Annotated in this window: 86 protein-coding genes (2 of these 86 cut by a window edge); 49 read left to right on the top strand and 37 right to left on the bottom strand. The window is 58.0% G+C overall.

What is annotated here, in order from left to right; translation table 11 throughout:
- From ASB66_RS17250 to ASB66_RS17240, 3 genes are all read right to left on the bottom strand, one after another.
- Positions 1–531, bottom strand: the 5' portion of a protein-coding gene (locus ASB66_RS17250; RefSeq protein ID WP_060718438.1) for an ABC transporter permease. Its footprint begins 369 nt before the window's first position; the window shows 531 of its 900 coding nt (coding positions 1–531); the start codon lies at positions 529–531; the stop codon falls past the left edge of the window.
- On the bottom strand, positions 528–1,640 hold the full coding sequence (locus tag ASB66_RS17245) for an ABC transporter ATP-binding protein (RefSeq protein ID WP_060718437.1): 1,113 nt from the start codon (positions 1,638–1,640) through the stop codon (positions 528–530). Before ASB66_RS17245 ends, ASB66_RS17250 begins: the two co-directional genes overlap by 4 nt.
- Before the next feature lie 119 nt (positions 1,641–1,759).
- Positions 1,760–2,809 (bottom strand): ABC transporter substrate-binding protein, encoded by a 1,050-nt coding sequence (locus ASB66_RS17240; protein WP_081089064.1) that lies wholly within the window; start codon positions 2,807–2,809, stop codon positions 1,760–1,762.
- Positions 2,810–3,209: 400 nt separating this feature from the next.
- Here ASB66_RS17240 and ASB66_RS17235 point away from each other — a divergent pair, with 400 nt between their 5' ends.
- From ASB66_RS17235 to ASB66_RS17125, 23 genes are all read left to right on the top strand, one after another.
- The gene (locus ASB66_RS17235; RefSeq protein ID WP_060718435.1) at positions 3,210–3,971 is read left to right on the top strand and encodes a DeoR/GlpR family DNA-binding transcription regulator; all 762 of its coding nucleotides are present in this window, start codon (positions 3,210–3,212) and stop codon (positions 3,969–3,971) included.
- A gap of 161 nt (positions 3,972–4,132) precedes the next feature.
- On the top strand, positions 4,133–4,909 hold the full coding sequence (locus ASB66_RS17230) for a glucose 1-dehydrogenase (RefSeq protein ID WP_114386761.1): 777 nt from the start codon (positions 4,133–4,135) through the stop codon (positions 4,907–4,909).
- 151 nt (positions 4,910–5,060) lie between these two features.
- Positions 5,061–6,569, top strand: a complete 1,509-nt coding sequence (argH, locus tag ASB66_RS17225; RefSeq protein WP_060718433.1) for an argininosuccinate lyase — start codon at positions 5,061–5,063, stop codon at positions 6,567–6,569.
- A 30-nt stretch (positions 6,570–6,599) separates the two neighbouring features.
- Complete coding sequence (locus tag ASB66_RS17220; RefSeq protein WP_060718432.1) at positions 6,600–7,613, top strand: SIS domain-containing protein; 1,014 nt, start codon at positions 6,600–6,602, stop codon at positions 7,611–7,613.
- 64 nt (positions 7,614–7,677) lie between these two features.
- Positions 7,678–8,475 (top strand): PfkB family carbohydrate kinase, encoded by a 798-nt coding sequence (locus tag ASB66_RS17215; RefSeq protein ID WP_060718431.1) that lies wholly within the window; start codon positions 7,678–7,680, stop codon positions 8,473–8,475.
- A gap of 177 nt (positions 8,476–8,652) precedes the next feature.
- On the top strand, positions 8,653–9,540 hold the full coding sequence (locus tag ASB66_RS17210) for a LysR family transcriptional regulator (protein ID WP_060718430.1): 888 nt from the start codon (positions 8,653–8,655) through the stop codon (positions 9,538–9,540).
- A gap of 186 nt (positions 9,541–9,726) precedes the next feature.
- Positions 9,727–10,731 carry a P-type conjugative transfer ATPase TrbB gene (gene trbB, locus ASB66_RS17205; protein ID WP_060718429.1) on the top strand — a complete coding sequence of 335 codons (1,005 nt, stop codon included), beginning with the start codon at positions 9,727–9,729 and terminating at the stop codon, positions 10,729–10,731.
- The gene (locus ASB66_RS17200; RefSeq protein ID WP_060718428.1) at positions 10,728–11,072 is read left to right on the top strand and encodes a TrbC/VirB2 family type IV secretion system protein; all 345 of its coding nucleotides are present in this window, start codon (positions 10,728–10,730) and stop codon (positions 11,070–11,072) included. Before trbB ends, ASB66_RS17200 begins: the two co-directional genes overlap by 4 nt.
- Positions 11,072–11,353, top strand: coding sequence for a VirB3 family type IV secretion system protein (locus ASB66_RS17195; protein ID WP_060718427.1), 282 nt, complete (start codon positions 11,072–11,074; stop codon positions 11,351–11,353). The genes ASB66_RS17200 and ASB66_RS17195 overlap by 1 nt, the downstream gene beginning before the upstream one ends.
- Positions 11,354–11,363: 10 nt before the next feature.
- Complete coding sequence (gene trbE, locus ASB66_RS17190; protein ID WP_060718426.1) at positions 11,364–13,868, top strand: conjugal transfer protein TrbE; 2,505 nt, start codon at positions 11,364–11,366, stop codon at positions 13,866–13,868.
- Entirely contained in the window at positions 13,865–14,644 is a 780-nt protein-coding gene (gene trbJ / locus ASB66_RS17185; RefSeq protein WP_114386759.1) for a P-type conjugative transfer protein TrbJ, read from the top strand. The genes trbE and trbJ overlap by 4 nt, the downstream gene beginning before the upstream one ends.
- A 15-nt stretch (positions 14,645–14,659) precedes the next feature.
- The gene (trbK-alt, locus tag ASB66_RS17180; protein WP_060718425.1) at positions 14,660–14,947 is read left to right on the top strand and encodes a putative entry exclusion protein TrbK-alt; all 288 of its coding nucleotides are present in this window, start codon (positions 14,660–14,662) and stop codon (positions 14,945–14,947) included.
- Positions 14,944–16,335 carry a P-type conjugative transfer protein TrbL gene (gene trbL / locus ASB66_RS17175; protein ID WP_060718424.1) on the top strand — a complete coding sequence of 464 codons (1,392 nt, stop codon included), beginning with the start codon at positions 14,944–14,946 and terminating at the stop codon, positions 16,333–16,335. The genes trbK-alt and trbL overlap by 4 nt, the downstream gene beginning before the upstream one ends.
- A complete protein-coding gene (gene trbF, locus ASB66_RS17170; RefSeq protein ID WP_060718423.1) occupies positions 16,335–17,024 on the top strand; it encodes a conjugal transfer protein TrbF in 690 nt (229 codons plus the stop codon). Before trbL ends, trbF begins: the two co-directional genes overlap by 1 nt.
- The gene (gene trbG, locus ASB66_RS17165; RefSeq protein ID WP_060718422.1) at positions 17,021–18,061 is read left to right on the top strand and encodes a P-type conjugative transfer protein TrbG; all 1,041 of its coding nucleotides are present in this window, start codon (positions 17,021–17,023) and stop codon (positions 18,059–18,061) included. Before trbF ends, trbG begins: the two co-directional genes overlap by 4 nt.
- Positions 18,058–19,278: a TraB/TrbI/VirB10 family type IV secretion system protein gene (locus tag ASB66_RS17160; protein ID WP_060718421.1), complete on the top strand. Its 1,221-nt coding sequence runs from the start codon at positions 18,058–18,060 to the stop codon at positions 19,276–19,278. The genes trbG and ASB66_RS17160 overlap by 4 nt, the downstream gene beginning before the upstream one ends.
- Entirely contained in the window at positions 19,275–19,511 is a 237-nt protein-coding gene (locus tag ASB66_RS17155) for a DUF2274 domain-containing protein (protein ID WP_060718420.1), read from the top strand. The genes ASB66_RS17160 and ASB66_RS17155 overlap by 4 nt, the downstream gene beginning before the upstream one ends.
- 233 nt (positions 19,512–19,744) lie before the next feature.
- Positions 19,745–22,816: an HsdM family class I SAM-dependent methyltransferase gene (locus ASB66_RS17150; protein ID WP_060718419.1), complete on the top strand. Its 3,072-nt coding sequence runs from the start codon at positions 19,745–19,747 to the stop codon at positions 22,814–22,816.
- On the top strand, positions 22,813–23,589 hold the full coding sequence (locus tag ASB66_RS17145) for a hypothetical protein (protein ID WP_060718418.1): 777 nt from the start codon (positions 22,813–22,815) through the stop codon (positions 23,587–23,589). Before ASB66_RS17150 ends, ASB66_RS17145 begins: the two co-directional genes overlap by 4 nt.
- A gap of 199 nt (positions 23,590–23,788) precedes the next feature.
- Positions 23,789–27,115 carry a helicase-related protein gene (locus ASB66_RS17140; protein ID WP_060718417.1) on the top strand — a complete coding sequence of 1,109 codons (3,327 nt, stop codon included), beginning with the start codon at positions 23,789–23,791 and terminating at the stop codon, positions 27,113–27,115.
- Positions 27,108–31,241, top strand: a complete 4,134-nt coding sequence (locus ASB66_RS17135) for an Eco57I restriction-modification methylase domain-containing protein (protein ID WP_060718416.1) — start codon at positions 27,108–27,110, stop codon at positions 31,239–31,241. The genes ASB66_RS17140 and ASB66_RS17135 overlap by 8 nt, the downstream gene beginning before the upstream one ends.
- Complete coding sequence (locus tag ASB66_RS17130) at positions 31,238–32,857, top strand: AAA family ATPase (RefSeq protein ID WP_060718415.1); 1,620 nt, start codon at positions 31,238–31,240, stop codon at positions 32,855–32,857. Before ASB66_RS17135 ends, ASB66_RS17130 begins: the two co-directional genes overlap by 4 nt.
- Positions 32,858–32,868: 11 nt before the next feature.
- Positions 32,869–33,786 carry a DUF5655 domain-containing protein gene (locus ASB66_RS17125; RefSeq protein ID WP_060718414.1) on the top strand — a complete coding sequence of 306 codons (918 nt, stop codon included), beginning with the start codon at positions 32,869–32,871 and terminating at the stop codon, positions 33,784–33,786.
- Between the two features lie 165 nt (positions 33,787–33,951).
- Here ASB66_RS17125 and ASB66_RS17120 read toward each other — a convergent pair whose 3' ends face one another.
- Together ASB66_RS17120 and ASB66_RS17115 are read right to left on the bottom strand one after the other, a co-directional pair.
- On the bottom strand, positions 33,952–35,739 hold the full coding sequence (locus ASB66_RS17120) for a DUF262 domain-containing protein (RefSeq protein ID WP_060718413.1): 1,788 nt from the start codon (positions 35,737–35,739) through the stop codon (positions 33,952–33,954).
- A 524-nt stretch (positions 35,740–36,263) separates the two neighbouring features.
- Positions 36,264–37,799: a hypothetical protein gene (locus tag ASB66_RS17115; protein ID WP_060718412.1), complete on the bottom strand. Its 1,536-nt coding sequence runs from the start codon at positions 37,797–37,799 to the stop codon at positions 36,264–36,266.
- Positions 37,800–38,690: 891 nt separating this feature from the next.
- Between ASB66_RS17115 and ASB66_RS17110 the strand changes: the two genes are divergently transcribed.
- A complete protein-coding gene (locus tag ASB66_RS17110) occupies positions 38,691–40,439 on the top strand; it encodes a methyl-accepting chemotaxis protein (protein WP_474368108.1) in 1,749 nt (582 codons plus the stop codon).
- Positions 40,440–40,586: 147 nt separating this feature from the next.
- Here the strand turns inward: ASB66_RS17110 and ASB66_RS17105 are convergent, their stop codons facing one another.
- Both ASB66_RS17105 and ASB66_RS17100 read right to left on the bottom strand, forming a co-directional pair.
- On the bottom strand, positions 40,587–43,661 hold the full coding sequence (locus ASB66_RS17105; protein WP_060718411.1) for an AAA family ATPase: 3,075 nt from the start codon (positions 43,659–43,661) through the stop codon (positions 40,587–40,589).
- Positions 43,658–44,797, bottom strand: a complete 1,140-nt coding sequence (locus tag ASB66_RS17100; RefSeq protein WP_060718410.1) for an exonuclease SbcCD subunit D — start codon at positions 44,795–44,797, stop codon at positions 43,658–43,660. Before ASB66_RS17100 ends, ASB66_RS17105 begins: the two co-directional genes overlap by 4 nt.
- Positions 44,798–45,137: 340 nt before the next feature.
- On the opposite strand from ASB66_RS17100, the gene ASB66_RS17090 reads away from it, so the two are divergent.
- Together ASB66_RS17090 and ASB66_RS17085 are read left to right on the top strand one after the other, a co-directional pair.
- Positions 45,138–47,858, top strand: coding sequence for an ABC transporter transmembrane domain-containing protein (locus ASB66_RS17090; RefSeq protein WP_060718408.1), 2,721 nt, complete (start codon positions 45,138–45,140; stop codon positions 47,856–47,858).
- Between the two features lie 39 nt (positions 47,859–47,897).
- Positions 47,898–48,362, top strand: coding sequence for a cyclic nucleotide-binding domain-containing protein (locus ASB66_RS17085; protein WP_060718407.1), 465 nt, complete (start codon positions 47,898–47,900; stop codon positions 48,360–48,362).
- Positions 48,363–48,453: 91 nt separating this feature from the next.
- On the opposite strand, the gene ASB66_RS17080 is transcribed toward ASB66_RS17085, so the two are convergent.
- Positions 48,454–48,936, bottom strand: a complete 483-nt coding sequence (locus tag ASB66_RS17080) for a class I SAM-dependent methyltransferase (RefSeq protein WP_060718406.1) — start codon at positions 48,934–48,936, stop codon at positions 48,454–48,456.
- Between the two features lie 4 nt (positions 48,937–48,940).
- Positions 48,941–50,293 carry a nucleotide sugar dehydrogenase gene (locus ASB66_RS17075; protein WP_060718512.1) on the bottom strand — a complete coding sequence of 451 codons (1,353 nt, stop codon included), beginning with the start codon at positions 50,291–50,293 and terminating at the stop codon, positions 48,941–48,943.
- 191 nt (positions 50,294–50,484) lie between these two features.
- Here ASB66_RS17075 and ASB66_RS17070 point away from each other — a divergent pair, with 191 nt between their 5' ends.
- Together ASB66_RS17070 and ASB66_RS17065 are read left to right on the top strand one after the other, a co-directional pair.
- The gene (locus ASB66_RS17070) at positions 50,485–51,609 is read left to right on the top strand and encodes a glycosyltransferase family 4 protein (RefSeq protein ID WP_060718405.1); all 1,125 of its coding nucleotides are present in this window, start codon (positions 50,485–50,487) and stop codon (positions 51,607–51,609) included.
- On the top strand, positions 51,602–52,345 hold the full coding sequence (locus ASB66_RS17065) for a polysaccharide deacetylase family protein (RefSeq protein WP_060718404.1): 744 nt from the start codon (positions 51,602–51,604) through the stop codon (positions 52,343–52,345). The genes ASB66_RS17070 and ASB66_RS17065 overlap by 8 nt, the downstream gene beginning before the upstream one ends.
- A 4-nt stretch (positions 52,346–52,349) precedes the next feature.
- Here the strand turns inward: ASB66_RS17065 and ASB66_RS17060 are convergent, their stop codons facing one another.
- Positions 52,350–53,294: a glycosyltransferase family 32 protein gene (locus ASB66_RS17060; protein WP_234612963.1), complete on the bottom strand. Its 945-nt coding sequence runs from the start codon at positions 53,292–53,294 to the stop codon at positions 52,350–52,352.
- Between the two features lie 211 nt (positions 53,295–53,505).
- Between ASB66_RS17060 and ASB66_RS17055 the strand changes: the two genes are divergently transcribed.
- The 7 genes from ASB66_RS17055 to ASB66_RS17025 all read left to right on the top strand — a co-directional run bounded on the left by ASB66_RS17055 (position 53,506) and on the right by ASB66_RS17025 (position 63,318).
- Entirely contained in the window at positions 53,506–55,392 is a 1,887-nt protein-coding gene (locus ASB66_RS17055; RefSeq protein ID WP_060718403.1) for an ABC transporter ATP-binding protein, read from the top strand.
- A gap of 38 nt (positions 55,393–55,430) precedes the next feature.
- Positions 55,431–57,311, top strand: a complete 1,881-nt coding sequence (locus ASB66_RS17050) for an ABC transporter substrate-binding protein (RefSeq protein WP_060718510.1) — start codon at positions 55,431–55,433, stop codon at positions 57,309–57,311.
- Entirely contained in the window at positions 57,308–58,306 is a 999-nt protein-coding gene (locus ASB66_RS17045; protein ID WP_060718402.1) for an ABC transporter permease, read from the top strand. The genes ASB66_RS17050 and ASB66_RS17045 overlap by 4 nt, the downstream gene beginning before the upstream one ends.
- An 11-nt stretch (positions 58,307–58,317) precedes the next feature.
- Positions 58,318–59,493: an ABC transporter permease gene (locus ASB66_RS17040; RefSeq protein WP_060718401.1), complete on the top strand. Its 1,176-nt coding sequence runs from the start codon at positions 58,318–58,320 to the stop codon at positions 59,491–59,493.
- A 105-nt stretch (positions 59,494–59,598) separates the two neighbouring features.
- Positions 59,599–60,807, top strand: coding sequence for a glycosyltransferase family protein (locus tag ASB66_RS17035; RefSeq protein ID WP_060718400.1), 1,209 nt, complete (start codon positions 59,599–59,601; stop codon positions 60,805–60,807).
- A 4-nt stretch (positions 60,808–60,811) separates the two neighbouring features.
- Positions 60,812–62,047 (top strand): glycosyltransferase family 4 protein, encoded by a 1,236-nt coding sequence (locus tag ASB66_RS17030; protein ID WP_060718399.1) that lies wholly within the window; start codon positions 60,812–60,814, stop codon positions 62,045–62,047.
- Between the two features lie 107 nt (positions 62,048–62,154).
- A complete protein-coding gene (locus tag ASB66_RS17025; RefSeq protein WP_060718398.1) occupies positions 62,155–63,318 on the top strand; it encodes a glycosyltransferase family protein in 1,164 nt (387 codons plus the stop codon).
- 75 nt (positions 63,319–63,393) lie between these two features.
- On the opposite strand, the gene ASB66_RS17020 is transcribed toward ASB66_RS17025, so the two are convergent.
- From ASB66_RS17020 to ASB66_RS16995, 6 genes are all read right to left on the bottom strand, one after another.
- Complete coding sequence (locus tag ASB66_RS17020; protein WP_060718397.1) at positions 63,394–64,413, bottom strand: NAD-dependent epimerase/dehydratase family protein; 1,020 nt, start codon at positions 64,411–64,413, stop codon at positions 63,394–63,396.
- Positions 64,414–64,572: 159 nt separating this feature from the next.
- Entirely contained in the window at positions 64,573–67,104 is a 2,532-nt protein-coding gene (locus ASB66_RS17015) for a methyl-accepting chemotaxis protein (RefSeq protein WP_060718509.1), read from the bottom strand.
- A 310-nt stretch (positions 67,105–67,414) separates the two neighbouring features.
- The gene (pbpC, locus tag ASB66_RS17010) at positions 67,415–69,499 is read right to left on the bottom strand and encodes a penicillin-binding protein 1C (protein WP_171431014.1); all 2,085 of its coding nucleotides are present in this window, start codon (positions 69,497–69,499) and stop codon (positions 67,415–67,417) included.
- Positions 69,499–75,048, bottom strand: coding sequence for an MG2 domain-containing protein (locus tag ASB66_RS17005; RefSeq protein WP_060718396.1), 5,550 nt, complete (start codon positions 75,046–75,048; stop codon positions 69,499–69,501). Before ASB66_RS17005 ends, pbpC begins: the two co-directional genes overlap by 1 nt.
- Before the next feature lie 222 nt (positions 75,049–75,270).
- Positions 75,271–76,551 (bottom strand): CynX/NimT family MFS transporter, encoded by a 1,281-nt coding sequence (locus tag ASB66_RS17000; protein WP_114386753.1) that lies wholly within the window; start codon positions 76,549–76,551, stop codon positions 75,271–75,273.
- Complete coding sequence (locus ASB66_RS16995) at positions 76,548–77,243, bottom strand: FadR/GntR family transcriptional regulator (protein WP_060718394.1); 696 nt, start codon at positions 77,241–77,243, stop codon at positions 76,548–76,550. Before ASB66_RS16995 ends, ASB66_RS17000 begins: the two co-directional genes overlap by 4 nt.
- A 192-nt stretch (positions 77,244–77,435) precedes the next feature.
- Between ASB66_RS16995 and ASB66_RS16990 the strand changes: the two genes are divergently transcribed.
- A complete protein-coding gene (locus ASB66_RS16990) occupies positions 77,436–78,293 on the top strand; it encodes a DMT family transporter (protein ID WP_060718507.1) in 858 nt (285 codons plus the stop codon).
- Positions 78,294–78,296: 3 nt separating this feature from the next.
- Here the strand turns inward: ASB66_RS16990 and ASB66_RS16985 are convergent, their stop codons facing one another.
- From ASB66_RS16985 to chvE, 10 genes are all read right to left on the bottom strand, one after another.
- On the bottom strand, positions 78,297–78,659 hold the full coding sequence (locus ASB66_RS16985) for a YbaN family protein (RefSeq protein ID WP_060718393.1): 363 nt from the start codon (positions 78,657–78,659) through the stop codon (positions 78,297–78,299).
- Between the two features lie 128 nt (positions 78,660–78,787).
- Positions 78,788–79,435, bottom strand: a complete 648-nt coding sequence (locus ASB66_RS16980) for a 2-dehydro-3-deoxy-6-phosphogalactonate aldolase (RefSeq protein ID WP_060718392.1) — start codon at positions 79,433–79,435, stop codon at positions 78,788–78,790.
- Between the two features lie 15 nt (positions 79,436–79,450).
- Complete coding sequence (locus tag ASB66_RS16975) at positions 79,451–80,392, bottom strand: 2-dehydro-3-deoxygalactonokinase (RefSeq protein WP_060718391.1); 942 nt, start codon at positions 80,390–80,392, stop codon at positions 79,451–79,453.
- Between the two features lie 15 nt (positions 80,393–80,407).
- Positions 80,408–81,922 carry an aldehyde dehydrogenase (NADP(+)) gene (locus ASB66_RS16970; RefSeq protein WP_060718390.1) on the bottom strand — a complete coding sequence of 505 codons (1,515 nt, stop codon included), beginning with the start codon at positions 81,920–81,922 and terminating at the stop codon, positions 80,408–80,410.
- 171 nt (positions 81,923–82,093) lie between these two features.
- The gene (locus ASB66_RS16965; protein WP_114386751.1) at positions 82,094–83,041 is read right to left on the bottom strand and encodes a Gfo/Idh/MocA family protein; all 948 of its coding nucleotides are present in this window, start codon (positions 83,039–83,041) and stop codon (positions 82,094–82,096) included.
- 73 nt (positions 83,042–83,114) lie between these two features.
- Entirely contained in the window at positions 83,115–84,860 is a 1,746-nt protein-coding gene (gene araD / locus ASB66_RS16960; RefSeq protein WP_041697114.1) for an L-arabinonate dehydratase, read from the bottom strand.
- A gap of 91 nt (positions 84,861–84,951) precedes the next feature.
- Complete coding sequence (gene araD1 / locus ASB66_RS16955) at positions 84,952–85,917, bottom strand: AraD1 family protein (protein ID WP_060718388.1); 966 nt, start codon at positions 85,915–85,917, stop codon at positions 84,952–84,954.
- Positions 85,918–86,094: 177 nt separating this feature from the next.
- Entirely contained in the window at positions 86,095–87,294 is a 1,200-nt protein-coding gene (mmsB, locus tag ASB66_RS16950) for a multiple monosaccharide ABC transporter permease (RefSeq protein ID WP_060718387.1), read from the bottom strand.
- A complete protein-coding gene (mmsA, locus tag ASB66_RS16945; RefSeq protein WP_060718386.1) occupies positions 87,294–88,829 on the bottom strand; it encodes a multiple monosaccharide ABC transporter ATP-binding protein in 1,536 nt (511 codons plus the stop codon). Before mmsA ends, mmsB begins: the two co-directional genes overlap by 1 nt.
- A 125-nt stretch (positions 88,830–88,954) precedes the next feature.
- Positions 88,955–89,968: a multiple monosaccharide ABC transporter substrate-binding protein gene (gene chvE / locus ASB66_RS16940; RefSeq protein ID WP_156536035.1), complete on the bottom strand. Its 1,014-nt coding sequence runs from the start codon at positions 89,966–89,968 to the stop codon at positions 88,955–88,957.
- Positions 89,969–90,245: 277 nt separating this feature from the next.
- On the opposite strand from chvE, the gene ASB66_RS16935 reads away from it, so the two are divergent.
- The 3 genes from ASB66_RS16935 (at position 90,246) to ASB66_RS16925 (ending at position 94,504) form a co-directional block, all read left to right on the top strand.
- Positions 90,246–91,178 carry a LysR family transcriptional regulator gene (locus ASB66_RS16935; protein WP_060718384.1) on the top strand — a complete coding sequence of 311 codons (933 nt, stop codon included), beginning with the start codon at positions 90,246–90,248 and terminating at the stop codon, positions 91,176–91,178.
- Positions 91,179–91,482: 304 nt separating this feature from the next.
- Positions 91,483–93,054 carry a Re/Si-specific NAD(P)(+) transhydrogenase subunit alpha gene (locus ASB66_RS16930; RefSeq protein WP_060718506.1) on the top strand — a complete coding sequence of 524 codons (1,572 nt, stop codon included), beginning with the start codon at positions 91,483–91,485 and terminating at the stop codon, positions 93,052–93,054.
- Between the two features lie 16 nt (positions 93,055–93,070).
- Positions 93,071–94,504, top strand: coding sequence for an NAD(P)(+) transhydrogenase (Re/Si-specific) subunit beta (locus tag ASB66_RS16925; RefSeq protein WP_060718383.1), 1,434 nt, complete (start codon positions 93,071–93,073; stop codon positions 94,502–94,504).
- A 55-nt stretch (positions 94,505–94,559) separates the two neighbouring features.
- On the opposite strand, the gene ASB66_RS16920 is transcribed toward ASB66_RS16925, so the two are convergent.
- Complete coding sequence (locus ASB66_RS16920) at positions 94,560–95,081, bottom strand: DinB family protein (protein ID WP_060718382.1); 522 nt, start codon at positions 95,079–95,081, stop codon at positions 94,560–94,562.
- Positions 95,082–95,148: 67 nt separating this feature from the next.
- Here ASB66_RS16920 and ASB66_RS16915 point away from each other — a divergent pair, with 67 nt between their 5' ends.
- A complete protein-coding gene (locus ASB66_RS16915) occupies positions 95,149–95,769 on the top strand; it encodes a TetR/AcrR family transcriptional regulator (protein WP_326492039.1) in 621 nt (206 codons plus the stop codon).
- A 2-nt stretch (positions 95,770–95,771) separates the two neighbouring features.
- Here ASB66_RS16915 and ASB66_RS16910 read toward each other — a convergent pair whose 3' ends face one another.
- The 7 genes from ASB66_RS16910 to uxaC are packed head-to-tail and all read right to left on the bottom strand — an operon-like array spanning position 95,772 to position 103,276.
- Positions 95,772–97,304 (bottom strand): UxaA family hydrolase, encoded by a 1,533-nt coding sequence (locus tag ASB66_RS16910; protein WP_060718505.1) that lies wholly within the window; start codon positions 97,302–97,304, stop codon positions 95,772–95,774.
- A complete protein-coding gene (gene uxuA, locus ASB66_RS16905) occupies positions 97,297–98,490 on the bottom strand; it encodes a mannonate dehydratase (protein ID WP_060718380.1) in 1,194 nt (397 codons plus the stop codon). Before uxuA ends, ASB66_RS16910 begins: the two co-directional genes overlap by 8 nt.
- On the bottom strand, positions 98,487–99,956 hold the full coding sequence (locus ASB66_RS16900) for a mannitol dehydrogenase family protein (protein WP_114386793.1): 1,470 nt from the start codon (positions 99,954–99,956) through the stop codon (positions 98,487–98,489). Before ASB66_RS16900 ends, uxuA begins: the two co-directional genes overlap by 4 nt.
- Entirely contained in the window at positions 99,934–100,680 is a 747-nt protein-coding gene (gene kduD, locus ASB66_RS16895; RefSeq protein WP_060718379.1) for a 2-dehydro-3-deoxy-D-gluconate 5-dehydrogenase KduD, read from the bottom strand. Before kduD ends, ASB66_RS16900 begins: the two co-directional genes overlap by 23 nt.
- Complete coding sequence (gene kduI, locus ASB66_RS16890; RefSeq protein WP_114386749.1) at positions 100,677–101,498, bottom strand: 5-dehydro-4-deoxy-D-glucuronate isomerase; 822 nt, start codon at positions 101,496–101,498, stop codon at positions 100,677–100,679. Before kduI ends, kduD begins: the two co-directional genes overlap by 4 nt.
- Before the next feature lie 18 nt (positions 101,499–101,516).
- A complete protein-coding gene (locus tag ASB66_RS16885; protein WP_060718377.1) occupies positions 101,517–101,840 on the bottom strand; it encodes a cupin domain-containing protein in 324 nt (107 codons plus the stop codon).
- A gap of 35 nt (positions 101,841–101,875) precedes the next feature.
- Positions 101,876–103,276, bottom strand: a complete 1,401-nt coding sequence (uxaC, locus tag ASB66_RS16880; protein ID WP_114386747.1) for a glucuronate isomerase — start codon at positions 103,274–103,276, stop codon at positions 101,876–101,878.
- A 288-nt stretch (positions 103,277–103,564) separates the two neighbouring features.
- On the opposite strand from uxaC, the gene ASB66_RS16875 reads away from it, so the two are divergent.
- The 8 genes from ASB66_RS16875 (at position 103,565) to ASB66_RS16840 (ending at position 111,766) form a co-directional block, all read left to right on the top strand.
- Positions 103,565–104,260 carry a GntR family transcriptional regulator gene (locus ASB66_RS16875; protein ID WP_060718376.1) on the top strand — a complete coding sequence of 232 codons (696 nt, stop codon included), beginning with the start codon at positions 103,565–103,567 and terminating at the stop codon, positions 104,258–104,260.
- A 15-nt stretch (positions 104,261–104,275) separates the two neighbouring features.
- Positions 104,276–105,190, top strand: a complete 915-nt coding sequence (locus ASB66_RS16870; protein WP_060718375.1) for a sugar kinase — start codon at positions 104,276–104,278, stop codon at positions 105,188–105,190.
- A 244-nt stretch (positions 105,191–105,434) separates the two neighbouring features.
- On the top strand, positions 105,435–106,487 hold the full coding sequence (locus ASB66_RS16865; protein WP_060718374.1) for a dipeptidase: 1,053 nt from the start codon (positions 105,435–105,437) through the stop codon (positions 106,485–106,487).
- Between the two features lie 50 nt (positions 106,488–106,537).
- On the top strand, positions 106,538–108,178 hold the full coding sequence (locus ASB66_RS16860; RefSeq protein WP_060718373.1) for an ABC transporter substrate-binding protein: 1,641 nt from the start codon (positions 106,538–106,540) through the stop codon (positions 108,176–108,178).
- 15 nt (positions 108,179–108,193) lie between these two features.
- Positions 108,194–109,261, top strand: coding sequence for an ABC transporter permease (locus ASB66_RS16855; RefSeq protein ID WP_060718372.1), 1,068 nt, complete (start codon positions 108,194–108,196; stop codon positions 109,259–109,261).
- Positions 109,258–110,187 carry an ABC transporter permease gene (locus ASB66_RS16850; RefSeq protein ID WP_411910073.1) on the top strand — a complete coding sequence of 310 codons (930 nt, stop codon included), beginning with the start codon at positions 109,258–109,260 and terminating at the stop codon, positions 110,185–110,187. Before ASB66_RS16855 ends, ASB66_RS16850 begins: the two co-directional genes overlap by 4 nt.
- A complete protein-coding gene (locus tag ASB66_RS16845; RefSeq protein ID WP_060718371.1) occupies positions 110,184–111,017 on the top strand; it encodes an ABC transporter ATP-binding protein in 834 nt (277 codons plus the stop codon). Before ASB66_RS16850 ends, ASB66_RS16845 begins: the two co-directional genes overlap by 4 nt.
- On the top strand, positions 111,014–111,766 hold the full coding sequence (locus ASB66_RS16840; RefSeq protein ID WP_060718370.1) for an ABC transporter ATP-binding protein: 753 nt from the start codon (positions 111,014–111,016) through the stop codon (positions 111,764–111,766). The genes ASB66_RS16845 and ASB66_RS16840 overlap by 4 nt, the downstream gene beginning before the upstream one ends.
- Positions 111,767–111,770: 4 nt before the next feature.
- Here the strand turns inward: ASB66_RS16840 and ASB66_RS16835 are convergent, their stop codons facing one another.
- From ASB66_RS16835 to ASB66_RS16825, 3 genes are all read right to left on the bottom strand, one after another.
- Entirely contained in the window at positions 111,771–112,223 is a 453-nt protein-coding gene (locus tag ASB66_RS16835; protein ID WP_060718369.1) for a GNAT family N-acetyltransferase, read from the bottom strand.
- Positions 112,223–113,383: an alpha-D-ribose 1-methylphosphonate 5-triphosphate diphosphatase gene (locus ASB66_RS16830; RefSeq protein WP_234612966.1), complete on the bottom strand. Its 1,161-nt coding sequence runs from the start codon at positions 113,381–113,383 to the stop codon at positions 112,223–112,225. Before ASB66_RS16830 ends, ASB66_RS16835 begins: the two co-directional genes overlap by 1 nt.
- A gap of 118 nt (positions 113,384–113,501) precedes the next feature.
- Complete coding sequence (locus ASB66_RS16825; RefSeq protein ID WP_060718367.1) at positions 113,502–114,503, bottom strand: P1 family peptidase; 1,002 nt, start codon at positions 114,501–114,503, stop codon at positions 113,502–113,504.
- A gap of 202 nt (positions 114,504–114,705) precedes the next feature.
- Here ASB66_RS16825 and ASB66_RS16820 point away from each other — a divergent pair, with 202 nt between their 5' ends.
- Positions 114,706–115,343, top strand: the 5' portion of a protein-coding gene (locus ASB66_RS16820) for an HlyD family secretion protein (protein ID WP_060718366.1). 403 nt of this gene lie beyond the right edge of the window; the window shows 638 of its 1,041 coding nt (coding positions 1–638); its start codon is at positions 114,706–114,708; its stop codon lies off the right edge, out of view.

Genomic DNA, 115,343 nt, shown 5'->3' with positions numbered 1-115,343 from the left:
CATGATGTGAACCATGCCTATCAACGCGCCGGTCATGTTATGTGCAAGCTGGAGCGGCTCTTGTATGATGCCGAGCTTTATCAGCGTGCTATTGATGAGGCCTTTGTTTTGGAGAACGACAAGCCATGCGTAGGTTCGTACCAATACCGCAGTCCAAAACGGTACGAGGATGCCAAGCAGCAAATATTTGCGCGCACTATCAGGCATCTGCACAAGAAAATAAGTCAGCGGGTAACCGATCAATGCCACGAGCAGCGTCGTGTAGAATGACACTTTGAATGTCATTGCGAACACTTGAGCATAGACTGGCTGCTCCCAGAGCCTGGAATAGTTTAGAAGAGTAAATCCACCCCTATCTGCGATGAACGACAAATAGACCATAACGCCGACGGGCAAGATCACGACCAGGAGGATGAGGGCGGCCCCTGGCAATGCCAGCGACAGCAGCAATAGGTCTTCTTTTTTTGTTGCCGCGCGGAGCGGTGCGGCATTGTCTAGGGGGAGTTTTAGGCCTGCTATGACCGTACTCATCGCTTGTCCTCACTTACAACACGAGTTTCATTCATGTGCAGTCCGAGAGAAATCGGCTCGCCAGCGTGCGGGAAAAGAGATCTCGTTCCTTCGCGAAGGTTTCGTCTGACGGAGATAATTTCACCAGATGGAAGCTTCACAAACGCGAGGCAACTTTCTCCCTGAAAAAGAACCCGCTCAAGGGTGCCGTTGAACACGTTGAATACACTTTGATCTACGGATGGCGCCATGACTTCCATCTTTTCAGGGCGGATAACCAAGAGGCTGTCCCCGTCCGGCGCATTTGTGCCAGGCGCAATCTTCAACGGCTGGCCGCCGCAAACTGGCTCGCCGCCGACGGTTTTTACCGGGAGGAATGCGGACTCGCCCATGAATTCGGCCACGAACGCTGTTTTCGGCGCATTGTAGAGCTCTTCAGCACTGTCGAGTTGGGCGATCTCACCACCGCGTAACACGGCGATCCGATCAGACATCGTGAGCGCTTCTCGTTGGTCATGCGTCACCAGTACGGTCGTCATTCCGAGGCGCTCATGCATCGCACGCAGTTCAACCTGCATGCGTTCACGCAAATTCTTGTCGAGAGCCGATAGCGGCTCATCCATCAGGAGAATTTTGGGTTTCGCAACCACCGCACGGGCAAGGGCAATTCGTTGTTTCTGACCGCCAGACAGTTCCGAAATACGGCGATTCTGGTATCCGGACAGCTGAACCAACTCAAGGACTTCAGCCACGGATTCTTCGATTTCATTCTTGGAACGTTTTCGAATTTTCAGAGGGTAAGCAATGTTGGCAAACACGTCCATGTGGGGAAACAGCGCGTAGTTCTGGAACATCATGCCAATGCCGCGCTCGTGTGGAGGCATCAGGATGACCTCCTTATCCCCAAACTTGAGGGATCCGTGGTCGGGCCGTACAAAACCAGCCAGCACCATAAGCAGCGTCGTTTTACCGGACCCCGAAGGCCCCAGGAGGGTCATGAACTCTCCGCTGCGGATATCTAGCGAGACGTTCTTAAGTGCAGTTACGCCACCATATGCCTTGCCTATCTTAGAGATGCCAATCGGGAGCGACTGTGCAGCGGCAGAATTGGGGATTTTTTGATGTTCCATAATGTTAGAGTATCCAATGCAGGGAAATCATGTTTTCGACTGATACCGCCGGGCGCCCGATCTTAATGAGGCGCCCGGCGGAAGCCGTTGACCAAAGGTCACGGCTGCCCTGGGAGGGGTCACCTTGTCAAAAGCATTGAGTCGAACGCTTCCGACAGCTCAGCACCGTATGTGTTCCAGAAATTGACATCAGCCGCGTACTGAACAGCTACATTCTCTGGCGACGACGGCAGACGGGATAGTGTTGCCGCATCGTATCCCTCAGAGGCCTTGAGGTTTGGGGAACCATAGGAGATATATTTTGGCAAGTCCTTGGAGTACTCCGCCTTGGAGATTTCCTTCAAGAACTTTATTGCGTTTTCAGGGTTCGGCGAGCCTTTTACGATCCCGTAGCAGTCGATGTTCAAGAGGCCGTCGTTGAAGGTAAACTTGTACTTTGCCCCGGCATCCACCGCAGCCTGAATGCGGCCATTCCAGCCATAAATCAGCGGGACCTCACCGTCCTTCACCAACTGCATGGACTGCGCGCCGCTTTCCCACCAGATAACGTTCGGCTTCAGTTCCGCGATCTTATCCATGGCGGCCTTGCGGCCTTCCGGTGTGCTCAAGAACTTGTAGATCTCGCTGCGGGGATGACCAAGCGCAAGCACAGCGGCTTCAAGGTTGCCTCGTGGAGCTCGGTACATTCCGCGCTTTCCAGGAAATTTTTTCACGTCCCAGAAATCTTTCATATCCTTTGGGCTGTTACCGCCGAAGCCTTCGGTGGCGTAACCGATTACTGTCGAATATACAGTAACGCCGACACAATAATCGTTGACCGAGCCTGGAATGAAGTCCGCCTTGTTGACGATATCTGCCGGCAGCTTGCTGATCACGCCAGCGTCAGCGACGAGCTGGCTTTCGGCGAGCGAAAGTTGAACGATATCCCAGACCACGGCATTTGCATCGACTTGCGCCCTTGCCTCTCCCCAATTTTGAGAAGTTTCTTCCGAAAAGCTCATTCCAAGCACCTTAGCCGCAGGCTTCCAAAGCGCTTCCCGCTGCGCTTTTTGTGAAGCTCCACCGGATGATGCGATCACCACGTCTGCGGCCTGTGCGACCGCTAAAGCTCCGGTCAGAGCGAAAGCCGAGGCCGACAGCAAAAGGCGAGTTAGGTAATTCCGTGTCATGCATTTACTCCCGTTTTGTTAAGTTCCCAATGCGATCCGGTCGTTTATCGATATCGAGTAACTAAGACGCGATGTCGGATTTGCCGGGGACGATCTTGGCCTCTCAGCCCTGATGCGGCGGGCATGAGTGCTTGTTTGGGCAACCAAGTTCCCCTGGTTGCCTAGTTCCCAAAATTTTATGATCTCAGCCGCTTCTATGTCGGCCTTCGACAGGATCCCGGCCTTTTTCGGCGATGGTCGCCGTCCATGCGAGATTTCAACAGCTCCAATCTCTCACATGTTTGAAATATGTCAATATCAAACATCAAACAAACATTATTGAAAAACTTTGTTGCAATCATTCACCATCCGTGCTGTTTATTTGTTTGAAACGAACATTGATCGTCTGGAGTGATATAGAATGAGCGGTGGGCGGAATGACCGTCAAAAAGAGCTCTTAACCTTCCTCGGTGAGGCAGGCACGGGCAGTATTGACGAGCTCTGTAAGCGGTTCAGTGTGTCGGAGATGACTATCCGGCGCGACCTGACAGAACTCGAAAAAGAGGGTTTGTTAATTCGAACTCATGGCGGTGCAAAGTTAAAGGAAACCGCGTTTTTCGAGGTCTCCTTTGCCGCAAAGGCAACGCAGTTCGTCGCCGAGAAAAAGCGAATTGCTGAATTCGCCGCGGGCCTCGTCCACGACGGAGATAGAATAATAATAGATTCCGGAACCACGACTGGCCACTTTGCTCGCCTGCTCAAAGATCGTCGAGTTACAGTCGTAACGAACGCGTTGAATGTCGCTGCGGACCTGATCGATGGACGACAGATCGATCTTCATTTCTGTGGAGGAGCTCTGCGGAGAGGACCAGTCGCAGCCGTTGGGCAAGTCGCGGCGAAATTTTTCGAATCTGTCCGGTGCGACCGCCTTTTTATGGGTGTCGAGGGCGTGGACAGCACTGGAACGATGACGGTTCCTGATGTCGAGGAAGCGTTGGTCAAGCAGATGATGATGCAGGCTGCTCGCGAGGTAATTGTCCTCGCTGATCACAGCAAACTTGGAAGAAATTCGCTTGGTGTCATAGGCAGTCTTGGGTCCGTGACGACCCTAATAACGGGCGAGGAGGCTAGTTCGTCAACTCTGGCGCCTCTTCGAGAACTGACGAAAGTAATCACCGTTTAGGTTGTCGCTCCAGCAGACCTAGGCCCTCAAAGCGAGGGCGAGCAAGAAAGAGTATCAGTCCCAAGACCAGAGATGAACGTTTCTGGCTGCGGCTGGGTGCGACTGCCGTGCGCCCTGCGCTTTGCCATTCATAGCTTCGCAATAAACTAGGAGATGAGAATATGAACCCCTTAGATCGGTTTCGCCTCGATGGCCAGACTGTCGTTGTAACCGGAGCAGCCAGAGGTATCGGTTTTGCGGTTGCCGAGCTATGCGTCGACGCTGGCGCGAACGTCGCCATCGTTGATATCCTCGAGGAGCAGGGGCAGGCCTCTGCAAAGAGGCTCGCGGAAGCCTCAGGAAAAAATGTGCGCTTCTACAGTGCTGATCTGAGGGACTGGAAACGAGCTGAGACGGTGGTGGAAGACATCACTCGTGACTTTGGTCCGGTCAATGTACTCATGAATTGCATCGGTATCGGCCCGAACACTGACGTCCTGAAAATTAGTCCGCAGGAATGGCAGGACGTAATGAACGTCAACGTGAATGCCCAGTTTTTCATTGCACAAGCTGTGGCAAAAGCAATGGTTAATAACGGCGGTGGCAGTATCGTTTCGATCGGTTCGAATTCTGGTCTGATCGTTGATCGGCCTCAGCCGCAGGCGCACTACAATGCAAGTAAGGCCGCCGTTCACCAGATGATTAAATCGATGGCCTGCGAGCTTGCACCGCACAAGATTCGTGTGAATGCTGTAGCGCCTGGCTTTATCGTGACCGATATGACCAAGGAAGCAATCATCAATTCGGGGTGGTTGCCGACCTGGGAGCTCAATACGCCGATGGGCCGCATGGGCAAACCGGAAGAAATTGCCTTCGCGATGCTTTACCTCGCGAGCGATGCTGCAAGCTACGTGACCGGGAGCATCCTTGTCGTCGACGGTGGGTATACCTGCTGGTGATATTATCCCGCCAGATGGCGACCGCCCACCGTAGAACTGCTTGATGGCAGACACGGCGGGCGGAGGGTGCCAGAGTCGCACCAACTAGCTTTAGAGATTTGTTTTGATCAGGCACCGGCAGGTCGCGTGCCGGAGCGGAGAACCCGTGACTATGAGTAATGATTCCAAAAACGCCGTCAGCTCCCGTCTTTCTGAACGAACCGCGAAAGAACTCGCCGACGTCATATACCGGCCGGGTATGGCAGGCTTCGATAACAATGCCTTAGCCGCTTTATGCCAGATCAACGACGCCCATACGGTAATGCTGGTTGAACAAGGATTGATCAAGCATTCTGTGGGTCAATCGCTCCTGCGAGCCAGCGCTAAAATTCAAGAGGACGGAGTTGAGGCAATCGACCTCGACCCGCAATTTGAAGACGGCTATTTCGCATTTGAAAGCAAGCTTGCAACCATGATCGGCGAGGATGCCGGCTTTCTGCACACCGGCCGTAGCAGAAACGACCTCGGCGCAACGCTAGACAGGATGCGAACACGCGTCCTGTGCCTGCGAATGATGGACGGGTTGAACGGCGCTCGGGCGGCATGCGAGGCAAAGGCCGCTGAGCACGCTGAAACGATTATGCCTGGCTATACGCACCTACAACCAGCCCAGCCTATCACATTCGGCTACTTTCTAACCAACGTCGCATCAGCATTATCGCGCGAGTACGACAAGGTTGCAGCTGTTTACGCTCGTATCAATGTGTCAGCACTGGGCGCAGCGGCTCTGGCAGGTACGAGCTTCCACATCGATCGTGACCGAACCGCTAATCTGCTTGGTTTCGAGGGGCTGGCGGAGCCGTGCCTGGAAGCAGTTGCATCACGTGACTTCGTTACCGAGTTGCTCTGGACCGCTACCAGCGCGCTATCAATGGTGAGCCGCGTGGCTCAGGACATGTACGTTTTTTGCACCCATGAGTTTGCCACGATCTCGTTCCCCGACCGCATCGCAGGGACGTCGAGTATCATGCCCCAGAAGAAAAATATGTTTGCTCTGGAATATTTCCGAGCTGCCTCTGGGCGCAGTATCGGCGCGCTGAGTGGCACCCTGGCGTGCATTAAGGGCAGCAATTATTCGATTGGCCTCGATGCCACGCGCGAAGGCATCACTGATGCATGGCCGTCGCTCGAGCTCTTCGTCAATGCGATGGATCTTCTCAGACTGATATTCGAATGCGTTGAGGTGAAGAATGAGGGCCTTGAGCAAAGATGCTACGAAAACTTCTCCACCGCGACTGATCTTGCAGATGGATTGGTCCGCAGCTGCGGCCTGTCTTTTCGCGAAGCGCACCATGTCGTTGGGCGCGCAGTCCAACAAGCGATTGACGCACGACTAGATGCGAGCGGCATGACCGTTGAGACTATCAACGCTGCTGCGATGCACGAACTTGGCCGGGCGCTAGACATTACAGCGAATTTCGTCCGCGACTGCCTGGATCCTGTCCGATCAGTTAACGCCCGCACCACCCCGGGAGGGACTGCTCCCTCTGAAGTACGGCGCATGCTGACTTCGCTCGGAGCTAAACGTGCCAAGGATTTAGAAGTCTTGGCAAACCGCCGGCAGAATCTCGACGTCGCAAGCATCCTGCTTCGCGCAGCGATCCAAAAAATAACATCCTAACCTGCAACTTCAAACATGAGAGAACTTGCCATGCTTAATTTTGATGAATCTCGTTTCCTACGCATTCAGTCGGGTGCTGTTTCTTTGGCAGAACGGATCGACAGCACCATCGCCGCTGCTATCGACGCAGGTGCCGAAAACCTGTACTTCCTAGGAACCGGTGGTGTCGCCTATCTGATGCAACCTGCTTATCAACTGCTTCAGCGTCGGTCGAAATTCGCTGCCTTCATCGACTATCCGGCCGAATTGATCCTCACAGGTTCTGCCAACCTGACCGCTAGATCTATCGTCGTGATGCCATCGCTTTCCGGTACCACAAAGGAAAGTGTGGCAATGCTCGCGAAGCTGAAGGAGATCGGTGCAACCGTCCTTACCTTTGTGGGACATGAAGAAACGCCTTTGGGTAAGGGCGGTGATCATGTCTTCGTTAACTTCGCGGAAGACGACACGTCGTGTGAATCTTTTTATCTCCAATCGCTGCTGGTCGCTCTGTCGATCATGAAGGCGAAGGGTGAGATCAAAAACTACGACCAGATCCTCTCGGAATTGAAACTCCTGCCGGGCTTGCTAATTGAAGTGAAGCGCTCATTCGAACCCAAGGCAGATGAATTTGCCTCCCGCATTGCTGCCTCGGACTATCACATCTTCACCGGTGCTGGTACCACGTGGCCTTCCGCTCTCTACTATGCGACATGTATCCTTGAAGAAATGCAGTGGATCAGAACCCGCCCCGTTCACGCTTCTGATTTTTTCCATGGCACGCTTGAGCTTGTCGAGAAGGGCGTGAGCGTCGTTCTGTGCAAAGGCGAAGACGCGTTTCGTCCGCTCGCCGAGCGGGTGGAAAGCTTCGTACCGCGATATACCGATAATCTCACGATCATCGACAGCAAGGAGTTTGCACTTCCTGGTGTTTCCGATGAAGTACGCGCGCTGGTTTCCCCGATTGTTTTGGCGACAGTTTTCGAACGCCTAAGCGCCCATCTCGAAGTAATGCGAGATCATCCTCTGGTCACCCGCCGCTATTACAAGCGCGTCGCTTACTGAGTATGAACCCCTGGGGTCGGCCGGCACAATGCCAGCCGCCCCCTTATTTCGTGATGAGGTCAACATGCTTCCCTTCGAAGTCGCCGCTGTTGGGGACAATTGCATCGACAAGTATCTTCCGCCGTTCGGCTATTCCGCCGTCGGAGGCAACGCCGTCAACGTGGCTATCCACCTCGCAAAGCTCGGCCTGAAGTCGACATATTTCGGAGCTGTTGGCAACGACGCGGATGGCAAGCGCATGAGGGATCTGTTCGCGGATAACCATCTGGTTATCGACCCTGTCAGAGTTGTCCCGGGCATCACTGCATATACGGACATCGAAATCTCGCCCAGTGGAGAGCGCAAGTTTATCTTTGAGGAATTTGGCGTTTGTAGGGGATACCGGCCGACGTCAAACGAAGTTGCGCAACTGAAAACGCTTCGTCACGTCCATATCGGCTGGCTCGACGACGATGGAGCGCTCAAGCAGGACCTTGTTGCTGCAGGCGTCAGCGTTTCTCAGGATATCACGGTCAATTCCCATATAGATAATCTTCCCATGGCATTTGCGTCTGCCGGCGATGCTCCGGAAGACGCGAGTCAGCTTCTGCAGCAACTACTCGCCAAAGGCTGCGGCATTGCAGTCGTCACCCGTGGCGCACTCGGCAGTATTGCTAGCGACGGTCACCAGATTGTCGAAACAGGTATCAAGAAGGTTGAGGTTAAGGACACCACCGGGGCCGGGGACACATTCATTGCAGGTTTTATTGCGTGTAGGTTGTCTGGAGGGTCCCTTCAGGCTTGTTTGAACGCTGGCCGTGACGCTGCCGCTGTTACCTGCACACATCTCGGAGGCTTCCCACAGGAATTGGTTATGATTTGATGCGTGTTTCGCTGCTGTCTCTGTGCGAGTGGGAAGCAGCGATACGCTCAACACCGGTTCGGCAGCAATGATAGGGCCTTGCGGTAATACCGACCGTCGAAATTCAGAGATCGGACATGGTCTCTATATGTCGGACATCGCGGATTGAAAGGTCGGCGGCAACGAAGGAGAAATTTTTTGGAGTTGCGCCATCTTCGATATGTTGTGGCCACCGCTCGGAATGGAAGTTTCAGCGCCGCAGGCAACGAACTCAACGTCCACCAACCCATCATCAGCAAGCGAATACGTGAACTGGAAGATGAACTCGGGGTACCGCTTTTTGACCGTTCTACAGCAGGCGCGCGGCTGACGCCGGTCGGCGAGGAATTCGCAGTGTCGGCGCGCCGCATCATTGAGGATATCGAGCAACTCAGGGATCGTGCCAAGGCTAGCGGTTCGGGGAGGTTAGGGCGCGTCGTCGTCGGTTTTTACAAGTCGCTTTCATCCGGAGCGTTGCGCGCTGCCTTACGGGATTTCCGAAGCCAATATTCCGATATCGAGGTAGAGCTGATCGAAACACCGTTTATTGACGTTGCGGCCGGTGTGTTGTCCGGCGCCATAGATGCTGCCGTCGTGCTGGGAGACGTCGTTAGAGGCGAGGCTTTTGATTTTGTGCCGCTCTGGTCGGAAAACCTCGTGGTAGCGTTACCGCAAGATCATCCTCTCGTGGAAAGGTCAGTCATCTATTGGCCAGACCTGAAGGGTGAGCGCTTCCTGATCAGCTACCACGATCCCGGCCCGGATATCCACGCGATCCTTCTCCGTCATCTGGCTGCACCTTCCGATCATCCCGACATCATCACGCGGCGCCTCAGCCGCGAAAGCATTCTGAGCGAAGTCGCCAGCGGGCAGGGCATAGCGCTGCAATCCGAAAGCGCAGTTGGCCTATCCAGTCTTGGGGTCGTCTTTCGCCCGCTGCATAGTGGTAGCGGTGCGACACGCCTCGGCTACATGGCTTACTGGAAACCAGACAACCAGAACCCGGCACTCAAGACCTTCATCGATACCATCAAACGGCAAAGCTGATTGGCCTGCCAAGCGCTGTGCAAGACAGGGCCAGCCGGTAGCGCCGTATCCCGCAAGTAATTTTCCGCGCGTCTACGAGCGCCTACGATCCCTGAAAGAATAGTGTTGCCGGCACGTAATTTGTGCCTTTCTTGATTGTCCCTGTTGCCATCTGCCCGTTTAGCGGATGGCCCGAACGGGGGCATCATGGCCAATCATCATCACGAAGGGCAAGCCGTTTCACGCGGCGCGCGAATGCTCCGCACGGCACTGGGGCCGGCCATCGCCGCCTATCTCGAAGATCCCGCCATCGTCGAAGTAATGCTGAACCCGGACGGACGCCTTTGGGTCGATCGTCTGAAGGAGGGTCTTGTCGCAACAGACGACATAATGATCCCGGCGGATGGCGAACGTATCGTGCGCCTGGTCGCGCATCACGTTGGCGCCGAGGTTCATGCCGGTGCGCCGCGCGTCTCGGCCGAACTGCCTGAAACCGGCGAACGCTTCGAGGGGTTGCTGCCGCCGGTGGTTGCCGCCGCGACATTTGCCATCCGAAAGCCTGCCGTTGCTGTCTTCACTCTCTCCGATTATGTCGCCGCCGGCATCATGACCCGGGACCAGGCCGAGGTGCTTCGGCTGGCAGTGGAGAAGCGCAAGAACATTCTTGTCGCCGGCGGCACATCCACCGGCAAGACGACACTCACCAATGCTCTGCTTGCCGAAGTCGCCAAGACTTCCGATCGCGTGGTGCTGATTGAAGATACCCGCGAGTTGCAGTGCGCGGCTCCGAACCTTGTCGCGCTACGCACCAAGGATGGTGTCGCCTCGCTTTCGGATTTGGTCAAGTCATCGCTCCGCCTGCGCCCCGACCGCATTCCGGTCGGAGAGGTGCGCGGCGCGGAAGCCCTCGACCTCCTGAAGGCCTGGGGCACCGGCCATCCGGGCGGTATCGGCACGATCCACGCCAATACGGCGATCGGCGCGCTGCGGCGGCTGGAGCAACTCGTACAAGAAGCCGTGATCACGGTTCCCCGCGCGCTTATCGCCGAAACCATCGACATCATCGCCGTTCTGTCCGGCCGTGGCGCTGCCCGCCGCCTTGTGGAAATCGCCCTGGTCGACGGGCTCGATCCCGTCTCCGGCGATTACCGCGCCCTCAATGCTCACCTTTCTCCCGCTCACCAACCTCTCCCGAAAGGAGACCAGCAATGAATATGTCTGTCTCGTCTGTCCTTCGTCGTGTTCGCAATCGCCTTGTCTATGCGACGGCGCTCGCCTCGATCACGCTGCTGATGGCGGCACCCGCCCATGCATCCGGCTCGTCCATGCCGTGGGAGGAACCGCTGCAGCAGATACTGGAATCCATCGAAGGGCCGGTCGCCAAGATCGTCGCGGTGATCATCATCATCGCCACCGGCCTGGCGCTTGCCTTCGGCGATACGTCCGGCGGCTTCCGCAAGCTGATCCAGATCGTCTTCGGGTTGAGCATCGCGTTTGCGGCCAGTTCCTTCTTCCTGTCGTTCTTCTCGTTCGGTGGCGGAGCGTTGGTCTGATGGCGGGCGGTTTTCAACAGGAAGACGACGTGCGCGGCTTCTACGCCACCGTGCATCGTTCGCTCGCCGAACCGATCCTGCTCGGCGGCGCTCCCCGAGCCGTCGCCATCGCCAACGGCACGCTTGCCGCTGCCGTCAGCCTCGGCCTTCGCCTCTGGATCGCCGGGCTGGTGATCTGGGCCATCGGCCATTTCGCGGCCGTCTGGGCAGCGAAACGCGATGTGCAATTCGTCGATGTCGGGCGCAGGCACTTGCGCTACCCGGCGCATATGGGCGTGTGAGGTCCTGCCGATGATGAACCTCGCAGAATACCGCAAACGCTCCTCACATCTGGCTGACTTCCTGCCATGGGCGGCGCTGGTCGCACCGGGTGTCGTCCTGAACAAGGACGGTTCGTTCCAGCGCACCGCCCGGTTTCGCGGTCCCGATCTCGACAGCGCTACGCCGGCTGAACTCGTCGGCACCACGGCGCGGCTCAACAACGCGCTGCGTCGCCTCGGCTCCGGCTGGGCGATCTTCGTCGAAGCACAGCGCAATCCGGCCACCGAGTATCCGGAAAGCCTGTTTCCGGATTCGGCATCTGCGCTTCTCGACACAGAGCGGCGCGAACAATTCGATGAATCCGGCCTTCTCTACGAGAGCAGCTATTTCCTGACCTTCGTGTGGCTGCCGCCTGCGGAAGAAGCCTCGCGCATGGAAAGCTGGCTCTACGAGGGCCGGGAGAAAAGCGGAGTCGATCCATGGGAACTGCTGAACAGTTTCGTCGACAGGACGGATCGTGTCCTCCATCTCGTGGAAGGCTTCGTGCCGGAAGCCGAATGGCTGGATGACACTGAGACGCTCAGCTACCTGCATTCGACCATTTCCACCAAACGCCATCGTGTCCGTATTCCGGAAACACCGATGCATCTTGACGCGCTGCTGGCCGATCAGCCTTTGGCCGGCGGGCTTGAACCACGGCTTGGCGACTTCCATCTGCGCACACTGACTGTGATCGGGTTTCCGACGGTCACCTTTCCCGGCATCCTCGACGATCTCAACCGGCTGGCCTTTCCCTATCGGTGGAGCACCCGGGCGATCATGCTCGACAAGACCGACGCGACACGGCTGGTGACGAAGATCAGGCGGCAGTGGTTCGCCAAGCGCAAATCCATTGCCGCGATCCTCAAGGAAGTGCTGACCAACGAGCAATCGGTGCTGGTCGATAGCGATGCCGCCAACAAGGCAGCCGATGCCGATGCAGCCCTGCAGGATCTCGGCTCCGATCAGGTCGGGGAAGTCTACGTCACCGCCACCGTCACTGTCTGGGATGCCGATCCGGTGATTGCCGACGAGAAACTGCGGCTGACGGAAAAAGTCATCCAGTCACGCGACTTCACGGCGATCATCGAAAGCGTCAATGCCATCGAGGCATGGCTCGGCAGCATTCCCGGCCAGACCTATGCCAATGTCCGCCAGCCGCCGATCTCAACGTTGAACCTCGCCCATATGATTCCGCTGTCCGCAGTCTGGGCTGGTCCGGCGAAGGACGAACATTTCGACGCGCCGCCATTATTCTATGCTCGCACCGAAGGATCGACGCCGTTCCGGTTTTCCCTGCATGTCGGCGATGTCGGTCATACCATGATCGTCGGCCCGACCGGTGCCGGCAAGTCCGTGTTGCTGGCGATGATGGCCCTGCAGTTCCGCCGCTATCTCCATTCCCAGGTCTTCGCCTTCGACTTCGGCGGCAGCATAAGGGCCGCAACGCTTGCCATGAATGGCGACTGGCAGGATTTGGGCGGATCGCTTTCCGACGATACATCGCCTCTCAACACCGTATCACTCCAGCCGCTCGCCGGAATTCAGGACACGCCGGAACGGGCATGGGCCGCCGACTGGCTTGTGGATATCCTGATCCGGGAGGGCGTCACCATCACGCCTGATATCAAGGAGTATCTCTGGACAGCGCTGACGTCCCTGGCTTCTGCACCGGTCGTGGAGCGCACCATCACCGGCCTGACGGTACTGCTGCAATCGTCAGCGCTCAAGCAGGCTTTGCGGCCCTACTGCATCGGTGGCCCATATGGTCGCCTCCTCGATGCGGAAATGGAATGGCTTGGGGACGCGCAGGTACAGGCCTTCGAGACCGAAGGGCTGATCGGCACAGGAGCGGCGCCGGCCGTTCTCTCCTACCTGTTCCACCGGATCGAATCCCGCTTCGATGGTCGGCCGAGCCTGCTGATCATCGACGAAGGCTGGCGGGCGCTGGACGACGGCAGCTTCGCCCAGAAAATCAAGGAATGGCTGAAGACGCTGCGCAAGAAGAATGTCAGCGTCGTCTTCTCTTCGCAGTCGCTCGCCGACATCGAGGCCTCGCCGATCGCGCCCGTCATCGTCGAAAGCTGCCCGACGCGCATCTTCCTCGCCAACGAGCGGGCCATCGAGCCACAGATTACCTCTATCTATGAACGCTTCGGTTTGAATGCGCGCCAGATCGAGATCATCGCAAGGGCGACCCCGAAACGGGACTATTACTGCCAGAGCCGCAGAGGCAACCGGCTGTTCGAGCTTGGCCTTGGATCCGTAGCGCTGACGCTTTGCGCCGCATCCACCAAGGCTGACCATGCGCTGATCGACGAACTGATCCGCGACGGCGCGCGCCCTTTCTTTCTTGAAGCCTGGCTCGAGGCCAACGGCTTGCGCTGGGCCTCCGATCTTGTTCCCGACCTCACCAACGTCATCGACCAGTCGGTGGAAAAGACGACTGGCCTGGCGTCCAACCCCCTGTCACCCGAAGAGGAGATTGCCCCATGAAGACTACCGTTGTCCGTGCCGACCTCAAAGGCCGCGTCCGCTCACTCGCCTGCGCCGCAGCAATTCTGGTCCTGCCATGCGCCGCTGTTCCATTTCTAGCGACGCCGGCTTTCGCATGGCGGATTGTCTACGACCCCACCAACTACAGCCAGAACCTGCTCTCGGCTGCCAGGGCACTTGAGCAGATCAAGAACCAGGTCACATCGCTTCAGAACGAAGCCCAGATGCTGATAAATCAGGCGAAGAACCTCACCAGCCTGCCGACCTCGATGCTCTCGCAGATCGAGGACAATTTTTCCGAGATGAAGAACCTGCTCGGGGAAGCGGACCAGCTTGCCTACGACGTCCAGAATATCGACGAGCAGTTCAACGCCACCTATCGCGATTTTGCCGCTGGAGACCGGACAGCAACGCAGCTGGTCTCGGCCGCGCAACAGCGCTGGCAGCAATCGGTTTCCGCTTTCGAGCATTCGCTGAAGGCGGGAGCCGTGGCAGTCGACAATATCGAGGGCACGCAACAGCAAACCAGCGAACTGGTCGATGCCAGCCAGTCGGCAGTCGGTGTGCTGCAGGCGACCCAGGCCGGCAACCAGCTCATGGCTGTGCAGGCAAAACAGATCTCTGATCTGACGGCCATGCTCGCCGCGCAGGGCCGAGCCAGTGCGCTGGAACAGGCGAGGGCTGCCGCAGCACAGGAACAGGCCCGAGAGCAGTTCAGCCGCTTTATGACCGGCTCGGCCTACAGCCCGTCCAGCGTTCGCATGTTCCACGATTGAGGAGCACGGAGACAAATGGACCTGAAGATCGCCGCCCGGATACTTGCCGTCTTCGCACTTGGTGCAGGGCTGACCGCCGCAATTGTGGCCCTGCAAGATGAAGACGCAACCGATGCAAAAGCCCCCAGTATCGGGCGTCCGGGCGGCGAGCCCGTCAAGACCGCGCTCGCGCGCTGCCGTGACCTTGGCATGGGTGCTGTCGATGATGCCGCCTGCCGCAAGGCTTGGGCGGAGAGCCGCCGCCGGTTCTTCGCAACCGATCGGCCGGTCGCACCGAAGACCGGCGAGGTGCCGTCGCCATGAACAATACCGGTATCATCGACCGTTTCCTCGAAACCTTCACCGCCTACATCGACAGCGGCTTCGGCCTGCTCGGCGGCGAAGTCGCCTTTCTCACCTCGACGCTGATCGTCATCGATATCGTGCTGGCCGGTCTGTTCTGGGCATGGGGCGCGGATGAGGACGTGCTGCAGCGGCTAGTGAAGAAGACGCTCTATATCGGTTTTCTCGCCTTCATCATCGGTAACTTCAACCGGCTCGCGGGCATCGTCTTCGAGAGCTTTTCCGGGCTCGGTCTCAAGGCCGGTGGCTCCAGTCTGTCGGCTTCGGAACTGTTGCAGCCCGGCCGTGTGGCCCAGGTCGGCATCGATGCGGGCAATCCCATCCTCCAGGCGGCCGGCGAGCTGATGGGCTATATCGCCTTCTTTGAGAACTTCGTGCAGATCTTCGTGCTGATGGTCGCGTGGGTCATCGTTCTTGTCGCCTTTTTCATCCTCGCCATCCAGATTTTTGTCACGCTGATCGAGTTCAAGCTGACGACGCTTGCGGGCTTCGTCCTGATCCCCTTCGCGCTGTTCAACAAGACATCCTTCCTCGCCGAAAAGGTGCTCGGCAACATCGTCGCGTCCGGTGTCAAGATTCTGGTGCTGGCCGTCATCGTCGGCATCGGCTCCGGCCTGTTCGACGAGTTCACATCCGGCTTCTCCGAACAACCGACCATCACCGAGGCGCTGTCGCTGGTGCTGGGCGCGCTGTCTTTGATGGGCCTGTCGATTTTCGGTCCCGGCATCGCCAGTGGCCTGGTGTCTGGCGCCCCTCAACTTGGAGCAGGCGCTGCCGTCGGAACCGGTCTTGCCGCGGCCGGTCTCGGAGCCGCCGGTTACATGGGTGCCAAGGCCGGACTGGGTGCTGCCGCAAGTGCTGTCAGCGGCGCGGCAAGGGGAGGGGCAACACTCGCTGGCGGCACCAGGACCGCATACGGTCTTGGTGATGCAACCGCTGGATCGACAGGGACCGGCGGTGGTGCTGCCGGTTTTGCCGGTGTCGCAAAAGCAGCCGCGGGTTTTGCCGTGAACAAGAGCAGGGCCATGGCCTCAGGCGCATCACAATCCATGAGCTCCAGCTATCGCTCTGGACAGGCCGCCGCATGGAAAGCGACCGGCGGCAAGAACGACGTCGGCGTCGACATACCCGAAGCCGCCAACGATCCATCGTCTGCCGGTTCGCAGTCCGCAACCTCCGCCGCCGTCTCCGGCTCTGACATATCGCCCTCGACACCGCCCGAATGGGCGCAACGCATGAAGCGGAGCAGCACCGTCAGTCACGGTGTCAGCACGGCTGCCCACACGGTCCGCTCTGCGGATCACGGTGGTGGCTCCATGTCCGTCTCTCTCAACCAGGATGACCGATGATGAACATTTTTAGGCGACCTTCCGTGCGCTACGAACGGACCCCGGAGCCCGAAACGCCCTACCAGAAGGCCGCGCAGGTCTGGGACGAGCGCATAGGGTCTGCCCGTGTACAGGCGAAAAACTGGCGGCTGATGGCCTTCGGCTCTCTGTTTCTGGCTGGCGGTTTTGCATCGGCGCTGGTCTGGCAATCGACGCGTGGGACTGTCGTGCCATGGGTGGTGCAGATCGACAAGTTCGGCGAGGCGCAGGCCGTTGCCTCTGCTGTGACCGACTATCGGCCCACCGATCCGCAGATCGCCTGGCATCTCGCCCGTTTCATCGAGCAGGTTCGCAGCATTCCGGCTGATCCCGTCATCGTGCGGCAGAACTGGCTTCGCGCCTACGAATACACCACCGATCGCGGGGCGATCGCGCTCAACGATTACGCGCGTGTAAATGACCCGTTCACGAAGGTCGGCAAGAACCAGATCGCCGTCGAGATCTCCAGCGTCATTCGCGCCTCGCCCGACAGTTTCCGCGTTGCCTGGACCGAGCGGCGGTTCGAGAACGGCCAGCTTTCTGCCACCGAACGCTGGACCGCCATTTTGGCCGTCGTGGTCCAACCGCCGCGCACCACTGACAAACTGCGCGCCAATCCACTCGGCGTCTACGTCAACGCAATCAACTGGTCGAAGGAGCTTTCGCAATGAAGGGGGCATACAGGAAAAGGGCATCACTGCTGCTGGCAGCGCTATTATCCGCATCGGCGCTTGCCGGCTGCGCGAAGAAATACATCCCGCCGGAGATCGACTACGACGATGCGGCACCCGCCGTGCTGACTGCCGATCCGGTGGGTCTGGTCAAGGTGGTCGAGTTGCCGAAACCCCTGCCGTTACCCGGCCAGTTGAAGCCGATCCACGGGGAAAAGCCTAAGGCCGAACCTGACGATCCGAAGGCACGGATTACGCTGGCCAACGAAGCCGCCCGCATCCAACCGGTCCGCGAAGGCTTCATCAATGCCGTACAGGTCTATCCGTTCTCGGGCGGCGCGCTCTATCAGGTCTACGCAGCACCGGGACAGGTGACGGACATTGCCCTCCAGGCTGGCGAGCAATTGGTTGGCTCCGGCCCTGTGGCTGCCGGCGACACCGTGCGTTGGATCATCGGCGATACTGAAAGCGGCACGGCGTCGTCAAAGCAAGTGCATATTCTGGTGAAGCCGACGCGCCCCGATCTTCAGACCAATCTGGTCATCAACACCGATCGACGCACCTACCATCTGGAACTGCGGTCCACGCCTTCGACCTACATGGCATCGGTCTCCTGGCAATATCCGCAGGACCAGCTGGTCGCGCTGCGACGGCAGAATGCGAGAGCGGCGGAGACGCAAGCGGTCGCCACCGGCATCGACATCTCGAAGCTGAACTTCCGTTACCGCATCGAGGGCGACGCAGCACCATGGCGGCCAATGCGCGCCTTTGACGATGGCGCAAAGGTCTACATCGAATTCCCGTCCGGCATCGGACAGGGCGAAATGCCGCCGCTGTTCGTGATCGGACCGTCCGGCAATTCCGAACTGGTCAACTACCGCGCCCGTCAGAACTATTATGTCGTCGATCGGCTGTTCGCTGCTGCCGAACTCCGGCTTGGCGACAAGGACAGCCAGAAGCATGTTCGCATCGTCCGTACCGATGGTCGATCAGTGGCGAAGCGGACTACGCCGTTCTCCTCGGAGCGCAGCCGATGACAGGGTCTGCAAAATCATCGGATGTGAGCCTTCAGGCCGAACTGCGCCTGCGGCCAGAGCCGCGACGCGTCACGCGGCTGTCGCGCAAGGTGCTAATCGGTCTCGGCGGCGTGGCCAGTATCGCCATTGCGGCGGCACTGTTCTGGGCGCTCGATACCAATCGGCGCGGTAGCCAGTCCCCGACTGAACTCTATAATACCGACAACACGGCACCTGCCGATGGCCTGGCCGGCCTGCCGAGAGATTACACCAACATTCCGAAACTGGGTCCGGCGTTGCCGGGCGACCTCGGTCGGCCGATCCTTCGGGCGCAGGAGGCGGGCAAGCCTATCGTCACACCGAACATCCAGACACCGCGCGTCGATCCCGAAGAGCAACGCCGGCTTGCCGAGATCGAAGCCGCCCGTCTGGCAAAGCTGTTCACTGACAGTCGTGGGGAGCGAACGACGGGAGCCCAGACAATCGCATCGGTAATAGCACCCACTTCTGCCGTCGATCCCGCCACCGGTATGCCGATTCCATCCGAGACGCCATCGCTGGACGCCGGGTCCGCGCAAAACATGCAGGACCGCAAGCTCGCCTTCCTCAATGGCGAGACTGACCGGCAAACCGTCAGTACCGACCGCGTGCAGGAGAAGGTGTCTCCCTATGTCGTGCAGGCGGGCACGATCATTCCCGCGGCCCTGATAACCGGCATCAAATCCGATCTGCCCGGCCAGATCACCGCGCAGGTGACGGAACACGTCTATGACAGTCCGACCGGCTCGCATCTGCTCATTCCGCAAGGCGCGCGCCTGATCGGTCAATACGACAGTCAGGTTGCCTTCGGGCAGAGCCGTGTGCTGCTGGTCTGGAACCGCCTTATCATGCCGGACGGTTCGTCCATCGTGCTGGAGCGTCTGCAGGGCGCGGATACGCAAGGGTTCTCCGGGCTCGAGGACGAAGTCGATTATCACTGGGGACAGCTGTTCAAGGCCGCTGCGCTCTCAACGCTGCTCGGTATCGGCACGGAACTCTCGTCCGACGATGAAAGCGATATTGCCAGCGCCATCCGCGAAAGCGCCCAAGACAGTGCCTCAGACATCGGCCAGCAGATTGTTGGTCGCCAATTCAACATTCAGCCGACTCTGACGATCCGGCCGGGTTTTCCAGTCCGCGTTATCGTCAACCGCGATCTGGTGATGAAACCCTATGGAGCGGCGAAGGAACCGACATGACGAAACTTAGGCTATCAGTCATTCCCGACGACCGGCCCGTCAAGATTACTGTCGAGCTTCCCGCGGCGGTGTTCAGGGACTTGCAGGCTTATGCTTCCATTCTTGCGCGCACCGCTGGCGAAGCTGCACCAGTCGATCCAGCCAAACTCGTTGTTCCGATGCTTCAAAGGTTCATGGCAAATGACAAGGGGTTCACAAAGGCGAAGCGTGCCGGTCCGCCGACGGAACGCTGACATTGAATTGCTGGTGCTGCAAAACGTGCCTTGACTGCGAGAACAAAAATAGAACAAGTTGCAATCATTAAGTTGTCCAGTCTGGAGAAACGGCAGCGCGACCGCTAAGTGCCTGAACAACCTGAACAAATCAGATTCTGAAATTCTTTATAAATCGTAATGACTTGTGAGGGATTTCAAGAGATAATCGCCGGATAAAATATAGGAAGAATCGCTCGAAATTTTAGAATTCAATGGCTAAAGAGGCAACACCAAATGAAAAGACCGAGAACCTCTTTGCAAAGCTAGAGGATGTCATTGCTCGCCTTGGTTTTGACAACAGCGTCGGGCTGACCCGTTCTTGGAAGCAGTTCAAGGGCACAACAAATAGGCATATAGTCAGACAGGCGTTTGACACCGTGGGCACCTATGCTGTGTTCGGGTTTGGTGCACCCGCTTCGGGTCATCGTCAGAATTTCACACCTATACTTTATTTCTGCTCAGCACAGGATGATGCCGCCGCCAAAGACATTCACCGTCTTGTTTGGAGCCAGGGTGTCGTACCGCTACTTTTTGTGGCAACACCGTCAGGCCTGCAAATAAGGCGCGGTCTGGCTCCGCCACCCGAGCAGGCGATCAGCGTGCCGTGGGAAAAATTAGGAGATTCTGAAAGCCTTCCGGTAGAACTCACGTCACTCACGGCTATCGCCTTGAGCAGTTCAGTGGTGTGGCGCGATTTCGCTATCGATCGCTCATCGCGTGTTGACAAGGCTTTGCTGGAAGGAATCGTTGCACTCAGCCACGTCGTACAGACCGAACAGCTGGAATTGGACCGATCAGTCATTCATGCGATCATAGGGAGGTTTCTGTACCTGTACGTTCTACTCGACCGGCATATCGTTGATACAAGCTGGATCGCGAGCCTGAAGGCTCCGGACGGCGACGAATTGCTTTGCCCATCGATCGCGGCAAGTCTCGACGATCCCCAGCGTTCTCATGTTGTATGGCCTGCAAAAGAAGTTTGGTCATTATTCGACGCAATTGATGATGTGATGAACGGAGCGATCTTTCCTGTGCCTGAGGTGCACCGGAAAACGGTAACTGACGGCACTCTTCATATGATTCATCGCGTGATACGTCATGGAGATCGCGTCAGCCCTAGTGGGCGACAGCTAAGCTTCTTGGATGTCTCGTTTTCGACACTGCGGACCGAAACAATCTCCGCGATATATGAACTGTTCCTCGCACTTGAATCAGAAGACTCCAAGTCAGACGATGGTGCTTTCTACACGCCGCCTTTTCTAGTTGACTATGTGCTGGATGAGACTGATCGTATTAAATCTTTCACAAAGTCGAGTCGTATCCTTGATCCTGCGGCGGGGTCTGGAATATTTCTGGTCGGCGCGTATCGCCGCATACTGGAAAGAACACTACCTGCCGGCACTTGGGGGGGGAAACAATTCAGATCCTCGCGCAAGTTGCTTGAACAAAACATTTTCGGGATCGAACGGAATGGGCAGGCAGCAAACGTGTGCCGTTTCAGTCTGTACCTAACTCTGTTGGATTATATTACGGGGACCAATATTACAGCGCTTGCAAAAATGGCGCGAGGGACACAGGTCTTCCCGCCGCTGGTGAACAACATCATTTCTCAGGATCTGTTTGCCGTGCAGAGCGAAGGTCCGAACAGCGTCGGACGTTTTACCCACGTCGTAGGCAATCCTCCATGGGGGTCGTTTGGCGATAGCGCCAGCCGGACAAATGCGCAGCGCTCTCAAGAACGGCAGGATAAAATTGCTCAATCAATGGCTGCGGCAATAGAATTCCATGCCAGCTTGGATGCACATCATTATCCCGTATCAAACAAGCGCCTCTCTGAGCTTTTCATCTGGAAGATCAAACGCGACCTTCTTGCTGTCGACGGCGCCATTGGGATCCTGATCTCTACCAGAAGCTTTGTCAGCCGGAGCGCTTCAGCGTTTCCGAATGCGGTCGCCTCGCAGTTCGCCCTTGCTGGCATCGCCAATCTTTCGCATTTCCGATATAGGCTGTTCGCCGAGGCCAGAAGTCCAACAATCGCGGTATTTGCCCGGAATACCGAACCTCATCCAATGGACGAGGTTTGGGTCTACTCGCCACTGCTTTCATCTCAGCCCATAGGTGAAAAGGGCCATTTGTGGTCGATCATCGCGAACGCGTCGGATGTGGAGACGCACCGGTTGCGCGATCTTGTACGGGACCCGGAGGGCTGGTTCAACCACCTCATCTTGCGTCCGCTGGATCGCAGATATGCTCGTCACCTCAAGATGTGGACTGAACAGACATCGAAATCACTCGGCGGGTTTCTTGCGACGTGGGGGTTGCGAATGTCGCGTGGCGGGAGCCCCGCCCAAACAGGACTTCCAGACAAGTTTCTCTTGAAGGCCGATTACAAGCGAGCGCTTGGATTGGAAGGGTTCGGATTTCAAGCATATCCACATAATCAGCTTGAGCGATACCAGATCGATGCTCAGTTCAAAACCTTGTTCTCAGGAAACGTGTTGTTGATTCCGCGCAGCATGAATGATGCTGTTTTCATCGAAAAACCTGTTGGTTTTTCGTCAACGTTCAATGCCGTCTACTTTGTAGAACGCTCCGCTGGCATGGCTGAAAAGAAGCTTCTGACCGCGATGGCAAAATATCTTTTGTCCGATGTCGCAAGCTATTTCTTTGCGTTGATTGGCAAGAGCTGGATTTTAGACCATGCGCGTCTGGAAAAGAATGACCTTGAAGCAGTTCCTTTCCCTATCGAGGGTTTAGAGGATAGTGCTCTCGACACGCTGCTGTCGGGGGACCAGTCGTCGATCACAAATCTTGTCTCGGTTAGGATGGGTCTCGACAGATCCTTCGCCGCGTCGGTGAAGGAATATGTTGAATTTAGAAGCGGTTACGAAGATTCCCAGTTGCCAACCGCGAGCCTACAAAGACCAGATGATGGTAACATCGATCTATATCAGTCGATGTTGTCCACGCAGCTATTGCAAGGGTTCGGTTCGCAGGCCGAAGCTACTGTCACGCTTCAAAACAATCGAAGCGATGAATATTTCGCTCAAATTCTGATCCAATTCGGTCGGCGTGGCGACGGATCAACAGCCACTGCCTTCAAAGAGACCTTACCCGCCCGTCAAGGAGAGTTTACCCCATACTCCGCCATAAGCTACGATCCATCGTCCAATAGTGCGGTTATTTTAAAGCCTTGGACGCACGCCGCCTGGACTATGGAGCAGGCGTTCGCAGATGCTCGGAGTATTTCGGCCGCCATACTTCGCTCGGGGGCCGCTGCTTGAGTCACTTTGAGGTTTTCTTTACCAGCAATGCAGCCCTCGGTAAGAAGATGCTATGGGAGCATACTATCTACCAGGTCGTTCGGCTTTTTGAGGAGGCAGAGCGGCGTATCCGAAGTGCTGAGGGCCAAAAACATTACACCGGTCTCACGGGCTGGTGGCGTAAGTCAGCCCACAGGATCAACAGCAAAAACGGCTTCAAAGTCCCGGAAGAGACGGCTGTTTCTGAGGCTTTGGTTGAGCAGATGGAGTTGGTCAAGCGGGACTTCATGCTCAATGCCCATAATTTGGAGCCTGATATCGCAGATATAGACAGTCTTGAATTTCACGCAGAAGCGCCGCGTCGTCAGAAAACAGGCATCGGCCGTTTCGCAAAGCCGACTGACTTTCGCTTTTACCGCAGTGGTCTTGGCAGTTTCGATCTTCGTATCGAGGCTAAGGTGCTGACCACAGAGGCCGAAATCAGTAAAAATTATCTTTCGCGAGACGGGCTCGGGCGTTTCTCTGATCCAAAAGAGCCATACACTGACGAGCTCGTTGGTGGAATGATCGCTTATACGGTAGCGGAGGATCGTGCCACTTGGCTGGCAAGAATCAGCAGCCAAATGGCCTCCACATCCCCGGCAATCTCCTCGTTTCAGCATACGTTGCCCCCAAGCGGGCAACAGATATTGTTCAGTCAGGTACCATTTAATTATGTGAAATCGCCCGCCCAAGCCGAAGTTCTTGTGTTCCACATCGTCCTGGAATTTGATTGCACTCCTTCTGCACGGTAAGCTTGTCCATGCCGGGATGGTGTATCACGCGGAGTTGCGAGCAATCCGATTAACAGGAGCGGAGAAATCTGGGTGCTTTGCGAGATTGCGGAGTTATTGAAAGTGGCGGAAAAGACCGTCACGCCATCATGAACGTCCAGACAAGCCCGGATTCATAGTTGGCGGCCAGTTGTAAAACGTTGAGAAAGTTTAGTTGCAGATGACAGGGGAAAATGTGCAGGCACCTTCCAGCGGAATTAGGGATAATCATTCTCGCGGAAGCGTGGCTGACTTTCTTAACCTCAAAGTATGCGAGGGAAGCAAACTCTCGATCGTCTCCGCATACTTTACCATACATGCCTATGAGTCCCTGCGCACTCGCTTAGAAGGCATCGAAAATCTGCAGTTCCTATTCGGCGAACCTCGTTTTATTGCATCCCTTGATCCTGAAAAAAACGAGAGAAAGCACTTTTCAATTGACGATGACGGTCTGGAGCTTTCAAACCGCCTCGTTCAGCGTAAAGTTGCGTTTGACTGCGCAAACTGGATCAGAAAAAAGGTGCAGATTCGTTCCGTTGTTGATGCCAATTTTTTGCATGGAAAGATGTATCACATCGATGATGGCCGCCGAGAGCACGCACTACTCGGTAGCTCAAACTTCACGCGGCGAGGCTTAGGGTTATCCACTCCGCCTAACCTGGAGCTCAATCTTGTCGTTGATAGCGACCGCGACCGAACCGATTTGAAAGCATGGTTCGATTCAATTTGGACGGACGAAAACCTCGTATCCGACGTTAAAGATGAGGTTTTACGGTATCTTGAGCAGCTCTATGTAAACCACGCGCCCGAGTTCATATATTTTAAGACGCTCTTTCACGTCTTCGAACGGTTCATTTCAGGCCAGGACGCAGATGCTGCTCTCTTCGAGCAGACCGCAATCATCGACACTGAAATATGGAAGGCGCTTTTTGATTTTCAGAAAGATGGGGTAAAGGGGGCAATTCACAAAATCAACGCACACAATGGTTGTATTCTCGCGGATAGCGTTGGCCTTGGAAAAACTTATTCGGCGCTGGCTGTAATCAAGTATTTCGAACTCCGAAATCATCGGGTTCTGGTCCTATGCCCAAAAAAGTTGCGGGACAACTGGACTGTTTTTCTTGCGCAGAATAATAGCGATCTGAACCCTTTTCTAAAGGATCGGTTCAGCTATGCGGTGCTTTCGCACACTGACCTATCGCGCGAATCCGGAAGGGTTGATGGTATTGACCTGTCGACCATCAACTGGAGCAATTTCGATCTGGTCGTGATCGATGAATCACACAACTTCAGGAACAACACAAAAGGTAGGCGCGACGAAGACGGAAATATCATCCGAAAGAGCCGCTATGAGCGGTTGATGGACGATGTGATCAAGAAGGGCGTGAAAACAAAAATTCTTTTGCTGTCGGCAACGCCGGTGAACAATGACCTAGGCGACCTGCGAAACCAAATCTATTTTGTTACGGAAGGCCGGGACGCAGCTTTCGCCCCAGATTTGGCGATCAGCAGCATCAAAGATACACTTTCTACCGCCCAGAAGACGTTCATGGAATGGGCGCGCCGCAGTGGTGAGCGCGATGCACGCGACCTTATGGATCGATTGCCGGCGTCGTTCTTTACGCTGCTTGATGAATTAACAATCGCCCGGTCCCGGAATCACATTAAGAAATACTACCGCTCTTCGCTCGAAAAAATTGGCCACTTTCCTAAACGGAGAAAGCCGGAATCTGTATTTTCCGAGATAGATCTCAAAGGCCGGTTTCTGTCTTACGATCGGTTAAACGACGAAATTTCCAAATACGAACTCTCGCTTTTCAACCCATCGCGTTACGTTCTGTCTGCGTACGCCGCACAATATGAAGAGAGAAAAATTAGGAACTTTTCACAGGCCAATCGCGAAAAGTTCCTGATCGGCATGATAAAGGTCAACTTCCTGAAGCGCCTTGAGAGCTCTGTGCACGCGTTTGCGATCACGATGGAAAGGACCGTCTCCAAGATTGAAGCGTTGGAAGAAAGGCTCCGCGCGTACAAGGCGCATGCGAAGGCAGCCGAAGACACTCTTCAGCCAGACCTGTTTGCCGTCGAGGATGAGGACGACGACGATCTTACCGAGGCCTTCCAGGTTGGCTCGAAGCTCAAGTTCGAGATGGCTCACCTCAATGTCGATCAGTGGCTTAAGGATCTCGCGACCGACAAACAGCAGCTTTCTTTGCTTTCCGACGCTGCACAGGCTGTCGATACTTCTCGCGACGCCAAATTAGCAAAACTGAAACAATTAATCGAACACAAAGTTAGACATCCCGACTGCAACAGCAACGGTGAGGAAAATCGCAAGGTAATCGTTTTCTGCGCTTTTGCAGACACCGCCGCTTACCTTTACGGGGCGTTGGAAGAATGGGCGCGCGGGGCTTTAGGGCTACATATTGCACTCGTTTCCGGAGGGGCGAAACCCAATCGCACAACCTTTGGTAAGCCAGACTTCTCTCAGATTCTCACCAATTTCTCTCCTCGGGCTAAGCAGCGTGCGAAGCTCAAGTCCATGCCGCAAGAGGGTGAGATCGATATCTTGATTGCAACGGACTGCATCTCGGAGGGGCAGAATCTTCAAGACTGCGATTACCTCGTCAACTACGACATTCATTGGAACCCGGTCCGGATCATCCAGCGGTTCGGCCGTATCGATCGTATCGGCAGCCTCAATCAAGAGATCCAGTTGGTAAACTTCTGGCCGACACCAGACCTAAACAAGTACATAAACCTAAAGAACCGCGTCGAGGCGCGCATGGCCCTAGTCGACATCGCCGCGACCAATGAAGACAACATCCTGAATGCCAAGGATATCGAGGAACTCGTACAGAGCGACCTTCGATATCGCGACAAGCAGTTGCTGCGGCTAAAGGATGAAGTTCTTGATCTTGAAGATTTCAATGAGTCCGTTGCGCTAAACGAATTTACATTGGACGATTTCCGTGCGGAGCTCCTCGGTTTTATAGAGGCCAACCGCGAGCGGCTGGAGAATGCGCCACTGGGGCTTTATTCGGTTGTGCCGACGACGACAGATTATCCGACAATCCAGGCTGGCACGATCTACTGCCTCAAACAGCGTAACAATGCGGCTGGAGCTGAGGCGGTAAACCCGCTGCAGCCATACTTCCTTGTCTATGTTCGAGATTCAGGGGAGGTTCGCTACAACTTTACGGCCCCAAAACAAATCCTCGAAATTTTCCGATCACTCTGCCAGGGCAAGACGGAACCATATGCGAAACTCTGCGAACTATTTGATTCCCAAACCAATGATGGCAAGGACATGCAGCGGTACAGCGCGTTGCTTGATTCCGCCCTTACGGCAATTGCCTCCCAGACCGACAAGAAGAATTTCGGAAACCTCTTCGCCGGCAGAGGTGGCAAACTGGTCGATGAAACTAAACTGCCCAAGACGGCAATCGATTTTGACCTGATTACGTGGTTGGTCATCATGAATTCGGAGGAGCTTGCCAATGGCTGACACAACGGTGAAGGTCGCCGCAGCGCTTAAGACGTTTTCACTCCAGCCAACGAAAACAGCAGCCATCGAGCTCTTCGGTGCGTTGGGATATGCAAGCCGCAAGACCCTTGATCTGGATGGCAGTCCCGCCTCGTTTCTGAGCTTCATCGACCGCGATGGGGTCTTGGCATCCAGGAAAGACGCGCATCTCACAAAATGGAAACGTGTCGATTTCCTTTTTCAGCTGACCAACGATGAAATCCCGATGCTTGCCCAAGGGAATCCGGAACTGCTCGCAGGGCGGCAGGATTATCGCACGTCGATTATTGAATCCTTTGTCTTTCTCGCCATTGAGCTTGCTGACGAAGAGTGGAGTCGGAGCGGCCTCGCAGGCATCACGCGGGAAATCAACCGGCTCTTTCCGATGCCGGCCGTCATTTTATTCAGGTATAGCGGCCTTGCGTCACTTGCAGTAATCGATCGCCGCCAGAACAAGATGGATGGTTCACGCGACGTCATCGAGAAGCGTATCTCGGTTGTGAAGGACATCGATCTAGCGTCACCGCATCGAGCGCATATAGACATTCTCTGCGATATCGCACTGTCGGCCGTAAAAGTGCGCGGACGCGGCATACCGACGAATTTTCGCGATCTCTATGATGGTTGGATCGAAGCGCTCTCAGCCCAGACGCTGAACAAGCGCTTTTATCGCGAGCTTGCAAATTGGTTCTACTGGTCCACCAAAGTTGTTGAGTTTCCTACTGCCGTTCGCGCGCGTGAGAATGAAAATACCGAAAAGGCGAAAAAGGAAGCCTTTGACGCCCAAAATCAGATCGCCGTTATCCGGCTTCTAACGCGCTTGATATTCGTCTGGTTCATCAAGGAAAAAGGCCTCGTACCAGAGGCGCTCTTCGATCCCGCTGAAGTCCGCCAACTGCTGAAAGACGACCCGACCACTGCGCGTGACAGCAGCACCTACTATAAGGCCGTACTACAGAATCTGTTCTTCGCCACGCTGAACACCGAGATGTCGGAGAACAGGACGTGGCGAACAAAAGCCATTGGAGGTGGGCTTGACGGGCAATATCTCATCCACACAGTTTACCGTTTCCGTGATGCGTTCCGTGAGCCCGACAAGGCCCTCGCTCTCTTTAAGCAGGTTCCATTCCTAAATGGTGGTCTTTTCGAGTGCCTGGATCGGGAGGTCTTGAGCCGAGATTTTGAGCGCAACCCTAATCTAAAAACACGCTCCGTCAAGGAAGGTGCGCGTGATGTGATCCGCATCGACGGCTTCTCCGAACGCCCTGACAACCACCTGAAAGTCCCGAACAAAGTCTTCTTCGCTAGTAAGGAAAAGGTCGATCTCAACGAGGAATACGAAACCAAAGGGAGGATCTATGAGGCCGACGGCTTGATAGAGCTCTTCTCCCGCTACAAGTTCACCGTCGAGGAAAATACGCCAGTCGAGGAGGAAGTTGCACTCGATCCTGAGCTGCTTGGCAAAGTCTTTGAGAACCTACTTGCTAGCTACAACACCGACACCCGCACGACGGCGCGAAAGAAATCAGGATCATTCTACACCCCGCGAGAAGTTGTCGATTATATGGTCAATGAGGCACTTGTTGCCTATTTGGAGCGGCGGCTCACAACAAAGCCCGTACGATCGTCGCTAGTTAAGCCGCGTCAGCAGGCTTTTGATATGGCGATGCCGGATGAGTTCGACCTCACAGTCAGCAAGCAGGCCAATTTCTCTGAAGGAGGCAGTGATGACGATCTTGGTGCCCGCCTGCGTAACCTGCTGTCTTTCAAGGAAAGCGGCAATCCATTCTCGAATGCTGAGTCGGATGAGTTGATCGCCGCGATCGACCAGCTCAAAGCGCTTGATCCGGCCTGCGGTTCGGGGGCGTTCCCGATGGGGTTATTGCAGAAATTGATCCACGTGCTGCACCGGTTGGACCCCGACAATGCGCGGTGGCGCGCGCAGCTCGAGCGTCCCTTCAAGAGCAGGATCGCCCTTGCGGACACGCTTGACCCCGATCGACGCCACGATGAGATTGAAGACGCGAAAGCCGCTCTTGCCAAGCTCGATCGGGATTTTTCCGATGCGAACAAGCCGGATTACGCCCGTAAACTCTACCTCATTGATAAATGTATTTTCGGTGTCGATATCCAACCCATCGCCGTTCAGATCGCCAAGCTTCGTTTCTTCATTTCGCTCGTTGTCAGCCAAAAAATCGATCCGGATCAGCCAAATGCGAACATCACGGCCCTTCCAAATCTTGAGACCAAGCTGGTCGCTGCAAACTCGCTGATCCCTATCGAGCGCAAGGCGCAGGGCAATCTTTTCACAGACAAGAGCATTAAGGAGAAAGAGGCGGAAATTCGCGCGATGAACGCGCGGTACTTCAGCGCCAGGACCGCGCGAAATAAACAGAGACGTCGGGAAGATATTGCGCGGCTTCGAGACGAGCTTGGCGACCTGCTGAAACAGGATTTTGGCATCTCTAACGACGATGCAGAACTGATGGCGCGTTGGGATCCGTTCGATCAGAATGCACACGCAGATTTTTTTGATCCCGAATGGATGTTCGCGCTACCTACACCTGAAACAAGCAACACCGAAAAGGACGTCCACCGGGTCGGACCATTCGATCTCGTCATCGGCAACCCGCCTTATGTAAGGCAGGAGGCGATTAAGGACCAGAAACCGGCACTGCAAAAATACTATGCGGGAACGAAGTCCGCCCCCGGTGCTTACACCGGCACGGCGGATTTGTTTGTCTATTTCATTCAACGTGGCATCGAGTTGCTTAGCCCTGGCGGGGCCTTCGCCTATATCACCTCGAACAAATGGTATCGCGCAAAATACGGTCAGAACCTACGAGGCTGGTTGAACCGGCAGACTCAGATACGGCGCGTTATCGATTTTGGCGACGCGGAGGTATTTGATGCTATCGCTTATCCTACCATCCTTATCGCCACGCGACGAGATGCACCTGTGCCTGCACCGGGTGAAACGGACAGCCTGCGCGTAATGAACTGGCCGCAGGAGCGGGACAAGGCGGAGGTGGAAGGCTTCCCGAAACTTGTGGAGGAAATCGGCTTCAACATGCCGCAAAAGGCGCTGGTCATGGAGGGGTGGCAGCTGGAGCCACAGGCTAAGCGTGGCCTTCTGGAGCACATTCGTGCCTCGGGTATCCCGCTGGGCCAGTATGTCGAGGGAAAGATACTCTATGGCATTAAGACTGGCTTAAATGGTGCCTTCATCGTGAGCACCGCTGACAAAGATAGACTCATTGGTGAGCACCCATCGTCGAAGGCGCTCTTGAAACCTCTACTTATGGGCCGCGACATAAAGCGGTGGGAAATCGAGCCCGATGATAAATGGCTGATCCAGTTGGAATCGTCCGAAAACAGGGAACATTCATGGAGTAAGTTCAACACAGACGAAGCTGAAACCCTCTTTGCAAAGGAATTCCCGGCCATCGCGAACCATCTTTTTCAATTCAAGAACGAATTGAAGAAACGCACCGACAAGGGTCGCTTTTTTTGGGAGCTAAGATCTTGCGACTATTGGGACGATTTTGACAAACCCAAAATCTTCGCTCCGGAGATCCAGAATAACGTTCAGTATGCGGCCGACGAAGCTGGCTTTCGTTGTATTAATAAGGCGTGCATCATCGTTCATCAGGACTGGAAATTTTTGCTTTCTGTCTTGAACTCCCCAGTTTCATGGTGGTTTTCTCAACAAATTTTCACGTCGAAGCAGGGAGGCTTCTACGAATTTACACGACAGTTTCTTTTCCAGATACCGATCCCAAAACCAGCGGAAAATCAAAAAAATGCGATCGAGACGGTGGTCGATATTGTCAGGAGAGACAAGGGGAACAACCGCTTCGAACAACTTCTCAACGGCTTCGTCTATGAGCTCTTCTTCAAGGACGATCTGCACGCCCGCGGCCTCACCCTGTTTGAGGAGGCCGAGCGCGCCGGCGTTGGGCGCCTTGCTAGGCTTGAAGGTGTGGAACTGGCGAGGGCTGCGGAAAGCTTCGCCGACACCGATCTCGCGCCCGGTATGCGACTTCGCACCATGCTCTCCGATCTTGCTACCCTTGATGTCGTGCGGATCATCGAGGGCCGGGAATGAGTGAAGCCACCCCTCTACCTGCACCGCCCGTTGCCGTTGCTCCCATAGCAGCGGCTCCGCCGGTTCTCCCGCCAAAGATAAAGTCCCTGACGCTCTGCGATTTTCGCGCCTTCGCCGGTCCAGAACCGGTCACCTTCAGACTCGATGGCAAGAACCTCTTGATCTACGGTGAGAACGGCTCCGGTAAATCCTCGGTGTTTCATGCACTCGATGAGTTTTTTTCTGTCGCCCGCCGTGGTCCGCAGGCCCGCAAAGAGCGGTTGCTCGGGTTGAAAAATGTGTTTTCAGGACAGCCCGATGCTGGACTGAAAATAAGTGTCGAGTTCGACGATGGGATGCCAGCTGCTGAATGGACAACTGCACGCCACCCGGTCGACATCACACCAGCGGCCGATGATCGGGTGAAAAATGCGGCTTACAAGAAGGCGATCCTTGACTATCGTTCACTGCTGGAAACCAACTACCGGCACGGCGATGGTCCTGTGAACCTCTTCGATGTCTGCATCAACGTTCTGTTGCGGGACTTCGAGACTTTGCATGATGGAAAGCAAAGGCCTCTGCTAGATCTTTGGATGGAATTGATTGGGCTGGTCGATCTTGATGCTCGTGGCAAGAAGCGTCTTGGCAAGACTGAAAAGCCTCAGGTTTTGGCCCTGTTGCCGTCGATCAATCAGGGTTTGCGGGACGCAATAGCGGCCATTCAGCCGAAAATCGGACCACTGCTGACGGACTTGGGATGGACTGATATTGAAGTTGTTTCGCTCAATGTCCGCGGAGTCACCTACAACGACAAAGTAAATATCCCGCCAATGCAAAGAGTGGAGACCAAAGATGTCGACATCGAACTGACATTCCGAACTCAACCTGTTGATCGCCCACAGGTCTTCCTTAACGAGGCGCGGCTCTCGGCCTTAGCGCTAGCCATCTACTTCGCGGGGCGTCAGGTCTGCGCCGCGACTCTGCAAGTCGATACGCCCCGCCTGATTGTGCTCGACGATGTGCTTATCGGCCTTGATCAGTCGAACCGGATGCCGGTTCTTGATCTCCTGACGAAACACTTCAAGGACTGGCAGGTCGTGCTTCTCACACACGATCGAGTTTGGTTCGAGATGGCCCGGGCGTATCAACGCCGGCACAAGGCGGACAAGTATTGGAGCTACGCAAAAATTCACTCCGATGACGACCCGACGAAGGCGCCTATTGTAACTTCGGCATCATCCAGCGCGGCGGCGGATGTATTGGCCGATGGTCGCAAATTCTTGAAGCAAGGTCACGTGAACGCCGCAGGTAATTATGCGAGAATTGCCGTGGAGTTGGCCTTGCGTGAATTCTGCGAAGACAAGAGGGTAAAGGTTGCTTATCAGCAGCTTCCGGACAAAACACCAGCCAGCGAATTGCTGCAGGCCGCGAAGGATTTCAGCACCAAGACAAATGGAACCTATCACAACCCGCTAGCCGCGATCGAAATGTATACGTCGATACTCTTTAACAAGCTATCGCATGGAGGCGTGCCCTCCGTGACCAGTCATGAAGTACAGGGCGCGCTTAACGCCGTGGACAGCCTTCTATTCGCTTTGAAAGTCGTCCCATCGGGGGCGAAAGCACTTGCGCCCTGAGAGGCCCATCTATGTCCGACATAAAACTATTCCGCATCGGCCAAGGTAGCGTTTCCGAACTCGCGGGCGCAACAGACACGATAGAGAGATCGCTCCAGACCCTGTTCGAGAAGAACCTCGAAGCGTTGCTCGGCGTGCGCTTTCTCTCATCCGAATTCACCACCACCCATGGTGGGCGTATCGACACATTGGGGCTTGATGAAAACGGCTGTCCGGTGATCATCGAGTACAAGCGAGCCACCAACGAGAACGTAATCAATCAGGGCCTTTTTTATCTCGACTGGCTGATGGATCATCAGAAGGACTTCCAGTGGCTTGTAATGAAAGCGCTTGGACAGCAGCAAGCCGAAACCGTTGATTGGTCAGCGCCTCGCTTGATTTGTATTGCGGGCGATTTCAATCGCTACGACGATCACGCCGTGAAGCAGATTCAACGGAACATTGAGTTGATCCGTTATCGTCGATTTGGTGCCGAGCTGCTGATGCTGGACTTGGTCAGCGCCAAATCCGTGAAATCTGTGGCGTTGGTGCCGTCCGTCTCTGGAGCTAGCAAGGCTGATAATGCCTACAAATACAAAACAATCTCGACAGTCCTGGAGGAACTCGATGTCTCTATGATTGACCGATACGAAGCGCTCAAGGCGTATTTGATAGCCCTAGGTGATGACGTCCAAGAAACAACAGTCCGATTTTACATCGCGTTTAAGCGGATCAAGAATTTCGCCTGCGTGGAATTTCGGCCGACCAGCTCAAAAATTCTCCTCTTTCTGAAGGTCGATCCGACTACGGTGGAGTTGGAGCACGGCTTCAGCCGCGACGTGTCCAACCTCGGCCACTACGGTACTGGTGATCTGGAGATCACGCTCTCCGCTCCCTCCGATCTAGCAAGAGCAGCGCCCTTGATCAAGCTGAGCTACGAAAACGCATGAGCAGCGAAACCCTTGCCGCGTCTCATTTGTTCGTATCCGAACCGGCTATGGAAACTCGTCTTACAAGCTGACATCTTTCAGTCCTGCCCGCAGAAAGGGACGCCTGGTGGGTCACGACACTACGTGTCATTGTACTGCAATTTCTTACTTGGGCCCGTTTGCCCGTTAGGGTGCCGGCCAGCGAGAAACAGCGAGGTCGGCAAGTTCCTTCGATCTCGCGTCCACCTGTTTGAATTTGAAAGACGGAAGCGCGGTGAGCTCGTTCGTCATTAAGATTGACGATTGCTGGTAAGCTTTCTTTTTGTTGGCAAACGGGTTGTTGGACGCCCCGATGTTCAATGTTCCGGAAAAGAGGGTCAGATTGCCGATTTTCGAAACCGTTCTCGGGTGAAGAAGATCGGCTTTCTCGCCGAGATAACTTATCCAATCGCCGAACTCTTCCTTTGATCGCTTCGTCTTGATCTTCTGAGGAATAATATGTTCGACGTGGACGTCATCTGGTCCTAGAATCTGCAGCTCTGCATGTTTGCCGTGTTTGGAAAGTTCGATTTGCTCAAGGCAATATCGCGCGCGATCTATGATGTTGGGTGTATAGCTCGCAGTTGCAAATTCGTCGCGAAACTTTTCATCCGAGGGGCAGGCATCTCTGTACCCTGCCTTTATTTCTGATACCGGTCCCTTTGGATCGATAGAGCACAGTTTGGCAAAAAGCGTTTCCGTCTCGTTCGCGCGCTCACGGCAGACGTGCCGGCGGAGAATAAAGTTTTCCGTGATCTTGAGAACCTCGACGAAGGTCTTGTCTTCCATGCCTCCAACCTTAAGATGCATCAGAAAGCCGTATGTCTGAGCCGACTTGATCATCCGCAGATTTCTAAGGTGACGGTCAATACGTTTGTCGCCGGTTTTTATAAGAACCAGTTCGCCGAAGACTTTGGCGCTTGTGACCACTCGGCGGAGAAAATCCTTGAAGGTCACATGGGCGGTTCCATCGCGCTCGATGGCGACATCCTCGACGTCACTCGATTGATCAGGCTCCTCGTCGTCGATCTCATCCTCATCGGCGTAGAGGTGGCGGTCGGGCAGTTTTTCGGCTTCGAACACCTCGTTCATGAACAGCCATTTGAACTCCGGCACCACCTGAGATTTGGTGATCCTTCGTTGCGTTGCTGAAATAAGGAAATAGCGAAAAAATGCGTCCGTATCTGCGCCGTCGAGGTATGCAATAAGCAGTGCCCAGCTCTTTCGCGCCTCATCGAGTTGGTCCATGCCAAACCGCGCAGCGTTTCCGAGGACGAAGTTTTTGATGATATCTGTCGGACTGAGTTTTAGCCCGCGGTTGTTGATCGTCTCAAAGAGTTTGAAGGCGTCCTTGGCGTCGCTGACGTCAAGCCGAATGATCAACGAGTTGTTTTGTAGTTTGTACAGGAAGCTCCCGAGGTTCTCCAAGGACCAGTCGCTGATCCACGATCGAATGATTGAGAAGGCCGCGACAAGATTATGGTTAGCGTGAGGAGTGGCATCGCTATCGTTTGGGTTCTCAACAAGGCGCCTGAATTCATCGCCATCAATCGAATCTAGCGCAATCTTTGGCATTGGTGTCCCGCCCAGCGCCTTCGCCGTCAACAGGCGGCTTAACTCTTGGACTTTGTCGGTTTCGCCTTCGCGCACAAGTCGCTCACGAACGCATTCAAGAAGGATGCTGATCGTCGTCAGACGCTGCTGTCCATCGACAAGTTCGAGCCTGTTTAAACCCGCCGTGTGGTGGCCTGTAAGGCACACGATACTGCCAAGCAGATGGGTATCTGAGTTTTCTAAAAACTCGATATCCTCGATCAGTTCTATAACCTGCCTTTCGCGCCAAGAGTATCGGCGCTGATATGACGGAATTACAAATTGCTCGTTTGTTGAGCTGAAGAGCTGATTGAGCGTCAGAGAATTCGGCGTAATTTTCATGTTGTTTCCCCCACAATCAGCGTGTGCATGAAACTATATCCGTAGTCTAGTCAGATACGTGCGTATTGTTGGATATTCCTACCCTTCGTTGTGGAAGAGCTTTGCGTGCATCCCCTGGCCGTCGAGTAATGCGGAGATACAGGGAGGGTTGACGCAAAGTCCGCGGTTGACGGCGATCACATGTGGTAAATGCGTTGGGCCTACTTGCTTCGAATGACCGTCTGGACTCCAGGCGCCGTATCGTATGTGTGGTAGAGGCACTCGATTGAAGAGGTGCTGCTTGCATAGCTTCCCTTGTTCGTAGAAATTCGATACAAATCCTCTGATAATAGATCCTTTGTTCCGAGCTATCGTATCAATGCCTGCATCTATCTCCCAACGCGAAATCGCCCAAGCCCCTTCTGACTCTCTTTAGAACATAAACCGAACGAAGATAAGATGGAAGACACAGGACTAATGGGGCAGATACGGGCTTTGCCAGTGCGGACACGCATTTTGTTCTGGGTTGATCGGCGTCCACTTGGTCAATCCCGATAGGTCCAATCGGTGATTTCCGCGATTCGCTTGAACACGCCGCTGATACCGTCGGCAGTTGGATCAGCCCGCTGGAGCCACTCCTCCCCCCATGCGATCCACTCCTGAACGCTGCGGCCATCGATCTCGGTGGTGAGCGTAACGTCCATTGATCGCAGTGCAGCTAGGAAATCACGCACGGCAGCAAGTTGGTGCCAGTCCTGCGCTAGCTCCCGGAAGCGCCGCCAGCGGTTAGCATCTCGCTTGCGACGCCGTTGTTCTTCATACCGGCGCTGCTCGGCAAGTTGGCGCTCGCGCTCCGCCGCCTCTCGATCCTTGCGCTGTTGAACGAGCAATGGTCCGGCTGCGACGAAGGTGGCCACAATGTCCGGCAGCATGCCGTCCATCGACTGCTTCTCGGATTCAAGCCATTGACGTGGAAGACCGTCCGGCCACTGCCAGGTTTTGACCTCGAAAACGAGCCATCCTGTCGGCACCAGTTCCTTTTTCCAGCCGTTGTCGCCGGGTGATCTGAATCGCTTTTCGTCATCGGTCAAAGCCCGACGTTCCTGCTTTTGCTTCTCGCGAAACTGGAACTCCACCTTTTCGCCTAAGATCTCGACAAATAGGACGCCTCGCTCTCCCTGCTTAACCTTTCCCCCTTGGCGCTCAATCGCCTTGAACAACGCATCCAGAATACGATGTTTACGGTGGTCCGTTTCGGAGAAATCGCCGGGGTCATAAAGATCGCGTCTCCATGGATCGCGCTCACTTCGGGCTTGACGCTTCTTCTGTTCGTGCTCCGCGAGCCATGAGGCTATGACCGCGTGGGGTCTCAGTAGGCGTTCTGGCACCAAAAGGGTGGGTTCACTGGCACGGGCTTTGTCTAACTGTTGTTTGACCTCCGGCGAGAGTTCGATGGGAGGCGGCGGCAACGGAGTTGGGCGAATGGTGATGGAACGTGTACGGCTCGATTTCGGCAATGACGTCTGTTTTGGTGCTTTGCCCACGGCATGCTTCGCCCAATATCCGCGTGACGGATACGGGATATCTTCCCGATCGCAGGTCTTGGCAAGAGCGTTGCCGCTTATCCCATAGTCCTCGGCCAAACGAGACATCGGCGTCGTCCACACCGCGACGTAGAGTTCCTCCCGTGTCATCGTCGTCGGTTGTGTCGGACGTGGCTTTAGCGCGACTTGCGCTGGATCTTCAGCAGGGGGCGCAAGGACCTGCTGTTTCTCACTGGAAACGGAAACCGCATTGGGGTCCGCTTTGACATGGTTCAGTTTGCGCCTAACACTCCGTTTGTCTGTATCCAGCACCAGTGGCTCGACACATCCAGATGGTGCTGGCGGCAAAGATGGCTGCTCGACAGCCTTACCGAACTCCTTGCGAATCCAATGCCCGGACGACGGCGTTGGAATATCGGCGCGTCGCAACAATGTGCTGAGATTGCCTGTCGTAGTCCCGAGTTCGACAACTAGGTGTGACATCGGCTTCGACCAAACGCGGTCATAAAGGTCTTGGCGGGTAAAGCGGTGTTCCATGGCAAAATCGGGTTATCGAGAAAAGGACTTGAGTAGCGTTATTTAGAACAAAAAAAGAACAGACGACAACCCCAGTAGTGCGAAAATTTACTATTCGATCCTGCGCTATTCGAACTTTTTCGCCGCCGAATGGCGACGGTACTATGCAATTCAGATGACGCTATATCACGCTCATTACGCTGCAAGCTTCGGTATTTCTCGCTCAACCAATCGCAGGAACCGGATGTTGCGTGCCCCCGCAACCAAATATTACCCGAGATCCCGTAGCCTTACCCGCTGCGGGATTTTTGCGTTTATGCCTCCAGTTGCGCTATTGACAAAGAAACCGGCAGCAGGCCGATCAGGTCAATTCCCAATCAAGCCAAAACGTCTCCCATCGTAAACAGCCAGCTCAAAACCACCTAAATTAACAGAATAAATGCCAAAAATCCAAACTGTGGATGTGCCGATTTTTGAGAAATCCCAGCATTTTTATCGCCAAAATTCCTTCAAATGAGCTCGATGTTCCAACGTCTGAGCCATCATTCAGCGGCGGGTGTTGGATGTCATTTTATAAGTAATCTCTTTTATTCACGAATCCTTTATTGTTCGTCACAATAATCGGTTTGTCGACTTTTGAGGAAGCTGACGAATTCGTCTGGGTCATGCCTAGCGAATGACACTCACCTTCGATCCAGATTGATAGACTTATTGTAACGCGTTGGGTGGCTCACCATGTCCTTATACACACAGTTCAAAAAATCGTCCCGCGCACAGCTAGCAATTACAGAGATCGAGAATCTGACGCGTAGCATGGCTGATGGCGACACAGCGCGTCGCGCTCAGGTGGGCATAGCGACAGGCGAGGCAAAGAGCTTGCTGGATGCGGTCAACAGATTGCTCGACGCCGCTATGCGCCCGGTCTCTGAGCTCCGTGAAGCCACGACCCGAATGGCAATTGACCATGACAAGGGCGATATTGATGCCATTCTTCCGGTCGATGCCTTCAAGGGTGATCTTTCCGTCATGGCGAAGGGCATCAACGAAATGGTCGCTGGCCATATCGCCGTTAAAGTGAAGGCAATGGCCTGCGTTCAGGAGTTCAGTGACGGGAATTTTGAGGCTACGCTTGAGCGATTCCCGGGGAAGAAAGCATTCATCAATGACACGGTAGAAACTTTGCGTGGCAATCTCAAGGGCTTTATCGCCGAGATGAACCGGATGTCTGCGGAGCACGACAAGGGTGATATCGATGTCTTCGTGCCTGTAGAGCGTTTTAAAGGCGACTTTGCGGTGATGGCGAAGGGCGTCAACGACATGGTCAATGGCCATATCGTCGTCAAGAAAAAGGCCATGGCCTGCATCAAGGAATTTGGCGAAGGTAATTTTGAGGCGACGCTGGAGCAATTTCCAGGAAAGAAGGCGTTCATCAACGATACGGTCGAAACGCTGAGGAACAATTTCCGAGACATCGTTACCGAAATTCAACGTTTAACCGTGGCGTCTACTGCGGGAAATCTGAGCGAGCGAGGCGTGGCCACTCGGTTCGTCGGAGATTTTGCCAAAATGGTTTCGGGCATAAATTCCATGCTGGATGCTATCCTGTTGCCAATTGGTGAGGGCAATAGAGTGCTTAATCTCGTCAGCATTGGCGATCTGACAGAGCATGTCGAAATTGCCTGTGAAGGTGACCATCAGAAAATGAAGGATGCGATCAATTCGTTGGTCGATAACCTGACCAGCTTTGCCACCGGCGTCGCCAGTGCGGCTGATCAGGTGACCAGCGGCAGCCAGGCGCTCTCGTCCACCTCTGAGCAGCTCTCGCAGGGTGCGACAGAGCAAGCCTCTGCGGCTGAAGAGGCCTCGGCGTCCATGGAGCAAATGGCCGCTAATATCAAGCAAAACGCCGATAACGCATCACAGACAGAGAAGATTGCGCGCCAGTCTGCGAAAGATGCCGAGTTATCCGGTGAGGCGGTTGATAAAGCCGTCAATGCCATGCGAACGATTGCTGAAAAGATTTCCATCGTTCAGGAAATCGCCCGTCAGACAGATCTTCTGGCGTTGAATGCTGCGGTTGAAGCGGCGCGCGCAGGTGAGCATGGCAAAGGTTTTGCTGTTGTTGCATCCGAAGTGCGCAAACTTGCCGAACGTTCGCAGGCTGCGGCAGGAGAGATCAGTGGCCTGTCCGGTGAGACTGTCAAGGCAGCGACTGCAGCTGGCGAAATGCTGAACCGGCTCGTTCCTGATATTCGCAAAACCGCCGAACTCGTCTCGGAAATTTCTGCCTCCTGTCGTGAACAGGATCTGGGAGCCTCCCAGATCAACGAGGCCATTCAGCAATTGGACAAGGTCACGCAGCACAACGCCAGTGCGTCTGAGGAAATGTCGGCCACCTCTGAAGAGCTTGCGTCTCAGGCGGAAGAATTGCAGTCTTCGCTCGCTTTCTTCCAGACGGGAGATAGCGGCGATACTCAGACACGCAAATCAAGGGGGACTATTGCGCCAGTCCGTAAGGCAGTGCCATCGGCCCAGCCAGTCCGCAAGCCAATGGCAAACCGATCTGTGGCGGCGCAGCAAGCCCGCGCAAAGGGCTTTGCTCTCGATCTTTCCATGGGTGGTCCTGACGCAGAAGATGATCGCTTTCATCAACTCACTTAATACCAAGATCGCAGATGCTCCCGCATCCTCGCCTTGAGCAGCTTGTGAATGTCTCAAATGCATAAGTGTTTGAGACATTTGCAAAAAGAATACGATCAGTCAGTGTAAATGACTCATGGTATACAGCAGATGAGACATGGCTAGCTGTTACATCATGCCTCGGGCTTCCACATGGCTGCCATCGCTGTCCTTCCTGACGTAAAAACCATTCGGGATCGCTTCCTGAACAAGTGGAACATGGGATATCAGTCCAACAGTGCGGTTCTGGCTGGCCAGGCTATTCAAGGCCTGCAAGACCAGATCAAGTGTGCCTGAGCCGTTTTCGGTATCGAGGCTTCCAAAGCCTTCATCGAGGAAAATCGTATCCAACCGCACCTTGCCGCTGGCGCTTTCGACCACGTCTGCCAGGCCCAGGGCGAGCGCCAGGGCGGCGATGAAGGTTTCGCCGCCGGAAAGGGTTGCTGTGGGTCTCGCCTTGCCGGTATGGATATCGAAGGCAAGAATTCCCAGACCGCGCTTGCCTCGTCCGCCGGATTCAATGTCGCGTTCCAGTCTGTAGCGGCCATTGGTCATCGGGCCCAGCCGGAGGTTGGCGGCCTGCAAGACCTGTTCGAACATTGCGCCGATGGCGAAGGTTTCCAGTTTCAGCTTTTGCCGGTTCTGGGCGTCGAACAGGCCAGCCAACTCCCGCAGGGGACCGGATGTTGCCTCGGCTTCGTCAAGCCGTTTGGCGATACCGGCAAGATCCTGCTGCAATTTTTGCAAGTGATCGAGCCGGGCCGCCGTTGCCGCGCGTAGTGTAACGGCTGTATCGAAAGCGGCTTCAGCCAGCGAAAGCGCCTCTTGATGGGCGAGAAGGTCCGGCGGCTGCTTACCCGTGAGCGCTGTCTCCAATTCCAAGAGTTTTTCACTGTCGCGCTGCAATTTGCGCTGGTGATCCTCTATCGTCGCTTTGTCACGGTCAAGCGTAGCAATGGCAGGTTTCAGGCGGTGCAGATCGTCGCGCGTCAGGCCAGCGTCGCGCAAGCGATCCTCGAAACCCTGATTTTCCTTTTCGAAGCGGGCTTGTCGTTCGGTCAGGATGTTTTCGGCAGCTTCTCTGTCCTTGTGTGCATTCAACGCCGCTTCGCGGGTCGCTGTGGCGGCCTCTTCGCTGCGCTTCAATGCGGTTTCCCGGCTTGTCATCAAGGCCTTCGACTGCTGAAGCTGGCGCTCCAGGGCCGCTCTATCGCGCAAATGGACTGCGATGCCGGAGAGCATTTCGGCAAGCCGGGCTTCACCGCTGCTGGTCTCGGTCTTCAGCGCAGCCAACCGGTCCCGGTGCTGGTCCAGGCGGGCTTGCGCATCGGTGATGGCTTTTCCAAGATTTTCCAGCGTGGTTTCAGCCGCGGCGATATCGATGGCCGGGCCAAGCCCGCGAAGGTCGCGCTCCATATCTTCCATGTCTTGGCGCAGATACTGGATAGGGCGCTCCGGGCGCTCCAGATCCGCCAGCCTGCCTTGGCGTTCATCGACGGTGGCTTGCGCAGAGGCATGGGCGGTGGCGCTGTGCTGTTCGTCGAGTCTCGCCTTTTCCAGGGCCTGTTTCGCTTCGCGAAAGGCCTTGTCCAGCCCGGCCTCGGCACTGTCACCTATTGCAGGCACCGGATGGTCGGTCGCGCCACAAACAGGGCAGGGGAGACCAGGCGCCAGCTTTGCGGCCAGATGGAGCGCTTGTGCTGAGGCGAGCCGGCGTTCGGCCTGATCGAACAGGGCTGCGGTCTTGGTGGTCTGAGCCTGCCGTTCGGTATGAATGTTTGTACTATGGTTTAGCTGTTGACGGGCCTGTTGCAGATCTTTTTCAGCCCGTTCCACGATCTCGGCCTGCTTCACTTGCGCCTGCAAGGCCGTAAGGTTTGTGGTCAATGACAGCCTGCGCTCATGGGTCAGGCGCGCCTGTTTCAAGGCCTGCTCTCGGACCTGCTGTTTGTTGGCCAAATCATCGAGACCGGCCTTTGCGGTTTGGAACGCCGCTTGTTCCTCCTGCACACGCTGTTTGGCCACCTCGACCGATGCGGTGAGGCCGGTGGCTTTTTCCAGCACATCCCGGTTGCGTTCCAATTGATCGATTGTCCGGCGTAGCGTTTCGATTTCGCTTTTGCTCTCTAATTGCTGCTGGTAGGCCGCTTGCGCCTGTTGCGCGGTGGCCTGAGTCGAGGCCTGGGTCTGCGTTGCCAGAGACAGCGCGGCCTGTGCATTCTTGTAGTCGCGCTGTGCCTCGATCACCCGGCTCTCGGCATCGGCCAGTGTCCGGGCGCTTTCGGCGGCTGTGACCTGCGCTCGCAGCGCGGCCATGTCTGCGGCCTGGTCGAGGGTTTTCTGCCGTGTCTGGCGAGCAGCGTTCCTGGACTTGAACTGGCTATCGGTGTCTTTCGCTGCTTGCAACGCAGTGCGGGCGGCGTCTGCCTCCAGCCGGAAATTCTGTTCTTCCTGCTGACGGTCGGTGAGCGACGATGTCGCCTCGGCAATCCCATCCACCAGAGCCTGCATGCTGTCGAACCCGTCGGCACCGAGGCGGCGAAGGCAGACGGCGCGCTCCTCGCGCACCAGCCGCTCGGCGCTTTCGGCGTCGCTTTTCAGTTTTGCCGCCAGTCGGCGATAGAGGGACACATCAAAGAGGGCGCTCAGAATATCCTGTCGTTCCTGGGTTTTGGCGGAAAGAAAGGCCTCGAACCGGCCCTGCGGCAGAAGCACGATCTGCTTGAACTGTTCGGGACCATAGCCCAGCAGATCGGTGATTTTTTCGCGGACCAGACCGATCTTTTTCTCGGCCAGCACCTTGCCCGGCTGGGCGGCGGTAATTTCGCTTTCACTAAGTCCGGTGGCGTCGAACAGCCAGGCCTCGTGGGCGTCCCGGGTTTCGCCGCCGCCGCGCTGTTTTGGCCGCATCTGTTCAGGGCGACGGCGGATAACGTAGCGTCGCGCACCGAGATCGAATACGAATTCCACCTCGGTGGCGAGATCAGGCGAAGCATGGTCGGAGCGCAGCGAGATGGTGTCCTGCTCGGCTCTCGCCGCTTCACCGAACAGGGCAAAGGTCATGGCGCTGAAAATCGTCGATTTTCCCGATCCCGTCTGGCCGTAAATGCCGAACAGGCCAGCAGCGACGGCTTCGCGAAAATCGATGGATTGGCGTCCGGCATAGGGGCCAAAGGCCTGCATCACCAAGCGGACAGGTCTCATGCGGCATTCTCCTCGGCGTCCAGATCCTCCAGCATGGCCGTGACCAGCGCGCGTTCTGGCTCGGAGATCGGCTCATCACGAACCTGGGCGATGAAATCGGCGATTACCTCCAGCGGATCAGCCGGTGCAGCGGTGGTGACCGCGAATTTCAGCTCCGGCGCCCGCTCATCACGGGCATAGGTCAGCTGGCAGGCATTGGGAAACACCGCCCGCAGCCGCTTCATTGGATCGATCAGCGGGGTGGGATCGGTGAGCACCGCCTTGATAAAGTCCTGCGACGGCTGGGCCAGAAGCAGATCGGCCAATAGCCCGCGCAACAGGCGCACGGCCCGTGGTGGATTGAAATCAATGGTTTCGATCTGTGTCCTGCCATCGGCGTCGAGATCGATCAGGGTCATGGATTTCTGTTCGCTGGCCTCGCCGAAGCTGAACGCCAGCGGCGAGCCGGAATAGCGGATGTGAGGCGCCGAGACACTCTGTGGCCGGTGCAGGTGACCGAGTGCCACATAGTGAGCGCCTTCGAAAATCTCCGGTGACACGGTTTCAATGCCGCCGACGCGGGCCAGCGGACGTTCTGTGTCGCCGCTTGTTCCTCCCGCGACAAAGGCATGGGCGATAATTACCCAGCGTGCACCCTCCGGCAGGCAGCGGCGCGCGTCGGCCACCTGGGCGGCCAGCACGTCCTGCGGTGTGGCGATGGCCGGGTCGGCAAAACATTCGCGCGCGGCAAATTCATAGGCGAAGGGCAGGGCGGAAAAGGCCACCGGTCCATGGGCGTCATGCAGGACAAGGGGGGCCGTTTCTCTTGCGACGGGACCCTGAATGAGCGCGCGCTGCCTGTCGGTCATGATTGCCATGGCGCCGATCCGGTCGCCAGAATCGTGATTGCCGGCAATGATTGCCACGGCAGCGGTGGTTTCCGTTGCGACCCGCGACAGAAAGGCGTTGAACTGGCGCACCGCTGTTGCCGGAGGTGCTGCCCGGTCGAAAATATCGCCGGCAATAATCAGGATATCGGCACGGGTCGTGGTGAGGGCATCGACAATCTGGTCGAGAATGGCGCCTTGATCCTCGTCCAGCGATAAACCGTTCAGCTGGCGGCCCAGATGCAGGTCGGCGGTGTGGAGGATTTTCATGGCGTCCGATCCGGTGAGCGATGTCCGTCAGGATTCTCTACCGGCATAATGCCGCATGCTCCAGATGAAACACCGGCCAGGACGGCTTATCCCGGGCTCTTTGCGTGCAAGGCGGGGATGTGTTCACCTCTTCGGGCATTGGTATGGAGGTAAGCCGGATAAGGATTGCCTTTTTGCTGTTCACCTGCGATCACTTTGGTGCAGCGGTTTGGTTTTTTTGCTATCCTGCTGGGCAGGATGGCTTTCCGGCAGCCTGGCTTGTCCTTATAAACAATCTTCTTGAATGGACGACGCAAGGGCGTTGTTCGGCACGAACAGTGGTCCGCGTGATAACCAGCTGATGGAAAAAAGCCTACTCCTTTATATATGGCGGCATACGCGCAAGCAGCAGATCTGGGTTCTGACGATTGTTATCCTGTCGATGGTGCCGTATTTTCTGGCCTTCGACCTGCCCAAGCGCATCATCAATGGGCCGATCCAGGGAAGCGGGTTCGAAGCGCCGGATTCGCGACAGCCGCTGTTTGCCTTCGACTGGACCGTGCCTTTGACCGATTGGTCATTGCATTCGGGCGGGATATCGCTTGATCGCATGTCGAGCCTGATGGCGCTGAGCGGCGTTTTCCTGCTGCTGGTGATCATTAACGGGTTGTTTAAATTCTATATCAATACCTACAAGGGCAGACTTGGCGAACGCCTGCTGCGTCGGATCCGCTATGAGCTGGTGGATCGGGTGCTGCGGTTCCCACCAAGCTATGTCAAGCAGATCCATTCCTCCGAAGTCTCGACCATGGTGCGCGACGAGGTGGAGCCGTTTGGCGGCTTTACCGGGGACGCGTTCGTGCAGCCGACCATGCTGGGCGGTCAGGCCTTGGCCGCGCTGTTCTTCATTTTCCTGCAAAGTTTCTGGCTTGGTACGATTGCCGGGGCAATGGTGGCGCTTCAAGTCGGCATCATTCCCAAAATGCGCCGCCGCTTGCTCATTCTTGGCCGTCAGCGGCAGCTTCAGGCCCGGCAATTGGCCGGCAAGGTCGGGGAAATCGTCGATGGCGTCGGCACGATCCATGCTTACGATACGTCCAATTATGAACGCGCCGACATCTCGAAGCGGCTTGGCGATATCTTCAAGATCCGCTACGATCTCTATCGCTGGAAGTTTTTTGTCAAATTTTTCAATAACTTCCTGTCGCAGCTGACACCCTTCCTGTTCTATTCCATCGGCGGTTATTTCGCGCTGAAGGGCAGTCTGGACGTGGGCCAGCTGGTGGCTGTCATCAACGCCTACAAGGATCTGCCCGGTCCGTTGAAAGAGCTGATCGACTGGGATCAGTCCCGCCAGGACGTGCAGGTGAAATATGAACAGGTGCTGGAACAATTCGAACCGCCACAGATGATTGAGCCGGCGCTACAGGCGTTGGCGCCTGTGGGAATGGCTGCCCGTGCTGGCCAGCTGGCTTTGCAGAATGTGACCTTGCAGGATAGTGGCGGCGCCAAGGTGGTGGAAAATCTCACTTTGAAAATCGGCCGGGGCGAGACGATTGCCGCCATCGACAATCGCGGTGTCGGGGCTGAAGTGATGGCCGAAGCCATTGGCCGGTTGAACTGGCCGGTGGCGGGAAAGATCGTGCTTGGTGATACCGACCTGCTGGAATTGCCGGAGTCGGTGACGGGCCGGGCCATTTCCTATGTGTCTGCTGACGGTTATTTCTTTCATGGCAGCCTCAAGGACAACCTGATTTACGGGCTGAAACATGCGCCGACCAATTCGGTGAACTATACCGGGCGCGAGGCAATCAAACGCCGTTGGGAGATCAAGGAAGCGCAATTATCTGAAAACTCCGATCTCGATCCCAATGCCGACTGGATCGATCGGCGGGCGACGTCCGTGCTGCACGGTGAAGCCAGCGACCTGAAGAAATCGATCCTGACGGCGCTCGATACCGTGAAACTGACCAGCGACGTGATGGAACTGGCGCTGCATTCCATTGTCGATCCGCTTGAATATCCGGACCTGACGGAAAAAGTTGTGGAGTTGCGTCTGTCGCTGCGGGATGAATTGCAACGGCAGGGTCTTGCCAATCTCGTGGTTCACTTCGACCCCAATGCCTATAATGCCGAGGCGACACTGGGAGAAAATCTGCTGTTCGGGACGCTGCGTCCAATCGTCAATGGACCTGTCTATGCCCATCAAAGCGATTATTTCTATGATGTGCTGGAGCGCGCCGGTCTGCTTAGCCTGTTTTACGAGATGGGCTTCCTGATTGCGGAAAACCTTGTGGAAATCTTCGGCGGCCTGCCGGCCGATCATCCGTTCTTCCAGCAGCTCGATGTCCTGACCGCCGACGACGTTGTGTTTTACCAGCAGATCCTGCAACGCCTTCAAGGCCGGACCAAGCCAGTACCGAACGAGGAAGAGCAGCGGGCAATGATCCGGCTCAGCTTCAATTATGTCGAGCCGCGCTATCGTATGGGTGTTTTGACACAAGAGGTGATGGACAAGATCGTTGGCGCCCGCGACCTGTTTCACGATAACCTGTCACCGGACCTGCGCCACAGTATCGAACGCTATGATCCGCATCGCTACATGGCGGCGGCGACGTTGCGTGAAAACGTGATTTTCGGCAAGCTCGTCAACCGCAATCCCGAAGCCCAGCCGAAATTCCGCGAGCTGGCGGCGAAACTGAGCTCGAAGAAAGGCCTGACGGAACGGTTCCTGGCGCTTGGATTGGAATTCGATATTGGCAGCGGTGGCCGCAGGCTGACCATCGTTCAGCGCCACAAGCTCAACCTTGCCCGCGCGCTGGTGCGGCGTTGCGACTATTATATCTTCAATAAAGCCCTGCCGGGCCTCGACGCTCGTGTTCAGGAGGATATTGTTAAGGATGTGCTTGCATTTCTGCGCGAGCAGGACAATGATCCCTCTATCCTTTGGGTTTTGTCGAACACATCATTGTCAAAAAACTTTGATCGTGTTCTGATACTCGACAGCGGTTCATTGGTCGCGGACGGCACGTTCGAGGCTCTGGGCAATGAAAATGATATTTTCAAGGCATTGGTGGCATGAGGGGTCAGGCCACCGAAAACCGGGAAGTTGGTGGCAAGCATGTTACTGCGAGACGAAGTGCAGCTATTGCGGAATATTCCATACTTCAAGCACGTCGATCCGTGCAAACTGAAGCTCCTGGCCTTCGCTTCGCAAAGGGCAACCTATAATACCGGCGACATTTTGTTTCGCCAAGGCGATGGCGGCGATGCTGCGTATGTCATCCTGTCTGGCAAGGTGGATTTGCTTTCAGACATGCCAACAGGCCAAGTCAGGATCGGTGAAGCAGACAGCAAATCCATCATCGGTGAAATGTCGCTTCTCTGCCAAGGGCCAAGACGAATGACTGCACGTGCTGCAACAGACGTTGAAACGCTTCGCATCGCCAAAGATTGTCTCGGCAAGGTCATGGCTGACAGCCCACGCATGAGCATGGAGTTTAGCCGTGCATTAGCAGAGCGTCTTCGTGCGATGACAACCGAACTTGATACTGTTCGCTTGCGGCAACTTTCTCTTGTCGATTAGGATATACCCATTCCTCACGACACTCATTAGCACCGGAATTTCGGGCGGATTTGAGGCAAATGCCTTGTATTGCCGATGTCGATGCAAAAAATCACGGCAGGCGACGATAGAAGAAATAACGGTCTTTCTCGATATGCTCGAGGACAGGTAACGGCTCGAGTGCTTCGTGGTCGAGCGGCAGGCCACTGAGCGCATAGCCGCCGGGCCGCAGCATCCCAGCCACCATATCCGGCAGCCAGGTGAGTGTGACTGCGTCACGGTCAGGATAGCCAGTGCCGATATCGGCATGGACAAAGGCCGCGCCGCAGCCGATGAAGTCTTGGCCAGTCTGGTCGATTTCCCCCAGGATCAGGTCGCCGTCCTGCGGAATGGAGCTTTTATGCGCGCCCAATTGCCGGTCGAAGGCGACGATGCGGCGACCGGTGAAATTCTCCCGCAAATGACTGAAGGTCCGGCCATTGCCAAGGCCGATTTCCAGCACCGGGCCTTCGGGCAGGGGGTAATTATCGCGCACATGGTTCAAGAGATCGCGCTGGGCGCTCATGCGGTTGATGAAACTGTCGAGACGGCTCATGGGATCACGCTTTCACAATCGTATGGCCTGCGGCCTGATCGGCAATGCTGCGGCGGGCAAGGGCGTTGCGGGTATCGACAATCAGCGGACACCAATCGGCCAATTGCTGGTAATCGACAGTGTCATGGTCGGTGGCGATCAGCACGGCATCGAAGGCGGCAAGGCTTTCCTCGTTCCAGGCAATACTGCGACGGCCTTTCAAATGGCTATATTCGCGGGTTTTTGGAATTTCGGGCAGGAAGGGGTCGAAATAGGCGACCTCGGCGCCGCGCTCCAGAATAAGCTCCATCAGCCGCAGCGACGGGCTTTCCCTGATGTCAGGGACATTTTTCTTGTAGGCCAGCCCCAGGATCAGCACGCGCGACCGGCTCAGCGCCTTGCCCGCCTTGCGGTCCAGCGCTTCGGCCAGCCTGGAGACGACGTGATGCGGCATGGACGTGTTGATCTCGCCCGCCAGTTCGATGAATCGGGTTGGCTGGTCATACTGGCGCGATTTCCACGTCAGGTAAAACGGATCGATGGGAATGCAATGGCCGCCGAGGCCCGGGCCGGGATAAAACGGCATATAGCCGAACGGCTTGGTCTTGGCGGCGTCGATTACCTCCCAGACATCAATGCCCATGGCGTCATAGACCAGCTTCAATTCATTGACCAAGGCGATGTTGACGGCGCGGAAGATGTTTTCGGTCAGCTTGACGGCTTCTGCTGTCGCCGTGGAGGAGACAGGCACCACGGTTTTGACCACGGCACCATAAAAGGCTGCCATCAAGGCCGAAGCGTCGGGGCCATCACCGGCGATGATCTTAGGAATGGTCGAGGTTTCAAATTCCCGATTGCCGGGATCTTCTCGCTCAGGGGAAAAGCCCAGGAAGAAATGCTCTCCGGCCCGCAGCTCCGAATGTTCGAGGATCGGCTTTACCACCTCCTGCGTGGTGCCGGGATAAGTGGTGGATTCCAGCACGATCAGCTGGCCGGGCCTCAGCGACTTGGCAATCTGGCGGCAGGTGTTTTCCACATAGGACAGGTCAGGGTCACGGTTCTTGGTCAGCGGTGTCGGCACGCAGATGGCGATCACGTCATAATCGGCCAGCGCCAGGAAATCCGAGGTGGCGGAAAAGCGGCCCGCTGCGCATTCTTCGCGCAGAATATGCTCCGGCACCGCCTCGATATAGCTTGTCCCGGCCTCGATAGCATCGATCTTGGCAGCATCGATATCAAAGCCCATCACCGTGAACCCGGCTTTGGCAATGCTGATGCCTAGCGGCAGGCCGACATAGCCGAGGCCGATCACCGCTGCCTTCGCATGGCGGGACTGGATGGCGGACAGCAATTCGGCGGCAACGGGATGATGGGACATGGTGGGATAAAGCTCCGCAGGCGATTTCAATACCGGCTTCAGTTGCGGTCCGCATGATGGGATGTCAAGGGTGCGCGCTCATCTTGTCGGGCAATGTTGATCGGCTGTGATGGGTGGCGATAAATCTGCATCTGCCTCTTGCAACAGCCTGCGGACTGCGCACATGTCCCTGCATGACGATGAGGCTGCCCATGAAAATCGGCTTTTACGCGCCGCTGAAATCCCCCGACCATCCGGTCCCCTCTGGCGATCGGCTGATGGCGCGCCTCCTGCTGCGGGCTTTGCGGCTGGCGGGCCATGATGTCACCGTGGCGTCTGATCTGCGCAGTTTCCACGCGACGCCGGAGACGGTTCTCCCGGATCTGGCCCAGGCGGCGCAGGAAGAGATCGAGCGGCTGGCTGGGCTTTACCAGCGCCAGGGCAAGCCGGATCTGTGGTTTTGCTATCACCCGTATTACAAGGCGCCGGACCTGATCGGCCCGCCCCTCTGCCGCCGGTTTGCGATCCCCTATGTCACCGCCGAGGCTTCCTATTCGCAGCGACGCAATCTCGGCGTCTGGGCTGGTTTTCAGGACATGCTGCTGGATACGATCAGGACCGCCGCTGTCAATCTCTGCCTGACGGCGCGGGATATGCAGGGCTTGCAGGCTGTCGCTCCGCACGCCCGGTTGGCCCGGCTGACGCCGTTTATCGATGCGCAGGCCTTTCTTGCTCGCCCGCAGCAGTCAGAGCAACATGTGCTGGCAACCGTGGCGATGATGCGTCCCGGCGACAAGATCAGCAGCTATGCCGCGCTGGCCAAGGCGCTGGCACTGCTACCCGAGCTTGCCTGGCGGCTGAAAGTGGTTGGGGATGGACCCTGCGGGGCCGAGGTTCGGGCACTGTTTTCCGGCTTTCCACCTGACAGGGTCGAATTCCTGGGCGAGCAACCGCCTGAGGCCGTCGCCGAGATCTTATCGTCCGCATCGGTCTATGTCTGGCCGGGCCATGGTGAAGCCTATGGTCTTGCCTATCTGGAGGCGCAGGCGGCAGGACTGCCGGTCGTGGCCGAGGCCGTGGCAGGCGTGCCGGAAGTGGTCGCGCCCGGCATCACCGGATTTTTAACGCCGCCCGGCGATGCGTCGGCCTATGCTAAAGCTATAGCGACCCTGCTGACCGATACGTCCCAACGCCAGACAATGGCTCAAGCGGCTCGCCAGATGGTCGCGCAGGATCGCTCGATTGAGGCGGCGAGCGCCCGGCTTTCCGCCCTGCTGGAACAGTGTCTGGACGATAGTGCTAAATTGGAATCGGAAGGCGGGAGTCATAATGTCTGAAAGTCTCTTGAGACAGCGCCTCGATGATCTCGCCGCCCAGGGAAAGACGGTTAACCTCTGGCTGCGCGATGACGATGCGGTCGAACCGAGCGATCCGCTGGAGACTTTGCTGGCGCTTGCCCGCCGCTTCCAGATACCGTTGACGCTGGCGATCATTCCCGAGCCGACCGGTCCGGCACTGGCCGGATTGCTGCAGGCAGAAACCCTTGCCACCATCGCCGTGCATGGTTGGAACCACCAGAGCCATGCTGGTCCAGGTGAAAAAAACCAGGAACTAGGGGGGCATCGCCCGGTGGCAATCGTCCTGGACGAGCTGCGCCAGGGATTGGCCAAGCTGCGCGGTCTTTACGGCGAACAGTTGCTGCCGATGCTGGTGCCGCCCTGGAACCGGATTGACACGGCTTTGCTTTCATCGCTGCCCGGTCTTGGCTTTACGGCGCTGTCGGTGTTTGGCCGGGAGAAACGCGGAAATGCTCCATCCCTTCTCAACACCCATGTGGATGTGATGGACTGGCGCGGGACGCGCGGTGGGCGTGATGCCGACATCCTGTTTGCGGAACTGGCGGCCTATCTGGCGCCCGAATCTGAACCTTTACACGCCATCGGCATCCTCACCCATCATCTGGTTCATGACCAAACGGTCTGGGATTTCCTGACGCGGCTGTTCGCGCTGACCGCCACCCATCCGGCCTGCCGCTGGGAAAGTGCGCGGACATTGCTTCAGCCGCAAGCATAAGTGCCTACCAGGATTTCCAGCCAATCAGCAGGCCTCCATCCGTGGTCAGGGCCGCGTCCCGTGCCGCCTCCACCTCGGCAAACGGCGCGCCGCGCTCCAGATTGGCGGCCACAAAGCCGGCATCAGGAACGGCAAAGCTGGTGCCTCGAAACACCACGGTCATCAGCAGCGGCCCGGTCGACCACCAGGCGGGCGCATCCGGCAGCATCGCCATGGCCTGCGGCATGGCCTCGATCATCCGCGCAAAGACCGGATGGCCGGGCGGGCTGGCGATGAAGGAATTGGTCATCAGCAGGCTGCCAAGGCCGGTTTGGCGCGGTGTGTCCTCGGCAAGGGCGGCAAGCCCGACCAGAGCAAGGCAATCGGCAAAGCCGATATCGTCACGGGCCGGATACCAGTCGCAATCGAGGTAGATTCCGCCGAAGTGCTGAAGGATCAGATAGCGCGCCACATCCACGGCGCCGGGAAAGTCGCCGCGTGCCAGCATGGCCTTAAAGCTTGGATGCTGGTCAAACCCCTGTGCTTCGAGATCCGCCTCGCGCCATAGCCGATAGGCAAAACCATGGCGGGCGCAGTGGTCGGCCCAGGCCTGGCAGGCAGGCGGTAGGGCCAGTGTTCCGAGCCAGATCTGGTGCAGCACTCTTGGCGCTGCCTCGCGGTTCAGCGCTGCCATATCTCGCCGCTCATCGCTGCTGAAGCGCGAAAACGGCAAAAGCAGGTCCGGCGGAGGCGCAAGTGTATATTGCAGCCCGGTGACCCGCAGCCGGTCTCCAGCAATCTTGGCAAGCTTCAGATAGGCCGAATGCAGCTTGCGCGGCAGGCCAAGCGCGGTGTCCGGCCCCAATTTGGCCTGCGCCAATAAATCATGGTCGCCAGCCAGGGCATCCAGCATAGTCTTTGCCGCCTCTAGCTCGCGCTTTTTGGCAAACTCCAGGCTTTGGGCAATCATGGCGCGACTTTTCAGTCTTGGGGGTAAGTCTTGGCTCACGATGACAGGTCCATTTTATCAGTCTTCTGACCTACCGATAAAAAACTGACATGTGCAAGCCGTAAAGCCATGTCCGGGTCGCGATTAAAGCATGTGTGTCAGCGATAGACATCAATGATTTGCTAAGATACGGTACCTACAAAGTCATAGCATGGGTTGGGAAAAGTGACGCATGGCAGAATGCGCAGATCTGCTTTATGTGGATAATATCAGTGTGTCTTTTCCCCTGTTGGGCGCAAGCATTCAGGCGGTCAAGTCTTTCAGCATGGTGCTGCGGCCCGGCAAGGTCACGGCGTTGGTCGGTGAATCCGGGTCGGGTAAATCCGTGCTCGGTCGCTCGATCATGGGGATCGAATCCAACCTGGCACAGATCAATGGTCGGGTTCTGTTTAATGATCCCCAAAAGGCAGCACAGGTCGATCTGCTGTCTCTGCCCTATGACGGTCGCCAGATCCGCCAGATTCGCGGCAACCGGATCGGCATGATCTTCCAGGAGCCGATGACCTCGTTTTCGCCGGTCCATACTGTCGGCAACCAGATCGAGGAAGTGTTGCGGGTCCACACCGCGCTTTCGCCGCGCGAACGCCAGGAACGGCTGGAGGAAATGCTGGGGCTGGTGGGCTTCAACGACCCTGCCCGTGTGGCGACCATGTATCCGTTCGAACTGTCCGGTGGCATGCGCCAGCGGGCGATGATCGCCATGGCACTGATCTGTAATCCGGCGCTGCTGATTGCCGATGAACCGACCACGGCGCTTGACGTGACCATCCAGGCACAGATCCTCAAGCTCCTGAAGGAATTGCAGGAAAAGCTTGGCATGGCGATCCTGTTGATCACTCATGATCTTGGTGTCGTCGCCAGTCTCGCCGATGAAGTTGTGGTGATTTATCGCGGTGAGGTGATGGAATCCGGCCCGGTCGAAGCCATCTTCAGCGCGCCGCAACATGCCTATACCAAAGGCCTGATGCAGGCGGTGCCGCATTTCGACATGGACCGCAATGAGCGCCTGAAGCCGCTTCGGGAAATCCAGGTGGATACCGGTCGGTTGATGGACAGATGTCGCGTGTCCTCGGGCGACGATGGCGTGTTGCTTTCGGTGCGCAACATTTCCAAATCCTTCCAGTCCAAGGGGTCAAACGGATTTTTCTCGCGCCCGTCTTCGCCAACTTTGGCCGTCAACGACGTCTCCTTCGATATTTTTCGCGGTGAAACCTTGGGCTTGGTGGGCGAAAGCGGGTGCGGCAAGACCACGCTCAGCAAGATTTTGATGCGTGGCGTTACTGCTGATCACGGCACGGCTGTCTATCATGGTGCCGATGGTCCGCTGGATATGCTGAAGGCTGAAGGATCAAAGCTGCAAGACCTGCGCACGCGCATCCAGATGGTGTTCCAGGACCCGGTCTCTTCGCTGTCACCGCGCATGACGGTGCGCGGCATCATCAGCGAACCCCTGGAAATTCATGAGCGTGGCAGCCGGGCTGCACGGCTGGATCTGGTCAACCGGTTGATCCATGCGATTGGCCTGCCGGAAACTGCGCTGGGCCGCTATCCGCATAGTTTTTCCGGTGGGCAGCGGCAGCGGATCGGCATTGCCCGGTCACTGGCGCTCGGGCCGGATCTGGTGATCTGCGATGAGCCGGTCTCGGCGCTGGATGTCTCGGTGCAGGCACAGATCCTCAACCTGATGAAGGATTTGAAGAGTGAGCTTGGCCTGACCTATCTGTTCATTTCCCACAATCTGGCCGTGGTGAATTACATGGCCGACCGGGTGGCGGTGATGTATGCGGGCCGTATTGTCGAGATCGCCCCTTGCGAGGTGATCATGCGTGATCCTGTCCATCCCTATACCAAGAAATTGCTGGCGGCGGTGCCGCTGCCCAATCTGGATCATCCGATGGATTTCAACCTGATCGGAGAACCGTCGTTGGCTGCCAAAAAGCGCTGGGCCAGGCATTTTCACGATGAAGGCGATCCGGCAACGCTTGCCCATGCCGATCTGGGTGGTGGCCATCTGGTTTTGGCCCGCCGTGAGGTGGACGCTAAGGAGTTGCGCTCGTGATCCGCCACCGCCTTACCCGCCGTCGAGCGCTTGCGCTGATGTCCGCGGCCTTTCTGCCCCGCCCGCTTCTGGCGGCGTCTCATCCAAGTGAACCGGAACTTTTGAAAGCCAAGGTCGAGGCTGGCCAACTGCCGCCAATGTCGGAGCGCCTGCCGAAAGCGCCGCGCGTCGTGTCCCTTGAAGGGCCTGAGCGGGTGCCAGGGCGCTATGGCGGCACGATCCGCATGTTGATCGGCGGCCAGCGCGATATCAGATATATGCCGATCAATTGTTACTGTCGGCTGATCGGCTATGACCTCGCCTTCAATTTCCAGCCGGATCTGCTGGAACGGTTCGAGGTGGTCGAGGAGCGGATCTTTACCTTCCACCTGCGCGACGGCCATCGCTGGTCGGACGGGTCGCCGTTTACGGCAGAGGATTTCCGCTATGTCTGGGAAGACATGTTCCATGACAAGAAGCTTCACAAGGGCGGAATTCCGACCGTTTTCCGGGTCAATGATAAGGAACCGGTCTTCGAGGTGCTGGACGCGCTGACCGTTCGTTATACCTGGGAGGACCCCAATCCGGATTTCCTGGCCGAACTTGCCGCCCCGACCGCAACGCGTCTGATGATGCCCGGCGCCTATCTCAAGCAGTTCCACCACAAATACCAGACCAAGGAAAAGCTGGAGGAACTGGCCAAACGAAACGGCGTGCAGGATTGGGTGGCGCTGCATCAAAAAATGTCGCGCATCGTGCGCCCGGAAAATCCCGATCTGCCGACGCTGGACGCCTGGCTCCCCCGGACCGCGCCGCCATCGGGCCAGTTCATCTTCGAGCGCAATCCCTTCTACCACCGGGTGGACGAGAACGGCTTGCAACTGCCCTATATCGACAAGGTGGTGATGGGCGTTGGTTCCGGCGACCTGATTTCAGCCAAGACCGGCACGGGTGAAAGCGATCTGCAATTCACCAATCTGGATTTTGCCGATTATACTTTCCTGAAAAACGCCGAGAAACGCTATCCGATCAAGGTCGATCTGTGGAAGCGCACCCAAGGGGCGCGCATTGCGTTGATGCCCAACCTGAATTGCAAGGATCTGGTCTGGCGCCAGGTGCTGCTCGATGTCCGGGTGCGCCGGGCGCTGTCCCTGGCCATCAACCGCGAAGAAATCAACAAGGCGGTGTTTTTCGGCCTGGCCCAGGCTTCGGCCAATGCCATTCTGCCCGAAAGCCCGCTGTTCAAGCCGGAATATCGCGATGCCTGGGCCGGTTTCGACCCCGATCAGGCCAATGCGCTGTTGGACGAGGCAGGCTTGGTCCGCCCTGATCGTCACGGTCTTCGCTTGCTGCCGGATGGGCGCGAGGCGGTGCTGATTGTCGAGAGCACCGGGGAAAGCTCCTTTGATTCCGACGTGCTGGAGCTGATCACCGATCACTTCCGCAAGATCGGTTTCCGCCTGTTCGTGCATATCTCGCATCGCGAGCTGTTTCGCCGCCGCATCACCAATGGCGAAACGGTGATGGCCGTCTGGCAGGGATTGGACAATGGCGTGCCAACCGCTGACATGTCTCCGCGAGAATTGGCGCCGACCAGTGACGACCAGCTGCAATGGCCGCTTTGGGGCCTGCATACGCTGTCGGGCGGCGGCGATGGCCGGGCGCCGGAAATTGCCGAGGCGCGGGCCTTGCTTGACCTGTTTCGGGCCTGGCGGCAGTCCGATCTGCTGGAAGAGCGCACGGCGATCTGGCATGACATGCTGCGGCTCTATACCGATCAGGTCTTTACCATCGGCATCGTCAACTCCGCCTTGCAGCCGGTGGTGAAATCGCGAAAGCTCAGGAACCTGCCGGAAAAAGGCCTGTTTGGCTTCGTCCCGACCTCCCAACTCGGCGTCTATATGCCGGATACATTCTGGTATGATGAGGATGCGACATGATCCGCTATATTCTCTGGCGCATTGCCGTGATGATCCCGACGCTGATCATGATTTCCATGCTGGTCTTCACCATTATCGAATTGCCGCCCGGCGATTACTTTGAAAGCTATGTCGAGGAAATGCGGGCTATCGGTGAAAAGGCCGATTTGCAGGAAATTGAGGAGCTGAAGGCCCGCTACGGTTTCGACCAGCCCGCGCCGATCCGCTATTTCAACTGGGTCACTGGCTTCGTGCAGGGCGATTTCGGCTATTCCTTCGAATATCGTATGCCGGTGGCCGATGTGGTCGGAGACCGGGTCTGGCTGACCATCCTGGTGTCAACCGTCACCATCGCGGTCACTTGGCTGCTGGCTTTTCCGATCGGCATCTATTCTGCCACCCATCAATATAGCTGGGGCGATTACGGGTTGACCCTGCTGGGGCTGATTGGCATCGCCGTGCCGAATTTCATTCTGGCGCTTGTCATGATGTATTTCGCCAATATCTGGTTCGGCATCTCGATCGGTCATCTGATGGACCAGCGCTTTCTTGGCCAGGCGATGAGCTGGGACAAGTTCAAGTCTATCCTCGAACATCTCTGGATTCCTGTCATCATCATCGGCACGGCTGGCACCGCTGGCATGGTGCGCCGTGTCAGGGCCAATCTGCTGGACGAGCTGCACAAGCAATATGTGATGACGGCGCGCGCCAAGGGGCTGCATCCGTTTCGGGTGTTGATCAAATATCCGCTGCGCATGTCGTTGAATTTCTTCATTTCCGATATCGGCTCGATCCTGCCGACGATTATTTCCGGGGCGGAAATTACCGCCGTCGTGCTGTCTCTGGAAACCACCGGCCCGATGCTGATCCGGGCGCTTCAGGACCAGGACATGTATCTGGCCGGGTCGTTCCTGATGTTCCTGGCCGTGCTGACGGTCATCGGCGTGCTGATCTCGGATATCGCGCTGGCGCTGCTTGATCCGCGTATCCGTTTGCAGGGAGGGCGCAGCAAGTGAGCGATCCGCGAATGCCTTCCACCGGCCCTGCCTCTGGCGCCTTGGCACATTACGTGTCGCCAGCTCCGTTTGACCCCTATGCGATTGAAGATGAGGCAACATCCCGGCGCTCACCGGTCGACCAGGCCTCGCAATTTCGCCTGACCTGGTGGCGGTTCAAGCGGCACAAACTGGCCTATTATTCCGGCATTCTGCTGTTGACGGCCTATCTGATGATTGTCGTCATCGAATTTTTAGCCCCCTACAACGTTCATAGCCGCAATGTCGACCGGATCTACGCGCCGCCGCAAGCCGTGCATTTGTTCGATGAGAATGGTTTTGTCGGGCCTTTCGTCTATGGCCGGACGATGTCGCTGGATATGGACACATTGAAGCGGGTCTATACCGACGATCCGCAACAGGTGCAGAAGCTACGGTTTTTCTGCCGGGGCGACAGCTATCGTTTCTGGGGGTTGGTGGACAGCGATCTGCATCTGGTCTGTCCGGCGGAAGGTGGTAATTTCTTCCTGCTGGGGACGGATCGGCTGGGCCGGGACGTGCTGTCGCGTATTCTCTACGGCGCCCGGATTTCGCTGACCATCGGCCTTCTGGGGGTGATGACCAGTTTTGTGCTCGGCATCGTCATCGGCGGGCTGGCTGGCTATTGGGGCGGCTGGTTCGACATGGTCGTGCAGCGCATTACCGAAGTGCTGCATTCCATTCCCAGCATTCCACTGTGGCTGGCGCTGGCGGCGATCATGCCGCCGGATTGGAGCCCGCTGCTGGTCTACCTCGGCATCACCTTCATTCTCGGCCTGTTGGACTGGACGGGGCTGGCGCGGGCGGTGCGCTCCAAGTTGCTGGCGCTGCGCGAAGAAGATTACGTATTGGCCGCCCAGATGATGGGATCGGGCAGCGCCCGCATCATCGGCCGTCATCTCATTCCGGGCTTCATGTCGCATCTCATCGCCAGCGCGACACTGACCATTCCCGGCATGATTCTGGGCGAAACAACCCTGAGTTTTCTGGGGCTTGGCCTTCGTCCACCAATTACCAGCTGGGGTGTGTTGCTGACAGAGGCGCGCTCGGTCAATGTGATCGCACTTTATCCTTGGCTACTGTTCCCGGTTGTTCCCGTCATCGTGATCATTCTTGCCTTCAATTTTCTAGGGGATGGTCTTAGGGATGCCGCTGACCCATATAAGTGATCGCTGTAAACAGGAACGGCGACCTTTATTCATGTCCATGGCTGTTGCTCAGTCCGTCCGGATTGACGGTTCCACGCAGTGACACTTCTCGGAGAGACTGACCACATGTCGAGACGACTGGGGCAAGCCCGCATCCTCATGTACAGCCATGACACGTTCGGTCTTGGCCATTTGCGCCGCTGCCGCACCATTGCCCATTCGCTTGTAGAGGATTATCGCGGTCTGCAAGTGCTGATCATTTCCGGTGCGACGATTGCCGGTGCCTTCGATTATCGCGCCCGGGTGGATTTCGTCAAAATTCCCAGCGTCATCAAGCTGCGAAATGGCGAATACACCTCGATGGACCGACATATCGATCTGCATGAAACGCTGAAAATGCGCCAGTCGATCATCCGCCACACGGCGGAAAGTTTCGAGCCTGATATGTTCATCATCGACAAGGAACCGCTTGGCCTGCGCGGCGAGGTGGAGGACACGCTGACCTATCTGAAGACCCGCGGCACGAAACTGGTGCTTGGGCTGCGCGACGTGATGGATGCGCCGCATCTTCTGGAAGCGGAATGGAAGCGCAATGATGTCCTGGCCAAGATCGCCCGGCTCTATGACGATGTCTGGGTCTATGGCCCGCCCGATTTCTATGATCCGCTGACGGGTATCGACGCGCCGCCGGCTTTGCGCTCGAAAATGCGTTTCGTCGGCTTTCTGCAACGCAATGCCCTGACGGGAACCCGGTCGGATCACTCGCCCCAGGAAGATTATCTGCTGGTGACCACCGGTGGGGGTGGCGATGGTGGCGATCTGGTGCGCGATGTGATTGCCGCCTATCAGGCCGATCCGACGCTGGACCAGCAGGCGCTGGTGGTGCTAGGGCCTTATATGCCCGCCGACTTGCGGCAGAAATTCATGGAGGCTGGATCGCGCCATCCGAAGCTGACGATGATCGAATTCGACAATCGTATGGAGGATCTGATCGCCGGTGCCAAGGCGGTGGTGGCCATGGGCGGCTATAATACCTATTGCGAAATTCTGTCCTTCGATAAACCGGCCCTGATCGTGCCGCGCACCGAGCCGCGCGAGGAACAGTTGATCCGCGCCACCCGCGCCTGCGAACTGGGTCTGGTCAGCATGGTCCTGCCCGACCAATCCAGCGATAGCATGGCGTTTGCCCAGGCCATCAAGGCCGTATTGAAACGCGATCCGCCCTCGGTCAGTGCGCCGGGCATGCATCTGGAAGGCCTACCGACCATTTCCCGCATCGTTGCCGATTGTCTCGAGGAGCGCGGTGCCGGACGTCTCTCGGTGGTGCAAGGGTAAGATCGTGCCACAGCCAAGAAAGATCGTCGTTTTACTGAAAGGCTATCCGCGCCTGTCGGAAACCTTTATCGCCCAGGAATTGCTGGGCCTGGAGCAGGCTGGCTTTGCGCTGGAACTGGTTGCCATGCGCCGCCCGACCGACAAGAAGCGCCACCCCGTGCATGATGAGATCCAGGCCCCGGTGCATTACCTGCCGGAATATCTGCATGAAGAACCGGGGCGCGTGCTGAAAGCTTTGTGGGCCGTGCGGCATCTGCCCGGCTTTCGCCCGGTTCTCACGCAGTTTTTCAAGGATCTGCGGCGCGATTTTTCCCGCAACCGGTTTCGCCGTTTGGGGCAGGCCATGGTGCTGGTGGCGGAATGGCCTGGCAAGGCCGATTGGCTGCATGCGCATTTCATCCACACGCCCGCCTCGGTTGCCTTTTATGCCAGCCTGCTTGGCAGCAGTGGCTTCAGCGTTTCGGCCCATGCCAAGGATATCTGGACATCGGAAAGCTGGGATCTGGCCGACAAGCTGGCCCATGCCGCCTGGGTGGTGACTTGCACAAAAGTCGGCTTCGACCGGTTGAGCGCTCTGGCCGATGGGCGTGGCAGCGTCCATTTGAGCTATCACGGGCTCGATCTTGATCGATTTCCGCATTTCGAGGGCGTGCGTCCGGCACGCGACGGTTCTGCCTCCGCCGATCCGCTGCGGTTGCTGTCGGTGGGCCGGGCGGTGAAAAAAAAGGGCTATGATGTGCTGCTGAGCGCACTCGCAGCGCTTCCCGCCGATCTCAACTGGCACTTCACTCATATTGGTGGTGGTGACGAACTGGCCCGGTTGCAGGCCTTGGCGGATCAGCTTGGCATTGCGGCTCGCATTACCTGGAAAGGGGCGATGGACCAGCGCGATGTGCTGACCCATTACCGTGACAGTGATCTTTTTACGCTCGCCTGCCGGATCACCGCCGATGGCGACCGCGACGGCCTGCCGAATGTGCTGGTGGAGGCTGCAAGCCAAGGGCTGATGCCGGTCAGCACGACGGTCTCGGGGATATCCGAGCTGTTTATAACAGGCGAAAACGGACTGCTGGTGGAGCCTGATGATGCTGAGGCGCTGGCTTTGGCGCTGGAGAAAGCCATGCGTGATCCGGCCTTGCGCGCCCGGCTCGGTTCAGCCGCGGAGCAGAAAGTGCGGCGGGATTTCGATTACCGCAACAGCATCCGTGACCTGACGGAGTTGTTTTCCGGCCGGCAATAAGCACTTGCATAGGGTCGGGTTTCAGGAAATATGCCTTTGACGGCGCATGGCATTGCCTGCGTCTTGCCATTCTGCGAAAAGCAGACATCTCCCAGGAGCAAACGGGCATGACCCTTCGTCCGAAACGGGTTTTCTTTTATGTGCAGCATTTGCTGGGTATCGGCCATCTGGCCCGGGCCAGCCGATTGGCCGAGGCTATGGCGAACTCTGGATTGTCGGTGACCCTGGTGACGGGCGGAACGTCGGTCAAGGGCTTTCCGGGCCCAGGTATCGAGCATGTGCAATTGCCCGCCGTTCTCGCAGCCACTGGCTTTGCCGGTCTGGTCGATAGCGAAGGCAAGCCGGTCGATGCCAGTTTCGAGACAAGCCGTGCCGGACTGCTGTTGGCGGCCTTCGAGGCGGTTCGGCCGGATGTTGTGATCATCGAGGCTTTTCCGTTCGGACGCCGGCAGGTGCGCTTCGAGCTTTTGCCGCTGCTGGACGCGATCAAGGCCACGCATCCCAAGCCGTTGCTGCTCAGCTCGGTGCGCGACATTTTGCAGGAAAATCGCAAATCCGGCCGCGATAAAGAAACGGTCAAGCTGGTGCAGGACCATTTCGATGGCGTTCTCGTGCATGGCGATCCGCAATTCGTCGAGCTGCAAGAGACGTTTCCGCTGGCAAAAACCATTCATGACAAGCTGCATTATACCGGTCTGGTTGCTGCGCCTGAGCCGGAACCGGCAGAAGAGGTCTTCGACATCGTCATTTCGGCGGGGGGAGGGGCGGTCGGCGCCGCCTTGATCGAAGCGGCGCTGGATGCCCGCGACATTCTCGGCGGCGATCTCGGTGAACAGCTGCGCTGGTGCCTGATAACCGGACCCAACCTGCCTGAGGCCGATTACGAGCGCTTTACCCAGCGCGCACCCGGCACTGTCGCACTCTATCGCTTTCGTCTGGATTTCCCGGCCCTGTTGCCCAAGGCCAAGCTCTCCGTTTCGCAAGCGGGATATAACACGGTCTGCGATGTGTTGCGGGCCAGATGTCCGGCGCTGCTGGTGCCATTTGCGGCAGGCGGCGAAACTGAGCAGACGGTGCGGGCGGAAAAACTGCAAGCGCTGGGCCTGGCCGTGGTCATCGGCGAGGACGGTCTTGATGGTGAAACCATGGCGAAAGCCATCACTAAGGCGCTGAAATTGAAGTTTCCTAAAAACCTGTCCGTTTCGGTGAACGGTGCCGCGGAAACGGCGCGGCTGGTGACGGATTTGGTGGAGCAGCGACAGGCGGGCTGAAGGTTTTTACCTCACATCCCTAGTGGATGTGAGGTATTTGTACGCTCTTCACGCTCAGCATCAACGCTCCGTTCATCACAGCCCAAGCTGGCGATAATGCTCCAGGTACCAGTCCATGGTGGCTTTGACGCCGACATCCAGTGTGGTTGTCGGCTTCTGGCCGGTGAGTGCCACCAGCAGGTCGGGACTGGCGAAGGTGCGAGGCACGTCGCCCTGCTGCATCGGCAGCATTTTGCGCTTGGTCGGGCGGCCCATGATGGTCTCGATGGTCTCGATGAAATCCATCAGCGCGATCGGCTGGCCACCGCCGATATTGATGACGCGGAACGGGGCGTTGTGGGAGAGCGTATCCAGGTTTTCCGGGGTGCGTACCCGGTTTTCCTCACCAGGGGCAATGGCTGACAGCGCGATGACACTGTCGATCAGGTCGTCGATATAGGTGAAATCGCGGCTCATCTTGCCTTCGCCATAGATCTCGATGGCTTCATCGGCCAGCATCGCCTTCATGAACTTGAACAGCGCCATGTCCGGGCGACCCCAGGGGCCGTAGACGGTGAAGAACCGGAAGGCCGTGGTCGGCACTTTGTAGAGATGGGCATAGCTGTGCGCCATCAGCTCCATGCCCTTTTTGCTGGCGGCATAGAAGGTCATCGGTTCGTCGGCGCGGTCGGTTTCGCGGAAGGGAACCTGCGGATTGGCGCCGTAAATGGATGAGGTCGAGGCCAGCATCAAATGGCCGATCTGCAATTGCCTGGCGATCTCGACAATGTTCCAGGAGCCGATCAGGTTGGAATCCAGATAGGCTTTCGGGTTTTCGAGACTATAGCGCACGCCTGCCTGGGCGGCGAGGTGGATGATGACGTCGGGCTTGGCCTGATCCACGGCCCGCTCAAGCGCTTCGCGGTCCTCCAGCATGCCGATGACGCCGGTGAAACTTGGAAACTGGGCAAGACCAGCGTTGCGGGCTTCCTTGAGACGCAAATTGTAATAGGCGGTCATGCCATCATAGCCGGTGACGGTATGGCCATCCTGAAGCAGACGGCGGGCCAGATGAAAGCCGATGAAGCCAGCGGTGCCGGTGATGAAATAGCGCACGGGAGTACTCACTTTCCAGATGGACGAAGCCGCTGTGTTTAAGAAGCGGCTCCACCTTCAAGTCAAGCAGGTTCTGGTCAAAGCCTGAAACAAGGCCTTAAAATGCGTGAACCGGCGGGTTTCCCCACCGGTTCGGTCTGTTGAAAGCTTTGATTTTGTTCAGGCGGCTCTGGTCTGCGCCCGGTCTCTTGGGTCGGTGCCGAGCTTGAACTGATCGACCAGACCCATCAGGGTATCGGCTTCATCGGCCAATTGGCGGGTGGCGGCATTGGTTTCCTCGACCATGGCGGCATTGCGCTGGGTCATCTGGTCCATGCCGTTGACGGCGGAATTGACCTCGCCCAAGGCTGTCGACTGATCGCGGCTGGCCAGCGCAATCGCTTCGACGCGCTGCGAAACGCTGACGATTTTCGTCGAAATTTCCGCCAGAACCTCGCCCGTGCGCTGTACCAGCTTTGCACCAGCGGCGACTTCCGTGCTCGAGGTGTTGATCAGCGCCTTGATGTCCTTGGCGGCATTGGCCGAGCGTTGCGCCAGTTCGCGCACTTCCTGGGCAACAACCGCAAAGCCCTTGCCCGCTTCGCCGGCACGGGCGGCTTCGACGCCAGCGTTCAGGGCCAGAAGGTTGGTCTGGAAGGCGATTTCATCGATGACGTCGATGATCTGGACAATCTGGCCGGAGGCATTCTCGATCCGGCCCATGGCATCAATGGCGCTGGCGACGACCTTGGAGGAGGTATCGGCAGCGGTTTTTGTCTCGGCAACGATGGTGTTGGCAGCCTGCGCCTGCTCGGTCGAGGATTTCACCGTGACGGTGATTTCATCGACGGCGGCGGCGGTCTGTTCCAACGACGCGGCCTGCTGTTCGGTGCGTTTGGCCAGATCGTCGGCGGCAGCGGTCATTTCACCGGCATTGCGCTGGATCATATAGGTATTGGCGCGAATCTGGCGCATCGTGTCCTGAAGGTTTTGCAGCGATGTGTTGAAATCGACGCGCAATTGTTCGAGGCGGCCGGTAAAAGGCGTATCGATGGTGACGGAGATATCGCCACTGGCCAGGCGCCCCAATCCCCCCGCCAGGGCGTTGACGGCAAATTCGATCTGTCGGTCGACGGCCTGTTTTTCCGCATCGTTGCGGCGGCGTTCTTCCTCTGCTTCATTGCGCTCAGCTTCGCTGCGCTGCTCGATCTCGATTTTCGACAGCGCATTCTGTTTGAACACGCCGAGCGCGCGGGCCATTTCGCCTATTTCATCGACGCGGGCTTCGCCGCTGATGCCGGTGTCCAGCTTGCCATCGGCCAGACGGCGCATGGCGGCAGTGATCTGGCCAATCGGACCCTTGAAGGTGAGAACGAGGCCGATACCGGCAAACAGTGAAATCAGCAGGCCGAGGGTCATGGCGCCGATGGAAATCGAATTGGCGTCACGGCGCTCCTCTCCGGCGCTGACCTTCTGCATTTCGGCAAAAGACGTCAACTGTTGCCAGATTCGGTCGAGATCGGTGCTGGCGGTCTGGAAATTGGTCTGGCGATCCTGGCTGATCTTGACCAGTTCGGCGCTGGCCTTTTCCATCTGGGTGATGGCGGGTGTCAGCTTGGCTTCAAGCGGCGCATACAGGCCAAAGGTGCCGGATGTGCCCTTGAGTGCAGCGAGCGCTGTTTTTAGCCCGGCGAATTCCCTGCGCAGGCTGGTGAGATTCTGCTCGGTCGGCGCCAGCATGAAGCTGGCGGTGGTGATCTGGAACCTGTAGGCAGCATCGATCAGGCCGCGCCCATCGGTCAAAAGCAGCTGCGCCTTTTCCAGCGGCACGTCCATTTCGCCGAAGCGGGCCGTGGCATCCTTCATCTTCTGCTGCGCGGCAAGGCCGAGATAGGCGGAAAGCTGGGTAAAATTCCGCAGCTTGGTCGCCATGGCTTCCGCCACTTCTGGCGATTTGTCGCCCGCTGTTACCATGTCGCCGAGGTCCTTGATGATGGTCTCGATGGTCCGGGCGGCGGATTTGTTCTTTTCCGGCAAGGCAGCGGCCAGGGGTGGCTGGCGGGTCTTCATTTCGGCGAGATTGGCGGCGACGTAATCGAACTTTTCTTCCGGGGTCGGAAGGCTGCCGAATTTGCGATTGATATCGGTCAGAAAACCGCTGGTTAGCGCAATCTTGTCGGCGTCGCGCAGCATCTGCTTGGCGGCGGTCTCGTCAGCCTGGATCGACAGGGTGACTTTCTTCATGGCCTCGGACAGATCGTTCTGGGCGGCGACACTATTGGCCGTGCCCTGGTTCATATCCTTGATCAGGCTGGATTCCGTTTCGTGCAGCGACCAGAGCGTTCCCATATGGCTGACGACGCCATCGACGGCGGTCGAAGCCTTTTCCAACTCGCTCCGGCCATCGGCATTGGTATCGAGTTGATCCAGCGTGCGCTTGAGCACCCGCTGCTGTTCCTTCAGTTTTTCAGTGACCGCATTGCGGCTTTGCTCTGTGGTCTTGTCGAGAAATTCTGTCATCGCGATAGACACATCGCGAAACCCGCTCAAGGATTGCAGCACGCTGTTGGAAATCTCCATCCGGCCTTGAAGCAGGCCGGAGGCATAGAGACCGGTAAAGCCGACCGCGCCGATGGTGACGACGAAGGGAAGGATGAAAATCAACACCTTGGTCTGAATGCGGAAACGCGACAGCAAGCGATCTATGAACATGGGGTCCAGCTTCTCCAAAGCCATGTCGCCTGGCCGGATACGCATCTTTGGCGCGTTAGGCTGAGCGATTGAGGCAGCAAATGCAAAGCGATTTCCGGATAAGGACGACATGTCTCGAGCGGCAAGTCTCTGCCATCGCTGTCCAGAAGCGTGTCAGACCTCTCACAGTCATTGTGCAGGCGCTGGCGGTCAACTGACATCATCGTCAATCGATGACTTTAGGGGGCGTTTGTTAAGATCGACTTAAGTTTGCCATTTTCCCCTTTTTATCAAGGGTATATTATGTTTTCCTATATAAGAAAAATCAATGTTATTGAAGGAAAATACCGACGCTGGCACTGCGGCCGCTGGCATCGATCACCGTTAGTGTCGAGTAACCATTGCCATCAGGCATCCAGCGGGTGGTGCGGGTGCGGACAAGATCCGGCAGGGCCTGTCCATTGGCCAGCCAGCGGAACGGCGCACGGCCCGCCTGAAGTTTCAACACCAGCGGCAGCTGCGCGCCATCGGCGGTTCGGCCGAGTTCCACATGGGCGCCTTCCGGTGGATAGACGATCATCGGCGGTTTTTCGCGGGCATTGAGGGCGATCAAGCCGCTGGCGTCGCGTGAAAAGCGCCTGAGACCGGGCGTCAGATCGCTCTTGGCGATCCGCAAGGCACCATCCGGCGGTGCGGGCAAGGGAGCTTGCGGCAGTTTGGACCGGGCAAAAGCCTCAAACAACACAGGGGCTGCGGTGCCATAGCCGGTCAGGCCGGGAATGGCACTGTTATCTGCCCTGCCGATCCACACCCCAATCACCGTTCGGCCATCATAACCGATCGACCAGCCATCGCGGTAGCCGTAGCTGGTGCCGGTCTTATAAGCGATCCGTCCGGTCAGCGCGCCAAGCGGCGGAGCGACGCCGGATAGGATATCGGTGACGTTCCAGGCTGCCGCCGGTTCCAGCAGGCGTCCGGGCTCGGCATGGGCGCTACTGAGCATGGCGCAGTCATGCAGCCTGATGGCGCTGCCTTGCCTTGCAAGGGCGGCATAAAGCGTAACGAGATCCTTCAACGTCGTACCGGCGCCGCCAAGCGCGATGGCCAGCCCCGGCGTTTCCGCCTTGGGCAGATCTACCCTGATATCGGCTCGTTTCAGCCGGGAAAGCAATTGCGAAGGGCCAACCGCTTCCAGCAAGCGGACCGCGGGCACATTCAGCGACAATTGCAGGGCATCGCGGATTGTGACGTCGCCTTGATAATGCATGTCGAAATTTTTTGGCCGATAGCCGGCGAAATCGGCGGGACGATCCTCGATCACCGTATCCTGGGCAATCAGACCCTGTTCAAAAGCCAGGCCGTAGATCAACGGTTTCAGAGTCGAGCCCGGCGACCGCTTGATGCGTGTCATGTCGATCCAGCCGGAGCGGCTGGCATCGAGATAGGACGCGGAACCGACGCGGGCGAGGATCTCGCCGGTGCGGATGTCGGCAGCCAGAATTGCCACCGAGACCTTTGGAGGCAGCCGTTGGGCCGCCTGTCTCGCCACGGTTTCCAGCGCGGCCTGCACGTCTTTTTTGAGTGTGGTCGGATAGGTCAGGTTTTCTGGCCGCTTGCGTCGCTCTGCATCGCCGACGTGGGCGGCAAGCATCGGCAACTCCAGCCTTGTCTTCGGGATCGGCACTGCGCTTGCCAATTGCCGGTCCTGCGCAGAAACAATACCAGCTTTTTCCATGCGGGCCAGCACCCGGTCACGGGCGGCAAGGGCGTTATCGGCAAAGCGGTCGGGCCGTCGCCGTTCCGGCAATTGCGGCAGGGCCACCAGCAGTGCCGCTTGCGCAGGCGTCAGATGTTTTGGCTCCTTGCCGAAATAGGCAAGCGAGGCCGCCCGCACCCCTTCGAGATTGCCGCCGTAGGGTGCATGGGTCAGGTAGAGATCGAGAATTTCGGCCTTATCCAGCCGGTGCTCGATCTGGATGGCGCGCAGCGCTTGCTGGGTCTTGGCCAGAAAGGAGCGTGATTTTCGAGGTTCGATCAGCCTTGCCACCTGCATGGACAGCGTTGACGCACCTGACACGATCCGGCCATGGCGAATGAGCTGAAGGGCCGCCCGACCAAGTGCTAGCCCATCGACGCCGGAATGCTGATAGAAACGCCGGTCCTCATAGGCGACCAGCATGCGCACCAGCAAAGGATCGACATCTGCGGCCACGGTTTTCAGCCGCCAGCGACCCTCCTGCGAGGTGAAGGCCCGCAGCAATTGACCATCGGCATCCAGAAGTTCCGCAGAATTCGGGCTGATCGCATCAAGTGGCGGCGGGAAGGCCGCATCCAGCCGGTTCAGCCCATGCCAGACCGCCCCGCCCAAAAGCAGGCAGGTCAGCAGCACCAAACCGAATGTCTTGCCGCGCCGGATCACTGTTCTGCCTTGACCTCCACGCGCCCGGTCGCGGTACGGGCATAGCGCTGCGGGCGATACATGTCCTCGACACTGGCGGCGGGATGGTCGAACACACCAGGTGTCACGGCGCGCACCACATAGGCCAGAACCATGTCGCCACTGTCCTGGCTGGCGCTGTCAAGGGCGGCGACAAAGCGGTCGTCGCGGAATTCCAGATGGGCGGCTTTGGTCTCGCCCAGCCAGTCGAAATTTGCGAGATCAGCACTGCCGACCAGTGAAGGATTGTCGATTTCCAGGCCAGCTGGCAGGAGGTCTGTCACCAGCAATTGCGTTGGCAGGCTCGGTTCTCCCATAGCAGTCTGGGCGACCTTCAACACTACGACATAACGCTGGTTCTGCGCCGCCTCGCTGATATTTACCTTCTCGCCCGACAGCGTGTAATAGCTGCGCTCGATGGTGAAACCTTCGCTGGCCGCTGGCAGCGGGTATTTCGGCACGGCCACGGTGGTGACAGTTGCGGTCAGCGGATCAGCGCCGGTATTTTCCAATGTGACCGATTGATGCATCAGATCCTCGCCCTCGATCCTCGCCCGGTAGCCGCCGGTTTTCAGGCTGCCATTGACGGTCATGGCAAGGCCATCGTCGCTTTTGTCCAGCGCCCGGGCGGCCAGCAGCATCCAGCTTTCCTCCTGAGTGCTTGTATAGGACTTGCGCTTCCAGTCCTCCAGTACGGCCCTGCTGAGGGCCGGGATGATTGGCGGCACGGGCCGGGCCTCGGCGGCCAGCGCCAGGATGGCCGCGCCGTCGCGCAATTGCGAACCGTAATCCGACCGTGCCAGACTGACTGGCGTGATCGAGCCTTGCTGCGATTGAGCGCTTGCGGTGCGGAAGATCGCCTCGGCCTTGACCGGATCGCCATAGAGCGACAGGGCCGCAGCCAGATGCGCCTTGGACAGTGGCGTGGGGAACCGGTCCAGCATCGTATCGGCATAATAGCGCAGGTCGCTGATCGCGGCGCGGCGATTGCGGGCCAACACATAGAGCGCATAGGCTATCTCATTGCCCTGCGCTTCGACATCGGTGTCATAGGAGAGCTTGTTGGCCAGATTGTCCAGCGCCTGCACCAGGGCGGCATCGGGGACATCAAAACCCTTTTCGCGGGCGCGGGTCAGGAAGTCAGTGACATAGGCGTCCAGCCACAGGTCTTCCGAACCGGGCGCCCAAAGGCCGAAACTGCCTTGCGCCGCCTGATAGGACAGCACCCGGTAGATAGCGTCCTGAATGCGCCGGTTGATATCGGCATCATTGGGCAGACCGGCCACATTGGCGAGATCGTTGAGATAGAGCAGTGGCAGCGCCCGGCTGGTGGTCTGTTCGGCGCAGCCATAGGGGTAGCGGTCAAGGCTGGTCAGCAGGGCGGCAATGTCGAAATTGGCGCCGCGTGACACCGAGAGGCTCAGCGACGCGCCTTGCAGCACGCTATCGGCCAGAAGATCACCGTCCACGATCAGGCTTTTGCCAGCCGCCAGCGGCAATTCGCGCCGGGTTGTTACAGGTAGCGCGGCTGGGCGCACCGGCAGGTCCAGCGACCGGGTGAGCGACAGCCCAGTGTTCTTTGCCTCCCCGGTATTTGTACCTGTGGCAGGGGTTCCTGCACCATTATTCTCACCAGTAGAAGTCGTTCCGACAGAGGTCAGCGCTACGGAAACCGTGCCATCGCCGGGGGCAAGACCCTTCAACCCGATCGATAGGCTGGTGCGCGCGCCTGCCTTTAGCGTGACCGGAATCTGCGCCTTGGTAGGGTCAATTTCCACGGATGGATTGCCCTTCAGCGACAACAGGTAATCTCCATCCGGCGCATCGGTGGCGGCCAGATCGAGTTGGAGCCGGGCCTGATCGCCGGGGGCGAGGAAGCGCGGCAGCGAGGCGGTGATGACCACGGGGTCGCGGACAATCACATCGGTTTGCGCATGGCCGATACCGGTGCGGTTCCAGGCGACGGCCATCAGGCGCACGGTGCCGTTGAATTGCGGAATGTCAAACTCCACCTGCGCCTTGCCGGTATGGTCGAGATGAACAGGGCCGGAAAACAGCGCGACCAGTTTTTCCTTGGGCGGGCTGGCCTGCAAGGCCATCATGCCGCCATCGCCGCCGGTGCGCAGCTTGCCCATGGCGCCAAGCGATCCGTCGATCAACTGACCGTAGAGATCGCGCATTTCAATGCCCAAGCGGCGCTGGCCAAAATACCAGCCATCCGGGTCCGGTGTCTCAAAGCGGGTTAGGTTGAGAATGCCGACATCCACCGCCGCCACGGTAACATAGGCGTCATTGCCGCCACCGGTGACGCTGATCGGCACGGTAAGCTTGCGGCGCGGCTCGATCTGCTGTGGCGGGGTGAGCTTGATGGCCAGCTTGCGGTTGGCCGGATCGACGCTCAGCCAGGTGACGCCGATGGCGCGCATCGGCATGCGGCTCTCCTGGCTTTCGCCCGGGCGATAAAGGGTTGCGGTGATATAGGTACCCGCGCCGAAATTGTCGGTCACGGGAATATCGATCTCGCCGCCAGTAGCGGCAATGCTGGCGGTCTCCGTTGCGATCAGGGTTTCAGAGCCGATGGTCACCAGAACCTCACCGGCATAACGCGACGAGACTTTCAGCTTTGCCGTTTCACCGATCTTGTAGACCGGCTTGTCAAGGCCGATTTCCAGGGCGTCCGGGGTTTCGGTCGAGCCAGCCTCTACGAACCAGCCTGCATTGAATTCGATGCTGGAGGCCGCGCCATTCGGTGTCGGCGCATCGACTTCCAACCGATAACGGCCCCAGCCGACCGGCATCGGCAGATCGGTTTTCTCCGTGCCGATATCGACTGTGCCGCTGGCGGCAAGCTTGGTGGTGGTGATCGGTTCGAAACGCCAGGCGCTGCCATCGCGATACCATTGGTAATCGCGCTCCAGTTTCAGCAATTTCCACTTTGCAGCTGGAAGCGCCTGCGGCTTGCCGTCAGCGTCGAGCGCGATGAGCTGGAAATGGCCGGTGCTGTTTTCGGAAAGCTCGCCTGAAAACTCCGGCTTGATGCCGATGGCCGGTTGGCTGGTCTGGACAGGCAGCGTCAGTTGCCGCTCCACGGCCCGACCGCCGCCTTCCTTCAGGCGCACGGACAGTTGCGCCTGCAACAGCTGCGTGGTCGCGGGCAGGTCATCGACCTGAAGATCAACGCTGCCATGGCCCTTGTCATCCAGCGGCTGGATCGCGTCCAGCGTCAGGCTGCTGTTGTCTCCGGCCTCTTCATCGGCAAGGCCGAACACGAAACCGGGCAAGTCGTCGCGGGCGCGGGTCGGCTTGATGACCATGTCGCCTTCCAGCGACAGGCCAGCAGCCGGTGCGCCGTAGAGATAGCGGCCATCGACACCCACCGACAGCGGCATGCCGGGTTTCAGCACGTCTGCTGCCGGTTTCAGGTCGAATTCGATCCGGTCGGGCAGGAAATCGTCGACCAGAAAGGTCTTTTCAGCAATGGCCGGTTTTTTCGGATCGACATGGATGCCCAGCGTCCAGGTGCCGCGCATCACCGAGGTGTCCAGCGCCAGATCCACGGTATGACCGCCAAGACCAGCGCCGGTGCTGACCATGCGGCGATATTCCACGCCGTCGGGCCGTGTGAAAATGAAGGTCAGCGGCAGGCCGTCGATGGCTTCCGCGCCGATGTCGCGGGCAAGGGCGCTCACATGCACCGTGTCGCCGGGGCGGTAGATGCCGCGTTCCGTCCAGGCGAAAATATCGATGGCGCCCGGTGCGGTGCGCCCGGTGACGCCGCGGTCCGACAGGTCGAAACCGGCCTTGGTCATGTCGAGGAACACGAAATCCTTGCCTGGCTGCTCGCCGGTCAGAACGGCAGGCGCTAGCGCCGCACCAGAGCGCATCAGTCCGGCGGAAAAGGTGGCCCGGCCCTGATCGTCGGTGGTGGCGATGCCAAGGATTTCGTTGTTGCGGGCCAGCAGTTTCAGCTCGACACCGGCGATTGGCTTGGCGGAGTTCAGCGAGCGGGCAAATACGTTCAACCCGTCAGTACCGGCAAAGGTGGAAAGGCCGATATCGGAAACCAGGAACCATTGGATGGCGCGGTCTTCCCATTCATCACTTTTGCCGGCATTGGGGGACGCCGTCAGCACATAGATGCCCGGCTTGCGTTCCGGCAGAGCCTCGTCCACCGGAAAACTGGTGGTGACTTCACGGTTCAGGCTGCTTTCAATGTCGATAGAGCCTTGCCAGACCAGTTCGCCATTGTCCTGTTCGATCCGGTCGGCACCGTAACCGCTGAGCTGCGAGAGAAATTGCGAATTGCTCATCAGCGGCGCAATCGCCCGTTCGCCGATCCGGTACAGCTTCAGATTGGCCCTGTCGGTGTTAACAGAGACCAGCGGAATGCCGCGCCTTGCCGCAGACGGCAATACGAAATGGTCGCCGGTAAAACGCACGGTCGGGCTGCGGTCGCGGATATAGACGTCGATATCGGTCTTTGCCGCCAGCGGTTCATCGACGGAGGAGGGCAGGCCTTCGCGCAATCCAATCGTATAGCGCTGGCCATAGTCCAGCCCCTCGACGCAAAGCTGGCTGTCCTTGGCTTCCAGCACCTTCGGGGGCTTGCCGTTGACGGTGACGAAGGACGTGTAATCGGTGCCGCGATTGATCAACGGGTCGGAAAATTGCACGCAGGCGCGGGGGCTGGCGGCATCGGCATCGACGCTATTGCCGGTGATGCGAAAACCCTTGGTGGCTTTTAGCGCCAGATAGGCGGCGCGAACAGACTTATCGGCGACAAGCTCGAGGCTGGCCTTGTAGGCGTTCAGTGCCGCGCGGAAATTCTCGTTTTTCTCCAGGGCCTTGGCCAGCACAGCCAGCGCATCGGCTCGCTCCTTGGCGCTGCGGGTCAGGTCATAGCCGAGAAGGGCAGCATAAAGCCCCTGATTGGCAGAAGCGCGGTCATCCTTGATGGTGTTGGCGGCACGGGCGGCGCTGATCCACAGGCTGGCATCCTCGGGGGAAAGCTGGGTGGCGGCCAGAAACCCGGCCAGGGCATCGGCGCCCTTGCCCGCCGACAGGCTGGCATGGGCGCGACCGACCAGCCCGTTGAGGCCGAGTTCGGGCTGTTCCGCCGTCTGTGCCAGCCGGGCTTTGAACGCGTTGGCTTGTGCGCGCAGACCATCGGAGATGAAGCCGAGTTTTGCAGGCGCGCCGACATCCGGCTCGGTTGTGTTGGTGACGATCTTACCGGCAACGGCGCCTGCAAAGGGGCTGACCTGGTTGAAATCCGATTTCAGAAAGCACCAGCGGGCCTTGATATTATAGGTGAAAGCGCGGCAGGATTTGTCATCGATACAGCTTGCCTGGCATTGGTCCAGAGTGACGTTTTGCGTGGTGCGCAGGTCAAAGCCACTGTAATCGCCATCCTGGGTCAAGGCGATGCTGCGGTTGGTTTCGGCCGCCAGCGCTGTTTGTAGGGAGGCTGGCAGCATGAAGCTCAGGAGGGCGAGCGCCGTCCCGGCGAATATCCTTTGCAGACCCATGACAATTGCCCCTCTTTCCGTCAATCAACCGGCGCGTCGCGACGAGCCGCCCACGTCTCGTCCATTCCCATATTCCAAGGAAAGACAATGCTCAAACATTCTTGTCTTGAAACCATTGCGACGGCCCCACGACCATCCAATGATTGAAGGGCGCGCACATGGAATGCGACCTGCCATTTTCGATGGCAGGTCCTTTTACTGTTCCGATTTAACCATTTGGTGTCAATGAGGTTTTTCGTCGATCACCACATCGACCCGCAAATCGCGGCCTGCCCGCCAGCCATTCCAGGCCGCGCCAAGCCCGAGGGCGACAAACAGCAGGGCGGCCCAGGCGAAACTGCCTGTGAACCCACGGATCAGCCCGACGAGCAGCGGGCCAATAGCGGCCAGGCAGTAGCCGACGCATTGCGCCATGCCGGAGAGATGGGCGGCAATCTGCGGGCTGCCGGAGCGCAGCACGATGGCGGTCATGGCAAGTGCGATCAGGCCGCCCTGGCCGATGCCTTGGAGAACGGCCCAGATCCACAGGGTGGAAAGCGGTGCAAACAACAGGCCGATCAGCGCGATAACAGCGAGAATGGCTACAGTGGCGTTGACGAGGCTTTGGTTCCTGCCGCGAACGGCAAGCTGCGGCGCGACAATACAGGCTGCCGCCTGCACCATGACCGAGACAGAGACGACCGCGCCTGCCGTCACCCCATCCAGGCCGCGTTCGCGCAGGATCGGCACCAGCCAGCCAAACACACAATAGGCCAGCGCCGATTGTAACCCGGTATAGAGCGTCACGTTCCAGGCCAGCCGGTCACGCCAGAGACCCTTTACCTCGGCCTTGAATCCTGGTCTGGCGGCATGAGTGGAAAAGGCCTGCGGCAGAAACACCAGGAATACCACGGCAGCCGGAAGCGCCCAGGCGGCAAGGCCGATGGCCAGCGAGCCGCCACTGGCCGCTTCGATCGGCAGGGTCAGCCCGGCGGCGGCCGCCGCGCCACCACAGAGCGCCATGGTATAAAAGCCGGTCATCAACGCGGCCCGATCAGGGAAATCGCGTTTCACCAGGCCCGGCAGCAGAACATTTCCGACCGCGATACAGGCACCGGCAAGCGCCGTCCCAAAAAACAGGGCGGGAAGGCTGGACAAGCCGCGCAGGGCGGTGCCGATGGCCAGAAACGCCATGACGACTAGCAGGGTCTTTTCCGCGCCATAGCGGTCGCCAAGTCGGGGTGCCAGGGGTGAGAAAACCCCAAGGCAGACCACCGGTAGGGTGGTGAGCAGGCTGGCACCCAGCACGGAGAGACCCAATTGGTCGCGTATTTCCGGCAGCAGCGTCGAGGCGCTGGAAAACAGCGGGCGCAGGTTGAAGGCAATCAACACCAGACTGATGCCCAGCACGATGCGCGACAGAGGCGACCGGCCTGATGACTGAGGTGGGAGAGGGGCATCTGCCGCCTGCGCATCGATCAGCAATTCGTCGCCAAGATCAAGCTGGGGATGGGCATTCGTCATCGGCGAAGGCTTTCAGATGCGGCAATATCATCAAGAAAGGCAAGCATCGGCTGCATGAAGGCCCGCACCGCACTGTCGGCTTGACCGGGATCGCCGCTGGCAATGGCATCGACAATGGCGCGGTGGGCGTTAAGGTCCGGTTCCGGCAAAAGGCCGCCGGTGGTCGCTTCGATGGTCTGGGTCATAGAGCGGGTGAAAAACTCGTAAAGCTCCAGCATGGCGGCGTTTTCCGATGCGGCGATCACCGCCCGATGAAAGGCCAGATCGCGGGCAATGAAAGCATGACGATCGGGATCGGCGCCGGAATGGCCGCGCTGGTCCAGCAGGGCGTGCAATTGCCTGATCGTGGCGGGTCTTGCCCTGACGGAGGCCAGCCTTGCTCCCTCGACATCCAGTGCCAGCCGGGCCTCCAGCCGGTCGCGCAGGCTGGTGCGGTGGGCAAGATCCAGCGGTTCCGGGGTGATGCGATCCTTCACGACATAGGTGCCGGAGCCCTGGCGGGTTTCCAGTAGGCCCTGCGCTACCAGCACCCGCACGGCTTCCCGGATCGTGCCGCGGCTGACATGCAGGGTATCAGATAGGCTTTGCTCATTCGGCAATTTTTCACCAACCCGCCATGTACCACGGCGAAGGGCTGTTCGAATCCGTTCGGCGGCCCCATCGGCCAAATTGGTTTTTAGCAAGGGTCTCATTTGACAATTGATAAAGTCATCTGATGACTTTATCAATTGTCACCTGTTATTTATTTCACTAAATCTGTATGGGCGACTGGTTTCGCGCGTGATAGGGACCGCTCATTCCTTTCTTCTCTATCAAGGCCTACAGTCGTGATCCGTTCGCTCCTCGCCCATTTTCAAACCTCTCGCGGCATTGGTCCGGCCATCATGCTGGCGGGCATGCTGATGTTTGCGCTGAACGATGCCATGGCCAAGGCGCTTGTCGCCCATTACGGTCTGGGTCAGGTCGTGGTGCTGCGCAGCCTGGCGGCGCTGCTGATCCTGCTGCCGTTTATCGTTCGTGGTGGGCTTGCTCCGATCCTCAGCGTTGAACGGCCTTGGATGCAGCTGGCGCGGGTGACATGCTCGACAGTGGAAATCATCGGCTTCTACTATGCGGTCAGCTATCTGCCGCTGGCCGATGTGATGACCTATTGGCTGGCCGCGCCGATCTATGTGGCGGCCTGTGCGCCCTTTCTGCTGGGCGAAAAGCTTGGCTGGCGGCGCATCACCGCCATCGTGGTCGGCTTTATCGGTGTGATCATCACGCTGGAACCGTCACGGGCAATGTTTTCGGCACCGGCGCTGATATCCATTATCGGCAGCGCGGCCTTTGCTTTCATGATGCTGTCTGGCCGGTCGCTGCGGGCTACGCCGGATAAGCTGCTGGTGCTGTTCCAGGTAACGGCGGCGCTGGTTGGCGGACTGTTTTTCGCGCCCTTCGACTGGGTCGAGATCGGTTCTGCCACCGATATCGTCATGCTCGGCCTGCTTGGCATCGTTGCCATGGCGGCGCATATGCTGGTCAATCGGGCGCTGAAAATATCCGACGCCGCAGCGGTTGCGCCCTTGCAATATACGCTGCTGCTGTGGGCGGTGCTGTTTGGCTGGCTGTTCTTTGGCGATGTGCCGCGCACCGGCATGGTGATCGGCGCGGCCCTGATTATCGGTTCCGGCCTCTTCATCTTCTTCCGCGAGCGGCATCTGAACAAGACTGAATGCGTGCTGCCTGCGGTGCCGGAATAGAACTTATTGTTTCGGCTCTGGCCGGCTGACGACGAAAGCCGCCGAGCAGAGAAGAATAATCCCTGTACCAACGCGCACGAAAAGCGGTGCCGACGAGAAGAACCACATCACGACAAAACTCAGACCCATCGCCACAACGGCGGCGATCTTGGCACGCCGCGAGATTGCGCCCTGGCGGCGCCAGTCCAGCAGCGGCTGCCCGAAACGGGGATGGTCGAGCAGCCATTGCTCAAAGCGCGGCGAGGAGCGGGCAAACAGGGCGGCGGCAAGGATAATGAACGGCGTGGTCGGCAGCACTGGCACGAAAATACCGACAATGCCGAGCCCGACGAAAAACCAGCCTAAGCCCAGCAATATCAGCCGCATGTATACTCCCTCACGCCACAGCCTCTCTGTAACCGGATTTTTGGTGCAAGGTTCCGGGTGGCGGATAGATCACTCTCTCTGTCTGCCAGCCTACAGCATGTGAAGGCTGGCAGACAGAGAGAGACGCATTATGCCTTATGGGCAGAAACGGCGGCATCATAGGCAGCCACCAGCGTTGCGGCGCGTTGCTTGACCACATCGGCCTTATCGCCGGGCTTGTAGAGGCTGGTGCCGATGCCGAAAGCACGGACGCCCGCCTTCAGGTAGTCGCCGAAATTGCTTTCGCCGACGCCACCCACGGCACCGATTGGGAAATTGGCGGGCAAAATGGCCTTGATGGCATTGATGCCGCTTGGTCCCAGCACGCTGGCGGGGAAGAATTTGATCGCCGAAGCTCCGGCCTTGATGGCGGCCAGCGCTTCCGTCGGGGTAAAGGCGCCGGGCATCGACACCATACCCAGCCGGGCAGCCTGTCCGATGACTGCGGGATCGGTATTGGGCGTTACCAGCAGATTACCGCCAACACCGTGCAATTGCTCGACCGAACCGGCATCGAGAACGGTTCCCGCACCGATCAGCACGCCATCCGGCGCACGCTTGCGGGCCTTTTCAATCGAGATGAACGGATCGGGCGAATTCAGCGGCACTTCGATGGCCTCGAAACCTTCTTCCAAAAGCACATCGACAACACTTTCGATGTCGTCAGGGCCGATGCCGCGCAGAATGGCGACCAGTTCGCGCTTCAACTGCGGCCATGGGGTATGGGTGGTGGTCATGATCTGGTCCTAACGTCAATTTTGAAGAATGGCTTTGGCGGCGGCAAACAGACCGTCGCGCACCAGGGCGCTGCCGTCAAGAATGCTGGCCTCGCCGTCCGCCAGGGTGATCGCCTTGGCATAAAGCGCCGAGAGCGCTTTTGAACCAACGATATGCACGGTCTTGCCGGAACGGACCCACTCGCGCATGCCGTTGATTTCCGCGCCGATCAGCAGGCCAGACAATCGGCTGGCTGCCTCGTTGGCTCCAGGCGAGGAAAGCAGACCGGCGGCACGGATCGAAAACAGGCTGGTGGTCAGCGTGAAATTTTCGCTGAGCGCTTCGGTGACCGCGTCGGCAAACACCGTCTGGTCGGTTTCCGCCGGGGCTTGCTGGATCGACAGGCGCAGGATCGATTGTTTGGAGAGCAGATCGAAGAGTTCGCCGGTCATGACCGTGCGAAATCTCTGCACCACGCCATTTTCCAGATCCACCCATTTACAATGGGTGCCCGGCATGCAGATCACGCCCGAAGCAATGCCGACTGCAACGACACCGGCAAGCTGGGTTTCTTCGCCGCGCATCACATCGAAAGGGCCGGTCTTGATCTGGCAAAGGCCCGGCAGGATATAAACCGGGCGCGATGCTTTCGGGCTGACGGTATGGTGATAAAGACCGGACAGTGATGCAGGTGTTTCGACATAGGGCGCTTCCAGCCAACCGGCGCGTGCGCCTGCCATGCCAGCGATCACCACCGGCAGGTCCAGAGGCGCTGACAGCGCCTCCAGATGTTCTTCCAACACGGCAGCAAACCGGTTGTCCGCTGCGCAGGCCGACATGCCATCGGCAGACTGGCGCTCACCGAGCACATTGCCCGCGCCATCCACCAGCCAGAGGCGGAAATTGCTGGTGCCCCAATCGGCAAGCCCGACGAAGGGCTTGCCGGTCTCTGCAACCGTTTCGGTTTTGTCAGCCATGCTATTCGTCCGCGCTTATTGCAGGTCTTCCGGCAGCAGGGCGACCGGAATGTTCTGATAGCTGACCGGACGCAGGAAGCGGCGGATCGCCATGGTGCCAACAGAGGTTGCGCCGAAATTGGTGGTGGCCGGATAAGGCCCGCCATGCACCATGGCATCGCAAACCTCGACACCGGTCGGGAAGCCGTTGGCCAGCACGCGGCCGGACTTGCGCTCCAGGATTGGCAGCAGCTTGCGGGCGATCGGCGCGTCGGCATCGTCCATTTGCAGCGTGGTGGTCAACTGGCCGACGAGGCTTTCGGCAATGCCGACCATTTCATCTTCGTCCTTGACGGTGACGAACACACCGAGCGGACCGAAGACTTCTTCGCTCAGCACATGGTTTGCCAGCCAGTTTTCACCTGTCGTAGCAAACAGATAGGGCTTGGCGTTGCGCAGATCGCAGGTGGAGGTCAGCACGGACTGGACGCCCGAGGTTTCCTCGATGCGCTTGGCACCTTCGCGGTAGGCATTGGCAATGCCATCGGTCAGCATGGTCTGGGCATTGGCGGCGGCGAGCGCGGTCTTGGCTGTTTCCAAGAAGGCATCGGCTTCCGCGCCTTCCTTGATGATGGCGATGCCAGGATTGGTGCAGAACTGGCCAGCCCCCATGGTGAGCGAACCCGCCCACCCCTTGGCAATCGCCTCGCCACGGGCCGAGACGGCAGCAGGCAGCAGGAACATCGGATTGACCGATCCCAGTTCGCCGAAGAATGGAATGGGCTCATCACGGCGCACGCAGAGATCAAACAGCGCCCGGCCACCACGCAGCGAGCCGGTAAAGCCGACAGCGCGGGTCAACGGATGCAGGCAAATGGCTTCGCCGGTTTCGCGATTGCCGCCCTGAACCAGCGAGAAGGTGCCGGGATGAACGCCGGTGCTCTTGATGGCAGCAGCGATAGCCTGGGCGACGATTTCCGACGTACCCGGATGGGCTTCATGACCCTTGACGACAACAGGGCAACCGGCGGCCAGCGCCGAGGCGGTATCGCCGCCAGCGGTGGAGAAGGCCAGCGGGAAATTCGACGCGCCGAACACGCCGACCGGGCCGATGGGCCGCTGCATCAGGCGAATATCAGGGCGGGGCAGGGGCTGACGCTCCGGCAGGGCCGCATCATAACGGCGGTCGAGATAATCGCCCTTGCGGATATGCTCGGCAAACAGCCGTAGCTGGCCGGTGGTGCGGCCACGCTCGCCGACGAGGCGGGCTTCCGGCAGGCCGGTTTCCTGGGTGCCGATCTTGGTAATTTCATCGCCACGCGCATCGATTTCCTCGGCGATGGCTTCCAAAAACTTGGCGCGCTCTTCACGGGAGGAGTAGCCGTAGCTGGCAAAGGCCTGTTCGGCGGCTTTCATGGCGCGGTCGACCAGAGCGGCAGAGCCCAGGAAGAATGTATGGCTCTCGCCCGAAGCGGGGCTGGAGGTGAAGGTTCCCGTACCTTCAACCCATTCTCCGGCAATCAGGTGTTTTCCGGTGAGGTTCAGCGTCATGGAGCAGTCCTTTCAAAAATATCGTTCGGCAGGTGGATCAGCGATGAGCCGATCGCGCTGCTATTTGCCCTGGATGCGATCACGTCAGTCGTTCGGCGCATCCGTTTGGCTTTTGCATTCGGCTTGAGGGGCGGGATCGGCAGATGCCGGTTCCGTCCCATAAAGTGCGTCTTACTCGATGAAGGCTTCCACTTCATGACGCTCCGCCGTCAGGAATGCATCGGCAACCAACCGCAGCGGCTGGAAATCGACGTCACTTTCGCGGCTGCGCACCAGTTCGGCAAAGCGCGTGTAGATCCGGGCATATTCCCGGTCGGGGCCTTCCACGGTCAGTGTCTCATTTATATAGAGTTCCGCGCCGCCTTTTGCGAGCCTCAGCGTGCCTTGATCCGTCTCGACGACGATATCCCAAGTCTGCGGGCCTTCCTGGCGCCAGTCGAATTCCGCCTTGATCGGCGCACCGGCTGCGCTGCGCATCGCCAGGCTGGCGGCAATCGGCTGCTGGCGATTGGCGGGGAAGGACAAGGCGGATTTTTCAACGATGGTCTGGCCGGGAATGATCGCGGTGAGGATCGACAGGGCATTGATGCCCGGATCGAACACGCCGAAACCGCCTGCCTCCCAGATCCAGGCCTGGCCCGGATGCCAGCGGCGGACATCTTCCTTCCAGGTGATCTCGATGCGGGTGATGGTCTTGTCCACGAGCCATTGGCGGGCCGGTTCCACACCATTGGCAAAGCGGGAATGCCAGGTGGCAAACAGGGTGACGCCTGCGTCACGCGCCAATTCGGCCAGCGCCTGCGCTTCGCCGATTGTCGCGGCAGGCGGCTTTTCCATCAGCACGTCGAGGCCGTTGGCAATCGCCTTTTTGGCCATGGCGAAGCGCACATCGGGTGGGGTGCAGAGCGCGATGGCACGGATATCCTGGCGGGTCTCCAGAAACACGTCGAAATTTTCGAAATTCTCGGCGCTATCGATCTTGCCGTTGCGGCTGATGGCGGCGGCAATCACGAAGTCGCTGCCGTTTTCGCAGGACGGAATATGCTGGTCGCGGGCAATCTTGCCGACGCCGGCCAGTGCCAGGGCAATCCTGGTTCCGGTGTTTTCAGAAGAGGTCATGACCTGTTCCCTGTCTCGTCATTGAATGGTGTCAAGCGCGCCTGTGGGGCGCGCTTGACGGGAGAGAGATGGATCAATGTGCATCCTTGCCAACGGCGGCGCCACGGCAGCCCTTGAGGAAGTCGAAGTCGGCGCCGGTATCGGCCCCTTCCACGTGATCGTGGAACAGCCGCGCATAGCCACTGGCTGGCGGCTCGACATTCGGGCGCCAATCGGCCAGACGACGCTGCATTTCCTCGTCGGAAATATCCAGATGCACCCGGCGTGCCTCGACATCGATCTCGATGAAATCGCCATTCTTGACGATGGCCAGCGGTCCGCCACGGGCGGCTTCCGGCGAGGTGTGCAGGAGAACCGTGCCGTAGGCGGTGCCGGACATGCGGGCATCGGAAATGCGCACCATGTCGGTAATGCCTTTGCGCAGCACCTTGGGCGGCAGGCCCATATTGCCGACCTCGGCCATGCCCGGATAGCCGCGCGGGCCACAGTTCTTCATCACCATCACGCAGGTTTCGTCAATGTCGAGGGCCTCGTCATTGATCTTGGCCTTGTAATCGTCGATGTCTTCGAACACCACGGCGCGGCCGCGATGCTTCATCAGATGCGCGGAAGCAGCTGATGGCTTCAGCACGCAGCCCTTGGGCGCCAGGTTTCCACGCAGCACGGCGATGCCGCCCTGCTGGGTCAGCGCCTTGTCGAACGGACGGATGACGTCCTCGTTCCAGTTGCGGACATCCTTGACTTCGTCCCACAGCGTCTCGCCGGAAACGGTCAGCGCATCCTTGTGCAGCTTGCCGGCTTCCGCCAACATTTTGATCACCACGGGCAGGCCACCGGCATAGAAGAATTCTTCCATCAGATACTCGCCCGATGGCATCAGGTTGACGATGGTCGGGATATCGCGGCCACAGCGATCCCAGTCATCCAGCGTCAGGTCGATCCCACAGCGACCAGCCATGGCCAGAAGATGCACGACCGCATTGGTGGAGCCGCCGATGGCGCCATTGATGCGAATGGCGTTTTCAAAGGCTTCCTTGGTCATGATGTCGGATGGTTTCAGGTCGTCCTTGACCATTTGCACGATCCGGCGGCCCGAAAGCTGCGCCATCACCCGGCGGCGGCTATCGACGGCGGGAATGGCGGCATTGCCTGACAGCGCCATGCCGAGCGATTCCACCATCGAGGCCATGGTCGAGGCGGTGCCCATGGTGTTGCAGGTGCCGCTGGAGCGTGACATCGAGGCTTCGGCCTCCATGAATTCTTCCTGAGTCATCTCGCCTGCCTTGACGGCTTCCGAGAATTTCCACAGATGCGTGCCGGAGCCGACGCGCTCACCACGGAAATAACCGTTCAGCATCGGCCCGCCAGTGACGACGATGGACGGAATGTCGGTGGAGGCGGCAGCCATCACCAGCGACGGCGTGGTCTTGTCGCAGCCGACCAGCAGCACGGCACCATCGATCGGCTGGCCACGCATGGCTTCCTCGACGGCCAGCGCCGCCAAGTTGCGATACATCATCGCGGTTGGGCGGAAGGTGTTTTCAGACGCCGAGAACACCGGCACTTCGACCGGAAAGCCACCGGCTTCCCAGATACCGGCCTTCACCTTTTCGGCCAGCTCGCGCAGATGGCCGTTGCAGGGGGTGAGGTCCGACCAGGTGTTGAGAACGCCGATGACCGGACGGCCATCGAACAGGTCATGCGGATACCCCTGGTTCTTCATCCAGCCGCGATGGTAAATCGTATCGCGTGAGTTGCCGCCGTACCATTCCTGCGACCTCAGTTTGCGAGGCCAAGCTTTTGGTGTAAAACCACTCATGGCGTTTCTATCCCGTGTTTCGTTCAGTTTTCGCGGCTAGAGCACCGCTGTTCGATTCATTCAGGCAATGTCGATGCCGGATAGACCGGAATCAAAGCGTCTTGACGGCAAAGGGCGTTTCCGCCGCGACCACCAGCGGGTTTTGCAGCGGCAAGCCGAACTGGCTGGCGCTGACTTCGAACACGTCGCCGGGAACAGTCTTGAAGCCATCGGCAAAGGACAGCGTCGCTGTACCGAACATATGCACATGCAGGTCGCCCGGCTGGCAGAACAACCCGTATTTGAAATGGTGATATTCCAGATTGGCGATGGTGTGAGACATGTTGTCCTCGCCCGACAGGAAGGGCTTTTCCCAGACCGTCTTGCCATCGCGCAGGATCTTCGATGCGCCGGTCACGTTGGCCGGAAGATCGCCGACCAGCAGTTCCGGGCCGAAAGAGGCCGGGCGCAGCTTGGAATGGGCAAGATAGAGATAGTTGATCTTCTCGGTGACATGGTCGGAAAATTCGTTGGCCAGCGAAAAGCCGAGACGAACTGGTGTGCCATCGTTATCGATAACATAAAAGCCCGCGATTTCCGGTTCTTCGCCGCCATCAAGCGCAAAGGATGGCGATTCCAGCCCGTCGCCGGGAGCGATGGCATTGACGCCGGTGCCTTTGTAGAACCATTCCGGCTGAACGCCCCACTCACCAGCCTTGGGCTTGCCGCCTTCAAGGCCCATGCGGAACATTTTCATCGAATCGCTCATGCCTGCGGTGTCGGCATGCATGCTGTCACGGGCCGATGCCGAACCGGTATGGGTCAGGCCGGTGCCGGTCAGGAACATATGGGCGGCATCGGGATGACGCACCGGGCAATCCAGCTTACCGCTGGCGGCAAGGGCTGCGAGATCGACGGTTTCGCCAGCGCCTTGCTTGGTGATCAAATCAGCGATGGACGTCTTGGCCGCAATTGCTGCCTTGGCGAGATCGTAGGTGGAGGAAAATCCTGGCACGAGGCGCGCGGTTTCACCCTGCCGGCAGATCACTCCGCCAGCCTTCAACTGTGAAAGATACATTGTTCAGTGTCCTTGGAACATTTCATGGAGCGTTTCATATGGCAACGGAGGCGTTGAAACGGTCTCTGGTTTTACTCTCATGCAATCGGCAGGAACGCCGCTTCACATTATTCCCGGGATTGCTGCACGTCGTGGGGTTTGGGCCGAAACCGGATGAGTGGCTCCGGCCCAAAAGTATCAGGCTGCTTTATTCTTGTTATAGACGTCGAAGAACACGGCGGCGAGCAGCACCAGGCCCTTGACCATCTGCTGGAAGTCGATGCCGAGACCGATGATCGACATGCCGTTGTTCATCACGCCCATGATGAAGGCGCCGATGACCGCGCCGGTGATCTTGCCGACGCCGCCTGAAGCCGATGCGCCGCCGATAAAGCAGGCCGCGATCACGTCAAGCTCGAAGCCGCTGCCCGCCTTCGGCGTTGCGGAATTGAGGCGCGCCGCAACGATCATTCCGGCGAGGCCCGCGAGAACGCCCATGTTGACGAAGGTCAGGAAGCTCAGCCGCTCGGTATTGATACCGGACAGCTTGGTCGCCTTCTCATTGCCACCCATGGCGTAGATCCGGCGACCGATGGTGGTGCGGCGGGTGACGAAGGAATAGAGCATGATCAGCACGAGCATCACGACCAGCACGTTCGGCATGCCGCGATAGGTCGACAGCAGGTAGCCGAGCAGCAGCACAGCGCCTGAAACGATCAAGTTCTGCGCCACGAAGAAGCCGAACGGTTCGACATCGATGCCATGCGCGACATTGACCTGCCGGCGGCGCCAGGCAAGCACGAACAACGCGACGGCGCCGATGACGGTCAGGATAATCGAGGTTGAATGCAGGTCGCCCATGTCGAACAGATCCGGCAGGAAGCCGGTGCTGATCAGCTGGAATTCCTTCGGAAAAGGACCGATATTGCGGCCACCGAGCACGAACAGGGTCAGACCGCGAAACACCAGCATGCCAGCCAGCGTGACGATGAAGGACGGAATGCGGTGATAGGCAACCCAATAGCCCTGCGCCGCACCGATCACACCGCCAATGATCAAACAGATCAAAACCGTTGGCAGGAAGCCGAGGCCCCATTGCACGGTCAGGATGGCGGCGATGGCGCCGATAAAGCCGACGATGGACCCGACCGACAGATCGATATGCCCGGCGACGATCACCAGCAGCATGCCAAGCGCCATGATGATGATGAAGGAATTCTGCAAAACCAGATTGGTCAGGTTGACCGGCTTGAAGAGAATGCCGCCCGTGTAGAACTGGAAAAACACCATGATGGCGACGAGCGCGATCAACATACCGTATTCGCGGATATTGGCGCGAATATAGGAGGCGACCGACACCACGTTCTGTTCTTCCGTGGAAGGGTTGACGGAACTCATTATTTCTTCTCCCCTGAGCGCATGATAGCGCGCATGATGCTTTCCTGGCTTGCCTCTTCTTTCGAGAGCTCGGCCACCATGCGTCCTTCATTCATGACGTAGATGCGATCGCAGGTGCCAAGCAGTTCGGGCATTTCCGATGAAATCATCAGAACGCCTTTTCCGTCGGCTGCAAGCTGGTTGATGATGCTGTAGATTTCGTATTTTGCCCCGACATCGATACCACGTGTCGGCTCATCCAGAATGAGCACTTCCGGGTTGGAAAACAGCCATTTCGACAACACCACCTTCTGCTGGTTGCCGCCGGACAGATTGACGGTTTCCTGGTAGATGCCGTGCGAACGGATGCGCAGCTTCGAGCGATAATCGGTGGCGACCTTGATTTCCCTGATATCGTCGATCACGGTGGCCTTGGACACGCCGGGCAGGTTGGCAAGCGTGGTGTTGTGCAGGATGGTTTCGGCCAGAACCAGGCCCAGATGCTTGCGGTCCTCGGTGACATAGGCGAGGCCAGCGTCGATGGCCTTGCGCACGGTCGAAACATCGACCGGCTTGCCGTCGATCAGAACATCACCGCTGATCTTGTGGCCATAGGCTTTGCCAAACACGCTCATGGCGAATTCGGTGCGCCCTGCGCCCATCAGCCCGGCAATGCCGACGACTTCGCCGCGTTTCACCGACACATTGATATCATGCAGAACCTGACGGTCGCGGTGCTGATGGTGGAAGGCGTTCCAGTTTTTAACCTCAAGAACGGTGTCGCCAATCGGCACGTCACGGGGCGGGTAGCGGTCTTCCAGATCGCGGCCGACCATGTTGCGGATGATGACGTCTTCGCTGACCTCTTCCTCATGACAGTTCAATGTCTTGACTGTCATGCCATCGCGCAGCACGGTGATCTGGTCGGCCACCTTGCGCACTTCGTTCAGCTTATGGGTGATGATGATCGAGGTGATGCCCTGTTCGCGGAACTCGATCAGAAGATTGAGGAGAGCATCGCTATCGGTTTCGTTGAGCGACGCGGTCGGCTCATCGAGAATCAGAAGCTTGACGCTTTTTGACAAAGCCTTGGCGATTTCCGCCAGCTGCTGCTTGCCGACGCCGATATCCGTCACCAGCGTCGAGGGCTGCTCCTTCAAGCCAACCTTGGCGAGGAGCTTCTTGGTGCGGCTGAAGGTTTCTTCCCAGCTGATGACGCCGTTGCTGGCAATTTCGTTACCGAGAAAGATGTTTTCGGCAATCGACAACTGCGGAACCAGCGCCAGTTCCTGGTGAATGATGATGATGCCGATTTCTTCGCTGTCCTTGATGACCTTGAAGTTGCGCACTTCGCCGTCATAGACGATGTCGCCGTCATAGGTCCCAGCGGGATAAACGCCGGAGAGAACTTTCATCAGGGTCGATTTTCCGGCCCCGTTCTCGCCCACCAATGCATGGATCTCACCACGGCGAACCTTGAGGTTCACATTCTCAAGCGCTTTCACGCCCGGGAACGTCTTGGTGATGTTCCGCATTTCGAGGATGGTATTGTCCATAATATCGTTCCAGAGTCACGGCCGCCCAAATCCACAGTAGGCCAAATCCACAGTAGGAATGCGCAGGCAGACGACAATAAAAAGGAAGCCGGAACTTTTGCTTGAAAAGTTCCGGCCGCTTTTTGTTACTTCAGTTGGTCGGCCTTGTAGTAGCCGCCTTCAACCAGGACCTTTTCGTAGTTGGTCTTGGTCACAGCAACTGGCTTCAGCAGGTAAGCCGGAACCACCTTGACGCCGTTGTCGTAGGTCTTGGTGTCGTTGACTTCAGGCGTCTTGCCTTCCATCAGCGCGTTGACCATGGAAACGGTCACCTTGGCGAGATCGCGGGTGTCCTTGAAGATCGTCGAATACTGCTCACCGGCGATGATCGACTTGACCGAAGGCACTTCAGCATCCTGACCGGAGATGAACGGCAGCGGCTGGTCCTTGGAACCATAGCCAACGCCCTTCAGCGAGGAAATGATGCCGATGGAGATGCCGTCATAAGGAGAGAGGACGGCATTGACCTTGGCGTCGGTGTAATAGGCCGACAGCAGGTTATCCATACGGGCCTGGGCAACAGCACCATCCCAACGCAGCGTACCAACCTTGTCCATGCCGGTCTGGCCGGACTTCACGACGAGCTTGCCGCTGTCGATGTAAGGCTGGAGAACCGACATTGCGCCATTGTAGAAGAAGAAGGCGTTGTTGTCGTCAGGCGAACCGCCGAACAGCTCGATGTTGAACGGGCCTTTGCCGTCCTTGAGGCCGAGGCCGTCAACGAGTGTGCCAGCCTGCAAGACGCCGACCTGGAAGTTGTCGAAGGTTGCGTAGTAATCGACGTTGGCGCTGTCGCGGATCAGACGGTCATAAGCGATAACCTTGATGCCAGCATCATGGGCCTGCTTCAGCACGTCGGACAGTGTCGTTCCGTCGATGGCGGCGACGACCAGAACCTTGGCGCCCTTGGTGACCATGTTCTCGATCTGCGAGAGCTGGTTCGGGATATCGTCGTCAGCATACTGAAGGTCGGTTGTGTAGCCGGCTTCCTTGAGCTGCTTGACGATGTTGTTGCCGTCATCGATCCAGCGGGCCGAAGACTTGGTCGGCATGGCAATGCCAACAGTGCCCTTGTCGGCTGCAAATACAGACGACGACATGACGGCTGCGCCCAAAGCGATGGACGCAAAAAGTTTTACGAGTGTCTTCACGAGGAACCTCCCTTGGTTTCCATATCAATCCGCTGCATGATCTGGCCCGCAAACCGTTCCCGGCCTGGCGCGTCATGCAGAAGCGGCCCCAGCTCCTTCTGTTCGCCGCAAAGAATCCGATAGGCTTTATAAGCACTACACGATCCATGCGGGACTCTTATCTGTCCGGGTATGTCATTCAAATGATTTATTTGACATTCCCCATATCAATCCTGATATACGCTTTATGAATAATACACTGGCAAACCGGCTTCAGCCGAAGCATTTCACGCTCATCAAGGCGATTGGAGAGCTTGGACAGTTGAGCCTGGCGGCGGGTCAGGTCTCGATGACCCAGCCTGCAGCATCACGAATGCTGGCCGAAATTGAGCGGATCGTCGGCGCGGCGGTGTTTCTGCGCACGCCCAAGGGCATGGAGGCGACCGAAGTGGGGGCGGCCCTGGTGCGGCGCTCGGAAATCCTGCTTCAGGAAATGCGCGAAGCGATGCGCGAGGTGGACGCAATCAAGCGCGGCGCATCCGGCACCGTCAGTGTCGGGGCGGTGACGGGTGGGGCGCTCGGCTATATCGTGCCAGCCATCAGCACGCTGAAGGCAGAGGCACGCACCGCTGATATTTACGTCGATGTGGCCCCGAGCGGAACGTTGATTTCCAATCTCGTTTCGGGACAGTTTGATTTTGTGCTGGGGCGGATTCCTGTTGGTGTCGATGCCCGCCAATTCCATATTCGTCATGCCCGCACCGAGGAAGTGGATCTGATCGTCCACCAGAGCCATCCCCTGGCCAATTCGACGGATCTCGGGATGACCGACCTGCTGCATTTTCCCTGGGTGATGCAGGGACCGGGCGCGCCGGTGCGCCAGGCCGTTGAAAACGCCTTCATCGATGCGGGAACGACGCTGCCTGTGGATGTCGTCAATACCACCTCGCTGCTGGTGATGATTGCGATGATTGCCGCGTCCAATGCGATCACGCCGCTGTCGCGGGAAGTGTCCGACCTGCTCTGTCGGCAGACGACAGGGGCCGGGCTGTGCTGTCTGAAGATCCGGCGACCGATTATCGTTCTGCCGTATCATATGATCAGCATGAAAAACCGGCATATGTCGACGCTGGCCGCTCGTCTTCAGGATCTTGTCCTTCAGGAATTCACCACGCGCTGAGATCTGTTCTTTTCTGACCTCTGATGGTCTGTGGACAGCATCGTTTTGGTGCATCTGTCACCTTTTCAAGAGGTGGTGGTTGTACACAGGCCGGCCAGACACTGGTGGTTTTGCCGGTTTGTCGACAAAGCCGTGTTTATCGATAGTCGAACGTACCGAAAGCGTTAACAAAGGCTTGTTTTGCAATCGCGACCTCCCTTAAATGCCGCGGGCATGAGGTCATCATGTCACGGGGACGAGGGCGCGCGGAGGCGATAAGCTGGTGCGGTTCCCTCGTATCGAGGGTCAGGAGGTTTCCATGAGTTTGACAATAGGCTCACCAAAAGAATTATATGTTGGCGAAGCGCGCGTTGCGATGACGCCCGACAGCGCACAACAATTGCAGAAACTTGGGTATGCATGCCTGATCGAAACAGGCGCTGGCAAGGCTGCGGGTTTTTCTGACGATGCCTACCGCAAAGCGGGCGTCACGGTCGCCGATAGCGCAGACGCGCTTTACGCGCAGGCGGATGTGATTGCCAAGGTGCGTCCGCCGGAGTCCTCTGAAGTTGAAAAGCTCGCGCCCGGCAAAACCCTGATCTCCTTCTTTTATCCCGCGCAGAATGCTGCGCTTCTGGAAGAAGCCAAGACCAAGGGCGCCAATGTGATCGCCATGGACATGGTGCCGCGCATCTCGCGCGCCCAGAAAATGGATGCCTTGTCCTCCATGGCCAATATTGCCGGTTATCGCGCCGTGATCGAGGCGGGCAATAATTTTGGCCGTTTCTTCACCGGACAGGTGACGGCTGCGGGCAAGGTTCCGCCAGCCAAGGTGTTGATCATCGGTGCCGGTGTGGCTGGTCTTGCCGCGATTGGTACGGCCACGTCGCTGGGCGCCATCGTCTATGCGTTCGACGTTCGCCCTGAAGTGGCCGAGCAGATCGAGAGCATGGGCGCGCAGTTCGTCTATCTGGAATTCGAAGCCACCCAGGACGGCGCGGCGACCGGTGGTTATGCCGCTCCGTCTTCGCCGGAATTCCGCGAAAAGCAATTGGCGAAGTTCCGTGAACTGGCTCCCGATATCGACATCGTCATCACCACAGCGCTGATCCCCGGTCGGGATGCGCCAAAGCTGTGGCTGGCCGATATGGTGGCTTCCATGAAGCCCGGCTCGGTCATTATCGATCTGGCGGCTGAACGCGGCGGCAATTGCGATCTGACGGTGGCCGACCAACGAGTGGTGTCTGACAATGGCGTCGTCGTCATCGGCTATACGGATTTTCCAAGCCGGATGGCGGCGCAGTCCTCGACGCTGTATTCCACCAATATCCGTCATATGATGACGGATCTGACCCCGGCCAAGGATGGCAAGCTCGTCCACAACATGGAAGACGACGTTATCAGGGGTGCGACCGTGACCTTTGAAGGCGCGATTACCTATCCGCCACCGCCGCCCAAGGTGCAGGCGATTGCTGCCGCCAAGCCCAAAGAAAAAGTCAAGGAACTGACCCACGATGAAAAGCGGGCCAAGGAGACGGCAGATTTCAAGGCGCAGACCGCCAATCAGGTCAAGCTGCTGGCGATTGGCACGGCGGTGATGCTGTTGGTGGGTGCTTTTGCACCGGCAAGCTTCATGAGCCATTTCATTGTGTTCGTTCTGGCCTGCTTCATTGGTTTCCAGGTGATCTGGGGTGTCAGTCATTCGCTGCATACGCCGCTGATGGCGGTGACCAACGCGATTTCCGGTATCGTCATTCTGGGCGCTTTGCTGCAGATCGGTTCCAGCAACTGGCTGGTGGTGACATTGGCGGCATTGTCCGTGCTGATTGCGACGATCAATATCGTCGGCGGCTTCCTCGTGACACGGCGCATGCTCGCCATGTTCCAGAAGTCCTGAGGGAGAGGGTAGTATCATGGCAATTGGTATTGTTTCGGCAGCCTATATTGCGGCCGCTGTATTGTTTATCCTCTCGCTGGGTGGTCTGTCTGGCCAGGAAAGCGCCAAGCGCGCCGTCTGGTACGGCATTGTCGGCATGGGACTGGCTGTGATCGCGACGATCTTCGGCCCCGGCATCGGCCATTGGTTCATTATCGTGTTGATGATCGCTGGCGGGTCGGTGCTCGGCTATTATGTCGCCAACCGCGTGCAGATGACCGAAATGCCACAGCTTGTGGCAGCATTGCATAGCTTTGTCGGTCTGGCTGCGGTGTTCATCGGCTATAACGCCCATATCGAAGAAGCGCATGTCGCCCGACTCGATGACGCGGCACGGGCGACACTCACCGGTTTTGCGGCTATTCTCGCTCATAAGGTTCCAGTCGAGCTGGCAATCATGAAGGTCGAGGTGTTTCTCGGCGTCTTCATCGGTGCCGTCACCTTCACAGGCTCGGTCATTGCCTTTGGCAAACTTGCTGGAAAGATCGATGGCAAGGCCAAGCAACTGCCCGGCGGGCATATGCTCAACGCCGGTGCCGCCGCTTTGTCCTTCCTGCTGTTGATCGCTTATTTTTACGGAGCTGGTGCCTGGGCGCTGGTGCTGATGACGCTTCTGGCCTTCTTCATCGGCTATCACCTGATCATGGGGATTGGCGGTGCCGATATGCCGGTGGTGGTGTCGATGCTGAACAGCTATTCCGGCTGGGCGGCAGCGGCCATCGGCTTTACGCTGGGCAATGACCTGCTGATCGTGACCGGTGCTCTCGTCGGCTCGTCAGGCGCGATCCTGTCTTATATCATGTGCAAGGCGATGAACCGGTCCTTCATCTCGGTCATCCTCGGTGGTTTCGGTGGTACGACCGGCCCGGCGATGGAAATCGAGGGCGAACAGGTGGCCATCGATGCAGAAGGCGTGGCCAATGCGCTGAACGAGGCTGAAAGCGTGATCATTGTGCCCGGCTACGGCATGGCGGTGGCACAGGCCCAGCAGGCTGTGTCAGAACTCACCCGCAAACTGCGTGACGCTGGCAAGAACGTGCGTTTTGCCATCCATCCGGTCGCAGGCCGTTTGCCTGGCCATATGAACGTGCTCTTGGCCGAAGCCAAGGTGCCCTATGACATCGTCATGGAAATGGACGAGATCAACGACGATTTCCCAAGCACCGACGTCGTAATCGTCATCGGCTCCAACGACATCGTCAACCCAGCTGCCGAAGAAGACCCCAACAGCCCGATCGCCGGCATGCCTGTCTTGCAGGTGTGGAAAGCCAAGCAGGTGTTCGTGTCCAAGCGCGGCCAAGGCACCGGCTATTCCGGCATCGAGAATCCGCTGTTTTATAAGGAAAATACGCGGATGTTCTATGGCGATGCGAAGAAGTCGGTGAGTGAATTGCTGCCGATGATTAAGTAAGATCTGGTAGGTTTGTGAGATGGAAAGCCGGGTGGAAACGCCCGGCTTTTTACGTTCAAGTGGCCATTTCCAGTTTTTTGTGATGCCGCCGTTCCGGCTCGGTTTGATGCAGAAACACGGCAAATGTATCCCATGGCAATGGAGCAGATGCCTGTGAGAGGATGCGACCAACTTCACCCCGATGATAGCCGCCATGGATGACGACATGGGTGAGCATTTCTTCCCGCGTCATGGTGCCTTTGTCACCGTCAGTGAAGGAAAACGCTATCTTTTCAAGGAGTTGATCGGCAGTAATACTCGTCACATAATCAAGATACCATTGGTCTGATGTTGTGACGGCTTTGCGTAACTCTTCCAGCGAGGGTGTTTCATCGGTATTGTCCGAGGTGTAACCATGTGGGCGACCAACAAGATGCCCCGCAAATATTTGCGCCACCACATAGTTATGGTTCATCAGTCGACGTGCTTGATCGTAGGCCTGCTCGTGCTGTGTCCGGTCCATAAGTGCCAGTTTGTCGAAAAATTCTGCATTGGCCCAGCTTTGGTAACGGAAAAAGCTGCTGAGTTGATGGTGCATTGAATGCCTCCTTTGCAATGTCAAAAATGCGAGTAATATACTCACATTCTTGTTTGGTGAGGCTCCCTTGTCTACTCGCATTGAAAAAGCGAAACACGTGATGCGCAAGCGACCGGTACAGGCGCGCTCCAAGGCAACAGTGGATGCGATCATTGAGGCTGCTGCTCGTATTTTGAGCGATCACGGTTGGGCTGGTTTTACCACCAATAAAATTGCTGAAGCAGCGGGTGTGAGCGTAGGGTCCTACTATCAGTATTTCCCCGACAAGCATTCATTGATCGATTCTATTCGCGATCGTCACCTTGAGGATTGTCGCACCGTGTTGAAGAGTGTTTTGGAGCAGGGTTTGACGCTTCCCCGCTTTGTTGAGGAATTGGTGGATGGGGTTATTGCCATCCATAGTACGCATCCGGGTTTGCACAGGGTTTTGCTCGACGAAGCACCGGTGTCTGAAACATTCCGAGACCCAGCCAGCGCTTTTGAAAAGGAGTATCTTGGATACTACAGCGCCGCCGTGACCACGTATCGCTCAGGCAAAAATGACATTGACAATCAGACAGCAGGAATCGTTCTGTCCGATGCTGTAGACGGCATTGTCCATAATGCTGCACGGCGCGGAACCTTGCAGACCGTAGACGTCAGAAATGAGCTTGTCCGGATCATTCAGTCTTATTTGTCCGCAATATAAACTCACATCACCGCCCCAACCTGCCAAGGCACAAATTCGTTATCCCCCAGCCCCAAAATCTCTGACTTGGTCTTCTGCCCCGAAGCCGAGGCCAGCACGAGATCGAGAATCTCCCGCCCCTTTTGCGCAATCGATACACCAGCGCTGATGATATCACCGCAGTTGAGGTCCATGTCGTCAGGCATATCTTCAAACAATTTACTGTTGGTGGCAAGCTTGATGGTGGGGGTGGGCTTAGAGCCGAAGGCGGAGCCCCGTCCGGTGGTGAAGACCAGCATTTGCGCGCCGCCAGCGATCTGGCCGGTGGCGGAGACCGGGTCGTAGCCGGGGGTGTCCATGAAGACGAAGCCGGGGGTTTCGATCCGTTCGGCATAGTTCAACACGTCGGTCAGCGGCGTGCTGCCTGCCTTGGCGGATGCGCCGAGGGATTTTTCCAGAATGGTGGTCAGCCCGCCCAGTTTGTTGCCGGGGCTTGGATTGTTGTCCATCGAGCCCCGGTTCATTTTTGTATAGTCTTCCCACCAGCGAATCCGGGCGATCAGCTTTTCGCCGATCTCGCTTGATGCGGCGCGGCGCAGCAGCAATTGTTCGGCACCGTAGATCTCAGGTGTTTCCGAAAGAACCACCGTGCCGCCCAGGCCGACCAGCAGGTCGGAAGCGATGCCGAGCGCCGGATTGGCGGTGATGCCGGAAAAGCCGTCCGAGCCGCCGCATTGCAGCGCCAGTTTCAGTTCCGAGGCCGGAATCGGCTGGCGCTGGATGGCATTGACTACGGGCAGGATGGATTTGATATGCTCGATCAGATGCTTGATGGTCGCAGCGGTGCCGCCACTGTCTTGAATGGTCAGGCCGAAGAACCGGCTTTCGTCATTGCCACCATAGAGCATTTTCATCCGGGCGAGTTGCATGACTTCGCAACCCAGGCCGACAAAAACCGCAGCGCCGACATTGGGATGAGTGGCATAGCCCCAGAGCACCCGTTGCAGAATATCCGCCCCTTCGCCGCCCGCATCCATGCCGCAGCCGGTGCCATGGGCAAAGGCGGCGACCCCGTCGATATTGGGGTAATCATTGAGAATGCCGGAGCGATTGATGTCATCGGCAGCGCGCCGGATAACGGTGGCGGAACAGTTGACGGTGGCGCAGATGGCGATGAAATTGCGCGTTCCCGCCTGTCCATTCGCCCGGCGATAGCCCATGAATGTCTCGGGCTTAACAATGGGAATTGCGGCTAGCGCCTTCTGGTAATCGGCACCCACCTCATAATGCTGGTCATGGGCGCCGAAGGCACAGTTGTCGATATGCACATGCTCACCCGCCCGGATCGGGCGGCTGGCATAGCCAATCACCTGTCCGAACTTGATGATATTGCCACCCGCATCCATATCCTGCCGGGCAATCTTGTGGCCACGCGCCACCGGATGATCGAGGGCCGCGCCAAATCCAAGCGGCTGCGCGCCTGCCGGGGCGGGATTGGTCAGGATGGCAACGGTGTCATCCGGGTGCAGCAGCACTGTCCCTGTGCCTTCAGCCATAATGGACATGTCCATGAGAGAGGGCGCGAATGACCCCGCGCAGTTCCGCCAGCCCGCGCAGGCGCCCGACCAGCGGATAGCCGGGATGGGTGCCGCGGCTGACATCGTCAAGCAATTCGTGGCCATGATCAGGCCGGAAGGGAATGTCGAAATCGGCGCGACCGTCTACCTTGCGGCGGCGCTCTTCGGCAATCAGCACGGCAATCAGCGTCACCATGTCGGTATCGCCATCCAGATGCGCGGCCTCCTGGAAGGAACCGTCCTTCTCCTTGGCCACATTGCGCAGATGGGCAAAATGGATGCGCTCGGCAAAGCGTGCGGCAATGGCCGGAATATCGTTTTTTGGATTGGCCCCCAGCGAGCCCGCGCACAGCGTCAGGCCGTTGGCAAGGGCCGGTTGCTGTTCCATGATCCAGGCAATGTCGTCTTCGCAGGAGACGATGCGCGGCAGGCCGAGAATATCGCGCGGCGGATCGTCGGGATGCACGCAAAACCGCATGCCAAGCTCTTCTGCCGTCGGGATGACTTCGGCGAGGAAGCGGGCGTAATTGGCGCGGATCTCATCGCGGCTGATGCCGTGATAGCGCTTCAGTGCCTCGCGCAACCCACGGATATCGTAGCGGTCGAAGGCACCGGGCAGGCCGGACATGATGCTGTTCAACAGGTTCTGCCGCAAGCCTTCGCTGGAGGCGTCGAACCAGGCCTTGGCGGCTTCGCGCACCTCTGGCGAATAGTCATTTTCAGCACCGTCGCGCTCCAGCATATGGATCTCAAAGGCGGCCATATGCGGTTCGGAAAACCGCAGGGCGGTGCCGCCACGTGCCACCGGCGCATCCAGCTGGGTGCGGGTCCAGTCGAGCAATGGCATGAAATTATAGCAAATCGTATAGATACCGGCGTCGGCCAGGTTTTTCATCGACTGGCGATAATTGCTAAACAGCCGCTCAAGATCACCTTCGCCCCGCTTGATATCCTCATGGATCGGCAGGCTTTCCACCACATTCCAGGTCAGGCCCAAGCCGCTATTGGCGATTTCGTCGCGGCGCGCCGCAATGGCATCGCTGCCCCAGACCTCACCATAGGGAATTTCGTGCAGCGCGTTGACGATGCCGGAGGCACCGGTCTGGGCGACCTCGGCCAGGGTAATGCGGTCAAAGGGGCCGTACCAGCGCCAGCTCTCTTTCATCGGTTCAAATCCTCTATCGTCTGTCGCGCGCCCTTGGTCACAAGGCTTTGATAAGCTGTCGTCAGCGCATTGCGGAAGGTTGGGTTATCGGCCAGCAGTGCAGGGAAAATCTCGCGCACCGACAACAGGGCCGCTACCTTGTTGGCAGGCTCGGCTGCGCCGTCGCTCAAGCTTTTCAATCGTGCGGCCAGCGGGTCGCGAACGTCAATGGTGTCGCCTTTTTCATCCACGCCGCCAACATAGCGCATCCAGGCGGCAACGGCCAAAGCCAATCCCTTGATCGGCCGGTTGGCCGCGAAGTTCTCCGTCAGAGTGCCGAGAATTCGTTGCGGCAGCTTCTGCGATCCGTCCATGGCAATCTGCCAGGTGCGGTGGCGGATGGCGGGATTGGCGTAACGGTCAAACAGCGCAGCTGTATAATCGCTAAGGCTCACGCCCGGTGGAGCTTTCAGGCCGGGGGTGATTTCCGTGTCCCACAGCATTTTGCAGAACCGGGCAAAGACCGGATCGGCTACCGTCTGGGCAATGGTTTCGTGACCGGCGAGATAGCCGAGATAGGCAAGCGAGGAGTGGGTGCCGTTCAGGCAGCGCAGCTTCATGTGCTCGAACGGCGTCACATCCTCGACCAGTTCGACGCCGACGGCCCCGAGATCCGGTCTTGCACCATCGACAAAATGGTCTTCCACCACCCATTGCCGGAAAGGCTCATGCATGACGGGGGAAAGATCCAGCACGCCGGTGATCTGCGCCAGCCGGTCGATATCCTCCGGTTTGGTAGCCGGCACGATCCGGTCCACCATGGTCGAGGGAAAGGCACCTTCGCTGGCAATCCAGCCTTGAAGATCGGATGAGATCAGCCCGGCAAGCTCCAGCACGACGCCACGCACCACCTTGCCGTTTTCCGGCAGGTTGTCGCAGCACAGCACCGTGAACGGACGCAGGCCCGCCGCATGGCGCTTTTCCAGCGCCCGCACCAGAAAGCCGAGGGCGGAGACGGGGGCTTCGGGATGGGCCAAATCATGCTGGATGTCGGGATGGCCTCGGTTCAGTTTGCCGGTGGAGGGTTCGTGGCAATAGCCTTTTTCCGTTACCGTCAGGCTGACGATCCGCACAGCCGGATCGCTCATCGCGTCGATCACGGTTTTCGGATTCTCCCGTGCCACCAGCACATCGTTGATCACGACGATCATATGCGGCGTTTCGCCATTCGGCCCAAGCTCAACGGCGGTATAGGCGAAATCCTGGGGGGCGAGCGCATCGCGCTGGTCGGGCCGCATCAGGCTGACGCCAACGATGCCCCAGTCCCCGCCGGATTTCTCCATGGCCTGTTCGATATAGATCGCTCCATGGGCGCGGTAGAAGGCGCCAAGCCCGAGATGGACAATGCCCGTCTGCGGTCTGGTGCCATCGGGGCGGTGAAGCCGTTGCGGATTGGCGGACATATCAGCGGGCAAGCCAGCCTCCATCGACATTGAGAATGGCACCATGGATATATTTGGCCGCCCTTGAGGAAAGAAATACCGCAGCCCCGCCAATGTCTTCGGCCTCGCCCCAGCGACCAGCCGGAATGCGCTCTAGAATGGCCTTGTTGCGGGCCGCGTCATTGCGCAGCGCCTCGGTATTGTTGGTTTCGATATAGCCGGGGGCAATGGCGTTGACATTGATGCCCTTGGCCGCCCATTCGTTGGCGAGCAGCTTGGTCAGCCCGGCAACACCACTTTTAGACGCCGTATAGGATGGCACCCGGATACCGCCCTGGAAGGATAGCATCGAGGCAATATTGACGATCTTGCCGCCTGCGTCGCGGGCAAACAAGGCTTTGGCAAAGGCCTGGCAGAGGAAGAACACCGCCTTCAGGTTGACATCCATCACCGCGTCCCAATCGGCCTCGGTGAAATCCACCGCATCGGCGCGGCGGATGATACCGGCATTGTTGACGAGAATATCGACGGGGCCGAGATCCTCGAAAATGCCGCGCCCGGCCATCGGGTCGGAGAGGTCGAGGGTGAGGCCGGAGGCCTTGCCGCCAACATTGGTGATCTGCTCGACAGTTTCCGTTACCGGAGAGCGGCCCGCACAAATCACGCTGGCGCCAGCTCCGGCAAGCGACAGGGCAATGGCCTGACCTATGCCGGTATTGGCGCCCGTCACCAGCGCCGTCTTGCCCTTGAGGGAAAACAGATCGCTCACTTCAGCGTCTCCATCGAGACCACTTCGACATCTTTGTAATCGACATTGTCACCGGCCATCGCCCAGATGAAGGTATAGTTGGCGGTGCCTGCGCCCGAATGGATCGACCAGGGCGGCGAAATCGCGCCTTCCTCGTTTTTCAACACCAGATGCCGGGTCTCATCCGGCTCGCCCATCATATGGAAGGCGCGCTGGCCTTCCGGCAGGTCGAAATAGAGATAGGCCTCCATGCGCCGGTCATGGACATGGGCGGGCATGGTGTTCCAGACGGAGCCGGGGGCCAGCTTGGTCATGCCGACCACCAGCTGGCAGGCCTTCATCACGTCGGGATGCACGAACTGGTAGATGGTGCGCTCGTTGGAGGTCGCCTGCGAACCGAGCGTCACATTGGCGGCTTCCTCAATCTTGATGAGGCGCGACGGATAGGTGTGATGGGCCGGAGCCGACAGAATGTAGAAACGGCCAGCGCCTGAAAAACTGATCTTGCCCGCGCCCATGCCGAGATAGAGCATGTCGCCCTTGCCCATTTCATAGGTGGCATCCGCCTCGACCGTGCCGGTGCCGCCGATGTTGACGACGACAAGTTCGCGCCGGTCGAGAATGGAGGCGGTGCCGCATTCCTTCACATGGTCAAGCACCAGCGAAGCGCCACCTGGCACCGCACCACCGACGATCATCCGGTCGTAATGGGTATAGATCAGCCGGATTTCGCCCTCCGCAAAAATGCCGCCGACATGGAAATGCTGGCGCAGGGCCGTGGTGTCGAAGCTTTTGGCGGTCTGCGGGTCGATGGCGTGGCGGGTTTCAACGGTCAGCATGGCTTAACTCCTCAAATATCAAAGAAAATCGTCACGCCGGGGCGTGAATGTGTCGATCAGCACGCCGGGCTCGATGGCCCGGCAGCCGTGAAAGGCAAGGGAAGGAATAACGAAACTGTCGCCTGGACCGACCGTGAACGTCTCGTCGCCGACGAAAAATTCGAACTGGCCGGATTGGACAAAGGTTGATTGCAGATGAGGATGGTTATGGCGCGCACCCTGCGCGCCATCGCTGAAACTGAACTTGACCACCATAAGCTCAGGGCTGTCGGCCAGGACCTGGCGGGTGACGCCATGGCCCGCATCCACGGGCGGGAACGGTCTAACGAACTGCGTTTCCATCGCTCACTGATCCTCCCCTCGCTGCTATAACCCAATCAGAGCCGATAGGCCTTTTTCGCCAGTCCATAGGCGAGATCGCCAGCCAGCTCGCGGGCTTCGTCCTCCTCCAGACGGCCCGTCAGCACCAGTTCGGCCAGATAGGCGCAATCCACCCGCCGGGCCACATCATGGCGGGCCGGGATCGAGCAGAAGGCGCGGGTATCGTCGTTGAAGCCGACGGTATTGTAGAAACCGGCGGTCTCGGTCGTCGTCTCGCGGAAGCGGCGCATACCGTCAGGGCTGTCGAAGAACCACCAGGCGGGGCCGAGCTTCAGGGCCGGATAAGCCCCGGCCAGCGGTGCCAGTTCACGTGAATAGCTGGTTTCGTCCAGCGTGAAGAGAATGACCGTTAGATCCTTTTCCATGCCGACCGCATCCAGAAGCGGCTTCAGCGCCCGGACGTAATCGGTGCGGGTCGGGATATCGAAGCCCTTGTCGCGGCCATGTTTTGCCATGATGCCTGAGGAATGGTTGCGGTAGGAACCGGGATGGATTTGCAGCACCAACCCGTCTTCCAGGCTCATCCTGGCCATTTCCGTCAGCATGTGGCCACGGAAGGCATCGGCTTCTTCGGGGGTAATCCGCCCGGTCAGCGCCTTGTCGAACAGCGCCTTGGCCTGATCCTGAGGAAGATCCTCGGTCCGGGCCGTCGGATGGCCGTGGTCGGAACTGGTGGCGCCATAGGATTTGAAGAACGCGCGGCGGTTGCGATGCGCTTCCAGATAGCCGCTCCAGCTGGTGGCATCAACACCCGCCAATTGCCCGAACCGCTCGATATTGCTGGCAAAGCCCTCAAACTGCGGATCGACCACCGGATCGGGCCGATAGGCGGTGACGACGCGGCCATTCCAGCCGGAGGCGCGGATCGCCTCATGCCATTTCAGCTCATCCAGCGGGCTTTCCGTGGTGGCGATCACTTCGATGTTGAAGCGTTCGAACAGGGCGCGGGGGCGAAATTCCGGCTTTGTCAGGCAATCGGCGATATGGTCATAGGTCTGGTCCGCCGTCTTCGCCGACAGCCGGGTCGTGAGGCCGAACACATCCTCAAAAGCATGGTCCAGCCACATGCGGCTGGGCGTGGCGCGAAACAGGTGGAAGTTTCCGGCAAACAGCCGCCAGATCTTGCGGCCATCGGTTTCCGTCATCCCGCCATCGACACGTGGCACGCCAAGCGCGGTAAGGTCGATGCCCTGGGAATAGAGCATGCGGAACACATAATGGTCCGGCACCACGAACAGCTGGGCCGGATCGGGAAACGCTTCATTTTCGGCAAACCAGCGTGGGTCGGTATGACCATGCGGACTGACGATGGGCAGGTCGCGGACCGTGTCATACAGCGTGCGCGCCAGCGTGCGTGCCGAGGGGTCAAGGGGGAAAAGCCTGTCTGGATGAAGCAATGCCGTGGTCTCCGCGTGCGCCCCGTAATTCTAATAGCGCATAATATCGCAAGCCGATTTCGATCCGGCGTATTATGGCCTAAAACAACTGCCGCCCCTTGCATTGGCCATCGTCTTTTGATCGATGGCCTGGGCGACGACAGTGGTGGCGAAACGCAATTGCATTCCGCCGCCAATCTAATATGTTAGTATGCAAATTGTGTCAATGCGGTCCGGGGAGTGATCTCCGGCCTCTGGTGGGGCGAAGACGTAATGGAGTGGAAATGGCGGTGGTAATCGGAGGGTGGGATGATTGATACGGTCAATGTGCGCACGCTGGACGTTCAGCGGCAACCTTCGGTCACTGAGCAGGTTTTCGAGCTGTTATACCGGCAGGTGGTTGAACTGGAGCTGCCGCCGGGGGCAAAATTGTCGGAAGTGGATGTTGCCAAGCAGATGGGTGTGTCTCGCCAACCGGTACGCGACGCCTTCTATCGCCTGTCCCAGCAGGGATTTCTAATGATCCGCCCACAACGGGCAACCGTGGTGACGCATATTTCTGAACGCGGGGTCTTGCAGGCCCGTTTCATCCGCACAGCGCTGGAAATGGAAACCGTGCGGGCCGCCGCCGAGCGTTTGAGTGAAGAGCAGATCGCGGCGCTGGACGAATTGGTGCAGCGGCAGATCAAGGCCATGGACGCTGGCGACAAGATGCTGTTTCATGAGTTGGATGACGAGTTTCACCGGCAGATCTGCAAGATGTCGGGCCACGACTTCGCCTGGGCGCTGATCCGCGACAGCAAGGCGCATATGGACCGGATCCGTTATCTCAGCCTGGCTTTTGGCGCTCAAAGCGCCATTGACGACCATATCGAGATCATGGCTGCGTTGAAGGCACGTGATGGCGACCGCGCCGCCGCCAACATGCGTGTTCATCTGTCACGCATCCTATCGATCATCAGCCGGATCAGGGAAAGCCACGGCCAGTATTTTGCGACTGAATGACAATGGCAGGATAAGATGAGCAACAGACGGATTTTGACCATCGGCGAATGCATGGTGGAAATGGCGCCTCGCGAAGACGGTGCCTATCATCGCAATTTTGCTGGCGATACATTCAACACTGCCTGGTACCTGCGCCGTCTTTTGGGCGCTGACGACGTGGTGGATTACTGCTCGGCCATCGGCGTCGATGGTATTTCGCAAGCCATGCTCACCTTCATGCAAGCGGCGGGTATAGGCACAGGGCATTTGCGCCGTCTGGAGGATGCGACGGTCGGGCTTTATATGATCGAGCTTGCCAATGGCGAGCGCAGTTTCAGCTATTGGCGCGGCCAGTCCGCCGCCAAGCGTCTGGCAGACGATCGTCAGTTTCTTTTAGAGGCCGTACAGGGCCGCGATCTCATCCTGTTTTCCGGGATTACCCTTGCCATCCTGTCCCCAATGAGCCGCCAGCAATTGCTGGAGGTTCTGGCGCAGGCACGCGATGCCGGAAGTCTGATTGTTTTCGATCCCAATATGCGCGCCCGGCTTTGGCCGGATCGTGACAGCATGTGCAATGCGGTTTCGCAGGCGGCCGAGGTTGCCGATATCGTCCTGCCGTCCTTTGACGAGGATGGGCCGAATTTCAACGATGCTACGCCAGAGGCGACGATCGTGCGCTACCGAAAAGCGGGTGCGGCAACCGTGGTGGTCAAGAATGGCGCGGGCCGTGTGCATGCCTTTGACGCCACGGAAGGGCCAGTGACATTCGATCCCGTGCCGGTTGCTGATCTCGTCGATACGACGGCGGCTGGCGACAGTTTTAATGCCGGTTTCCTCTCGGCCCGCCTTTCGGGTGTCGCGATGGCTGAGGCATTGGCGCAAGGGGCTGCCGTGTCCGCTCAGGTGATCCGCAAGCGGGGCGCCTTGGTGAAGATTGAGAATATCCCCTGAAAACATCTCCTCAAAACACCCTTGGCCGACGGATACGCGAAAAGCCGTGTCCGAAAACCAATGTCGCAAGAATGCTCGCTTCTTTGTATTGCGATGCAAATGATTTTCGCTTGAACCCTTGCAGCTTTTGATTCTACTCTGCACCTAGAATAGGAGATTGGTGATATTTCCCTTTTTTGTCATGGGCTTGCGGCTTTTGACAAAAAGGACTGGCCAGTCGCAATGCGTCAGAAGGTGAGTGTTCATGCAATTGGTTTTCGACGGGCATAATGATGTCCTCCTGCGCTTGTGGAGGGCTCATGCAGCGGGCGTCGATCCGGTGCGGCAATTCATCGATGGCACACGGGAAGGTCATATCGATGCGCCACGCGCCCGCCGTGGCGGCCTTGGCGGTGGTCTCTGCGCGATTTATATTCCCTCCGACGGTGAGTTCGTGCTGACCGAACCGGATGACAAGGGCCATTACAATACGCCTGTTGATAAGCCCCTGGCGCGCGCATCCTCACTCGACGTCGCCTTGCAGATGGCTGCCATTGCGCTGCGGCTCGAGCGGGCTGGTGGCTGGCGGCTGTGTCGCTCGACATCGGATATTCGCGCTGCAATGGCGGAGGGTGTCTTTGCCGCTGTACTGCATATGGAAGGCTGCGAGGCCATCGATGCCGATCTGGCCGCCCTTGAGGTGTTTTACCAGGCGGGCCTGCGCACGCTTGGTCCGGTCTGGAGCCGTCCTAACATTTTCGGCCATGGCGTTCCCTTCGCCTTCCCAATGTCGCCGGATACCGGGCCGGGTCTGACGACGCTTGGCTTTGAGCTTGTGAAAGCCTGCGACCGGCTGGGCATTGCCCTCGACCTTGCCCACATTACCGAAAAGGGCTTCTGGGACGTGGCGAAAACCTCCGACAAGCCATTAATCGCCAGCCATTCCAATGCGCACGCGCTGACACCGGTGGCGCGCAACTTGACGGATCGGCAGATGGACGCGATCCGCGAGCGCAAGGGCATCGCCGGTTTGAATTACGCCGTGACCATGTTGCGCGCTGATGCCCGCGATTTTGCCGAGACCCCGCTGTCGGACATGGTGCGCCATATCGACTATATGGTCGAACGCATGGGTATCGATTGCGTCGGCCTCGGCTCCGATTTCGATGGTTGCACCGTACCCGGTGCAATCGGCGATGCCGGTGGGAACCAGAGGTTGCTTGAAGCGTTGCAATCGGCTGGATACGGTGATGCAGATATCGCTAAGATTGCCCGTGAAAACTGGCTGCGTGTGCTGGGGACGGCCTGGGGCGAATAAATCCGGCGTTAGTCGGCAATCATTGACTTTCAAAAAAAGGGGACGGGACCATGACCATGACATTGACGCGCCGCAGGCTGATGACGACGGCCAGTGCTGTTCTGGCGCTGGGAGTTACGGGCGTGCCTCGCGCCTTTGCCGCCACGCCGAAAGATACGCTGGTCGAGGCCTGGGCTTTTGACGACATCATCACCTTGGACCCGGGCGAAGCTTTCGAAATCTCCGCCGCAGAAGTCACCGGCAATACCTATGATACGCTGGTAAAGCTGAACATTGCCGACACGTCGACCGTGGCACCGGGCATTGCGGAAAGCTGGAGTGCTTCTGAAGACGGCCTGACCTATACGTTTAAGATCAAGTCTGGCATCAAATTCGCCTCCGGCAATCCGATCACTGCGGAAGATGTGGCCTATTCTTTTGAACGGGCCGTCAAGCTCAACAAGAACCCGGCGTTCATCCTTCAGCAATTCGGCCTGAGTGGCGAGAACGTGGCAGAAAATGCCAAGGCAATCGATGCCTCGACTTTCCAGTTCAAGGTGGACAAGCCTTACGCGACCAGCTTCGTGCTGAACTGCCTGACGGCGACTGTTGGTGCCATCGTCGACAAGAAGCTGGTCCAGAGCCACGCGGCAGCCGTGACGGTTTCCAAGGATTATCCCTATGATACCGATTTCGGCAATGGTTGGTTGAAGACCAATTACGCTGGCTCCGGTCCTTTCAAACTGCGCGAATGGCGTGCCAATGAATTGGTCGTGCTGGAGCGCAATGATAACTATTATGGTGAAAAGGCCAAGCTGAAGCGGGTCATCTACCGCTTCCTCAAGGAAAGCTCAGGGCAACGCCTGGCGCTGGAAGCCGGTGATGTCGATGTGGCACGTAATCTTTCGCCCACGGACTTTGCCGCGATTGGCAATGCCAAGGCCATCAAGACAGACTCTGCCCAGAAGGGTACCGTCTATTATCTTGGTCTCAACCAGAAGAACCAGTATCTCTCCAAGCCGGAAGTCCGCCAAGCGATCAAATATCTTGTCGATTACGATGCCATCGGCGCAACGCTCATCAAGGGCGTCGGCACAGTACATGAATCCTTTCTGCCCAAGGGCATTCTGGGTTCCATCGATGATCAGCCCTACAAGCTGAATGTTGCGAAAGCCAAAGAACTGCTGGAAAAGGCTGGCCTCAAGGATGGCTTCAAAGTCACCATGGATGTGCGCTCCATCGAGCCGATGACCAGCATCGCCCAATCCATGCAGCAAACCTTCGCGCAGGCGGGCATTACGCTGGAGCTCATCCAGGGAGACGGTAAGCAGACGCTGACCAAATACCGCGCCCGTAATCATGACATCTATATCGGGGATTGGGGTGCTGATTATTGGGACCCGCATTCCAATGCCGAAACCTTTACCAGCAATCCTGATAATTCCGACACGCCGAAATCCAAGACACTCGCCTGGCGCAATGCGTGGGATGTGCCTGAATTGACCAAGGAAACCAGCGAAGCGTTGCTGGAGCGTGACACGCCGAAGCGCAAGGCAATGTATGAAGACTTGCAGCGCAAGGTTCTGGCCGACGGTCCGTTTGTGATCATCTATCAAAAGACGGAAATTGCCGGCTATAGAGCCAGTGTTCAGAATTATAAGCTTGGCCCAACCTTCGACAGTAACTTCAAAAACTTGATTTCCAAGGATTGAGCAGGAGCAGGGCTCTTGGCTCTCACCACAACACAAGCATCAGCCGGTCGCAGGCGCGACCGGCAGTTTAAGCGTTTGAAGGCCGTTGCGGGATTTTTCGTGACTGTTGCGACGACGTATCTCGGCCTTCTGGCGGTGACGTTCTTCATCGGTCGGGTGATCCCGATCGATCCGGTTCTTGCTGTTCTGGGGGACCGTGCGCCGCAGGCGGTCGTAGAACAGACGCGCCGGGCAATGGGGCTGGATCAACCGCTCTATTACCAGTTCTTCGTCTATATAAAACAAGTGCTCTCGGGTGATTTTGGCACGTCGGTTCTGACGACCAATCCTGTCATGACCGATATCGCCCGGTTTTTTCCGGCAACTGTTGAACTCGCCACGGTCGGTACGATCATCGGCGCCGTGATTGGCCTTCCCTTGGGTGTTCTGGCCGCTGTCAAGCGTGGAAGCCTCGCGGACCAGATTGTCCGAGTCATCGGTTTGATCGGCTATTCCGTGCCGATCTTCTGGCTCGGCCTTTTGGCGCTGCTGTTTTTCTATGCCAAGCTGCAATGGGTGGCCTATCCCGGGCGGATGGACGTGGTCTATGAATATGACCTGATACCCGTCACCGGTTTCTACCTGCTTGATGCGGCCATGCAGGGCCAATGGGAGATCCTCTGGGATCTGTTTCGCCATATCATCCTGCCCGGCGCGCTGCTCGGCTATTTCTCACTCGCCTATATCAGCCGCATGACCCGCTCTTTCATGCTCAACGAGTTGTCGCAGGAATATATCGTCGCGGCTCGCGCCAAGGGCCTGTCCGAAAGCCGGATCATCTGGTTCCACGCCTTGCGCAATGCTGCTGTGCCGCTGCTGACGGTGATCGCCCTGTCCTATGCAGGCCTGTTGGAAGGCTCGGTGCTGACTGAGACAATCTTCTCCTGGCCGGGCATCGGCCTTTACATTACAAATTCGCTGCAAAATGCCGATATGAATGCGGTGCTTGGCGGAACCATCATTATCGGTTCGGTGTTCATCGCCATCAACATCCTGTCGGATCTCCTCTACAAGACCCTTGACCCGAGGACGCGCAGCCGATGATGACGACGCCCTCAGATAATATGTCCCTTCGCGACTGGCTGCTGTCGGACCGTCCCCAATCGCGCCGGCAGGCCCGGCTTGGACGCGCCTATGTGATCTGGCGGCAGTTTTCGGCCAATCGGCTGGCATTGCTCGGCCTTGGCATCATTATCGCTCTCATTCTGGTTGCCGCCTTCGCCAATCTGCTTGCCACTCATAATCCGGTGCAAGGCGATCTTGCCAATGCGCGATTGATGGCACCCGGTACCGGCGGCTTCTGGCTCGGCAGCGACGACCAGGGACGCGACATCTATTCCCGGCTGATCTACGGGTCGAGGCTGACATTGATGGTGGTGGTGCTGGTGGCCATCATTGCAGCACCCATCGGTCTGCTGGTCGGCACGGTGGCTGGTTATGCGGGCGGCTGGGTGGATGCGGTGCTGATGCGGCTGACCGATATTTTCCTGGCCTTTCCGAAGCTCGTTCTGGCTCTGGCGCTGGTCGCAGCCCTCGGCCCCGGCATCGAAAACGCCATTCTGGCGATTGCCGTTACCTCCTGGCCGCCTTATGCCCGCATCGCCCGGGCCGAAACGCTGACGGTGCGCAATTCCGATTATATCTCTGCCGTCAAGCTGATGGGCGCTTCGCCCTTTCGCATCGTGCTGCGCCATATCATGCCGCTCTGTCTGTCTTCGTTGATCGTCCGCGTCACGCTTGATATGGCAGGTATTATCCTGACGGCAGCCGGTCTCGGTTTCCTGGGCCTTGGCGCCCAACCGCCCCTGCCGGAATGGGGGGCGATGATTGCCGATGGCCGCCGCTTCATTCTCGATCAATGGTGGGTTGCTGCCATGCCGGGCTTTGCCATCCTGATCGTCAGTCTCGGCTTCAACCTGCTGGGTGACGGCCTGCGCGATGCGCTCGACCCGAAGGAGGCCGGACAATGAGCGCGCTGCTGACGGTGGACAATCTCAAGGTCAGTTTTCCGACCCGCACGGGTCTGGTGGAAGCGGTGCGCGGCGTGTCCTTCACACTGGGCAAGGAACGGCTGGGCATTGTCGGCGAATCCGGCTCCGGCAAATCCCAGACCGGACGGGCAATCATGGGTCTCACCCCCGCCCATGCACGGATAACTGCCGATAAACTCCATTTCGGCGACACCGATCTATTGGCGATTTCGGCATCAAAGCGCCGGGCGTTGCGCGGTAAGAGGATGGCGATGATCCTTCAGGACCCGAAATATTCGCTGAACCCGGTTATGCCGATTGGCAAACAGATCGTCGAGACCTTGTTGACCCATGAAAGAATGACGGGACAGCAAGCCCGGCAGAGGGCGTTGGCCATGCTTGACGCGGTGCAGATCCGCGATCCGGAGCGGGTGTTTACGCTTTACCCGCACGAGGTTTCCGGCGGCATGGGCCAGCGAGTAATGATCGCCATGATGCTGGTCTGCGGGCCGGAACTGCTGATTGCCGATGAACCGACCTCGGCGCTGGATGTGACGGTGCAGCTGGAAGTGCTCGATATTCTCGACATGCTGGTGCGTGAGCGTGGCATGGGGCTGATTTTTGTCAGCCATGATTTGCGGCTGGTCTCTTCGTTCTGCGATCGGGTGCTGGTGATGTATGCGGGCCGTGTTGTTGAGGAACTGAATGCGGTCAACCTGTCCGAGGCCAAACACCCCTATACTCAGGGCCTGCTGAATTGCCTGCCGCGCCTGGAAGGCAACCAGCATCCGCTGCCGGTCTTGCAGCGTCAGGTGGAGTGGGCGCAATGAGCAAGGCCCTGATTGTTGAAGAGATGTCCGTGCGCTTCGACGAATTCCTGGCGCTGGATGGTGTCAGCATCGCCGTTGAACAGGGCGAGAGCTTTGGCCTGGTTGGGGAATCCGGCTCGGGAAAATCGACGCTGCTGCGGGCGATTGCCGGACTGAATACCTTTGAGAGTGGCAAGCTGACTGTCGATGGCAAGAGCTATGATAGCAGGCGGCGCGACAAAAGCTTTTATCGCACCGTACAAATGGTGTTCCAGGACCCTTACGGCTCGCTGCATCCGCGCCAGACGGTAGACCGGCTGCTGCTGGAGCCTTTGGCCGTGCATGGATTTTCCGATGTCGATAGCCGGATTGCCCGCGCTTTGGATGAGGTTGGTCTTGGCTCTGGCTTCCGCTTCCGCTTTTCGCACCAGCTGTCTGGCGGCCAGCGCCAGCGCATCGCCATTGCCCGCGCCTTGATCGTCGAGCCGAAAATCCTGCTGCTGGATGAGCCGACCTCGGCGCTCGACGCCTCGATCCAGGCGGAAATCCTCAATCTCCTCGAACAGGCCCGCAAGGATCGTGGCCTGACCTTCCTGATGGTCAGCCACGATCTGGCTGTTATCAGCCATATGTGCGACCGGCTGGCGGTGATGCGCACCGGGCAGGTGGTGGAAGTCATGGATGTCGAAGCGCTACGCCGACGCGATGTGCAGGTGGATTATACACGGCAATTGATGGTGGCGAGTGAGGGGTTTCGGCGCAAAAGCTAAGACTTCAGGCGGTTGTCGCGCCTGACCAGACATACAGGATGTCCGGTTCCTTTTCCTCATTTTCGCTACCGTCTGTCATGCTCTCGATTTTGAAACCATGGCGTTCGTAAAGGCGTCTCGCTCCTTCATTTCTCTGGAAAGTCCAGAGCTTGAACGTGCGGGTTTCGGCAGTCGCTGCTCGTAAAAGATCAGCTCCGATTCCTTGCCCTGTATGATTGGGATCAATGTAGAGATGCTCGATCCACTCGTTGCCGAACGCGATGAATCCGCACAGTCGTCCATTTTCTATGGAGACCAGAACGGTATTCTCCTTCATTACGACGTGTTCGATGAAGTTCTGGTCTTCTTCCGAGCTATGAAGCTTCGGTAGGAAGGAAAGCAGGGATCGCGACCGTGTGAACACCGAAGCAATGGCATCTGCATCTTCTTTTTCCGCAAGACGAATGTGACTGGCCATCACCCAACCCGCACCCCTTCTCGCCAGATCTGCCTGATGAACGGATGGCCGCCGTGCTGGCCAATTTGCAAGAGGTCGGCGCGTTTGCCCGGTGCGATCTCGCCGCGGTCGTTCAGGCCAGCGGCTTCTGCCGGGGTCTTGGTGACCATGCGGATGGCGGCGGGCAGGTCGTAGGCGAGGTCAGGGTCGGCGGCGATGGCGAAAGGGGCGTCCAGCAGGGCGCGCGGTACGTAATCGGACGCAAGGATATCGCAGAGGCCTTCGAGCAGCAGATCACGCACTGCCACATTGCCCGATTGTGAGCCGCCGCGCACGATATTCGGTGCGCCGCCGACGATCTGCATGCCACGCTTGCGGGCTTCGCGGGCGGCCTCCAGCGTGCAGGGAAATTCGCTGATCGAGACGCCTTCGTCAGCGGCGAGATCGACATGCTCGATATCGGTATCGTCATGGCTGAGCAATGGCTTGTTGTGGCGCTTGGCGATGTCCACCACCTGCGGGCGAATCCGGTTGCCGATGTCTTGCTTGGCGGTGATCAGGTCCGCAACCCGTGCCGTGGTCACAGCAAGCGCTTCGCCGCGTAATTTCGCGACCTTGGCCAGATAGGTGTCGAGATCCCGCGTCTGGCGGATGCCGGGCAGATGCTCCATGACCGAGACGACGCGCACCAGATCGTGGCCAATATTGGCTTCCATCAGCGCAGGCGTTTGTTCATCGATCACTTCGCAGCGCAGATGCACGAAATGCTCGGCCCGCAACATGCCAGCGTGTTGTGCCTTTTCCAGCGCCTCGATCATTGGGCCGAGAATTTCTGCCCGCTCGCTGCCGTCTTCCGCCGCACCGACGCAGAGGCTGTCGAACACGGTGGTAATGCCGGCGCCGATGATTTGCGCGTCATGGGCAAGGGCTGCCGTCGTATAGTTCCAGCGGACATGGTGGCGGGGAAAGACATGCTTTTCGAAATGGTCGGTGTGGATATCGACAAGGCCTGGGATCAGCATATCGCCGCCAAGGTCGATGGCGTCGCTGGCATGGGTTATTGGGCCGATGGCAATGATCTGGCCGTTTTCAATTTCCACCGTGCCGGTCTGTATGCGGTCGGCAAGGATGATGGCGGCATTGGTCAGGACCAGGCGTTTCGAAGGTGTCTTGCCGCTCATGTCCATCCCGATCTCTCCGCTTTTTCTCTCACATAACACGGTTCAGCCGATTCGGGCCGTACCCCAATATGTGCGGTGTAAATCTCTGTGATGACCCTTCTATGTCAGGGGATGAAAATCAAAAGGCAAGATCACGCCAAGCCGGTTGCGAACACTCGTAAGGCAGGGCTTGCGCTTCATACACGCCACGGGCGATGGCGCGGGCCATGGTGAGGGTGGCGAGATGGCAGAGGTCCATGAAGCTGGCAAGGTCCGGCAATGGTTTTGCGCCGGTGGCGGCGGCAAACACCGTGTCGCCATCGGCGGGCAGATGGGCGGGCAGCAGCGCCCGCGCCAGCCCGTCATGAGCCATGATCGACAGGCGATGGCATTCGGCCTTGGTCAAAACGGCATCGGTGACAATGGCACCAATGGTGGTGGCGATCGGGTCACGGCCTTTGAGACGCAATGCACTATCATCGGGGCTGAAGGAGGAGGGCATGCCGAGGCCGCCGAATTCATCCGCTTGCTCGAAAGGAGCGGCCCAGAAATGCCGCGAGCGGCCAATGGTGGCCGTGCCAAGCGCATTGACGGCGACGATGGCCGCTACGGTATGGCCGCTGGCGGAGACGGCACTGGCTGAACCAAGCCCACCCTTGACGGTGGCGGTAGTGGCGCCTGTTCCGGCACCGGTTGTTCCTAACGCGAAGCGGCCTGGGCGGCGGGCCTGAAAGGCCTCATAGCCCATATCCCGGTAGGGGGAATGAAGGCCCCAGTCTTTGTTGCCGCCATTCAGCAGATCCATCAGGATCGCCTGCGGCACGATGGGGACGTTCATATCACCGACCGGAAATCCTTGGCCGATCTGGCGCAGGCCCGCCTGCACGCCGCCCGCTGCATCCAGCCCAAAGGCGGAACCGCCCGACAGGACCAGCGCATTGACCTGGGTGACCATCGACAGCGCCGGATCGAGCAAACCCGTTTCACGCCCACCGGGCGCACCGCCCAGCACCGAGCCGGATGCGGTGGCCGGTTGATCGAAGACGATCACTGTCACCCCGGACCCGAGCGCCAGATCGGTGGCATGACCGACCGAAAGTCCGGCAACATCCGTGAGCAGGTTGAGAGGGCCGGGCTTCATGCGGAATGCTCCTTCTGACTGTGTTGCCGACGACTTGATTTCAATCAAGGACGGACCGGCAAAGGGAAGTAAGTTTGACGCATAAAGCGTTATACCCTGAATGCGCTCGTAACAAGTTTATACAGTGAATTTAGTGCCTTACGGTTTGATCGACCGTTGGATTGCTGCGCGATTTGCCCCTTTTTCGAGATTTGAGCTGTCCATGCAAAAGCCCCAGAAACTCGCCCTTGCCTTCGTTGTCGTTCTGCTTGCCGCATCCGGCGGCACCTATGCGTATTTGAAATTCGGACGAGGCGATACGCTGCCATCAGGTATCGTTACGGGCAATGGCCGGATTGAGGCGACCGAGGTCGATATCGCCAGCAAAAGCGCCGGGCGGCTGGTGTCCGTCGAGGTTGGCGAGGGCGATCTTGTCACCAAGGGCCAGATCCTGGCGCGGATGGATACGGTGGAATTGCAAAGCCAGCTGCGCGCCGCAAAGGCCAAGATCGCCGAAGCCGAACAGAGCCGCGATGCTTCGGCCTTCAAACTGTCACAGGCGCAGAGCCAGTTCGATCTGGCCGACAAGGATCTTGAGCGCAAGCTTGTCCTGCTTGGCAAGGGCTTCGTCTCCGATCAGGCGGTGGATAGCCAGCGGCTGTCGCGCGATAGCGCCAAGGCCTCGGTCTCGGCGGCTGAGAGCACACTGAACAGCGTGCAGGCGACCATCGACAATGCCAAGGCCGAGGCCGATCGCATTGCTCAGACCATCGCCGATGCAACGCTGACGGCGCCGAAAGACGGACGGGTGCTTTACAGGCTTGCGGAGCCGGGCGAGGTACTGGCAGCGGGCGGCAAGGT

This window comes from Gillisella vitis (assembly GCF_001541345.2).
Taxonomy (GTDB): Bacteria; Pseudomonadota; Alphaproteobacteria; order Rhizobiales; family Rhizobiaceae; genus Allorhizobium; species Allorhizobium vitis.
The sequence above is the reverse complement of the archived record's forward strand: the minus strand, read 5'-3'. Positions and strand labels throughout refer to the sequence as shown.

What these genes read in the sequence shown, in the direction of transcription:
- ASB66_RS17245 (WP_060718437.1), bottom strand. Translation starts at nt 1,640, where the DNA reads ATGGAACATCAAAAAATCCCCAATTCTGCCGCTGCACAGTCGCTCCCG.
- ASB66_RS17240 (WP_081089064.1), bottom strand. Translation starts at nt 2,809, where the DNA reads ATGACACGGAATTACCTAACTCGCCTTTTGCTGTCGGCCTCGGCTTTC.
- ASB66_RS17235 (WP_060718435.1), top strand. Translation starts at nt 3,210, where the DNA reads ATGAGCGGTGGGCGGAATGACCGTCAAAAAGAGCTCTTAACCTTCCTC.
- ASB66_RS17230 (WP_114386761.1), top strand. Translation starts at nt 4,133, where the DNA reads ATGAACCCCTTAGATCGGTTTCGCCTCGATGGCCAGACTGTCGTTGTA.
- argH (WP_060718433.1), top strand. Translation starts at nt 5,061, where the DNA reads ATGAGTAATGATTCCAAAAACGCCGTCAGCTCCCGTCTTTCTGAACGA.
- ASB66_RS17220 (WP_060718432.1), top strand. Translation starts at nt 6,600, where the DNA reads ATGCTTAATTTTGATGAATCTCGTTTCCTACGCATTCAGTCGGGTGCT.
- ASB66_RS17215 (WP_060718431.1), top strand. Translation starts at nt 7,678, where the DNA reads ATGCTTCCCTTCGAAGTCGCCGCTGTTGGGGACAATTGCATCGACAAG.
- trbB (WP_060718429.1), top strand. Translation starts at nt 9,727, where the DNA reads ATGGCCAATCATCATCACGAAGGGCAAGCCGTTTCACGCGGCGCGCGA.
- ASB66_RS17200 (WP_060718428.1), top strand. Translation starts at nt 10,728, where the DNA reads ATGAATATGTCTGTCTCGTCTGTCCTTCGTCGTGTTCGCAATCGCCTT.
- ASB66_RS17195 (WP_060718427.1), top strand. Translation starts at nt 11,072, where the DNA reads ATGGCGGGCGGTTTTCAACAGGAAGACGACGTGCGCGGCTTCTACGCC.
- trbE (WP_060718426.1), top strand. Translation starts at nt 11,364, where the DNA reads ATGATGAACCTCGCAGAATACCGCAAACGCTCCTCACATCTGGCTGAC.
- trbJ (WP_114386759.1), top strand. Translation starts at nt 13,865, where the DNA reads ATGAAGACTACCGTTGTCCGTGCCGACCTCAAAGGCCGCGTCCGCTCA.
- trbK-alt (WP_060718425.1), top strand. Translation starts at nt 14,660, where the DNA reads ATGGACCTGAAGATCGCCGCCCGGATACTTGCCGTCTTCGCACTTGGT.
- trbL (WP_060718424.1), top strand. Translation starts at nt 14,944, where the DNA reads ATGAACAATACCGGTATCATCGACCGTTTCCTCGAAACCTTCACCGCC.
- trbF (WP_060718423.1), top strand. Translation starts at nt 16,335, where the DNA reads ATGAACATTTTTAGGCGACCTTCCGTGCGCTACGAACGGACCCCGGAG.
- trbG (WP_060718422.1), top strand. Translation starts at nt 17,021, where the DNA reads ATGAAGGGGGCATACAGGAAAAGGGCATCACTGCTGCTGGCAGCGCTA.
- ASB66_RS17160 (WP_060718421.1), top strand. Translation starts at nt 18,058, where the DNA reads ATGACAGGGTCTGCAAAATCATCGGATGTGAGCCTTCAGGCCGAACTG.
- ASB66_RS17155 (WP_060718420.1), top strand. Translation starts at nt 19,275, where the DNA reads ATGACGAAACTTAGGCTATCAGTCATTCCCGACGACCGGCCCGTCAAG.
- ASB66_RS17150 (WP_060718419.1), top strand. Translation starts at nt 19,745, where the DNA reads ATGGCTAAAGAGGCAACACCAAATGAAAAGACCGAGAACCTCTTTGCA.
- ASB66_RS17140 (WP_060718417.1), top strand. Translation starts at nt 23,789, where the DNA reads ATGACAGGGGAAAATGTGCAGGCACCTTCCAGCGGAATTAGGGATAAT.
- ASB66_RS17135 (WP_060718416.1), top strand. Translation starts at nt 27,108, where the DNA reads ATGGCTGACACAACGGTGAAGGTCGCCGCAGCGCTTAAGACGTTTTCA.
- ASB66_RS17130 (WP_060718415.1), top strand. Translation starts at nt 31,238, where the DNA reads ATGAGTGAAGCCACCCCTCTACCTGCACCGCCCGTTGCCGTTGCTCCC.
- ASB66_RS17125 (WP_060718414.1), top strand. Translation starts at nt 32,869, where the DNA reads ATGTCCGACATAAAACTATTCCGCATCGGCCAAGGTAGCGTTTCCGAA.
- ASB66_RS17120 (WP_060718413.1), bottom strand. Translation starts at nt 35,739, where the DNA reads ATGAAAATTACGCCGAATTCTCTGACGCTCAATCAGCTCTTCAGCTCA.
- ASB66_RS17115 (WP_060718412.1), bottom strand. Translation starts at nt 37,799, where the DNA reads ATGGAACACCGCTTTACCCGCCAAGACCTTTATGACCGCGTTTGGTCG.
- ASB66_RS17110 (WP_474368108.1), top strand. Translation starts at nt 38,691, where the DNA reads ATGCGCCCGGTCTCTGAGCTCCGTGAAGCCACGACCCGAATGGCAATT.
- ASB66_RS17105 (WP_060718411.1), bottom strand. Translation starts at nt 43,661, where the DNA reads ATGAGACCTGTCCGCTTGGTGATGCAGGCCTTTGGCCCCTATGCCGGA.
- ASB66_RS17100 (WP_060718410.1), bottom strand. Translation starts at nt 44,797, where the DNA reads ATGAAAATCCTCCACACCGCCGACCTGCATCTGGGCCGCCAGCTGAAC.
- ASB66_RS17090 (WP_060718408.1), top strand. Translation starts at nt 45,138, where the DNA reads ATGGAAAAAAGCCTACTCCTTTATATATGGCGGCATACGCGCAAGCAG.
- ASB66_RS17085 (WP_060718407.1), top strand. Translation starts at nt 47,898, where the DNA reads ATGTTACTGCGAGACGAAGTGCAGCTATTGCGGAATATTCCATACTTC.
- ASB66_RS17080 (WP_060718406.1), bottom strand. Translation starts at nt 48,936, where the DNA reads ATGAGCCGTCTCGACAGTTTCATCAACCGCATGAGCGCCCAGCGCGAT.
- ASB66_RS17075 (WP_060718512.1), bottom strand. Translation starts at nt 50,293, where the DNA reads ATGTCCCATCATCCCGTTGCCGCCGAATTGCTGTCCGCCATCCAGTCC.
- ASB66_RS17070 (WP_060718405.1), top strand. Translation starts at nt 50,485, where the DNA reads ATGAAAATCGGCTTTTACGCGCCGCTGAAATCCCCCGACCATCCGGTC.
- ASB66_RS17065 (WP_060718404.1), top strand. Translation starts at nt 51,602, where the DNA reads ATGTCTGAAAGTCTCTTGAGACAGCGCCTCGATGATCTCGCCGCCCAG.
- ASB66_RS17060 (WP_234612963.1), bottom strand. Translation starts at nt 53,294, where the DNA reads ATGATTGCCCAAAGCCTGGAGTTTGCCAAAAAGCGCGAGCTAGAGGCG.
- ASB66_RS17055 (WP_060718403.1), top strand. Translation starts at nt 53,506, where the DNA reads ATGGCAGAATGCGCAGATCTGCTTTATGTGGATAATATCAGTGTGTCT.
- ASB66_RS17050 (WP_060718510.1), top strand. Translation starts at nt 55,431, where the DNA reads ATGTCCGCGGCCTTTCTGCCCCGCCCGCTTCTGGCGGCGTCTCATCCA.
- ASB66_RS17045 (WP_060718402.1), top strand. Translation starts at nt 57,308, where the DNA reads ATGATCCGCTATATTCTCTGGCGCATTGCCGTGATGATCCCGACGCTG.
- ASB66_RS17040 (WP_060718401.1), top strand. Translation starts at nt 58,318, where the DNA reads ATGCCTTCCACCGGCCCTGCCTCTGGCGCCTTGGCACATTACGTGTCG.
- ASB66_RS17035 (WP_060718400.1), top strand. Translation starts at nt 59,599, where the DNA reads ATGTCGAGACGACTGGGGCAAGCCCGCATCCTCATGTACAGCCATGAC.
- ASB66_RS17025 (WP_060718398.1), top strand. Translation starts at nt 62,155, where the DNA reads ATGACCCTTCGTCCGAAACGGGTTTTCTTTTATGTGCAGCATTTGCTG.
- ASB66_RS17015 (WP_060718509.1), bottom strand. Translation starts at nt 67,104, where the DNA reads ATGTTCATAGATCGCTTGCTGTCGCGTTTCCGCATTCAGACCAAGGTG.
- ASB66_RS17005 (WP_060718396.1), bottom strand. Translation starts at nt 75,048, where the DNA reads ATGGGTCTGCAAAGGATATTCGCCGGGACGGCGCTCGCCCTCCTGAGC.
- ASB66_RS17000 (WP_114386753.1), bottom strand. Translation starts at nt 76,551, where the DNA reads ATGACGAATGCCCATCCCCAGCTTGATCTTGGCGACGAATTGCTGATC.
- ASB66_RS16995 (WP_060718394.1), bottom strand. Translation starts at nt 77,243, where the DNA reads ATGAGACCCTTGCTAAAAACCAATTTGGCCGATGGGGCCGCCGAACGG.
- ASB66_RS16990 (WP_060718507.1), top strand. Translation starts at nt 77,436, where the DNA reads ATGCTGGCGGGCATGCTGATGTTTGCGCTGAACGATGCCATGGCCAAG.
- ASB66_RS16985 (WP_060718393.1), bottom strand. Translation starts at nt 78,659, where the DNA reads ATGCGGCTGATATTGCTGGGCTTAGGCTGGTTTTTCGTCGGGCTCGGC.
- ASB66_RS16980 (WP_060718392.1), bottom strand. Translation starts at nt 79,435, where the DNA reads ATGACCACCACCCATACCCCATGGCCGCAGTTGAAGCGCGAACTGGTC.
- ASB66_RS16975 (WP_060718391.1), bottom strand. Translation starts at nt 80,392, where the DNA reads ATGGCTGACAAAACCGAAACGGTTGCAGAGACCGGCAAGCCCTTCGTC.
- ASB66_RS16970 (WP_060718390.1), bottom strand. Translation starts at nt 81,922, where the DNA reads ATGACGCTGAACCTCACCGGAAAACACCTGATTGCCGGAGAATGGGTT.
- ASB66_RS16965 (WP_114386751.1), bottom strand. Translation starts at nt 83,041, where the DNA reads ATGACCTCTTCTGAAAACACCGGAACCAGGATTGCCCTGGCACTGGCC.
- araD (WP_041697114.1), bottom strand. Translation starts at nt 84,860, where the DNA reads ATGAGTGGTTTTACACCAAAAGCTTGGCCTCGCAAACTGAGGTCGCAG.
- araD1 (WP_060718388.1), bottom strand. Translation starts at nt 85,917, where the DNA reads ATGTATCTTTCACAGTTGAAGGCTGGCGGAGTGATCTGCCGGCAGGGT.
- mmsB (WP_060718387.1), bottom strand. Translation starts at nt 87,294, where the DNA reads ATGAGTTCCGTCAACCCTTCCACGGAAGAACAGAACGTGGTGTCGGTC.
- mmsA (WP_060718386.1), bottom strand. Translation starts at nt 88,829, where the DNA reads ATGGACAATACCATCCTCGAAATGCGGAACATCACCAAGACGTTCCCG.
- chvE (WP_156536035.1), bottom strand. Translation starts at nt 89,968, where the DNA reads ATGTCGTCGTCTGTATTTGCAGCCGACAAGGGCACTGTTGGCATTGCC.
- ASB66_RS16935 (WP_060718384.1), top strand. Translation starts at nt 90,246, where the DNA reads ATGAATAATACACTGGCAAACCGGCTTCAGCCGAAGCATTTCACGCTC.
- ASB66_RS16925 (WP_060718383.1), top strand. Translation starts at nt 93,071, where the DNA reads ATGGCAATTGGTATTGTTTCGGCAGCCTATATTGCGGCCGCTGTATTG.
- ASB66_RS16920 (WP_060718382.1), bottom strand. Translation starts at nt 95,081, where the DNA reads ATGCACCATCAACTCAGCAGCTTTTTCCGTTACCAAAGCTGGGCCAAT.
- ASB66_RS16910 (WP_060718505.1), bottom strand. Translation starts at nt 97,304, where the DNA reads ATGGCTGAAGGCACAGGGACAGTGCTGCTGCACCCGGATGACACCGTT.
- uxuA (WP_060718380.1), bottom strand. Translation starts at nt 98,490, where the DNA reads ATGAAAGAGAGCTGGCGCTGGTACGGCCCCTTTGACCGCATTACCCTG.
- ASB66_RS16900 (WP_114386793.1), bottom strand. Translation starts at nt 99,956, where the DNA reads ATGGAGGCTGGCTTGCCCGCTGATATGTCCGCCAATCCGCAACGGCTT.
- kduI (WP_114386749.1), bottom strand. Translation starts at nt 101,498, where the DNA reads ATGCTGACCGTTGAAACCCGCCACGCCATCGACCCGCAGACCGCCAAA.
- ASB66_RS16885 (WP_060718377.1), bottom strand. Translation starts at nt 101,840, where the DNA reads ATGGAAACGCAGTTCGTTAGACCGTTCCCGCCCGTGGATGCGGGCCAT.
- ASB66_RS16875 (WP_060718376.1), top strand. Translation starts at nt 103,565, where the DNA reads ATGATTGATACGGTCAATGTGCGCACGCTGGACGTTCAGCGGCAACCT.
- ASB66_RS16870 (WP_060718375.1), top strand. Translation starts at nt 104,276, where the DNA reads ATGAGCAACAGACGGATTTTGACCATCGGCGAATGCATGGTGGAAATG.
- ASB66_RS16865 (WP_060718374.1), top strand. Translation starts at nt 105,435, where the DNA reads ATGCAATTGGTTTTCGACGGGCATAATGATGTCCTCCTGCGCTTGTGG.
- ASB66_RS16860 (WP_060718373.1), top strand. Translation starts at nt 106,538, where the DNA reads ATGACCATGACATTGACGCGCCGCAGGCTGATGACGACGGCCAGTGCT.
- ASB66_RS16850 (WP_411910073.1), top strand. Translation starts at nt 109,258, where the DNA reads ATGATGACGACGCCCTCAGATAATATGTCCCTTCGCGACTGGCTGCTG.
- ASB66_RS16845 (WP_060718371.1), top strand. Translation starts at nt 110,184, where the DNA reads ATGAGCGCGCTGCTGACGGTGGACAATCTCAAGGTCAGTTTTCCGACC.
- ASB66_RS16840 (WP_060718370.1), top strand. Translation starts at nt 111,014, where the DNA reads ATGAGCAAGGCCCTGATTGTTGAAGAGATGTCCGTGCGCTTCGACGAA.
- ASB66_RS16835 (WP_060718369.1), bottom strand. Translation starts at nt 112,223, where the DNA reads ATGGCCAGTCACATTCGTCTTGCGGAAAAAGAAGATGCAGATGCCATT.
- ASB66_RS16830 (WP_234612966.1), bottom strand. Translation starts at nt 113,383, where the DNA reads ATGAGCGGCAAGACACCTTCGAAACGCCTGGTCCTGACCAATGCCGCC.
- ASB66_RS16825 (WP_060718367.1), bottom strand. Translation starts at nt 114,503, where the DNA reads ATGAAGCCCGGCCCTCTCAACCTGCTCACGGATGTTGCCGGACTTTCG.